Source organism: Leptolyngbya sp. BL0902 (assembly GCF_016403105.1).
GTDB lineage: Bacteria > Cyanobacteriota > Cyanobacteriia > Phormidesmidales > Phormidesmidaceae > Nodosilinea.
Map to the genome: position 1 here is coordinate 3,326,951 of NZ_CP046155.1, position 113,485 is coordinate 3,440,435.

Genomic DNA, 113,485 nt, shown 5'->3' on the forward strand with positions numbered 1-113,485 from the left:
ATGGACTCCGAGGCGAAGTGATTTTTAATCACCTTGTCCTCCACCACGCCCATGCCCGTTTCCGCCACCGCCGCCTTGGCCAGGGGAATGCGGGCCATGTTGGCCGCGAGGGCTGCGTGCTTAAAAATGTGATCCACCTGGGCTTGGGTAAATTCAGCGTATTGGCGCTGGGCCGCCTTCACGCGGGCAATCAGGGCTTCCAGTTCTTCGAGGTTGGTAATCGCCATAGCAAAATCCTGGAGAGAGCAGCAGAAAGAAGATCAAACCGTCAAAACTTATCCAACTATCGGAACCCGCTTCCCTTGCATCCTAGAAGTGACCTACTGAAACCCACGAGTTTCAGCCACTTTTTCTTAACGTTTTAGGCCCAACCCCTGCTAAAAGCACTCATCATTTCATAACGTTGACGTCCTTAGCGCCCCCTGGAACCTATTCGCGCCCAACTCATCGGAGGGTGAGTAAGCGCTAGGGAAAGCGGCAGATGACTTGACCTAGAATGCCCTCTGGCGGAACCCAGCCGAAGGATCGACTGTCAGTACTGGCGGCTAGGTTGATGCCCTGGAGGAAGCAGCCCTGGGGTTCTACAGCCACCACCCACTTGATGAGTCGAAACCCAGGTTGCTGGGGATGTTCCGCCACCACCAAGTCTCCGAGTTGGGGCGGATGATGGCGATAGGCCCTGGGATCGATCAGCACCTCTTCACCGGGACGCAGTAGGGGCTGCATGGAGTCGCCCGTGATCCGGAACCGTTGCCGTCGCCGTAAGATCCACAGCCCGACGTCGGCCCATTGGCTGGAGCGCAGGGTCTGGGGTGGGGTGGGCGGCAGTGGCTTAACCATGGCAGCGATATTGGCGGTTTTGAGCAGGTCGCTATCATCCTACGGTTTGCCTGCTTCTCTAGCCGCTAGATGGGCACGAATTAAGGTATTCGGAATTACTGCATCGTCCCAGGTGGGCGGCTCTTCGCCTAAACGCACGATCACCATATCGTAGGTGGGCAAAACATACACTTTTTGGTGGTGGCGGCCATCCAGGTAGAAGGCGTCGGGATCCAGAAAGGGGGCCGAGGAGGCTGAATTGACGTTGGGGTAGTCGGGGGTGCGGGCTTTAATCCACAGGTGCATCCCGTAGGTGGGTTCTAGGGGAGACTCCTGGCGCATTGTGGTGATCCAGTCTGCGGGAATCACTGGATTGTTGCCCACCTGGCCCTGGCGCAACAGCATATGCCCCACCCGCAGCCAATCCGGGGCGGTGGCAAAGAAACAACAAAACGCCTTGGCGCTGCCCCCTGGTCGATCCATCCACAAAAAGGTGTCCTCGGCCCCTAGGGGTTGCCACAGACGGCTAGAGAGGTAGTCTCCCCAAGGCTCACCCGTAGCGGATTCCAGCACAAAGGCCAGCAGTTGGGAATTGACGTTGTTGTATTCGTACACCTGACCAGGGGGCTGAACCTGGGGAATCGACAAAGCCAAACGGCGCAGGTTCGATCCGCCGTAGAGCTTCACCAGATCAGACTCTAGGGAATCGGTGCGGTCGTCATTCCGCAAACCGGACTTCATGTAGAGCAAGTCTTCCAGGGTGATGTCCCCACGGGGATCGTTGGCCCATTCCGGCAGGTAGTCGCCCACGCGATCTGTCAGGGCGTTGATGTGCCCCTCTGCCAAGGCCACGCCAATCAGCAAGCCCAGCAGGTTTTTGGTCATTGACATGCCGTTGACCGGGCTTTCTGGCCCCTGCCCCTGCCAGTAGCGCTCAAAAACCAGGCGATCCCGATGCAGCACCAGCAGCGCCACGGAATTTTGGGCCTCCGCAAAGGCGGCAACCTCTTCGAGTACCGCTGGGGAAAGTTCTCCTGGCGCGTCCGTCGGCGTGGACACCGTCCAGGGTGGTGGCGTGGGGTTTCCTGGTACCAGATAGCGAGGCCGATACCAGTCCACTGAGGTAATGGGGCGATCTGGATAGCTCAGGGATCGCGTCCACAGTCGCCAATCGACCCGACTGGCCAGGATGCCTAGGAGAACCATGCCAACCCCTGCCACCGCTTTCAGCCCAAGATGCTGCATAGAACACAGTCTTTTAACGAATAACTGACTAAGGTAATGACGATTTGGCGATGCCAATCACCTCGGTTGCTTGGCGATGGCAATCCCTGTCGATGAAGACCGAACAACTTGTATGCTCTACCCTGTAGGCCGACCTACAGTGATACTCTAATAAAAAGATAAGGGCGTTAGGATTGGCCGGGGGTTCCCTTGGTTAGGCCGCGCTTGATGCGGCAGGTTGTGCTCCGTGCGCCTGTTGCCACTAGTAGGGTTAAGAGAGTCGCAAGTTAACTATGTACAATCCAAGTGTGAGCGGCGGCAACGCCAGCAGCCTCGCTGGTAGCCGTTTATTTTTATACGAGGTGCAGGGTCTGCGCCAAAATGCAGAAACCGACAAGATGACCACCTCCATTCGCAAGAGTGGCAGCGTTTTCATCACGGTGCCCTACAACCGTATGAACCAAGAAATGCAGCGGATCACCCGCATGGGCGGTAAAATTGTCAGCATCCGCCCCATGGAAGCCGTGGGAGCCATCGCCAACGCCACCCCGACGGTGATTGAGTCAGCGCCTGTGACCCCTGAACCCACAGCGAAGCCCATGACTCAAGCCACCCCCAAGGCCAAAAAGGCCGATGTTCCCGTCAACATCTACAAGCCCAATTCTCCCTACGTCGGTAAGGTACTGTCCAACGAGCCCCTCGTTGGCGAAGGTGGTCTCGGCCTAGTTCAACACATCACCTTTGACCTGTCCGAGGGCGACCTGCACTACGTCGAAGGCCAAAGCATTGGCATCATCCCCGAAGGCACCGACGCCAACGGCAAGCCCCACAAGCTGCGCCTCTACTCCATCGCCTCCACCCGCCACGGCGACCACATGGACGACAAAACCGTCTCCCTGTGCGTGCGCCAGCTAGAGTACAAGAGCCCCGAATCCGGCGAAACCGTCTACGGCGTGTGCTCCACCTACCTGTGCAACATCGAGCCCGGTGCCGATGTGAAAATCACGGGGCCAGTGGGCAAAGAAATGCTGCTGCCCGATGATCCCGACGCCACCATCATCATGCTGGCCACCGGGACGGGGATCGCGCCCTTCCGCGCCTACCTGTGGCGCATGTTCAAGGAAGCTGAGCGCAAGGCCAACTCCGACTACCAGTTCAAGGGGCTGGCTTGGCTGATCTTTGGAGTACCCTACACCCCCAACATTCTCTACAAAGAAGAGTTGGAAGCCATCCAAAACGAATACCCCGACAACTTCCGCCTCACCTACGCCATCAGCCGCGAACAGCAAAATGCCGAGGGTGGCCGGATGTACATCCAGCACCGGGTGGCCGAACACGCCGCTGAACTATGGCAACTGATGCAGAAGCCCAACACCCACACCTATATGTGCGGTCTCAAGGGTATGGAAGACGGCATCGATGAAGGCATGTCCGCCGAAGCCAGCAAGCACGGCGTGGACTGGACAGAGTTCCGCAAGCAGATGAAGAAAGAACACCGCTGGCACGTCGAAACCTACTAGGGTTTGCAGACACCCTCACCCCCAACCCCTCTCCCAGGAGGGCGAGGGGAGCCAGAAAGCTTTCAAAGTCCCTCTCCCAGCTTGGGAGAGGGATTTAGGGTGAGGGCAAACTTGCCAGCAAGACAACTTATTTTTGATTTGAGTGTCATAGGAAGGGGGAAACGCCTTCCTTTTTTATTGGCTCCCGTCTCCCTTTACAATTAGACCCAGAGCGCGTCGTTAGGGGTATAGAACTTTGGGTATCAACGTTGGGCTGCTGGGGTTGGGCACGGTGGGATCGGGCACCGCCAAGATTCTGCTGGATACAGAGGGCCGTCATCCGCTGCTGCGCCAGATTACCCTTGCCAAGGTGGGGGTGCGCAGCCTTGATAAGCCCCGTAGCGTTGAGATTCCCGCTGATTGCCTAACGACTGACCTAGAGAGCATCGTTACCGATCCCGCTGTGGATGTGGTGGTGGAACTGTTGGGTGGCCTAGAGCCCGCCCGCACCCTAATTTTGCAGGCCATCGCCCACGGTAAACACATTGTTACCGCCAATAAAGCGGTGATTGCCCGCTACGGCCATGAAATTTTTACGGCGGCGAACGAAGCCGGGGTCTACGTCCTGCTGGAAGCGGCGGTGGGGGGCGGCATTCCCGTCATTCAACCCCTGAAGCAAGCCCTGGGGGTAAACCGGATCCAGGCCGTCACCGGGATCATCAACGGCACCACCAACTATATCCTCACCCGAATGCAGCGGGAGGGCGGCGACTTTGAGCCGATTCTGGCCGATGCCCAGCGGTTGGGCTATGCCGAGGCCGATCCCTCCGCCGATGTGGACGGGCTAGATGCCGCCGACAAAATCGCCATCTTGGCCTCCCTCGCCTTTGGGGGCCGGATCAAGCTCTCTGAGGTCTACAGCGAGGGCATCCGCCAGGTTTCCGCCGCCGATATTACCTACGCCAAGGGCCTGGGGTTCGTCATCAAGCTGCTGGCCATCGCCCGCCGCCACATCCGATCCCCCGGCGAAGACAGCGTTGAAGAACTGGAACTGCGAGTCCACCCCACCCTGGTGCCAGAATCTCACCCATTGGCCTCCGTCAACGATGTGTACAACGCCATTTTGGTGGAAGGCGACCCCATCGGCCAGGTGATGTTCTTTGGGCCGGGGGCTGGGGAAGGGCCAACCGCCAGCGCCGTGGTGTCCGACATTGTGAACATTGCCGCCACCTTGGTTTCGGGCCAGGGCCGCGAGGTGACGCCGAAAACCGCCAACCCCCTGCTGGCCTGTAGCCACCAGCACTACTGCAAAGTCAGCCCCATGGCCGACATCGTCAGTCGGTTCTATGTGCGGCTGCTGGCCAAGGACGAACCGGGGGTGATTGGTCGGCTGGGCCTGTGCTTTGGGGATCATGCCGTCAGCCTAGAATCCATTGTGCAAACGGGCATCCACGACGACGGGGCCGAAATCGTCATCGTCAGCCACGAAGTGACCGAATCTAACTTCCAAACCGCCCTCGACGAAATTCGCGCCTTCCCCGAAATTGCCAGCGTCGCCAGCGTCATCCGCGTCCTGTAGCTTTGGGGATCACCACTTTCCCCAGAACACTTCCCAAAGATCAAAAGATTATTCGTTTTCCCAGTTCATTACCCAAACCTCATTTCCCTCGTCCATCCCATCTCTGACTAGCTCTCTATCCTGTTTGCCATTCACCGCCATGACTGCCATTCCCGACAGCCTCGAAACCGCCATTGCCCAAGCCCGTGAGGCCACCCGTGCCGCCCTCCAGGCCGGAGTGCCCCGCATGACCGTAGAACTGGTCTATACCGAACTGAAGGGAATGCCCGTGGCGGAGCAGTTCTACCCGGTGCTGCAAGAGATGGGGCTGGCCTTCAAAATGTACTTCCCGGACGCGGGGGCGGCGGCCTTGGCGCGGCGAGACTGGGGCGAACCGGAGTTTTCGGTGCGGGGCATTGGCGAAATTAAGGGCCAGATGGAGCCGGACGACCAAGCCTATATTTTTGTAGAGCCGTCCTCGGTGGAAGTGACCCAGGTGGAGGAGATGTGCAACCAAGCCGGGGACAAGTTTGTGATTATGCTAAACCCCAAGCTGGAGGACGTGGCCACCATCGGCATCGGCTATGCGGGGCGGCAACTGCGGGAGCGATTCCTCAGCACCCTGGAAGCCGCCTATTACCTGCGGCCCATGGCGGGGGCGGTGCTGCTGCGGGCCTACCCTGGGCCTTGGCAGGTGTGGCAAGAAACCAACGAGGACAACTACACCCTGGTGGCGGAACTGCCCCAAAAGCCCTCCGGCGAAGCCTTGGATCGGATCCTGCTAGGGGAACCCTCCACCGACAGCAGCGCCGCCCCCAGTGCAGATGCTTCCCCACGGCCTAAACGGGGAGGATTCCTGTCGGATCTGCAAAACTTCCTCAAGGCGCTGAGCCAGTAGCCATTCCCAGGGGTTTCGCATCCCTGCGGTGATCGATAACGTGACGGATAAAGCGTCTATGGTGGGAGGCTAGGAGGTTGGACTTTGGGCATCAGCGGCGCAATGTAGCCCACGGCACTGTTCCGCTATGCTAAAACCAAAAAAATGCTAAATGTCCGGGTTTACCGACAAATGCCCTTGGACAGTTTAAAACTGTAGAGCAAGCCTCCTAAACTGTGGATACCCACAAGGTGTCCCCTAGCTCGGTGTCCCTTAGCACAGCGCCCCAACCGCACTGCTACCCTAGGGACATCAGAGCTACGGAAACTAGGGCTTAGGAAGGTTGATATCTTTGGGCTGTCAGCCATCACGAACCTTCATCACTGGCGAGTAACTGAATCTATGCGAATTCTTAAAACCCAGACCCTACGAGGGCCGAACTACTGGAGCATCCGCCACCCCAACCTGATCTTGATGCGGTTGGATTTGGAGGATCTCGCGGATCGCCCCTCCGACCAAATCCCTGGGTTTTACGAAGCGCTGTCGGCCACCCTGCCCAGTTTGATCGAGCATTTTTGTTCCCCAGGGCATCGCGGCGGGTTCCTCAGCCGAGTGCGCCAGGGCACCTACATGGGCCACATCGTCGAGCACGTCGCCCTAGAACTTCAGACCCTAGCGGGGATGCCCACGGGCTTTGGCCGCACCCGTGGCACCGTGGAACCGGGGGTGTACCAAGTGGTGTTTGAGTACCAAAATGAGCAGGCCGGACGCTATGCCGCCAGGGCCGCCGTGCGCCTGTGCAACAGCCTGGTGGAAACGGGCCACTACGCCAAGGACGAGCTAGAGCAGGACATTGCCGACCTGACGGAGTTCCGCCTAGATGCCGCCCTTGGCCCCAGCACCGAAGCCATTGTCCGCGCCGCCGAAACCAAGGATATCCCCTGGCTGCAACTGCCCACCCGCGCCATGATCCAGCTCGGCTATGGCCGCTACCAGCAGCGCATCCAGGCCACCCTCAGCAGCAAAACCAGCATTTTGGCGGTGGAGTTGGCCTCGGACAAGGAAGGCACCAAACAAATTCTGCGGGATGCCGGAATTCCCGTCCCCCGTGGCACCGTAATTTACTACCAGGACGAACTGGAGGAAGCCATCAACGACGTGGGCGGTTTCCCCATTGTGGTGAAACCTCTGGACGGCAACCACGGACGCGGCATCACCATCGACATCAACAGCCACGAAGCCGCCGAGGAAGCCTACGAAGCGGCCCGGGAGGTCTCCAGCGGCGTCATCATCGAACGCTTCTACAAAGGCCGGGATCACCGGGTGCTGATGGTGAACGGTCGCCTGGTGGCGGTGGCGGAACGGGTGCCTGCCCATGTGGTCGGCGATGGCCAGTCCACCATCGAGCAACTGATTGAGATCACCAACCAAGACCCCCGCCGGGGCGACGGCCACGACAATATCCTCACCCGCATCACCGTAGACCGTACCACCTGGCAACTGCTGGATCGCAAGGGTTACACCCTCGACACCGTGCTGCCCAAGGGCGAAATCTGCTACCTGCGCTCCACCGCCAACCTCAGTACCGGGGGTATTGCCATCGACCGCACCGACGAAATCCACCCCGATAACGTGTGGATTGCCCAGCGCATCGCCAAAACCATCGGCCTCGACATCGCTGGAATCGACGTGGTGACGACGGACATTTCTAAGCCCCTGCGCGAGATGGATGGCGTCATCGTGGAAGTGAACGCCGCTCCGGGGTTGCGGATGCACATCTGCCCCAGCGAAGGCATCGCCCGCAACGTGGCGGAACCGATTTTGGAAATGCTCTTCCCCCCCGGCACGCCCACGCGGGTGCCCATCGTCTCCATCACCGGAACCAACGGCAAAACCACCACCACCCGCCTAATTGCCCACATCTTTAAGCAAACGGGCCAAGTGGTGGGCTACACCACCACCGACGGCATCTACATCGGCGAAAACCTGGTGGAATCCGGGGATACCACTGGCCCCCAAAGCGCCCAGGTGATTTTGCAGGATCCCACCGTGGAAGTCGCGATTCTGGAAACGGCGCGGGGCGGAATGCTGCGCTCTGGCCTCGCCTTCAAAGCCTGTGACGTGGGCGTGGTGCTGAATGTCGCCGCCGACCACCTGGGCATTGGCGACATCGAAACCGTGGAAGACCTGGCCCACCTCAAGAGCATCGTGGCGGAAACCACCCGGCCCAGCGGCTATGCCGTGCTGAATGCCGACGATCCCCTGGTCGCCGCCATGGCCCAACGGGTGAAGGGGCAGGTGGCCTATTTCTCCATGGATCCCCACAACGAACTGCTGCGTAAACACACCCAACAGGGCGGGCTCGCCGCCATTTACGAGCATGGCTATCTGTCCATCCTCAAGGGCGACTGGCTGCTGCGGATTGAACAGGCCGAAAAAGTGCCCCTCACCATGGGCGGGTTGGCCCCCTTCCAAATTGCCAACGCCCTCGCCGCCAGCCTCGCTGCCTTTGCCCAGGGGGTCAGCATCGAGCACATTCGCCAAGCTCTGCACACCTTCCAGTCCGGTGCCCAGCAAACCCCAGGCCGCATGAACCTGTTTAACCTAGGCCGCTTCCATGCCCTGGTGGACTACGCCCACAACCCCGCCAGCTACGAAGCCCTGGGCGGCTTTGTGAAAAACTGGCCCGGTCGCTGCATCGGAGTGGTCGGTGGCCCTGGGGATCGCCGCGACGAGGACTTTATCGCTCTCGGCAAACTGGCGGGGCAAATCTTCGACGAGGTCATCGTCAAGGAAGACGACGACACCCGTGGTCGTCCTCGCGGAGACGCTGCCAAGTGGATTGTCCACGGCCTTGAAGAAGTGCCCACCGCCGCCAGCTACCGCACCATCCTCAACGAAACCGAGGCCGTCAACACCGCCCTGGATGCCGCCCCCGACGATAGCCTGGTGGTGATTCTGCCGGAAAGCGTCAGCCGCGCCATCGGCCTGATTCAGGCCCGGAATCCCCTACCCCAGGGCAACGTAGCACCCTCCACCGTTGAAACCTCCGAACCCGTCGTCCCCACCTCCGACCAATACGCGGAGGCCCACAGCTAGTTGGCGCGTAGGGGATAGAACCCTGGTTTCTTCTTAGGTTTACTCCAAGGACGTCGCTAGGGAGTTGAGAAACCGGGGTTCTGTGTTGGCTTCTCCATCAACAACTTAGGCTGTCCTGAAGCGCTAGGAAGAACTTGGTACACTGGAAAGCAGTCTCCCGCTGATTGAGCCAAACTAGCCCCTGCCGTTGTCTTCACGCGCTTGATGATGCTAACCGCTTTGCCCTTTTCTTCCTTGTCCCCCACTTTGGCCCTGCTGGGGATGGACAGCATCCTCTCCACCCAGGGCATTATGGTGATGCTGCTGGTAGCCTATGCCGGGGCCATGTGGATGTTCTTGAAAAGCGCCCCCAAGGTCTACACCATCATGGTGTCCGACCTGGAAGTGGCCCGCCGTTTCTATGAGGGAATGCTAAACCTGCCAGCGGCGGAAGTGCCCCTGCACTACTACTATAACTACGAGCAAACCCTCGGCACGGGTGGCCTAGACCCCTTCTACATGGGCGGCACCTCTAGCTTGGCGGGGGCGGGGCCAGCCGGGGGGCCAGATGGGCTGTGGTATCAGCTTCGCAAAAATACCCAACTGCACATTATCTCTGGGGCCAGTTTGGGACAGCGCAACCGTCAGCGCCACGTTTGTTTTGACCGCAAATGTTTGGAATACATCCTCATGCGGGTGCAGCTCACGGGTATTAAACACAAAATTCTGACCGAAACCCCCCTGAACTTTTTGGTCAGAGACTACGAAGAACAAATTATTGAGCTTGCTGAGGTTAATGGTTAACCTTCTGCGCAATGCCTATCCTAGGAATTAAATTTTCCAGGGATCGTCTTTTCCTCACGGTTAGGAAAACCAACGGTCAACACGCTAGGCTAGGAACGTCGGTCATATCCTAGGCTATGCAAACATCGGAGACTTCACCCTCGGTTGCCCCTTCTGACTCTGCGCCCTTGCCCTGCTCCGATGGCTTCGATGCCCTGCATCCCCCCAGTTCTGACCTGATTAATGCCTGCGTCCACTGCGGCTTTTGCCTCACCACCTGCCCTAGCTATCGGGTGATTGGCAAGGAGATGGACTCCCCCCGAGGCCGCATTTATCTGATGGACGCCATCAACCAGGGAGAAGCGCCCCTGTCTCCAGCTTCGGTGGAGCATTTTGATTCCTGCCTCGGTTGCTTGGCCTGCACCACGGCCTGTCCCTCTGGCGTCCAGTACGACCAACTGATTGCCGCCGTGCGTCCCCAGGTGCAGCGCAATCATTCCCGCACTCTGCCCGAAACCCTGATCCGCACGCTGATCTTTAACCTCTTTCCCTATCCCAATCGGTTGCGGTTGACGGCGGGGCCGCTGTATTTGTATCAAAAGCTGGGCCTGTCCAAGCTGGTGCAGCAAACGGGACTGCTGCCCAAACTATCCCCCAACCTGGCGGCGATGGAATCCCTGTTGCCTCCGGTGACGGCAGAGAGCTTTCGGGATAGCCTGCCGGAGGTAGTTCCCGCGATGGGAGAGAAGCGCTACCGGGTTGGGATGGTGCTGGGCTGTGTGCAGCGGGTCTTTTTCTCCGACGTCAATGCCGCGACGGCGCGGGTGCTGAGTGCCAACGGCTGTGAGGTGGTGATCCCCCGCGCCCAGGGCTGTTGTGCCGCCTTGCCCGCCCACCAAGGCGAGTCTTCCCAGGCCGAAGCCCTCGCTCGCCAGATGATCGACGTGTTTGAAGCGGCCCAGGTGGATTACGTGGTGATCAACGCCGCTGGCTGTGGCCACACCCTCAAGGAATACGGCCACATTTTGCAGGATGACCCCGTCTACCGAGATCGTGCCCAAGCCTTTTCGGCCCAGGTGCGCGATGTGAATGAATTTCTGGCAGAAATCGGCCTCACTGCTCCCCTGTATCCCCTTACCGAAGGTGAGCTACCCATCGTATTCCAGGATGCCTGCCACCTGATCCACGGCCAGAAAATTAGCCTTCAGCCCCGCCAACTGTTGCGCCAAATTCCCGGCGTTACTCTGCGGGAACCCGTGGATGCCGCCCTCTGCTGCGGTAGTGCTGGGGTTTACAATATGCTGCAACCCCAGGTCGCTGAGGAACTGGGCCAGATGAAGGTCACAAATCTGGTTAACACCGGAGCCCAGCTCATCGCATCACCGAATCCGGGTTGCTCGCTGCAAATTCAGAAGCACCTCGCCCAGCAAGGTCATCCCTTGCCCCTTGTCCATCCCATCGAATTGCTAGATGCCTCCATTCAGAACCGCCCCCTGAGCGACCTCATTGTTGCTGAACGCGGCGGTTAATCTCAAATTGATTCCTAGCTCATCCCCAGGAATCCCTACCCTAGGCAGAACGCTGGGTGCAGAGGTTCCCAGGACGGGAGGTGAACCGAGGGCTGAAGAGCCGCCAGCGTCATCCTCCACACCGCTCTCTAAACCGCACGAAAAACCGCTAATTGGCGGGTGCCGTTGTCACATTGTTATTTCGACGGGCTTCTTGAATTTCCTGCGTCAGCACGTTCAGCGCCTCTGAAAACTGCGGATCCTCCGCCGTGCCAATGAGATCCCGCTCTGAGGCTAGCCGTTCGCGCTGCTCCTCCGTTAGTTCCACCGGGATATCGGGTTCAATGCCGTGTCGGTTGATGTCTCGGCCACTGGGGGTAAGATATTTAGCCACCGTTACAGCTACCCCAGAGCCGTCAGCTAAGCTGCGTACCGACTGCACGAGACCCTTACCAAAGGTGCGTGTGCCCACCAAGACCGCCCGCTGGTTGTCCTGTAGGGCTCCAGAGAGGATTTCACTGGCGCTGGCTGAGCCGCCATCCACAATGACCACGAGGGGCCGGGTCGTCAGGGCACGATTGCTGGCCACCTCTTCATCGACCACGCCTTGACGATTGACGGTGGAGACGATGGTGCCTTCATTGAGCCACATTTGGGCAATGTCAATGCTGGCGTAGAGCAGTCCGCCGGGGTTAGACCGGAGATCTAGAATGTATCCTGTGACGTTTTGGGCTTCTAGGTCACGAATGGCTTCGCTCATTTCGCTGGCGGCATTAGCGCTGAACTGAGTTAGGCGGATATAGCCCACTGGCCCCTCTGGCCCTGGCTGAACGCTATGGCGAACCGGGTGAATTTCGATGCGCGCGCGAATAATCGGCACTTCCAGCGTTTCTTCTCCGCGCCGGATGGTGAGCACGACCTCGGAGTTGACTGGCCCCCGAATGCGGCTGACGGCATCATTCAGCTCCATACCCTCGGTGGATTCGCCGTCAATTTGTAGGATCACATCCTGGGAGCGAATCCCGGCCTCAAAGGCTGGGGTATCTTCGATGGGCGCAACCACCACAATTTCCTTACTTTCCTCGTCCTGGGAGATTTGAATCCCTACCCCAGTAAGCTCACCGGAGGTGTCAATCTGCATATTGCGAAACTCTTCAGGATCCATGAAGCGGGTGTAGGGATCCTCAAGCTGTTCCAGCATTTCCCGCACGGCGGCGTAGGCTTCTTCTTGGCTGCTATACTCGCGCCCTAGAAATTCCGTGCGAACGGCTTCCCAATCCACCTGATTAAAGGTGGCATCGACGTAGTTACGGTTAATTAGCTGCCATACTTCGTCAATCAGTTCCTTGGGGCTCTCTTGGAAGAAGGCTTTGCTTTGAGACAGATGAATGCCTGCCCCCGTTACAGTGACAGCAGCTACGGCCAGAGCAGTTGCACCTAACATCAGTCCTCGCTTTGCGATAGTCATGGGAAGTGATTTTGCAGCTAATTACGCCCAATCTAGCACAGACTATCAAGTTGGGAGGGGCAGGCAGACAGAGAAGAATCTGTCCTTAACAATGGGCCGCAGGCCATGGCCAAAGACTATGACCAGGCCAGACATCCTAGATGCTGAGAGGATGCTCAGCATCTAGGAATCGGCCTCATCCAATGATGACGTCCATGCTTGGGCTACGGATCAACCCAGCGACCGTCAGCCTTAATCAGGTTGATCAGTTCTTCCACCCCTTGGTCTTCGGGCACTTTTTTGATTTCGTCGCGGCCTCGGTAGAGGGAGATGTAGCCCGGAGTTTTGCCCACGTAGCCATAGTCGGCGTCGGCCATTTCACCGGGGCCGTTGACGATGCAGCCCATCACCGCAATATCCAGACCAGTCAGGTGTTTGGTGGCCTCACGGACTTTATGGAGTACTTCTTCCAAATTAAACAGGGTGCGCCCGCAGGAGGGACAGGCGACGTATTCCACCATGGTTTTGCGGAGACCCAACGCCTGCAAAATGCTGTAGCAGACGGGGATTTCTTTCTCTGGCGCTTCGGTGAGGGAGACGCGGATGGTGTCGCCAATACCCTCGGCTAGCAGGGTGGCAATGCCAGCGGTGGATTTGATCCGGCCATACTCACCGTCCCCGGCTTCGGTGACGCCCAGGTGCAGGGGGTAGTCCATGTCGAGGTCATCCATGCGCTTGGCCATCAGGCGATAGGCAGCCAGCATGACGGGCACCCGCGAGGCTTTCATGGAGATCACCAGGTTGCGGAAATCTAGGGATTCGCAGATGTGGAGAAATTCTAGGGCCGATTCCACCATGCCTTCGGGGGTGTCGCCGTAGGTGAACAGCATCCGCTCGGCGAGGGAGCCGTGGTTGACGCCGATGCGCATGGATTTGCCCTGGTCGCGGAGGGATTCCACCAGGGGCTTGAGGGTGTCGCGGATTTTGTGGCCGATGTCGTCGAATTCTTCTTGGGTATATCCGGTGCGGTCGGCCTGGGGTTTTTCAAAGACGTAGAGGCCGGGATTGATGCGGACTTTATCGACGTGCTTGGCCACTTCCAGGGCGATTTTCATGCCGTTGTGGTGAACGTCGGCCACCAGGGGCACGGGCTGGTAGGTGTCTTCGAGAATTTTGCGAATGTCGGCCAGGGCTTTAGCGTGGGCCATGCTGGGCACCGTGACGCGCACAATTTCGCAGCCAATCTCGTGCAGGCGGCGGATGGCGGCGGCGGAACCCTGAATATCCAAGGTGTCTTCGTTAATCATGGACTGCACCACCACGGGATGGCCCCCGCCAATGGTGACGCTGCCCACGGGCACCGGACGGGTCTTGCGACGGTGGATGGTGGTATCGAAGGGGTCAAAGGCAGGATGGGTCGAAGCCTGGGAGACAGGATTGGGAAGGGTTTGCATAGCCTTTGCTCTAGGGTTGCCGGAGGGTTGCCGATAGAAGATACCAAGTTAGCCGAATCGCCCTATGGGATGACCGCTAACCGAGGAAACACGCCATTATTCACATTCCAGAGTGCCACAGAATGGCCCCTTTAAAGCCTAGATTGCGTCGATGGTAGGGATTGATGGGCGGCGAGGCATTTATCTACCCTGCCTTTTTGCGATGCTCTGCCCTCAGTAGACTTCATCGTGGGTGCCAACGTCCAACAAAAGAATCACTTCATCCTGAGTGTTGGGGTCTGTTTCAATCGAAGATACAATGCGGCAATCGTATCCACAGGAACACGCTCTAAGCCCCAACAGTTCGCCTTTTAACGAATGAGTCGCTAACGTTGATGCAAAGACGTCTTCCTCCATCTGCTGGAGGGTAGCTTCAACTCGTTTCTGGAGCTTGGCATCACGGGCGACGAACTTGCGATAAGCACGCTTAAACCTAGGCGTGAGTACCAATAGCCTCATGGGTCTTCTCAGAGAGGCGTTGCAATTCGGCAATGATAGCTGCCGCTGACTGAGGGTGTAGCTCACCTGCATGGAAGGCTGCTATGGATGCCCTTGCCTCTCCAGCAATTTCCCTTCGACGGGATTCAATGAGGCGGTTGTGAATGATTTCAACCAGCATGGCTTGTTGATCTGGGGTCAGTTGACTGACGGTGTTGAGTGCGTCTTCAAGGGATGTAGCCATGGCAATCAGAGGGTAATCCGGTCAGTAGCTCAATTCTATGGCGTCCGCCCCATGCCCTGCTACCCGCAAATCCTAGGGGCGTTTGTCGGGCTAGGCCAATCCACCAAACACTTCGCATCCTCCAGCGAGTTGGGTTGCGTTCACGTCTCTGACCCTACATCCCCGATGAACGCACTACACATTATGGAAACTGGCCTAGCTCAGGCGGGCGGTGTATTCTAGCAAAAGGCGCTGGTTGGTGATGGCGTAGGGCTGGACGGCGATAGCTTGGCGAAAGGCTTGGATCGCTTGGGGATATTGCCCCAGGGCCGCATGGCACAGCCCCAACCCGTGTAACGCCCCAAAGTGGTAGGGAACCAGCTCGATCACCCGTTGACAGTCAGCAATGGCTTCCAGGTAGCGGTCTTGCATATAGTAGAGGACGGCCCGACGGTTCCAGGCTTCGGCAAAGTCGGGGAGGTCGGCGATGATCTGAGACAGCAGGGCCTCGGCATCGGTGAGGTAGCCTTTGTCCATCAGGGCTTGGCTGTGCTGGAGATTGCGAAAGCCCTGGGCACCCTTTTGGTTGAACCACAGTTGCCAAAGCTGCTCGGTGGCGGTTTCCCGGTGCTGGGGGTCAGCGGCCTTCAGCGCATCCAGCAAGCGGTCAACAATGGGGGAATCCATGGCGTCGTGCCTATCACATCACTAGGCCTCTTATCGTACCCAGGAGCACCATCAATGCACCAGGTCTCGCCGATTGAAAGCGAATTTAAATATTTAAGTAACAAAACATAAAGCCTTGTGCTGAGAGTGTGAGTCTAGATTCTGAAGTGGGCAGACTACAAATGGGTAGGGTTATAGACCTTACCTGTGGCCCGCTGACTTGGCCTCATCCTAAGCCAACGGGCGTACCCGTGGGCGCATCGCCGTCCGTATCGATTTCACTGAACACACTTCACTGTTTAAGGGTTCAAACCATGGCTGTTGAAAAAGTAAACTCTTCCTCTAGCTTGGCCGAAGTTGTTGACCGCATCCTGGACAAAGGGATTGTGGTTGATGCGTGGGTTCGCGTTTCTCTGGTGGGCATTGAACTGCTGGCCATTGAAGCCCGTGTCGTGATCGCCTCCGTTGATACCTACCTCAAGTACGCTGAAGCCGTTGGCCTCACCGCCCAGGCTGCTGTCCCCGCTGCATAGGTTAGTCGTTCTGCGACCTAACCCGTCCCATCAGGCAACAGGGTACTCGGTACATCAAAAACACCTTGGCCCTCACCCTAAATCCCTCTCCCAATTTGGGAGAGGGACTTTGAAGGACGTTCCGGCCCCCCTTCCCATGGGGGAGAGGGGCTGGGGGTGAGGGCAACCTATCCCTGCTTGCTGATTTCTGCCGTGAGGGGACAGAAATTTGTTGTCTTCTCAGGCGTCGGCTCCCTCAACCCCACCGGGTTGCCGAGGTCTGTTTTTGAATGTTTATCTCAAGGGAGAGCAGTCCTGTGGCAGCACTTTATGAACAATGGCAAAACGCTCGCACCCTCCGTCAGCAGGAGGTGGCCGAGCGACGGGAGCAGGTGCAGGTCGAGTTAGAGGCTTGGCAAGATGACCGCCTCACCCAGGCCACGGAACTGCACCAGCACCTCTCGGATATGGCCGAAGCCCTGCGGATCGAGACCGCCGAGTGGCTGAACCAAACCACCGAAGACCGATTGGCCCAAATTCCGCCGCTCCGCCAAGCCCTCCAGCGCTACACCGAGGAGCTTCAGGCCGAAACCCAAGCCCTCTTGGCTGACCATCAGGCAGATCGCGAACTGAGTGCGGCCATTACTCGGCAAAAATTAGCCCAGGATCGCCAAGACCTGAGCGACACCGTGGATGAACTGCGTCTGGATATTGCCCAGGATTTGCGCCAGATTCAGCAGGAAGTAGAGACCATCCAAAAGCAAACGGCGGTGGATCTGGCGGGCTATCGTCAAGATCAGGCCATGATGCGAGCCGAACTGCTGCCGGAACTGGCGGATTACGTGGCCAACCTCAAGGCCGACGTGAGCCAAACCCTCGATGAGATTACCGTGGAGCGCCAGATTGCCGAAATTGAGCAACAGGAAAAGCGCCAGCAAGATCGCCAAGCTCTCACCGAGCGGGTGGAGGCCATGTTTGAGGAACTGGCCGGGTTTCGTCAACACCTCGCCGAACAACGTGCTGCCGTAACCGAACAAGTGTGGGGCACCGGAGCGGTGCGCTACTCTCCCCCCAAGGTGCAGCAAGCCGCCCCTAGGGTAACGCCCAAGCCTGCACCCAAACCCGCCCCTAAACCTACGGCCACCGCCCGACCCGCCGCCGTGACCCGTCCTACCCGTCCCGTGGCCCCAGCCCGTCCGGTGGCAACGCCTAAAGCCGCACAACCCACCATGACAAAAGCCGCTGTTCCCAGTCCGGCCCCCAGTCCGGCTCCTGTCGCGTCTGTGACCGCGCCCCAGGCCATTCCCCAACCCGTACCCCAGGCGGAACCCGTCGCCACGGTGATGCCCCCGGTTGAGGCCGCTGTGGCTGTGGTCGATGCTCCTGTGGCCGTGGCCGCGCCCCCCGTGGCCAAAGCCGATTCGCCTACCCTAGAAGAGGTGGTCTACAACTATCTGCACCTGGCCAATGGTGCCCGCATTAGCGAAATTGAAACCGAGCTTGGCATTACCCGATTCCAGGCCGTCGATGCCCTCCATGCCTTGATTCAAAAAGGTTTGATCGTTAAACAAGACCGCACCTATCTCGCGAAAGAGGAAGCGCTTCTGTGAACACCGTCCTACAAGCCCGCCCCCGGAACTTTGTTTCGACCCCCACCCTAGAACGAACCGCCTTTCGCACCCTGCGCTACCTCAAGTCGGGGTATTCCGTTCACCTCAAAGGGCCAGCCGGAACGGGCAAAACCACCCTGGCCCTGCACCTGGCCGATCTCCTCGGTCGGCCCATCATGCTGCTGTTTGGCGATGATGAGTTCAAAACCTCCGACCTGATCGGCAGTCAGTCGGGCTATACCCGCAAAAAGGTGGTGGATAACTACATCCACAGCGTCATGAAGGTGGAGGACGAACTGCGCCACAACTGGATTGACTCGCGCCTGACCCTGGCCTGCCGGGAGGGCTTCACTCTGGTCTACGACGAATTTAACCGTTCGCGCCCAGAGGTGAACAACGTCCTGCTGTCGGCCCTGGAGGAAAAGCTGCTGGTGCTGCCCCCCACCCAAAACCGCTCGGAATATATCCGGGTGAGCCCCCATTTTCGGGCCATTTTCACCTCCAACCCAGAGGAATACTGCGGCGTCCACGGCACCCAGGATGCCCTCCAGGATCGGCTGATTACCATCAACATGCCAGAGCCCGACGAACTGGCCCAGCAGCAAATTTTGACCCAAAAGGTGGGCCTCGACCCCATCGCGGCGACGCAAATTGTGCGTATCGTCAGGATGTTCCAGGCCGATGCCGCCCCGGATATGGTCTCCAGCCTGCGGCCCAGCTTGATGATCGCCACCATCTGCAACGATCACGGCATCATCCCCCTGGCGGAAAATCCCGACTTTCGGGATGTGTGCAGCGATATTCTGCTGACCCGCTCCAAGCACCCCCTCCCCGAAGCTACCCGCCGCCTGTGGGAATTATTCAACCAGTTTGTGGCCTCCCAAGTGGGCGTAGCGGAACAGTTGCAGGGTGGTCAGGCCCAGCGAATCGTCCGCCTCCACGGCGAAGACGACAGCGAGGATGTGCCTCCCGTCGATAATGCCGCCATCGAGGAGCCCCCTGTTCTTGAGGAGCCCCCTGTTGAAGACCCCGTTCTAGAAACGCCTGTCCTAGAAGAGACTCCTGTCGAAGAACCCGTTCTAGAAGAACCTGCCGTGGAAGAGGCTATCCTGGAAGAGCCTGTTCTGGAAGAGCCCATCCAAGAAGCACTGACCCAAGACGAACCTGTTTTGGAGGAGCCTGTCCTAGAAGCGCCTGTTCTAGAAGAACCCGTTCTAGAAACAGCGGCACCCGTCCTAGAGGAAGCGGTTATCGAACCTGAACCCGCAACGGAAGAAGTAGTGGCGGTTGAGGCCGTTGCCCCTCCCCTCGAAGCCGTTCAGGAAATCCCTGCTTTTGAGGAAACGGTGGCTGGATCGGCTGTCCTTGAAGAACCTGCCCCTGAAGAATTGGCGGCTGAAGAACTGGCGGTTGAAGAACCTGCGGCTGAAACCTCTGATCTGACGGAACCCGTGGGTATGGAAATCCCGATCACGGAAGTCGCTCTAGAGGAACCCGCACTAGAGGAGGCCGTCCTAGAGGAAACCACCCTAGAGGAAGATGAGCCTATCGCCGCAGAAGCCACCTTAGAGGACGCGGTGATTGAAGAATTGGCTGTTTTCGAGTCGTCGATTCTCCAGGAAGAAGTGTTTTGGGATGAGTCTTCCCAGGAAGCGGTCTTTTTAGAGGACGAACCGTTCCTAGAGGAAGCCAGCCAAGAGCAGCCTGTTTTTGAAGAGCAGCCTTTCCCGGAGGATGAACCCCAAGAAAATCTGACCTTCACCGAAGCCGCGTTTCTAGAGGAACCCGCCCCCGCCGACGCGGATTTGATTCCACAAAGCCTTGACGAAGGAATGGGTGAGACCATCGCCGCCGATGACGCCTCTGCGTCCTTCGCTACCGGGGAGACCGTGGTTGATACGATTTCTTTAGCCACCCAAGAAACCTTCGTTGCGGCTCCTGTCGTCACCGTCGCGGCGGCTGAACCCGAAGCCTTTGCTCCGGTGATGGTGGATAGTCCGGCGAATGGGAACGGGTTGGCCAATGGGAATGGTGCGGCAACGCAACCCTCACCCCCAACCGAGAGCCCGATTGAAGAGCGGATTTTCAACTTTTTGGATACTGTAGGGTCAGCCTCCTTTTCTCGCATTGAAACCGACCTGGGCCTAACCCGGTTCCAGGTGGTGAATGCCCTCAAGTCCTTGCTGGATCAAGGGCTAATTGAGAAAGGGGCAGATGGTCAACGGCCATCGGTCTACCAAATTCGCGCTGAATATCAGGAACTTCTGTGACTACCCCTGCCCCTCGTCCCCAAGCTGCCCGCATCACCACCGCTACCCAAAGCTCGTCCCTGGTGGATGTGCTAGAGCGGGTGCTCGATAAGGGCATTGTCATCGCAGGCGATATCTCCATCTCCGTGGGGTCTACGGAACTGCTGAGCATCCGCATTCGCCTGCTGATTTCTTCGGTGGATAAGGCCCGCGAAATCGGCATCAACTGGTGGGAGACCGACCCCTACCTCAGCAGCCGCGCCCAGGAATTAATGCAGACTAATCAGCAACTTTTAGATCGCATTGAAGGACTAGAGCGCGAACTGCGATCCTTGCGCTCCGCCGAGCCGTCCACCCCTTCGCCCAACGAGGGGCCAACCAACTAGATCCTATTAACCACGTAAAGCCTGATCTAAGTCAGCCATCAAGTCTTGGGGATGCTCCAGGCCAATGGAAAGGCGCAGCAAATTGACGGGCGTCTGGCTACCCGGTGCCTCGATGGAAGCCCGGTGTTCTAAGGTGCTGTGGGGGCCACCAAAACTTGTGGCGCGGACAAAAAGCTGGGTCTTGGCTGTCACAGCAAGGGCCGCTGCCTGTCCTCCGCTTACCAAAATAGACAGCACCCCGCCATAGCCGCCTGTCATTTGTCGCTGGGCAATGCTGTGACCGGGATGATCTGCTAGTCCCGGATAGAGCACCCGATCAATAGCGGGGTGATTGGCTAGCCATTGGGCCAAAGTTAAAGCTGACTGGCTTTGGGCCTGCACCCGGAGCGCTAGGGTAGACAGCCCGCGCAGGGTCAGCCAGCAGTCGAAGGGAGAGGGAATTGCACCGCCCACCCCTTGGATTAGCCGCAGTTGGTCGAACAGTGGATTAGGATCCTTGGTAATCACAGCGCCACCAATGACATCGCTATGGCCTGCCAAATATTTAGTCGTGGCGTGGATGACGAAGTCTGCGCCATGCTCTAAGGGCTGTTGCAGGACTGGGGACGGAATCGTGCTGTCGCAAGCGAGATAGGCGTTTGCCTGATGGGCTAGGTCGGCCACGGCCTGAATATCCGTCACAGCCAATTGGGGGTTGGACGGTGTTTCTACCAAAATGAGGCGGGTATTGGCCTGGATAGCTGCCGCCACCGCTGCCAGATCTGTCGTATCTACCAAGGTGTATTGCAATCCCCAAGGAGCCAGGATTTTGGCCAAAATTTCTTGAATGCCAAAGTAGACATTTTGGGGAGCCACCACGTGATCCCCAGCCCTAAGCGCTTGCAGCAGCGTAAAGGTAGCGGCTGACCCCGACCCAAACACGGCGGCATCACATCCCAACTCTAGTTTTGCCAAAGCTGTTTCCAACATCTGACGGTTAGGATTGCCACTGCGCCCGTAGACATACCCATGGGGGTAGGAGCCATCTACCCCTCGCTCGAAGGTAGTGGAGAGGTGGATGGGGGATACTAACGCTCCCGTAGCGGGGTCAATCGCCCTGCCGCTATGAACAAGCTCTGTCTCAAAATGCATAGTTGACCTACAAATCAATATACGAAAAAGCCCTGTCTCTATGGCAGGGCTTTCAATCTATCGCTGACTAGCTTAGAGCCAAGTCAACCTAGAAGCGGAAGGTGGTACGGATGACACCCCAGAGACCACGGCTATCAATACCAGCGATGTTAGCATCGCCAGCGATCAGCGCGGGGGTAACGGTCAGGAACTGGTTGAAGGGAATTTCGTAGTAACCTTCAATGATCCAGGGATTGGAGGTACCGATCACTTGAGGCAGTTGACCACCGTAAACACCCAGCTGAGACCCTTCGAGGAAGAGGTCGTTCAGCCCAGCGCCAGCCGTCCAGCTGAAGTCATCGCCACCGTTGAAGTCTTGCCAAGCGGCATGGCCACCCACGAAGAAGCGACCGAAGTCGAAGCTAACCAGACCAGCGTAGGTATTGGTGTAGCCAACGTTTCCACCAACAAACTGAGAGGACAGGTTGTTCCGCATGTAGGTCAGAGCCGCGTTGAAGGGGCCTTCGGGGACGAAGTTCAACTGGGCAATGATGCTTTGGCTACCGGAGTTAAACACGCCGATGGCGGGGTTATTGGAGGCAGGGCCAGAGCTATAGCCCAAATCCAGGACAACGCTATCGGTGAAGGCAATGTTGACGCCTGCACCAGGACCAGCAGCAGAGCTACCGCCAAAGTCGTAGAATTGAGGACCACTAGCATCGGCAACACCGGGGCCATCGAAGGGAACGATGGTGCTCGTCACCCAATCATCACCAGACAAACCACGCGCGGCTAGGGTCACGTCTACCCGGTTGCCGAGGGGGAAGCTGTAGAAGAAGTCGTCAACGGTGACATCGTAGTTGCCATCACCACCACTGTTAGCCAGACCTTGGAATCCAGCCAGGGCGTTGTTGCCAGCGCCGCTTTGCAGACGAATCCGCAGACGGTCGTTTCCGGTGAAGCTAGAGTCAAAGTTCAGGCGAGCCCGACCTTCAAAGCTGAAGCTGTCTTCCACACCAGGGGCATTCACGCTGTTGAAGGGCGCGATGATGGTGCCATCGGCTTGACCGCGCAGTTTGGTGGTGGTGGAGAACTGCTGGGCACGGAGGGTAGCGGTTTCAGCTTCCAGAGCATCCACGCGACCGCGCAGGGTAGCCAGTTCAGCTTGGAATTCTTCTTGCAGACGACGGATAGCCGCCAGTTCTTCGGGAGGAATGCCGGACTGGGAAATCAGCACCGCCATCACATCCAAACAGGCGTTCAGACCAGCGGCAAACTCGAAACGAGTCAGGCTGCGGTTGCCTTGGAAGGTGCGGTTGGGGTAGCCCTGAATACAGCCGTAGTTTTCGACCAAGCTTTGCAGCGCTTGGAAGGCCCAGTCGGAGGGGGACACATCGGTCAGTTCAGAGACGCTGGTGATTTGAGCCAGTTGGACGGGCTCGGCACTGAAGTTGACGTTCATGCTGGGGGCCGACTCAGCCGCCACAGCAACGCTAGACACGGCAAATGCTGCACCCGCAGCAGGAGCGGCTAGCAAAGCTTTCCAAAGTAGTTTAGACATTCGGTTATCTCTCCTCACACCTTTCAAGAAGGCTATAGTTTCAGTTATCCAGGGAACAGGCCGTTTTTTCGCTGGCGAACTATTGTGATAAACAGCATCGAGTCGGCCAGAAGGCCAAAGCGACGTATTGATCACGTCTAATCTAACAGATATCCCTCACCGCGACTAGATCAAAATCTACTTCTTGGTGAGACATACGCCTGAGACGTGCTGTTTTTGGAGAAGTTCCCGGTTCTGGGAGGACTTAGGCTAAATTCCTGAAAAATTGGGGAGATCGAGGTTTTTGAGATTCCCTTGGCTTTCGACAAAGCCAGGGGAATCTTCGTGGGAAGGGGCTAGAGTCTAGCCCTAACCCCTCCAGCCATGGGACGAGGGATTCCTCAACCTAGAAGCGGAAGGTGGTGCGGATAACGCCCCACAGCCCCCGGTCGTCTCCAGCCGCTACGGGGTTTGCATCCCCATAGATGATGGCGGGGGTAATGGTCAGGAATTGGCTGACGGGAAGTTGGTAGTAGCCTTCCACCAGCCAGGGGTTGCCAGTGTAGCCGCGCATTTGAGGCAGTTGACCACCGTACACGCCAAGTTGGGATCCTTCGATGAAGAGATCGTTGAAGCCGCCACCAGCGGTCCAGTTAAAGTCGTCTCCACCCTGGAAGTCTTGGAAGGCCCCATGGCCACCCACAAAGAAGCTGCCAAAGTCGAAGCTGACCAGCCCTGCGTAGGTGTTGGTTTTACCCCCTGGTGCCCCGATGCCCGTGTTGTCGAGGGCAAAGGTGGAAGAACGGTTGTTCATCATGTAGACCAACGCGGCGTTGAAGGGGCCTTCGGGAATGAAGTTCAACTGAGCAATGATGCTTTGGGGGGTGCGAGAGTCAAAGACACCAACGGCAGGACTTCCGGCGTTACCGTAGGCCGAGCTGTAGCCCAAATCCAGCACAATGCTATCGGTGAAGGAAATGTTGACGCCACCACCCACGGCGTTGGAGGTGATGCCGCCCCGGTCATAAAATTGGGGGCCGCTGGCATCGGCGACGGCGGGGCCATCGTAGGGAACGATGGTGCTCGTCACCCAGTCATTACCCTGCATCCCACGAGCAGCTAGGGTAGCGGTGATGCGGTTGGTGACAGGGAAGCGGTAGAAGAAGTCATCAACGATAACGTCAAAGGAGGTTCCGGTGACGGTGCCGCTGGAGTTGGCCAATCCACCGAAGGCGGGGTTGAGGGCGCTGTTGCCGCTGGATGACTGGAGGCGGATCCGCAGGCGATCCTGCCCGGTGAAGCTGGAGTCAAAGTTCAGGCGAGCCCGACCTTCAAAGCTGAAGCTGTCTTGCACGCTCGGAACTTCCATGCTGTCGAAGGGCACGATGAGTTGACCATCGGCCTGCCCCCGCAGTTTGGTGGTGGTGGAGAACTGCTGGGCACGGAGGGTAGCGGTTTCAGCTTCCAGGGCATCCACACGACCGCGCAGGGTAGCCAGTTCAGCTTGGAATTCTTCTTGCAGACGACGGATGGCCGCCAGTTCTTCGGGAGGAATGCCGGACTGGGAAATCAGCACCGCCATCACATCCAAACAGGCGTTCAGACCAGCGGCAAACTCGAAACGAGTCAGGCTGCGGTTGCCTTGGAAGGTGCGGTTGGGGTAGCCCTGAATACAGCCGTAGTTTTCGACCAAGCTTTGCAGCGCTTGGAAGGCCCAGTCGGAGGGGGACACATCGGTCAGTTCAGAGACGCTGGTGATTTGAGCCAGTTGGATGGGCTCAGCCTGAACGCTTAGGTTCAGGTTAGGGGCAGTCTCAGCGGCAACGGCAACGCTAGACACAGCGAAAGCAGCACCCGCAGCGGGAGCAGCTAGCAAAGCTTTCCACAGAAGTTTAGACATTCGGTTATCTCTCCTCACACCCTCAGAGTTGAAGGTTGGTTGAATGGATTTTCGGGGCTAGACGGGGACAATGTCCCAGGACGTCTTGCTCCTACACACAACGGCTACAGAGCCTATACTCCGTAGCCGATGGCATCCTATCAAGTTTTGGAGGAGAGTAACCTCAAAGACAGATTAATCTTTGTCTATTCTGAGGTTAAAAATCCCTATCGTTGCCGCCCTAGAGAGACAGGTCGGGGGGTAGAACCACCTGATCGATAGCGTGGATGATGCCGTTGCTGGCCATGATATCCGTCATGATCACCTGGGCGTTGTTGACCATCACTGTTCCGGTGGCTTCGTCTACCACTAGGGTGAGGGGTGCGCCAGCAGCGGTGGGGACTTCCCCAGTGGTCACTTCAGCGGCGGGTACTTCCAGGGGCAGAACGTGGTAGCTCAGCACCTGGCGCAGGGCATCCTGGTTCTCCGGTTGCAGCAGGGCTTCTAGGGCACCCTCTGGCAGTGCCTCGAAGGCGGCATTGGTGGGGGCAAACACAGTGATGGGGGTGCTGCTGGCCAGGGTTTCGGTGAGTTCAGCCGCTTCAATGGCCTGCACCAGGATGGTGAAATCGTCTTCGCTAGCGGCAATATCGACCACGGTGTTTCCGGCAGTCGCGCCATAATCTGAGCCCTCCGCTGCCATGGGTGCCTCATCAGAGACGGTGGCGTCGGTGGTCATATCCGCCGACGAACCGCAGGCCGCCATCAGGCTCAGCGCCCCAACGCCAATTACCCCAATGGTCAGACGCTTGAGACTGGAGAAGGAAAGAGTAGTCATGATGGCAAGAATCCTCGTTGCGTTGTGTTTAGTAAAGGAGCAAACTAGGTGCCGACTAGGCCGCAATAGCACGGTTTTCGTCGGTGGCTGGATGGTTGATTACCAGCACTGTTCAGCAGCGTAGCGAATTCGCTCTCAGTGCTTCCTCTGTCTAAAGGCAGACCTCTCCCTAGCCTTCTGGCAGACTTTCAAAGCGCCCAATGGCCCTAGCTCTTGCGGTGAAATGGCCATGGGCTGGGAATCGAAAAGGGCTAACGTGATCCCGGAGAGGGGCATGGAGGCTGTGTCCCGGCGGCTTAAAATAGGGGCTAACTCCACAAGCTTTACCTGGTCTCTAATGCCATGACTGTGACCTCTGCCCCTAGTCTTACCTCGGCCCTGGTTAACCAAGTGCTGGCCATCAAACCCCTGTGGGCGGTGGCCAAGGGTCGCGCCCGCGCCATGATGGTGAAACGGGCAGCGGCCATTGGCGTGTCCTGGGAAGGAAGGGTGGCCGAATTGCGGACTCGCCAGGAAGGTGTATCGGGATCCGTAGACCTCTCGCCCCAGTGGCAGGCGGATTTGGAGGCCATCCAAAACCCCACCCTGCAATATCCTGACTACTACACCACCAGTTTTCATGCCTACGACGAAGGCAACCTCGGCTGGCAACCTGCGATGGAAGTGGAAGTGGCCGCCATGGCTGTCCATGCCAAGCTGTGGCCGGGGGCTGGAGCCAGCGGCGATGCCCAACTTCGCCAGAGCTACCACAATGTGTTGACGGCTCAGTTATCCCAAGTTCCCCAGTCCATTGTGGATTTAGGCTGCGGTGTGGGCATGAGCACCGAAACCCTGCAAGCCCTCTATCCCCAGGCCAACGTCATCGGGGTGGATCTGTCTCCCTACTTTTTGGCCGTGGCCCAATATCGCCAGCAGGAACGCCAGGAAGCTCAGCCCCCTGCGATCACCTGGCACCATGCCGCCGCTGAGGATACGGGACTCCCCGCTGCTTCCTACGACCTGGTTTCCGCCTGTTTGATGTTCCACGAATTACCCCAAACCGCTGCCCGCGCCATTGTGCAAGAGGCCCATCGGCTGCTGAAACCCGGTGGCCATTTCGCCATCATGGATATGAACCCGCAGTCCGAGGTGTACAAGAAAATGCCCGCCTTCGTGCTCACGCTGCTGAAAAGCACCGAGCCCTACCTCGATGAATACTTTGCCCTAGACATGGCCGCCGAGTTTGAGTCCGCTGGCTTCGAGCCGCCCAGCATGACCCAAAACAGCGCTCGTCACCGGGTGATGGTGGGCTGCAAACCGCTGTAAATCCATCGGCGAATCCGTCGGCCAGCCACAGACTGCGAAGTTTTGTAACACAATAGAAGGGTACCGACGACGCAGTGTGGACTACCATGACGGCCACTTCCATTCCCTCGGATATCTTGCGTGAACCCATGCCCCAGGGCTTGCCTGCGGGTGGCCCCGACCCCAACCGCTTTGACGTGGCCGAGGCGTGGTATCCGGTGGCCTACGTGGAGGACTTGGACAAGGCCCTTCCCACTCGCTTTACCCTGCTGGATCGAGGGCTGGTGATTTGGTGGGATCCCAAAGCGGCCACCTGGCACGTTTTTGAGGACAAGTGCCCCCACCGCCTCGCACCTCTGTCGGAGGGTCGGGTGAATGAAGCCGGACTGTTGGAATGCCCCTATCACGGCTGGGCCTTTGCGGGGGATGGTACCTGCGAACACATCCCCCAGCAGCCTGCGGACACCCAGTCTCAGATTTCCTCACGGGCCTGCGCCCTGGCCCTTCCGGCGACGGTGCGGCAGGGATTGCTGTTTGTCTATCCCGGCAAGGCGGAAAACGCGCCCCAGGTGGAAGTGCCCATCATCGGCCCGGTGGAGGAAGAGCCCGACGGCTGGGTGATGCTCAACACCTTTCGCGACTTGCCCTACGACGCCCTGACGCTGCTCGAAAACGTCCTCGACGCCAGCCACATCCCCTACACCCACCACAAAACCGTGGGCAACCGGGAGAACGCCGCGCCGATGGAAATGGAAGTCGTGGAATCCTCGAAGCAGGGGTTCCGGGGGCTTTGGCCCGAAGGCCCGCGCAAGGGCAAACTGGGCACCCAGCACACCACCTTTGTGGCACCGGGGCTGATGTACCACGACCTCACCTCCCAGCAATTTGGCCGCACCCTCACCGTGGTCTATGCCACCCCCATCCGCAAGGGCGAATGTCGGTTGTTTGCACGGTTTCCCTTCAAGTTTTCCTCTAAATTGCCGGGGTTCTTCATCAAACTCACCCCGCGCTGGTTTAGCCACATTGGCAACAACGGCGTGCTAGAGGACGACCAAATTTTTCTGCACATCCAAGAACGTGAGCTGGAAAAAGCCGGGGCCAAACCCTACGCCCAAGCCTGCTACCTGCCCACCCAGGCGGATCGCTACGTGCTGGCCTACCGCAAGTGGCTAAGCGATTTCCAAGCCGATCCCTTCCCTGGTCAACCCCTGCCGCCAGAGCAGACCAAAGCAGCGCTGCTGGATCGCTACTCTTCTCACACCCAGCACTGCGGCAGTTGTCGGGTGGCGCTGAAGCGGATTCAAACCATCCGCACCGGATTGCTAATCGGCAGCGCGGGCACTTGGTCGATGATTCCCCTCACCGTGGCCCTGGCGGGACATTTACCCGTTTGGGGCGGTGCCCTATTGACCGGACTTCCCCTGATCGCCGGAGCTCTGTGGCTGTGGTTGGGGCGTTTAGAACGCCAGTTTTCTGAAGGTCGTGCCCTGCCGCCCCGGAACTTGAGCTAGGGCCAGCCCTACAGCTTGTAGCCAATTTGGCGCAGAAACCCTTGACGAGCCTGGATATCCGCTGGCCCTTCCACGCCCTTGGGGGAGAAGCCGTCAATCACGCCCAAAATGCCCCGCCCCTGGGCCGATTCCGCCACGATTACTTCTAGCGGATTGGCGGTGGCGCAGTAGATTTGGCACACCTCCGGGCATTGTTTAATGGCGTTGAGGAAGTTGATGGGGAAGGCGTCCCGCAGCAGAATGATAAAACTGTGGCCCGCGCCAATGGCCTGGGCATTTTGGACGGCAGCGGCAAGGAGATCATCGTCATTGCCTGCGGTGCGAATTAGACAGGGGCCAGAGGCTTCGCAAAAGGCGATGCCAAACTTCACCTGGGCCGAGGTGCCCACCATGATTTCGTAGAGATCCTCAATGGTTTTGATGAAGTGGGTTTGCCCCAAAATGACGTTGCTGCCCTCCGGCAGAGTCACCGTAACGGTCTTCAATTCCATGATTTCTCCTTGGCTAGCACCTGGCCTTAATCCTGCTTTGCAAGATACCCCAGACCAGTCCAAACCATCGGCAAAACGTCAGAAATCTTGAGTTTTACAGGCTTGAGGATCGCCATCTGGATTGAAGGTTACAGGCCAGCTTCTTCGATCTGGGCCAGCACCCGTTCTCGAAATTCGGGGTCGCTATTGGCCAAGCCCAGCAGTTCCCAGTAGGCTTGCAGCGTCAGGTCGTGGGACTGAATCAGGGCGACGGCCTCCGCCTGAATTTCCTGCTGCATTTGGCGAGATTCCGTATCGGTTTCGGCGCTTTGCAGGCTGGCCTCCCGCGATTCAATCAGCTTTACCACCTCTAAATAGGCATTAACAAAACGGCTCACCGTTTCCGAGGGCACCGCACTGGCGTCGGGCTGGGTTTTGGTCGGGGTGGCTAGGCTGGACTCTTCCAACACTGCTGTCCCTGTTTCCGCCGTTGCCCATCCCGGCCATGCCGTTAAGCTTAGGGGCAACGTCAAGGCCAGCGCCAAGACCAGCGCCATCAGCCAACGCCAGAACTGGCAAAGTCCAACCCCAACCCCAACCCCTGAGGGGCTACCGGGGATCACAGGTCTGAGAGGGCTGATCGTCCTCATCAACACCGTGGATCGTGATCCCCGCTGGTTTCGCGCTAGATTCGCCTGCGTAGACCAATTCCGCCCATGGCCTACAGGACGGAAATAACGACGTATAGTGGTAAGAGAGGTAAGCATAAATACGTATTTTAGGAGCAGAGTGCCATGGCGAGCGACGATGCATCTTCCGTAGCTGGGCAGACTAGTCTCTCGGATCGAGAGTTGCAAATCGTGGAGCTGGTGGCCGCTGGGCTGACCAACCAAGAGATTTCGGAAAAGCTCGAAATTAGCAAGCGCACTGTGGATAACCACATCAGCAATATTTTGACCAAAACCGCCACGGGCAACCGTGTAGAGCTGTTCCGCTGGGCCTTGCAGTCGGGCAAGGTGTGTGTGGATGAGGTGAACTGCTGCGTCCTGCCCGAATGGCCCACTAGCGACGCCAAAGCCTAGCCCAGTTAAGCACTACGGCACCCATGGTTTCAGGGATGGTCATGTCCATGACGGCCAAGATTTCCCTGCCAAAAGCGGAATTCCACGGGGTATGATGATCCTTCTGCCATGCCGATTTGAGCTGCCCTATGGAGTCGATTCAATCCCTGCCCGGAACGGAAGACATTTTGCCCCTGCCCCAGCGGGTGGGCCAAGACCTGAAGGTGGCCGACATCCACACCTGGCAATGGGTGGAGGCGACGGCGCGGGAGTTGTTCCAGCGGGCGGTGTACCAAGAAATTCGCACCCCCACCTTCGAGCAAACCGCCCTGTTTGAGCGCGGCATCGGCGAAGCCACCGACGTGGTGGGCAAGGAAATGTACACCTTTTTGGACAAGGGGGATCGCTCCTGCACCCTGCGTCCCGAAGGTACAGCCGGGGTGGTGCGGGCCTACATTCAGCACAGCCTCCAGGCCCAGGGCGGGGTACAACGGCTATGGTATTGCGGCCCCATGTTCCGCTACGAACGACCCCAAAAAGGTCGTCAGCGCCAGTTTCACCAAATTGGCGTGGAGGTGTTGGGCAGCGCCGACCCCAGGGCCGATGTGGAGGTGATTCTCCTCGCCACCGACCTGCTGCAACGGCTGGGCCTAAAAAATCTCACCTTTAACCTCAATTCCGTCGGCGACCGGGACGACCGCCAACGCTACCGGGAAGCCCTGGTCAACTACCTCACCCCCTTCAAGGCCGACCTGGATGCCGATTCTCAGGATCGCCTCAGCCGCAATCCCCTACGCATCCTCGACAGCAAGGACGAAAAAACCCAGGCCATCGCCGCCGATGCTCCCAGCATTTTGGACTACCTGGGCGAAAACTCCAAACGCCACTTTGACCGGGTGCTGGCCCAACTCAGCGACCTCGGCATTGAGTTTGTGCTAAATCCTCGCCTGGTGCGCGGCCTGGATTACTACACCCACACCGCCTTTGAAATTCAGTCCAGCGACCTCGGTGCCCAGGCCACGGTCTGCGGCGGCGGTCGCTACGACGGCCTAGTGCAGGAACTGGGTGGCCCCGTCACCCCGGCGGTGGGTTGGGCCATTGGTCTAGAACGCCTCACTCTGCTGCTGGCCCAACTGCAAACCGTCTCCGCCCCCAGCCCCGACCTCTACGTGGTCTCCCGTGGGGAAACCGCCGAAGCCAACGCCCTCAAACTGGCCCAAGCCCTACGCAATCATGGCCTAGCGGTGGATCTCGACCTCAGTGGTTCCGCCTTTGGCAAACAGTTCAAACGGGCCGACCGCAGCGGTGCCGCCGCCTGCCTCATCCTCGGCGATGACGAAGCCGCCCAGGGCACGGTGCAGATCAAGTGGCTGAAATCTGGCGAACAAAGCAGCCTTGCTCAGGCCGATCTGCTGGCCGATGTAGATACGCTGCGTCAACAACTCAAGGCAACGGTAGCTCTCTAGGCGCTACGTTCGACCGCTGAGAACTCGGCTGAAATATTCGACCTCTAAGCATTCGCCCCTTAAATCGAGGCGGCGGTTGCTGACAGAATTCGCCCTGGGCTTCCTAGGGCCAAAAAAGGTGCGTTAAAATTCTCCTAGCCCTTCATAAAACTTCATCATATCCATGACCGTTACTTACCCCAAAAAATTCCTCAACACCCTCAGCGCCCGCGATGTCATGCAGCGAGTGGTGATGGATCAGGAAGTTCACTACATCACCCTCAACCGCTATCGCTACAACGAGCAGCGCAGTTGTAAGGATCTCACCGATGTCATTGAAAGCCTGAATGGCCATGCCCCTGACTTGATCAAAGACCTTTCTCGCCATGTGCTGGAGGAATCGCGCCACGCCCTATGGCTGACTGAACTGCTGATTGACCTAGGGGCTGAGGTCAACACGCCCCCAGGGATGTCCTATATTGATGAGTTTGAGCGGCTGATCGACCAAGAGAGCTTTAAGGGCGAGCATCAGCTTGAAGACGCCATCATTGCGGCCTTGGTGGCGATTAATGTCACCGAAAAGCGGGGCTGCGAGTACTTTGCAGCCCACATTCACGCCCTAAAGGCTGCGCCCCAAACCCCTGAGAACGTCAAAATCCGTGAAACCATCGAGCGGATTTTGCCAGAGGAAGCGGGCCACGTGCGCTGGGGCACCCGCCGTTTGGCTGAAATTGCCCGCCGTAGCCCTGCCAGTCGCCAAAAGGTGGAGCAAGCCAAGCGCAAATATGCCGCCATCGAGCAAACCGCCTTTGAGTCTGGCATGGACATCACCCTAGGGGCCGAACTGCGCCGCGTAAACAAGCTGGTGGAGATTGCGAACACCCTGCCCATCTGGGAGCGTCCGGCCTACCTGATGGAGCGTTTGCCCGCCACGCTGTTGGCCCCAGAACTCCAAAAAACCCGTCTCACGGCGGCTCAAAAGGCTTGGCAGCGCGATCCCAACGCTTTCATGAACACCTTTGTGCCCATGTTCTTTGAGGGCATCCAGAAGCGCCCCGTGGCCACCGATGCTTAGGCCGTAGCCTCGACGTTAGACCCTGGGGGCATTTCCAGGCTGTCTAGATCGGCCCCAGGGGGCTAGGCTATGCGCCAGCGGTACAGCACGGAATCCTCTTCGGAGGGTTCCAGCTTTACCGTTGTTTCTGGGGGCCAGTCGTCCATATCAAACTGGTGGGAAACAATCCGGGCACCGGGCTGGAGGTGACTGAGCAGGTGGGGCCGTAGGCGCAGATTGAGGTGGGGTAATAAGTAAATCAGCACCACCGTCGCCTGCCGCACATCGGCTTCAAACAAATTGCCTTGACGGAACGTGAGCCGATCCCCCACCCCCGCCGCCTCAGCATCGAGACGAGCCTGGGCCAGCAGATCGGGGTTGATATCAATGCCCACGCCGCTGATGCCATAGACCGTCGCCGCCTGAATTAGCAGCCGACCATCGCCACAGCCGAGGTCGTAGACTCGATCCGCCTGGGTGAGTTCGGCTAAAGTTAGCATCGCCGCCACGGCATCCGAGGGCGTAGGGATAAAGGCAATATCAGGACGGGGATGGGCCATGGCTAGGCGTTCCGATTGGCCCAGTGAGCCTGGATTTCGGGTAGGGCAAACAGCGCCGTAAAGGCCAGCCCTCGCTCGGCGTAGAGTTCGGCCCCACCCTGCTGCCGATCCACCAGCGCCAAGATGCGATCCACCTGGTAGCCCGCCGCCTGGAGCCGTTCCACCGCCTTTAGGGCCGATTGCCCCGTCGTCACCACATCCTCCAGCACCGTAATCACGCTGCCAGCGGGCAGGCTCACCCCTTCGATGTAGGCTTTGGTACCGTGGCCCTTGGCCTCTTTGCGAATGATCAGCGGGAACAGTTGCCGCCCGCCATACATCGCCACCAGGCTAACGGCAGACACCATCGGATCCGCTCCCAGGGTTAGCCCCGCTACCCCCAACGCCTCTGGCCCAACCTGCTCTAGCATCAGCCGCCCCAGCATCAGCGCCCCCTGAGGATGGAGCGTCACCAGCTTGCCATTGATATAGTAGGTGCTGCGCTGCCCCGAGGTAAGAACAAAGTCTCCCTCCTGGTAGGCTCCTTGGCAAATCAGGTCGAGTAGCGCCAGCCGCAAGGCCCCGGTTTCCATCTGGGCAAGGTCGGGGCCATGGTATTGAGGCGAGAAGTCAGTCATGGTGTCGGTCGTGATCGGTGAAGAAGAGAAATGGCGGCGGTGAGGGATCTGGTTGTCATCGAAATGGGGTGCGCCCTACCGCTTTATCACTGTAATCGGCTATTGCTTCGGTAACAATACGTCGAGAAACCTGTGTCGCTTTTCAGCCTTTGCGATATAAAGGGGGTGAAGGAGTGTGCTCAACGACCTCTGGTGGCGCTCCAGCGGCTGGTCGTCCGGTCACTATCACGTCCACTGTTCTGTACAGTTCTGAGGAGGCATGGCTATGGCCATTCGACTAGCGCAGGTTTCTAGCATGGTAGGCCTGATGGCCGCAACCCTCGCCTTTGCCCCAGCCGCCCTGGCCCAAGAGGCGCAGCCCCAACTGCCAACGATCCCAGATGCCTTTGACGATCTGATGTCCACCTACTCAGGTGATTTCTTTAGCAATCGCACCATTAGCCGCCAAGGGGCTAGAATCGTAGGCTTTGGTTTCCCTGAGAAAGAACTTGAGTGGGATGCCCATGCCACCTCAGCAGTTTTCCGCGAGTTAATGCGTCTGCAAAACACCGCCGATCCAACCCTGCGAGTTCCCGATCTGGCCAACCCCTACAGTTCATCCCTGCTGACCATGCCCAGCACCCAGGTTCCCCTCGTTGGCACTGAGTTTATCTTCGAGCGTTTCTAGGAACATAGACCTCAAACAAGGACGAACATTTGAGTGGAAGGATCCGCTTAGGATAGGGTTCCCTACCCCGCACTCAAAATTTCAGATTCCCACAAAGTCCCTTTCTCAAATTGAGAGAGGGACTGCTTTGTAGAGCCGATCTCGCCATAAACTCCGGTTGATAGAGCCGTCGATAGTTGGGTGAGGACAACACAAATCCATAGCCCATCTTTCCCATGACAACGGGTATCTACTAGGAATAACGATGCAACTTTGGGTTTCCACCTTCGCAGCAAAAGCTAGGATCTAAATCTGCTAGAAGATGCCCAGCGAAGTTGTCGCGACCAGTGATAGAAAGATAATAAAAGTCCTGGTTCAACTACCCCGAAGAACCAGGACTCCTTGAGCGGAGAGTCTCCATCCGTCTCAAGCTGTATCGGTGCTGGGGCGATGTAGGGAAATCCCGTGGCACCGAAATATTTATAAGATTGTCGAATAGGTAGGGCACCGCCCACCATCCCAAAAACGGGCAAATCAAGACTTTTAGGACAGAAGTGGGCTGTAGAACAGCTTGTATAAAAATGTGCTGACTATTTAAGGATGTCCCAGCGGTTGGGGTGAGCCAATCTGAGTTGAACAACTCACCCCGTTGCTGGGGGTAAGGTGGGCACCGCCCACCTTACGGGGAGCCTCGTCTAGCCGAAGCGGCTGGAGGTGGAGGCGATCAGGAAGGCGGCGTAGGTAACGATGTAGCCCACGGTAAAGTGCGCTAGACCAACCACGCGAGCCTGCACGATGGACAGGGCCACGGGCTTATCCTTCCAGCGAACCAGGTTCGCCAGAGGCGTGCGCTCGTGGGCCCACACGATGGTTTCGATCAACTCCTGCCAATAGCCCCGCCAGGAGATCAGGAACATGAAGCCCGTCGCCCAGACCAGGTGGCCGAACAGGAACATCCAGGCCCAGACGGCGAGGTTGTTCATGCCGTAGGGGTTGTAGCCGTTGATGAGCTGAGAGCTATTCAGCCACAGATAATCGCGGAACCAGCCCATCAGGTAGGTGGAGTTTTCGTTGAACTGGGCGACGTTGCCGCTCCAGAAGGTGAGGTGTTTCCAGTGCCAGTAGAAGGTCGTCCAGCCGATGGTGTTCAGCATCCAGAACATCGCCAGGTAGAAGGAATCCCAGGCGGAGATGTCGCAGGTGCCGCCACGGCCAGGGCCGTCGCAGGGGAAGCTGTAGCCGAAGTCCTTCTTGTCGGGCATCAGCTTGGAACCACGGGCATCCAGGGCACCCTTGACCAGAATCAGGGTGGTGGTGTGCAGACCGAGGGCGATGGCGTGGTGCACCAGGAAGTCCCCAGGGCCAATGTTGAGGAATAGGGAGTTGGTGCCGCTGTTGATGGCATCCATCCAGCCCGGTAGCCACACGTTGCCGAAGTTGGGCCAAGCGGTGGTAGCAATGCTGTCGGGGTTCGACAACAGGGTGTTGAACCCGTAGAGCAGTTTGCCGGAGGAGGCTTGCACCCATTGGGCGAAGACAGGTTCCACCAGAATTTGCTTTTCGGGGGTGCCAAAGGCCACTACCACATCGTTGTGAACGTACAGACCCAGGGTGTGGAAGCCCAGGAACAGCGACACCCAGCTTAGGTGGGAAATCAGCGCTTCCTTGTGCTCCAGCATCCGCGCCAGCACGTTGTTTTCATTGGCCTTAGGATCGTAATCCCGCACCAGGAAAATCGCGCCGTGGGCAAAGGCCCCCACCATCAAGAAGCCAGCGATGTACTGGTGATGGGTGTAGAGGGCGGCCTGGGTCGTGTAGTCCTTGGCGATGAAGGCGTAGGAGGGCAGCGAGTACATGTGTTGCGCCACCAGGGACGTCACCACACCCAGACAGGCCAGGTGCCAGCCCAGTTGGAAGTGCAGCGAGTTGTTGTAGGTGTCGTACATGCCCCGGTGGCCCGCCCCAATCATGCCGCCAAAGGGGGTTCCCGGCGGGGGATTGTGGGCTTCCATGATGGTCTTCATGTCGTGGCCAATACCGAAGTTGGTGCGGTACATGTGGCCTGCGACGATGAACAGCACCGCAATGGCGAGGTGGTGGTGGGCAATGTCCGTCAGCCACAGAGCCTCGGTTTGGGGATGGAACCCACCCAGGAAGGTGAGAATGGCATCGCCGGAACCCGTCGCCGTGCCAAAGATATGGCCAGGGGTATCGGGGTTCTGGGCATAGACCCCCCACTGCCCGGTGAAGAAGGGCGCAAGACCTGCCGGGTGCGGCTTCACTTGCAGGAAGTTATCCCAACCCACATGCTGACCCCGAGCTTCGGGGATGGCAACGTGGATCAGGTGCCCAGCCCAAGCCAGGGAGCTTACCCCAAACAGACCGGCCAGGTGGTGGTTCAGGCGGGATTCCGCATTTTTGAACCAGGCCAAGCTGGGCCGAAACTTGGGCTGAAGGTGCAGCCAGCCTGCAAACAGCATCACCGCCGCCAGCACCAGCAGGAACATAGCCCCGCTGTAGAGGTCGCCGTTGGTGCGCATGCCGATGGTGTACCACCAGTGATAGACACCGGAGAAGGAAATGTTAACCGGATAGCTGGCCCCGGCCTGGGTGAAGGCATCCACAGCCGGTTGGCCAAATTGCGGATCCCAAATCGCGTGGGCGATGGGTTTCACGCCGAGGGGGTCTTTCACCCATTGTTCAAAGTTGCCTTGCCAGGCGACATGGAACAGGTTACCCGAAGTCCACAGGAAGATGATTGCCAGGTGGCCGAAGTGGGAGGCGAAGATCTTTTGGTAAAGATTCTCCTCCGTCATGCCGTCGTGGCTTTCAAAGTCGTGGGCGGTGGCAATCCCGTACCAGATCCGCCGTGTGGTCGGATCGGCTGCCAAGTCCTGGCTAAATTTAGGGAATTTAGTTGCCATGAATCAAAACAGGTTTGATGTACGAATGGACAGAAACCGTAATTCGCTGAAATGCGGGGGTGGGATGGGGCTTGGCCTTGGGTTTGGCCCTCACCCTAGCCCTCTCCCAGGAGGGAGAGGGAACAAGAGTTTCTTCTAGCTCCCCTCTCCTCGTGGGAGAGGGGTTGGGGGTGAGGGCCGTTCCCTGAACCGGAAATCCCGTCTAGCCCACCGCAATAATTCGAGCCAGGAAAAAGGCCCAGGTAGTGGCAATGCCTCCGAGGAGGTAGTGGGCCACACCCACAGCCCGACCTTGGGTGATGCTGAGGGCACGGGGCTGGATGGCTGGGGCCACCTTCAGCTTGTTGTGCGCCCAGACGATGGACTCGATCAGCTCTTGCCAGTAGCCGCGACCACTGAACAGGAACATGAGGCTGAAGGCCCAAACAAAGTGGGCACCGAGGAACATCAGGCCATAGGCCGACAGGGAAGACCCGTAGGAACCAATCACCTGGGAAGCCTGTGCCCAGAGGAAGTCGCGCAGCCAGCCGTTGATAGTGATGGCGCTTTGGGCAAAGTTGCCCCCGGTAATGTGGGATACCGAGCCATCGGGCGACACCGTGCCCCACACATCGGACTGCATCTTCCAGCTAAAGTGGAAAATCACGATGGACAGGGAGTTGTACATCCAGAACAGGCCGAGGAAGACGTGATCCCAGCCGGACACCTGGCAGGTGCCACCCCGACCGGGGCCATCGCAGGGGAACCGGAAACCCAGTTCACCTTTGTCGGGCACCAGACGAGAGCTGCGGGCATAGAGCACGCCCTTCAGCAGAATCAGCACCGTCACGTGGATGGTGAAGGCATGGATGTGGTGCACCATGAAGTCCGCCGTCCCCAGGGGCAGCGCCGCCATGGCCACTTTGCCGCCCACCGCCAGCACATCGCCATTGAACACGGGGCTGACCCCGGCCAGGACGTTGGGAGCGGTGTTACCCGCCGCTGCCGCGTGAACCCCTTGGATCCACTGGGCAAACACGGGCTGGAGGTTAATCGCCGTATCGGAGAACATATCCTGGGGCCGACCCAGGGCGCGCATGGTGTCGTTGTGGATGTAGAGACCAAAGCTGTGGAAGCCGAGGAAAATACAGACCCAGTTGAGGTGGGAAATAATCGCATCCCGGTGACGCAGCACCCGATCTAGCAGGTTGTTGACGTGGGTGGCCGGATCGTAATCCCGCACCATGAAGATGGCCGCGTGGGCACCCGCCCCCACAATCAAGAAGCCGCCAATCCACATGTGGTGGGTAAACAGCGACAGTTGGGTGGCGTAATCCGTCGCGATGTACGGATAGGGGGGCATGGCGTACATGTGGTGCGCCACGATGATGGACAGAGACCCCACCCAGGCCAGGTTCCAGGCCAACTGGCAGTGCCAGGAGGTGGTGAAGATCTCGTACATGCCCTTGTGGCCTTCCCCGGTGAAGGGTCCCTTATGCGCCTCCAGCACTTCCTTAAAGCTGTGGCCAATGCCCCAGTTGGTGCGGTAGAAGTGACCCGCGACGATGAACAGCACCGCCAAAGCCAGGTGGTGGTGAGCCGTATCCGTCAGCCACAGCCCGCCCGTTTGGGGGTTCAGCCCACCCTTGAAGGTGAGGAAATCGGCATAGACCCCCCAGTTCAGCGTAAAGAAGGGCTTTAGCCCCTCAGCAAAGCTGGGGTACAGGTCTACCATCAGGCTCTTGTTCAGGATCCACTCGTGGGGGAGGGGAATCTTGGCCACGGTGTCGATGACCTGGCCGCCGATGGTCAGGGGCTTCCCGGCATCAATGGCGTCCATACAGGCGTTGACAGGCAGAGACACATGGATCTGCTGACCCGCATAGCCCAAACAGCCCAGGCCCAGCAGCCCCGCCAGGTGGTGGTTCATCATCGATTCCACGTTTTGGAACCACTCCAGCTTGGGAGCGGCCTTGTGGTAGTGGAACCAGCCGGCAAACAGCATTAGCCCAGCCATTACCAGGGCACCAATGGCGGTGCAGTAGAGCTGGAAGCTGTTGGTGATGCCGTTGGCCCGCCACATCTGGAACAGGCCAGAGGTGATTTGGATGCCGTGGAAGCCACCGCCCACATCGGCATTGAGAATTTCTTGGCCAAAGATCGGCCAGACCACCTGGGCGCTGGGCTTAATCCCGGTGGGGTTGGTGAGCCAAGCTTCATAGTTAGAAAACTTGGCCCCGTGGAAGTACATGCCACTCAGCCAGATAAAGATGACGGCGAGGTGGCCAAAGTGGGCGCTGAAGATCTTCCGCGAAATATCTTCAAGATCACTGGTGTGACTGTCAAAGTCGTGGGCATCGGCGTGCAGGTTCCAAATCCAGGTGGTGGTTTTGGGGCCTTTGGCCAATGTGCGGTCGAAATGTCCCGGCTTAGCCCACCGCTCAAACGAGGTGGCCACCGGATCCTTATCAACCACGACCCTGACTTTCTGTCCCGGTTCAGGGGGACTTATGGTCATGGAACTCTCCTCTCTACTACTCGAAACACAGAGCGGATATAAGGCGCTTCCTAAGATATAGACGTTTAAAAAATGAGTCTATAGAAAGCTTCAATACACCGTTTTGAACGACCAATGTCTACCCCAGAGGCCAAAGAGTCCCCTAGGCACCACCATTGAGATCACGAACCGCTACCCCTTTGGCTGAGACAATCACCCTTCAAAAACAGCTTTTCCTGGATCCTCACAGCGCCCTGAATCGGCCTAAAAACAGACTACAAACCAGGACTAGAGGCAGGTTAAGTAACAAACTACAGAATCATCCCTATTTTTGGTAAGCGAAGTTTTCACAAGTTAATAACTCTGGCAAAATGAAATTTATCAGGCCCATAAATCCAAGGCGGCGGCTAAGATTTTGTATCGATTTATTTCTTGTGGCCAAAGTTTTATGGCGACTGTTCTACCCCAACGCTAATCTTCCCATGGGCCGTCTCAAGCCCCACGTCAGTCTCCGTAGGGCTAAGGTCTCCTAGTCTGCTGATACCCAAGGTACGCAAGCCACATCAGGAACTCGTTCGGCTATCCTGACAGCCTAGTTCATCGCTAGAGATAGAAAAAAGCGCCAGAGGACTCTCTGACGCCGGGTGTTGAGGAGTGAACGATTAATTATTAAGCTACGGGGCGGATATGACGGGAGCGTGTTTTCGGTATGTCAACTCTGTGACAATCGCCACCCGTGAGAATTCCAGGGACAATGGCTAAAGAACGTTTCTTGCCCAACCGCCGTGACCCAGCCCGAAGCCCTGCGTACCCTGCTAGATGCCGTTGCCCAAGGAAAAATCGACCCCGATGCCGCCCTCGATCAACTGAAATACCTCGAATTTGAGCCCATCGACGACTTTGCCAAGGTCGATCATCACCGCACCCTGCGGACGGGCTTCCCGGAGGTGATTTGGGGGCCAGGAAAAACCGTGGATCAGATTGTGCGGATTATGCGGAGTTTGCAGGCCCAAAATCCCGTAGTGATGGCCACCCGCATTGAGGCGGAGGTCTACGAGCACATCCGTCAGCAGTTGCCTGAGGCAATGTACTACCCGATGGCCCGCATTTGCGCCCTGGTGCCCCTCAACCTCACCCCTCACCGACCGGGCACCCTGGGCGTCCTCACCGCTGGCACCGCCGACCTACCCGTGGCCGAAGAAGCGGCAGTAACGGCAGAACTGTCCGGCTTTCGCGTCGTGCGGCTGTGGGATGTAGGGGTGGCAGGGCTGCATCGCCTATTGCGCCATCAGCATATTGTGCGAGAGATGGATGTGCTGATTGTGGTGGCCGGGATGGAGGGCGCGTTGCCCAGCGTGGTGGCGGGTTTGGCCGATTGCCCCATTGTGGCAGTGCCCACCAGCATCGGCTATGGGGCCAGTTTTCAAGGACTGTCGGCCCTGCTGACCATGCTCAACTCCTGCGCCGTAGGCATTGGCGTCGTCAATATCGATAACGGCTTTGGCGCGGCGATGCTGGCAGGGCAAATTTTGCGAACTGGGGCTAAGCTCAGCCATATTTCCAACCCCTAGGCATGGGGCAACCCCTTCTCAACGGGTTGACGATCTGATCATGGAAAACGCAGCACTTGGCTCTGGCGCTAGGTTTCTTGCCAAATCCACTTACCCTCTTTCCACAGCGCCACCACTGCCCCAATGACGTACTTCACCACAATCTCCCCAAACAGCAGGGCCACCATTTCCGCCCGCGACAGCACCCCACCAAAGGCAATCAGCGTAAACAGCAGGGTATCCAAGGGCACCGAGACGGCATTACTTCCCGCCACCCGCACCAGCCAGGGATAGCGCAGCAGCTTTTGGTAGACCTCGGTATCGGCGGTTTCGGCCAACACGATGGCGATAAAACTGGCCAAAATAATCCGAAAGGGCACACCCAGCAGCGCACTCATCACCACGTTGGCCAAGGCGGCAGCGGCAATGGTGCCATAGACCCAACCCCGTCCGGCATCGTGGAGGCGATCCCGTTGGGTGAAGGTGAGCCCAAAGACAAAGGTACCCACCGCCACCTGGCCAAAAATCGGCAGCGGGATAAACCAAGCCGCCGTATAGTTAGCTGCCAGGGTCGCCAGAATGTAGATGGCCGCGTTGATGAGGGAGTTACGCATCATGAAATCGTCTGAGCCAGAACAGAATCTAAAGGACAAAACACAGGCTCTCTATCATGACATCTTGTTTCCTTAAATGCGGCGCGTCCACTCGATAGTGGGCGAAAGGCTGCTTCAACGCCCAGCATCCACCGCCACGCCCAGTAAACTGCCATGGGTTCCGGGTCAGGATAGATCACCGGGAACAGATGGATGACGGCGACCCCAGTCAGCTACCTCCCAGCGCTTATCTATTTCAGCGCTTTCCAAACGAGTCCAGCGGACGCCATGACCCACCGAGGCATCGGGGCGCAAATTGGGTCGAGGGAGAAGGCTCAGTCCTAGAGAAACTGAGGTTGAGGATTAGTCAAGGCCACGGCCACAGATAGACTGGCTTTGCCAATGGGCACTCAGCGAACTGAGAGTCTCCGCCCCTTGCAGCCGGGGATTGTCAATAGGCTAGTCCTCTAAGGTTTCGATCAGCAACTCTACCTGGGAGCGCTTGTCTGCCAGGTAGGTTTCGCACCGTTGCAGGGTTTGCACGGCCTGTTCAAACTGGGTTAACACGTCGGCTAAGGACAATCGACCCGATTCTAAATCAGCGACAATGGCTTCCACGGTGGCCACAGCCTCTTCGTAGCTCCAGGCATTGGGTTGGGGAACAGTTGATTTTGCAGGCATCGGTAGGGAGAAAAACCAAGTCTTCCCTACCATAGCCTCAACGGCTCCCAGCGGAAACAGCCGCCTCATCTAAACCTATGGCGACAGGAGTTCTGGTGACAGGAGTAGCGTAGTGACCACGGGCAGAGCCTCTACGCCCGCAGGCTAGAAGACTGGGCCTAGACATCCTGGAATAGACGATGGAGCTGTGTCACGAAGTTCAACGGTTCCTAGCGATGGATTGCGGGCGGCGCTACAGTAGAAATCTGTCGCTAGCGATACTTAACCCGTGGGATTTGCCGAGCCAACCAGCCCAACCGCCACCGATATTCAAGGCATTTTTAACCGCATTGCCCCGGTCTACGACGACCTCAACCAGCGGCTTAGCTTTGGGCTACACCGGGTTTGGAAGCGGATGGCGGTGCGCTGGAGTGGGGCCAAGGCGGGGGATACCGTCCTCGATGTGTGCTGCGGCAGTGGCGATTTGGCGCTGTTGTTGGCGCGGCAGGCGGGGGCCACGGGCACGGTCTACGGGGTGGATTTTTCGGCGGAACAGTTGGCGGTGGCGGCGGAACGGACGAGTCGGGCCTACCTGCCCACAGCCATTCACTGGATGTTGGGGGATGCCCTGGCCCTGCCCTTTGCGGATCAGACCTTTGCAGCGGCCACCATGGGCTATGGGCTGCGGAACTTGACCGATATTCCCCAGGGGTTGCGGGAACTGCATCGGGTGTTGAAGCCGGGAGCCAAGGCGGCGATTTTGGATTTCCACCGTCCCCAGGGGATGCTGGCCGAGGGCTTTCAGCGCTGGTATTTGGAGACCATTGTGGTGCCCACCGCCCGCGATATGGGCCTGACGGAAGAGTACGCCTACATTGGCCCCAGCGTGGATCGCTTTCCCACGGGGCCGGAGCAGGTGGCCCTGGCGAAACAGGCGGGCTTTGGGTCGGCGGTGCATTACCCCATCTTGGGGGGGCTGATGGGCGTGTTGGTGGTGCGCCGTGGCGATGATTTGGTCTGATCTGTGGCTGCTGGTGGCCCCTCCGGTGGTGGGCGGTGTGATTGGCTATTTCACCAATGACATCGCCATCAAGATGCTGTTTCGGCCCTACCGTCCATGGTATGTGGGTAAACAGCGGGTTCCCTTCACCCCAGGGCTGATTCCGAGCAACCAGGAACGGTTGGCCAAGCGCATTTCCGACACGATTATGGGGTCGCTGCTGACGCCGGAGGAACTGCAAAACCTGGCCCGTCGGCTGCTGCAAACGGAACGCACTCAGGCGGCGATTAAGTGGCTGCTGGAGTTGGCGCTAGATCAAGTCCGCGACCGCACCCAGGCCCGCACTGCCCAAATTGCGGGGAGTATTTTGCAGGATCTCTTTGGCAAATCCCTGCCCCGGCTGATTCGCGTCTGGGCGCGGCGGGATGACTTTTTGGAGCCCCAGCTTAACCAACTGTTTGACCAAGTGCTGGTGGATTTTCGCTTTAGCCCAGAGCAGGCCGACCAAATTGCCACCTGGCTGCTGAGCGGGGTGTTTCCGCCCGACAAGGTGCGCCAGTTGATTATCGACTTCCTCACCGACCGCAACATTCAGGTGATCGACACCATCTTTCGGGAGCGCACCAGCGGCACCTACTGGGTGGTGGCCAACCTGTTTGGGGTTCGCAATGCCCTGGGCCGTCTGCGGTCGTTTTGCTTAGACGAACGCGAAGTCAGCAACGCCCGCATCGCCGAACTCAGCACCGCCCTGCAACTCAAAAAACGCCTGCGTGACTGGCTTCAGCAGGTGTCGCTGCAAAATCTGCCCGTGGCCACTGTGCGCCAAATGCGCCACAATCTCAAGGAATCTGTGCAGACCTACGTTCGCAATCTGGGGCCAGAATTCCTTGTCGGACTGGGTAACTCCGTGAACTGGGAAATGCTGGCCACCCAACTGATCAACCGCCTCCAGCACTCCCAGGTGATCACCCAATCCCTCGACCCCGTCAGCGAAGAATTGGCCCTCGTTTTAGAGCGCTATTTGGAACGAGACCTCGAATCCCTCGTCGCCCAAATTATCCCCATCCTCAACATCGACGAAGTCATCATCAACCGCGTGCGCGGCACCTCCCCCAGGGATTTGGAAATGGCGATCCAGGGCATCGTCCGCAGCGAATTGCAGGCCATTGTGAACCTGGGCGGCATCCTGGGCTTTGGCATCGGCATTATGCAGGCCGTGTTTTTCTATGTCCAGCGGGCGGGTTAGCGAGGAACGGCGGCGGCTGATAGACTGAGGGCGAAGCGCTGGATGGCCCAGGTGCGCGGCGATCCATCGGTGATACCCCTTGGTTAGACAACCGTGATGCCCGACTTTTCTGAGACCTTTTCCAACGATGCTGCCGATACGTTTTCCGGCAACCTCCCTAGCGATTTTCCCCGCAACCTCGCTGAGGAGGATTCCGGCAACGTTCCTAGCGATGGGTTCGGCGATCTCTCCAGTGGCGCTGCCGATAACCTCTCCAACGATCCATCCAGCGACGGGTTTGACAGCGATCTGTCCAACGACGACTTCGACAATGGGCCTGAGTCTTCCCTTGAGATGCCGACGATTCCTACCCTGGACGCCGCTCCACCGCCCTTGGACTACGCCCAAACCTATCTGAAAAGCGACGGTCAGCGCCTCTGGTTAGCCCTACCGCCCGATACCAATGCCGAGGGGGAGGCTATTCCTTGGGCGGCGGTGCTACAACAACTGCGCCAGCGCCTAGAGGGCACCACAACGGATCGAGAACCCCAAACCGAAGTGGGCCTGCAAGGGGGAGATCGCCTGCTGGATGTGCGCCAACTGCAAACCCTCGCCGAGACCCTGAATGAGTTTGCCCTAGAGCTAAAGCGGGTCGTCACCAGTCGGCGGCAAACGGCCCTGGCGGCGGTTACGGCTGGCTATTCCGTGGAGCAACTGGCGGCGGTGGATCACCTCGTCCAAACCCCTCCCCAGGCCGGACGCCCCCAGGCCGACCCCCTCTATCTACAAACCACGGTGAGATCCGGCGTAGACATTCGCCACCCCGGCACCATTGTGATTTTGGGCGACACCAATCCTGGCAGCGCCCTCCTAGCCGATGGCGATGTGATTGTGTGGGGGCGGCTGCGGGGCATGGCCCATGCAGGCTTTAGCGGCGACCGTAGCCGTCGCATCATGGCCCTCCAAATGCGGCCTACCCAGCTTCGGATTGCCGACCTGATGGCCCGCCCCCCCGAAGACGGCCCCACGGAGGACTGGCCCGAAGTCGCCTACGTCGGCACCGAGGCCATCCGCATTGCCCGCGCCCAAGACTTTGCCAAAGCTCAGCTCATCCCCGGTGGCCTAGGGTTTGAGGACACCTAGCCCAGCCCAGACGATCCTGCCCAACCCAGGGCTGAGAAGGTCGCCGCTAGGGATCACCTGTGGCAACCTTGGTTGCGCTAGGTTAGGATCAAAACAGGATCGGGGCCGATGCCCTGAGTTCGCCCCCGATCTAGACCCCTGGATCTACGCCATGCCCCCCGATCATCCCGATAATGAGGCCGACACCCAGGCCACGCTGCTAGCCCAGGTGCTATCGCCATTGCTCGATGACTTTCAATATTGGTTTCAGCGTTCCCTGACCTTACTGGAAGCAGGGCCATTGCAGGGCACCAGCGCCGAGGATCAAGCCAAGCTGCTGACCCGCGTCCAACAGGCCATGGCCGAAACCCAAACGGCGGCTTCGTTACTGGCCGTCACCGATGGCCAAGTGGGCGTTGACCCGGCTCAAGTGATGCACTGGCACGCCCTGGTGGCCGAATGCTGGGTCGTCGCCCGTCGCCATCGATCCCTATCGAGTTAGCGTCAAATCTTCGGGGGAATTTGGCCCCTCCCATGGAGCCATAAACCGATTAAACAGGTTACAGTCAATACAGGCAACGATTGGCCAGAGGATACAAGTCATGTGGCAGATCATTTACATTATTGCATTCGCGTTTCTCGCCATTCTGGCCATTGCCAATCTGGTGAGAAACCTGGTGTTGCTGGGCAACAACGCCCGCAATTCCCAAGCTCCCAATGCCTACAGGAATGACGCCAGCCGCCCCGTCCCCCACCCAGAACTGCTGGATCAAGACGGCCAGGTGATTCGAGAACCGCTCCTGGTCATGCGCTCCATTTCCGTCAAAGATGCACGGGAACAGCTCGACGCCCTCTACAACAGCGACGACAGCGACGACGTGAAACCCGCCTCCTAATCGGCGGGCGCTGGCACAACAGTTCTCATCAACCCGCTTTCGGCTAGCCCTGGCAGCAGGCCACTTTAGGACTAGCCGAAGGTCTATCATCTTTTGCCTAAAACAGAAAATACCGCTGGGCCATGGGCAGCACATCGGCGGGTTCGCAGGTGAGGAGTTGGCCATCGGCGCGAACTTCGTAGGTTTCGGCGTTCACCTCCATGTGGGGCTGGTAGGTGTTGAGCTTCATGTCGGCCTTGGTGAGGTGGCGGCAGTTGGCCACGGCGGGGGCGGCTTTGGTGAGGCCGAGTTGGCTAGGGATGCCCAACTCCAGGGCGGCTTTGGAAACAAAGGTCAATGAGGTCGCCGCCATGGCCCCACTAAAGCTGCCGAACATGGGCCGCATGTGGACGGGTTGGGGGGTGGGGATGCTGGCGTTGGGGTCGCCCATTTGCGCCCAGGCAATCGCGCCGCCTTTGATCACCATTTCGGGTTTGACGCCAAAGAAGGCGGGTTTCCACAGGCAAATATCCGCCAGCTTGCCCGCTTCGATGGAACCCACATGGTCGGCAATGCCGTGGGTGATGGCGGGGTTGATGGTGTACTTGGCTACGTAGCGCTTGGCCCGGTGGTTGTCGTTGCGGTCAGAATCTTCGCTGAGTGGCCCCCGCTGCACCTTCATTTTGTGGGCGGTTTGCCAGGTGCGAATGATCACTTCCCCGACGCGCCCCATGGCCTGGGAATCTGACGCGATCATGCTAAAGGCACCGAGGTCATGAAGGATGTCTTCGGCGGCGATGGTTTCGCGGCGAATGCGGGACTCGGCAAAGGCGATGTCTTCGGGGATGCTGGGGCTGAGGTGGTGGCAGACCATCAGCATATCCAGATGTTCGTCCAGGGTGTTGCGGGTGTAGGGGCGGGTAGGGTTGGTGGAGGAGGGCAGCACGTTGGCCTCGCCGCAGACCTTGATGATGTCGGGCGCGTGGCCCCCTCCAGCCCCTTCGGTGTGGTAGGTGTGGATGACCCGGTTTTTGAAGGCGGCGATGGTGTCCTCCACAAAGCCCGCCTCGTTGAGAGTGTCGGTGTGGATGGCGACTTGCACATCGTACTCATCGGCGACGGCAAGGCAGGTGTCGATGGTGGCGGGGGTCGTCCCCCAGTCTTCGTGCAGCTTCAGGCCAATGGCTCCGGCTTTAACTTGCTCCACCAGGGCTTCCGGCAGGGCGCTGTTGCCTTTGCCCAGGAATCCCAAGTTCATCGGGAAGGCTTCCGCCGCTTGCAGCATTCGGGCCAAGTGCCAAGCCCCCGGCGAGCAGGTGGTGGCGTTCGTCCCCGTGGCTGGCCCCGTACCGCCGCCGATCATGGTGGTAACGCCAGAGGCAATGGCGGTTTCAATCTGCTGCGGACAAATGAAGTGGATGTGGGTGTCGATGCCGCCAGCGGTGGCGATCATGCCCTCGCCTGCGATCACCTCGGTGCCGGGGCCAATGATGATGTCGATGTTGTCTTGGATGTAGGGGTTGCCCGCCTTGCCGATGGTGTGAATTTTGCCGTCCCTCAGGCCAATGTCAGCCTTGACAATGCCCCACCAGTCCAAAATCAGGGCGTTGGTAATCACCGTATCCACCGCCCCAGCCTCGCGGCCAATGGGAGACTGGCCCATGCCGTCGCGAATTACCTTACCGCCGCCAAATTTCACCTCGTCCCCGTAGGTGGTGAAGTCCTGCTCCACCTCGATGATCAATTCCGTGTCGGCCAGACGAATGCGGTCGCCCACCGTGGGGCCAAAGGTTTCCGCATAGGCGCGGCGATCCATGCGATAGCTCATGGGGACTCCTAGAGAAGATGAGGCAGCCGATTGAAGGGGAGGTTGTTCAATCCTTGAATTAACCCAGGCTACCAGACTCTAGAATGCGGGATTTTCCGCCGTGGGTCAATCAACGCTGGCCGCTTCTCCTCGACTCATCAGCCTCACCCAGCGGGAGCCCCACCGATGGCCAAAAAGTTACTCGGATAAATTGGATCCGGTATCAACGTAAAGAGACTCTAGCCGTTGCAGCACCTTGGCCTTGAGGTTCGTTTTAAATTCGGTTCGCAGCAGATCGCGGCTGGTGGCTAGGGCTCCTACATCAGGATGGCTGCGGGCATTCACCACCCATTCCTTTAGCATGTTGCGCTGGGGTTCGGCGACGGTGCAAGACAGCACATGGGCGCAGCGGCGCGGATTTTCTAGGGCAAACAGCAGCAGTTTGTAGGATCCCGTTTGCCCCAATAGGCTAGTAATGTCTTGACCTGAGGAGGTTTTGAGGTCGAGGTAGCAGGGGAGCCAGCGAGCCCCGTAGGTGCTGCTGTAGAGCACCGTCAGCCACAGCATGACCGGATGGGGCGACATGGTGCAAATAAAGGTGTTGTAGCGGGTGCTGATCAGGCGGCGGTTGATTTCCTCCTGGGGCATCATAGCCCAGAGGGTGGCCAGGGGGCCTTGGCTGGTCGGTACTGCGTGGGGAAAGACAATTTCGGCGGTAGGTTTGGTGGGAGGCCACACCATCAGCCGACATACCTGGCTTTCATCCACGTCCTCGGCAGATTCAAGCGGCTGGGTCACGGGCACCCGGCTGAGGGTGGTGTTGATCCGCTGGCTGATGCGGAACCCATTGATATAGCGAGCTTCTAGGGGCTCTAGGGTATTCAGTACCTCCTGAATGGTCTGAGGCCGATCCTGCGGGCGCTTGGCAATGCAGCGCATAATTAAGTCTTCCAGCAGCCGAGGGATCTTAAGGTGACTAGCGACCTCCTCCATGCGCTTGGGAGTTTCGCTTTGGTGAACCTTGTACCACCCGCCAAAGGTGTGGCTGCTGGCTCGTAGCGGTAGATTCCCGGTCAGCATCTGAAACATCATGATGCCGAGGCTGTAGATGTCGGATCGGCCATCCAACTCCTGCCCATCCATTTGCTCCGGCGAGGCATAGGCCAAGGTGCCCATAAAGCAGTTGGTCTGATCGGCCCCCGCCTGCATCAGCTTGGCAATACCGAAGTCAAGAATTTTGGCCAGTTCCCCCAGGGTGGGATCGTGGACAATCATGATGTTGCTGGGCTTGATATCTCGGTGAATGATAGGTACCGGATGGGCCTGGGTTTTCACCATAATGCCCTCGTGGGCCGCCTGGAGCCCCAGGCAAATCTGGCGAATCAGCCCCAAAAAGCGCGGGATCGGCAGGGGCTGAAGGTTGATCATTTGGCTCAGACTTTGGCCCTGGAGGTACTCCATCACATAGAACGGCACCCCCTCTTCGTTGACGCCATAGTCGGTCACGCGCACCACATGGATGCTTTTTTGGCCAAGCTGGGCGCAGGTCATCGCTTCTTGCATAAAGCGCTCCCGCATTTTGTCGTTCATCATGGTTTGCGACAAAAACTTGACCGCCACCCGCACATTGCCCAGCAGCACATCCTCAGCCAAATAGACCCGCCCCATGGATCCTTGTCCTAGGGGTTCCAGTAGCTCGTAGCGATTGGCGAGTTTAGTGCCTAGATTGGAGTCAACCATACACAGTCATTCAGCTAGTAATCATAAACACAAGGGCTATTTGCTAAAATCCGCACCTCTCCCCAAATTAATCCCCTCAACCCCCTAGTCTCTAGCTTAGGGTGGCAAGAAATATCTTCAGGCTGGGTATAAGGCATGATGACATAACCTCACCTTAGCCTAGAGCCTAGAATTCGCCCCCTCAGGCTACCGTCTAGCGTACCGACTAGCAGCAGCAACCCTTTACGGGCCTAGGGATGGCCAGGGTTATAACCTGTATCAAGCCTTGAGGCTGGTAACGTAATTTTAATATGCCCACTTTCTGGCTCAATTGCCGGATTTACCCACAAGACTTCATTGAGAGGCAGTCTTTGGTAGGGCAATCGATAGCTGGGTTAGGACAAAGCCGCTACCATCGCCAGCCCTTCCCGTTGTCAGGGAGATCCTACAGAAACAGCGCCCCTGGGGTTCTCACCTTCGCAGGAAGGGCGGATCATCCTGCTTGCAGGATCGTATCCCGACCAGATTCTGGGTCGCAATCGGCGCAGTCAGCAGCCATGCTCTCATCGTGGCTCCCAAAATCAGCCCCCACGATGATCCAGAAACGGAACTCTACCAATGCGATCCGCCTGGTAGCTGTCGCCGCCATCAACGCGCTCGCGAACGGTAGCGCCCACCCTCAGTCGCTAACCGTTCGCGGGTGGGGTCATCTGGGGCTGAAGGGTAGCTTCCATGGCGCTAGTGAGATAATGGCCCGTCATGATGCCGCTAGAGAGGTGGTAGCGACCATCATCAAGGCGGTGGAGGGTTTCAAATCCGGTGCGGCGCTGGCGATCTCCCAAGGCCCAGTATCGCTGAATGATGGAGTCTGGGGCCACCCAGCCTTCCCCTTCCACCCGGCCCAGTTGGCTGTGCTGGAGCACAAAGGTGTATTGACACTCACCATTGGCCAGCCGCCCGCGATACTGAAGGGCCATTTCCGGCGGAGTGGCTTCGGGCATCACCAGCTTCATCACCATGGTGAACCAATCATCTCGGCTCCAGGCGATCAAAATCTTGCCCTTCACCGGGGTGGGCAAACGATCCCGCTCTAGCCAGCTTCCTTGTAACGTCCAACGTCCTGGTTCAACCAAAAAACTGTGAACCACTGATTGCCCCCTAAACCATGACCCTTAAGGCATCTGGCCAAAACTCATCCCAGTGCCCCCAGCTATACCGACGGAGACAGTCTTTGCGAGCTGTCCACTTCTCCCTATCCAGCATACGCCCTATTGCTGGGAGTAAGATCGGTCGTCTTTAATTCGGGCTAAGCCAATGCCTAGAGCCCAGCCCAGGGTAAGCGGGCCGAGGGGGGACGACAAATCTTCTAGGGCTGGTGCAGGTCGCCGAGGCACACCGCCGACCGCGCCCCCGTGACCGCTGGCAGATTACCCGGAAACCCCTGCCAGCGCCAGTAGCCCAGCACTGCAAAGGCAATGGCTTCCTTGTCGCTAGCGGGCATTCCGGCGGCATCGGTGGGGTTCACCGGAATCTCCGGGAACTCGGCTTGGAGGTGGGCCATCAGCACTGGATTGCGACAGCCGCCCCCGCCCACCAGGATCGTATCGGGCAGGGCGGGCAAGAAAGATCGGTAGGATTGGGCAATGGTGGCCGCTGTGAACTGGGTCAACGTGGCGACAATATCGGTGGGGCTGAGCCCTCGGTGCTGGGCGGCGGCATAGCAGTGCTGAAAATACTCCCAGCCAAAGAGTTCCCGTCCGGTGGATTTGGGCGGTGGCTGGTGCAGGTAGGGATGCTGGAGCCAGTCGTGGATCAACTCCTGGCAAGGGGTGCCCTGGGCGGCCCAGGCTCCGTCGGCGTCGTAGGTGAGGGTGCCCTCAGACAGGGTGGCCATGGCGATGTCGATGAGGGAGTTTCCTGGCCCGGTGTCCCAACCGAGGATGGCCGGGGGCTGCGGAGATTGCGACCGATCCCAGGCGGGCAGGTACGTCACATTGCCAATGCCGCCAATGTTCTGCACACAGCGGCGCTGCTGGGGATGGCTGAGCAGGCACAAATCTACAATCGGCACCAGGGGCGCACCTTCCCCTCCGGCGTCAATGTCCGCCTGCCGAAAGTTGCTCACCGTGGGAACGCCCAGCCGCCGCACCAAACTCGCCCCCCGCCCCAACTGCACACTGTAGGCTAACCGCTCCCCCTGCACGGGACGATGGAACACCGTTTGGCCGTGGGAGGCCACCAAATCCACCGGGCCAGTGCGGTCGATCACCCGCTGCGCCGCCTGGGCAAACTGGTGGGCAATGGCCTCGTCCAGATCCGCCAAATCCGCCAAGGCCATGGGCTGTCCGGCACAGACCGATAGAATCCGCTGCCGCAGGTCGTCGGGGTAGGGTGCAGTAAAGCCGCTGAGGACGTTAGCTTGCAGATCGTAGCCCTCACCCTCAATCTCCACCAGGGCCACGTCAATGCCATCCACAGAGGTTCCGCTGATTAACCCAATTACCCGCATGGTTTTGTCTCGCTTTTCCTCGTCAGCAGGTTTCAATGGACAGCCGATCCTAGCGCTCTGAGTGGTCTGAACAGCGTCCTACACAGGCAACCGCTCTAGCCCCTTATTGCTGCCAATCACCACCATCAGCCCGCCCGCCTTCAGCCGAGTGACGGGGCTGGGGTTGATTTCAAACTTATCGGGCTGTTGGTCTTGGCTCACCGCCAGCAGGGTGAGTTCGTAGCGGTTGCGAAGGTCGAGGTCGATGATGGTTTTTTGGTCAAAGGCTGGGGGCACAATGATTTCGGCGATGCTGTGGTCGGGGTCAATCTCAAAGCGATCCAAAATTCCTGGTGTCGTCAAGGATCGCGCCAGTTCGCAGCCCATCTCATGCTCTGGAAACACCACATGGTCAGCCCCGACGCGATCCAGCAGCTTGCCGTGGATTTCCGAAGACGCCTTAGCCACCACGTTCTTTACCCCGGCCTCCTTCAGGTTCAGGGTGGTGATAATGCTTTCTTCCACATAGTTGCCGATGGCCACAATCACCGTGTCGAACTCGGTGATGCCCGACTCCTTGAGGGCCGTGGGCTGGGTGGTGTCTAGCTGCACGGCGTGGGCAGCAATCTGGTCGGTCAGAGCTTGGCTAACGCGGCGTTCGTCCTCGTCGGCGGCGAGCACTTCATAGCCCAAACTGTTGAGGGTGGTACACACCGCCCGACCAAAGCGCCCCAGCCCAATCACCGCAAACTGGCGAGTGGGGGAGCGCATTTTGCGTAGAAAGCTCAGCGATGACAGGTTCACAGGCTAACGTCCAACGGCGAGTAATGGGAGAGAGGCTGATCCATTCAATCCTATTATTGCCATCTTGTTATGGCTACCTAGGCCGCGAACCACCCAAGATAATTTCTTTAGCGGGGGGAGGTCTTTTTTGATAGGCTAGCTTAATGACTTTTAAAGGATAGGACTATGCAACTTGGTCGTGGCAAAACCGTTCGTAGGGCCTACGGCATTGACGAAATCGCCCTCGTGCCCGGCCCTAGAACCCTGGATCCCTCCCTGGCGGATACCCACTGGCAGATTGGCGGCATTGATCGCGAAATCCCCATCATCGCCAGCGCCATGGATGGCGTGGTGGATGTCACCATGGCCATTCGTTTGTCGCAGTTGGGAGCCTTGGGGGTGCTCAACCTAGAAGGTATCCAAACCCGCTACGCCGACCCCAACCCCATCCTCGACAAAATTGCCTCCGTGGGCAAAGAGGAGTTCGTGGGCCTGATGCAGAGCCTCTACGCCGAGCCCATCAAGCCCGAACTGATTACCCAACGGATTCAGGAAATTAAAGCCGGGGGCGGCATTGCGGCTGTCAGCGTCACCCCCGCCGGAGCCGCTCGCTTTGGTCAAACCATCGCCGACGCCGGAGCTGATCTGGTCTTCGTGCAGGCCACCGTGGTGTCTACAGCCCACCTGTCTCCCGAATCCATTGCGCCCCTGGATTTGGCCGCGTTCTGCCAAGCCATGCCCATGCCTGTCATCCTGGGCAACTGCGTCACCTACGACGTCGCCCTCAACCTGATGAAGGCCGGAGCCGCTGGCATTCTGGTGGGCATTGGCCCCGGTGCCGCCTGTACCTCCCGTGGGGTGCTGGGGGTGGGGGTGCCCCAAGCCACCGCCGTCTCCGACTGCGCCGCCGCCCGCGACGATTACTTCCAGGAAACCGGGCGCTACGTCACCATCATTGCCGATGGCGGTCTCGTCACCGGGGGCGACATCTGTAAGTGCATCGCCTGCGGGGCCGATGGCGTGATGATTGGTTCTCCCTTCGCTCGCGCCTCCGAAGCCCCAGGCCGAGGCTTCCACTGGGGCATGGCCACCCCCAGCCCGGTGCTCCCTCGCGGCACCCGCATTCGGGTCGGCACTACGGGCACCCTAGAGCAAATTCTGCGCGGCCCCGCCCAGCTCGATGACGGCACCCACAACTTCCTAGGTGCACTGCAAACCAGCATGGGCACCCTCGGCGCGAAGGATCTCAAGGAAATGCAGCAGGTGGAAGTGGTGATTGCGCCGTCCCTGCTCACCGAGGGCAAAGTCTACCAAAAGGCCCAACAACTGGGCATGGGCAAATAGCCCAGGGTAGAAGGGCTGGGCATGGGCAAATAGCCCAGGGTAGAAGGGCTGATCAGATTGAACGTCGATTCCCAAAATCGCCATAGCTAAGGTGACAGATTGTCAACTGTCTGCCCTTTTGGGGTAGCAGATTTCCAACCCTCCACGGTACAATCGAGAAAAGCGGAGACGAAAGTTTCCGTTCACTCCTCACACCACACTCCGCCTGGGCCTTTGGGTTCAGGCGGTTCCTTTTTTAAGCCATGTTTCCTAGCGTTCGTTGCCAGAGGGTGGATCTTAACCCTGCGGCCCATTGTTAGGGGCGACACCCGTAGCAGGCAACCGAAATTTCGCGGAGGTTGAGGGTACGGCATGGCCAGCGATACCCCAACCCCTGCGGCCCAGCAGCGCAAAAATATATCCTATTGTATGGCCAGCGGTTAAAGGGGGCGGTTTTTGGCTATGGTAAGATGGCGTGTGTTTAAGAAAGGCAAGGAAGACTAGGCATGGCAGCCGCTCAGGTCACAGATTCTACGTTTAAGCAAGAAGTCCTCGAAAGTACCGTCCCCGTTCTGGTGGATTTTTGGGCACCCTGGTGCGGCCCCTGCCGGATGGTGGCCCCTGTGGTTGAGGAAATTGCCGACCAGTACGACGGCAAGGTGAAGGTGGTCAAGGTTAACACCGACGAAAACCCCCGCGTAGCCAGCGACTACGGCATTCGTAGCATCCCCACCCTGATGATTTTCAAAGAAGGGCAGCGGGTCGATATGGTGGTGGGTGCAGTGCCCAAAACCACCCTGGCCAACACCCTAGAAAAGTATCTTTAGGCCGACAACCAACGCACCTTAGCTTGGCCGAGTTTTCTCAACCTGAGAGCCTGGTTCTTAGGTAATGCGCCATAGGGTCTCAGGCACCTGCTTCCTATCGAGGCAGGTGTTTTGGCGTGAGGGGCTAGCCGAAAATACCCAGTCGGCGAACAATTCTCGGTAGAATAGATTACTGCCCATAATTTCCCAGTCCTGATATTTCCAGTCCTATGGTTGCTACCCCCTCGAATCTTCCGGCCAACATCCAGGCAGACATGGAGGTGCTGTTCGACCACCTCCCTTCCATGGAGCATGGCAAACTGATTCGGCAGGTGCTAGAAACCATTCTGCGGATGATGGGGCGCGAGTCGGAGCGGCTGGACTGGAAGATTTTGAACTATGCCCTGCTGGATATGGAGCAGGGCTTCCAGATGTTCCATCCCTATCGTCATACTCGCAAGGTGACGATTTTTGGTTCTGCCCGCATGGGGGCCGATAACCCCGACTACCTCCTCGCTCAGCAGTTTGCAGAGCAGGTGACGCAACTGGGCTTTATGGTGATGACCGGAGCCGGGGGCGGCATTATGGAAGCGGGCAATGCCGGGGCAGGGCCAGAAAATTCCTTTGGCCTCAACATTCAGCTCCCCTTCGAGCAGGGGGCCAACCCGGTGATGACCGACAATCCCAAGCTGGTGAACTTCAAGTATTTCTTCACCCGAAAGCTATTTTTCATCCGCGAAAGCGATGCTCTGGTGCTGTTTCCCGGCGGCTTTGGCACCCAGGATGAGGGCTTTGAGTCTCTGACGCTGATTCAGACCGGGAAAGCCGACCCCATGCCCGTGGTGCTGATGGATCACCCCGGCGGCAACTACTGGAAAGACTGGGATGCCTACATTCGCAAACACCTGATGGCGCGGGGGCTGATTAGCCCCGACGACCCCAGCCTCTACACCATCACCGACAACGTAGACGACGCCTGCCACGCCATCAGCAGTTTTTACCGGGTCTACCACTCCTGCCGCTATGTGGGAGATCGCTTGGTGTTGCGGCTGAAGGGCGATCTCCCCGACGCGGCGGTGGCCTTGCTGAACGAAGAGTATGGCGACATTCTCTCCAAGGGCCACATTGAAAAAACTGCTGCTCTGCCCGAAGAAAAGAACGATGAAACCATTTCTCTGCCGCGCCTGGCGATGCACTTCAACCATCGAGACTTTGGCAAACTGCACCAATTTATTCGCCGCTTGAACGACCTGGGCGACAGCCGCCCTGAACTAGAGCATCCAGAGCAGAAATAGGCTATTGGCTGATGCCGATGGCTGCAAAGCCATTCAGCCAAGCCAAGGCCGTTGCCCCCATTGCCCATCAATGGGGCTTTTTTGTATTAACCCGCACGTAGCGTCCCGGTCACAAACAAGGCTGTGTTTCCTACCTTAGTTGGCGTCATGCCCTAGAAACTCGCGTGGGGTTGAATCCCTCACCTTCGTGGTTTCAAAGCCTTCCTCAAAATACGTACATACTGCAATTTTATTGATTAATCAAGTCAAGCCACTCGATCTATGCCCTATAAATAGCGTCTATCTTGCAGATTTTTAGCGTAGAACCGTTGATGATGGGGGATAGTAAATAGACTTTGAGATAAAGCCTCTTCATGTTGACGGAGTTGATTGATCAGGTGCGGCCCGCCCTGGGATTACAACAGAAACAAGATATTCAACTGGCGGCTCGCCACCTGGGTCGTTTTGCGTATTCTGACCAAACCGCCGAGCCTATTTTGTTGGGCGATGACTGTGCCGCCATTGCCGATGGAGATGGCTACCTGTTGCTGGCGGCAGAGGGGTTGTGGCCGCCCCTGGTGGAAACCGATCCTTGGTTTGCGGGCTGGTGCGCTGTGTTGGTCAATGTCAGCGACATCTATGCCATGGGGGGTCGCCCCCTGGCCGTTGTGGACGCCCTCTGGAGTGCTTCCAGCGAGCAGGCGGATCTACTCTGGCAGGGAATGATTGCGGCCTCGAAGGCGTTTAATGTGCCGATTGTGGGAGGGCACAGCAATTGCCATAGTCCCTATGGGGCCTTGTCGGTGGCCATTTTAGGACGGGCGACCCATCTTATCTCCAGCTTTACCGCTCAACCCGGCCATGTGCTGGTGCTAGCTACTCAGTTGACTGGGCGCTTGCACCCCCAGTATCCCTTTTGGGATGCGGCGACCCAGGCTGATCCGGCGGATTTACGGCGACAACTGGCCGTGTTGCCAGCCATCGCGCAACAGGGACTATGCCAGACCGGGAAGGATGTCAGCATGGGCGGTATTTTGGGGACGGCTATGATGTTGCTGGAAACGTCGGGGTGTGGTGCCGTGATCGATGTGCCGACGATTCCCCGACCGCCATCGGTGCCGTTGACCCAATGGTTGCGCTGTTTTCCCAGCTATGGCTTTTTGCTAAGTGTGGCTCCAGAACATTTAGCGGCCCTACAGCACTGCTTTCAGCCAGAGGGCATTACCTGTGAAGCCATTGGTTACATCACGGATGCTCCCCAATTGATCCTTAAATCTGGCGCGGAAATGGCGGTCTTTTGGGACTTTTCAACCGAGGGGCTAACGGGGTTTTCTCCTGAGTGAGACTGAGGGAAGTCATGTACTTCCATGACGCTTTTAATACCGATGCAATGGTTGTGATGAAAATTTCCCTACTGACCTATTCCACCAAACCCCGAGGGAGTGTCGTTCATACCTGGGAATTGGCCACGGCGCTGCATCATCTCGGCCATCAGGTGGCTGTTTACGCTCTGGATAAAGACGGTCAGGACATCGAGCGCGTCTTACCCTGTCCCCTGCACCGGATTCCGGCTAGTCCAGCCCCTGCTGATATCGATGGCCTCATTTCCCAGAGAATTCAAGAATTTGTAACGGGGCTGGCTAGGGCAGACCACACCTACGACATCTACCATGCCCAGGATTGTATTGGGGCAAATGCTCTGGTAACGCTGCGGCAGCAAGGGCTGGTTCCCCACGTGGTGCGCACGGTTCACCACGTAGAAGACTATGCCAGCGCCTATTTGCGGCAGTGTCAGGATACCTCGATCTATCAGGCGGATTTGTGCCTATGCGTCAGTGATCGCTGGCAACAGGCCTTAGCGAATGACTATCATCTCTCTGCGGTGCGAGTGGTCAATGGCGTTGACCAGCAGCGATTTACCAACCAGCCCCAGAGCAGAGATGCCGATATTAAAAACACCTATGGCTTAACGGGTTCTCCTATTTATCTAACCGTGGGGGGAATTGAGCCCCGCAAAAATTCCCTGCGATTACTCGAGGCTTTTTCCCAAGTTCGGCACCACCATCCCCAGGCCCAGTTGGTGATTGCCGGAGGAGCAACCTTGTTTGATTACCAGACCTATCGAGATCAGTTTTTCCAGCGAGTAACCGACCTTGGGCTGACCGTGGGTGCCGACTTAATTTTGCCTGGGGTTGTCCCTGATGCCGTGCTACCAGGGCTATACCGTAGTGCCGATGTGTTTTGTTTTCCCTCCATTAAGGAAGGGTGGGGATTGGTGGTGATGGAGGCCATTGCTGCTGGACTTCCGGTCATTGTCGCGAACGAGCCACCGTTTACAGAATTTCTAACGCCCCAGCAGGCTCTTTTTGTGACGCCTACCGCTGTCTCCGACATCGCGAAGGCGATGATAACGGCAGCAGACCCAAGTCAGGCCCAAGGCTTCATCCACCACAGCCGTGCGATTTTGCCCCAATATACCTGGCAGGCTTCAGCCCAGCAGCATGTCCTGGCCTATCAGCGTTTGATATCGGGGGCGGCGGCTATTCCAGAAAGGCTAGTACCCGCACCTGCGGAGCCTTTTGATCCTCAGGCTGGGCCATAAACCGAGTTGATTGGGATTCTAGATGCTCCAACTGCCCCAGGGCCAAACTACAGGGAAAGCCATATTTGGCCTGTACCCGCTGACTCGCCGTTTGCAGGGCGGTGCGAGATCGATCCAGAAAGTCCTCAAGGGCGTAGCTTTCTCCCGTTGTGAAGTAGTCTTTGACCACTAACGAGGGAGAGTAGCAGATTTCCTGGGAACCATCGGGCCACTGAATTTGAAAGCGTATTTCAGGCATAGAACAAGAGGGTGTGATCACAAGGAAACTTAGAACAGCTAGGACACTTGCAGTCCACGCTCAGCCATGACTCGTCGGACTTCGTTGCCGGGGGGATAGAAGGCCAAATCCGCTTCCATCAAATGGTGGGGATGGCCGCAGATGTCGATCTCTTGGAGCGATGTCCAGTGCAGCCGCTGAAAGAATCTTACATTTTGCCTTTGTACCGTGGCCAAGAAGCGATCGCAACCCCAGCCGTGGGCCGTTGTTACGGCCTTCTGAATTAAGCCTTTGCCAATGCGCCCAACGCGCCGATAGCGAGGATGAACCCCAAGCCGTCCGCCATACCAAAGGCGATGCTCCGCCTCGTAGATGCGCACGATGCCCACCACCTGCCGCCCTGCCAAAATATCCTGCTCCACGGCAATGATGGGATAGGCGATATTGTCCAGTTCATCCCTATCGTCTTCGGAGAAAAGCCCCTGCTCCTCGCAGAAAATGGCCCGCCGAAGCTGGAAATAGGCGCTGACATCCTGGGGGGTCTGGGCTAATTCAAAGGTATATCGAGGTAAAGACATGGTGGATACCGTCTATACAATGCTCTTTACAGTGCGGCTGCGACCCGGTTGCAACCGCCAACCGAGGCTGCCGCAGTTCATGAATCCACGGACTTTTTGAAGGTCTACTCAAACGCCGCTAGGGCCGAACAGGCTCCACATTTGGCACAGCCCGCCTTCATGGCCGCTGCCGTCATCCCGGCCTGCTTCAGACGCTGGCCCACCTGTTCATACACCGCCGTCATAAACGCCGCACTGGGGGCCGGATGCTGGGCTAGGGGCGTGTCGGTAATGGGCACAAAGGGCACGATAAACGGATATACCCCCATCGCAATCAGCCGTTCCGAGGTGGAGATCAGAGTTTCGAGGGAATCCCCTAGCCCCGCCAGCAGGTAGGTCGTCACCTGCCCCCACCCAAACACCTGCACCGCCGCCTCAAAAGCCTCAAAGTACACCGACAGAGGCACCTCGGCCTTACCGGGCATAATGCGAGCCCGTACCGCTGGATCTGCCGCTTCTAGGTGCATCCCAAGGCTGTCAATGCCTGCCTGTCGCATGGTCTCAAACCAGCCAAAATCTGCCGGAGGCTCGCACTGGGCCTGGATGGGCAGATTCACCCGTTGCTTGATGGCTCGCGCACATTCGGCTAGGTAAGCGGCTCCTCGATCCGGTGTATTGGGCGTTCCGGTGGTCATGATCATGTGTTGCACACCGTCTAACCGCACGGCGGCCTCGGCCACTTCCGCCAACTGTTCCGGGGTTTTACGCGCTAGGGTACGCCCCTGATCCAGGGATTTTTCAATGGCACAAAACTGGCAAGCCGTGGAGGCGTCCCGATAGCGCATACAGGTTTGCAGCACCGTTGTTGCCAAAACATCCTTGCTGTGGAGCAGGGCGATTTTCCAGTAGGGCACCCCATCCGCTGTGGTTAAGCTATAAAACCGGGGCTGGTGGGGAAACTCAACGGTGGCAACGGGCTGATCCTCATAGGTCAAGATGGCCTGATGGGTCTCCTCTGAATTGGCAACCCCGTAGGGCGAACTAGCGGCGGTTCCGGTGTAGATCGGCACCATGATGGTGCGACCATCAATGGTTACGGCTTTATGGTCGGAGGGGCCAGCGCCCCCCCGTCGGCCTTGGGCCCCCATCGATTCATCGACAATCTGCAACCCACGGGTCTGCAATTCCGTTAGGAGATGTTTTGGATTCATGGCAGGAGGAGGTGACGTTGGCGGTGATGTGGGCAGTCGGTAACGCTAGGCGTCATGTCAGAGAGATAGTTCGGTCTCAGCCGCCTGCGGGGGGGAAGCAGGAGAGACCATCGGATCACGATCTGGCTCCGGCGACCCCGTTTCCAGCAGCGACCAGGGCGCTTGATTCAGCCGCAGCTTCAGCAAATCTGGACGGGCATAGTGGCCCACGGCATCCATCATGCGCTTGCGCTTCGTGATCAGGGAAAAGTCGAGATCGGCAACTACCATGCCCTCGCCCTCAACAATAGGGTCGGCCAAGGGCACCCCCTCAGGGCTAATAATGGCGGTGTAGCAACCACCACTGAGCGCCTTGTGCAGCGCCGTATCTGGCGTAATCTGCGCCTTTTGTTCCGCCGTTAGCCAGCCCGTCGCATTCACCACAAAACAGCCGGACTCTAGGGCATGGTGGCGCATGGTCACTTCCATTTGGTCACTAAAGATTTGACCCACCATCGACCCCGGAAACTGCCCACAATGGATTTGCTCGTGCTGGGCCATCAAGGCAAAGCGGGCCAAGGGATTGTAGTGCTCCCAACAGGCTAGACTGCCCAAACGACCCACCTGGGTATCCGCAACCGTCAAACCCGTCCCATCCCCTTGCCCCCAGACCATGCGTTCGTGATAGGTCGGCGTGATCTTGCGCCGTTTCAGGGCAAGCTGGCCATCCGCATCAAACACTAGTTGAGTGTTGTAAAGCGAACCCGCATCCCGTTCTGTAACTCCCAGGACGATGACCATGCTGTAGGAGCGAGCGGCCCGCGACACCGCATCCACCACTGGCCCCGGCACGGTTACGGCCTCCTCGTAGAGGGTCATGTGGGGCTTACCCATCAAAACGGGGGGCGTTACAAAGGAGAAATAGGGGTAGTAAGGGACAAAGGTTTCCGGGAAGACAATGAGATTCACCCCGTCCTTGGCCGCCGCTGCAATGGCGTCTAAAACCTTTTCTGTGGTTCCCTCACGACTGTGCAGCACGGGGCTAATTTGAACCGCCGCCGCCCGAACAACCTGACTGTAATCCATGACAATACCCCCAGTAATAAACGCTATACGATGGAACCGAAGCAAGCCTATATCCCTGCTTCGGTTCCCCAAGCTAGAGCGTCCAGGTATTGAGGATAAAGGCTCCTTCTTTGCGATGCATAAGGATTAAATCCATTACATCAAGAGGATTAATGGGCCGAATACCCGGAATCAAAGAGGGTTCGCCATGACCATAGAGGGCTTGCAAGGCAAATCGACAGGCGTAAATTTTGCCCCCCTCTTCCATGATTTTAATCAACTGATTATTCATGGCTTGGTGCCCAGGAAAAGCTTCGTCTCCCAACTTGGGAAAACCACGCTGTAGCCCCAGCGTTACCCCAGGCCCATAGAGCAGAACAGATGTCTCAAATCCCTTCCGAATTAGGCGAGTGGCCTGCAACAAATTCACTAGGCCAATCGACCCCTCAAAGGCTACCGTATGAAAGGTAACGAGGGCTTTTTCTCCCGGATCGGCTTGGACATCCGGAAACACTTTTTCTTCGTAGTCCACCAAAAAATCGCCAGCCTTGTGGGCAGGAGCAGTAACCTCAGGCATTACAGTTGTCCTCAAAAACTAACAAACTTTGCTCAAGCCTAGATACAGGAAAGGGTTTGCACTAAATCACTCCTGCCTCTAGCGTTTGAATTTGAATCTTTCAAGATGGGTTCTTGTTAGTTAGCACCTTAAAATTCCGTAACGTCACAGCCTGTATCACAAACAACAAAGTTGTAGAGTCTGTGACTAGTGCCAGGGAAAACTGAACAACATCGAATAGAATCTGGGGTACGTGGGACATACCTATCAAAAGTGATAGGGTAATCTTCGCTAATTGTAGTCATATCTTGATAAAGAGAGCGGCGAGCCTCCCCCAACGTACTTATTTTGGTCGCGTTGACCAGCAGCAGCCCTAGTCATAGCCACAGTTACGGCTGTTTTGTGCTTCAAACTACAAGAAGCCAATGCTAAACCGCATAGCTTAATCTCAAGTCCTACGCCAACGACGAATTCACCGGAGATGGTCAAGGTTAAATACTATGCAGCATCACGCAGTCATCATTGTGGGCGGAGGGCAAGCGGGGCTCTCCATGAGCTACTGCCTCAAGGAACGGGGAATTGATCATGTCGTTCTGGAAAAGCATCGAATTGGTCATGCTTGGCGCAATCAGCGCTGGGATTCATTTTGCTTGGTGACGCCTAATTGGCAATGCCAGTTACCGGGATTTCCCTACCCAGGCCCTGATCCCCACGGATTTATGGCTAAAGACGAAATTGTGCAATACATTGAGGCCTATGCTCGCCACTTTAATGCCCCGGTACAGGAAGGGGTAACGGTTTCCAAAGTGCGGATGGAAGGTGGCAATAAGTTTTATCTCAACACCTCCGCCGGAGAGTTCACTGCTAATCAAGTGGTGATTGCCACGAGCGGTTACCATCGGCCTAAAATTCCGGCCTATGCGGAGCGCTTACCCGCAACGATAACTCAACTTTCTTCCTCACAATATAAAAGCCCTGAGCAGCTTCCTGAAGGTGGGGTACTCATCGTGGGGACGGGACAATCTGGCTGCCAAATTGCCGAGGATCTTCACTTGGCGGGTCGGCAGGTTCACCTCTGTGTTGGGGGGGCTCCCCGTTCTCCCCGGCGATATCGGGGACGAGATGTGGTGGACTGGCTGGAACAGATGGGTTACTACGATATTCCCATTGATAAACATCCCCAAAAAGAGGCCGTTCGCGACAAAACCAATCACTATCTCACCGGGCGTGATGGCGGACGGGAGATTGATTTGCGCCGTTTTGCCCTCGAAGGGATGAAGCTCTACGGACGATTAACGGCGGTTGAAAATGACCAACTGCGGTTTGATGACAGCCTCTCGCACAACCTTGACCAAGCGGATGCCGTCGCCGAAAGTATTAAACGCACTATCGATCAGTTCATTAGCAATCAGGAAATTGAGGCTCCAATTGAGCCACCCTATGAGCCCGTTTGGACACCCCAAGAAACGATTGCATCGCTGGATCTGACGACCGCCAATATCACAACGGTGATTTGGGCCATTGGCTATGATATGGACTTTAGCTGGGTAGATGTGCCCGTCTTTAATGGTAAAGGCTATCCCTGTCATGATCGCGGCATTACGGCGGTAGAAGGCTTTTATTTTCTAGGGTTGCCCTGGCTCTATACCTGGGGTTCTGGGCGATTTTCTGGCATTGCCCGCGATGCTTACTATGTGGCAGATCGCATCGTGATGACCGAGCGTCGAAAACATTCAACACAGTCCTTACTGGATCGATCACCGCTGCTAGAAGTCATCAATGATATGGCCTTGGGATCTTGATCTAACCCCTGTGATCCCTTTAAATTCATCCCCTAAATCCACCCTTGGGCAACCGCTTGGTAAACCCCCTGGTAACGGTTTTTGGCCTTCAGCTTGGCCAAGCTATTGTTAATATGGAATCTCACCGTACTTTCGCTGATAAATAGGGCTTGGGCAATAGCGCGGTCACGCTGTCCATCCGCCAGTAAGGCCATCACCTGTTGCTCACGCTCCGACAGGAGCGGCGCAGGATCTGGATGGCGTTCCACGGGATTCTGTAGAGCTTGGTGAATGAGGGCGCGTAGATCCTCTGCCGTACTTCTAACGTCCATGACAGCGACCACGCCCGCCGGAACACTTCCCTTGCCCTGGTTGACCCACACCACAGGGAGATGTCCGAGCCATGCCGGGTCATCTGTAATCCGCACCATAGCCCCAGCCTCTCCAGTCCCAGCTTCTCCGTCTGTTACCCAAAAGCCCGCCTGGGCAACGAGGTGGACAACACCCTGGTGCGTGAGCGGTTGGCGACATTGCACCTGTACCACAATGGGATACTGGGCCGCAGGAAGCATGACGGAAAGTTGAGAAGTCTGCCGCTGCACAACAGATCGAACCTCAAAGCTCCCCCCTAAACAGATCACCCCGTGCCTAATGTCGGCAAAACGAGAGTCCCTAAACCTGCCGTGCAGGTGCCCCCTCCGTTCCTCCTCCTCAGGAATCAAACCGGATTCCTCATCGGCGAGTGCCTCAAGGTACACCGTGTGGGGAGTATAGGTAAGGCGACAATAGCGACAGTTCACCTGGTTGAGGGTTTCGACCACCTGTCGCAGCAAGTGGGCCACCATCGGCCTGAGAGGACGCTCGGTACCCACTAGGGTAAATGGACTATCCCCCAGGAGTTGAGCCAGTTGATCCGAGAGCGATGTGGTTTGCAGTCCAGCGTCTCTAGGCGCTGAGGCCGTCGCTTGGGCCGCATCCAACGCCACGGTAACGGTCATACACAGCACCTGCAACACCTCCAGAAACTCTGGCTCAAAGGGGCCACGCCGAAAACTCGCCAGAACACCCAGAACCCTTTCTCCAGCCACAAGGGGATAGCCCGCAAAGCCTTGAATGTGGTTATCCAGCGCCCATTGGCGATCCTTGACCCAAGCCTCTTCCGATAGCTGATTACTGAGAAACGGCACCCGATTTTGGGCAATTTTTCCCACCTTATAGGCCCCCATGGGCACCCGCGCAAAGGATCCATTGGTGTGGGTATAGAGCCCTGAGGACGCCACTAAGCGCAGTGTGACTTGGTTCGGTTCCAGTAACCAAATACGAGCAAAGGCACAGCCAAATTGCTGCACCAAGGACTCGGTCACTCGGTGGGCAATCTGGGTTGGATCAAGCTGGCCACTAATGGACTGGGCAATCTCCTTGACCTGCTGCAAGTCGTGCACCAGTCGGGCCGCATCTAAAAACGAGGAAAATTGGCCCACAGGGATATCCAAGATTTAGACGGCGCTAAGGTCAACGGATTATCCTTCGATCCAGAAGTCTTACCCCTACGGCTGGCCTGCCTAGAACGCAACTTTCTAGCTCAGACTTCTAGCTCATCAGAGTTGGTACGACCCATCATTGCTAACGCCATTTTCAGTGGATTACAAATTGATCGATAATGCCGTATCCCTGACTACAAACCCTTGGCCAGCGTGCCCGAATGATCTACCCCCTGCCTGCCGCTGCGGAAGTATCCGGGTTTATCTTGCATCTGCACCATCAGGCGGCATGGGTTTGGAGTAGCCATGACCATCCAAGGGACTCCGGGGGCATCGTGCCTCCTAGCCAACAAAACCGCGAGGGTCTGTTTGTCCTGGAATCAGACTTTTGGGGCTAACGGTTGGCTGAGGGGCGGGTGTATAGTAGAAAGCTACGAGATTTACTGAGCTTCAGGAGAACCGAGCTTGACTTTTTCCACCGAAGATTTCGCCAAAGCCCTGGAAGCCCACAGCTACGATTTTCAGGTGGGCAGCACCGTGCGCGGTACGATCATTGCCCTGGCCAACGATGGCGCAACCGTGGACATTGGGGGTAAGTCCTCCGCCTTTTTGCCCATCCGCGAGGCCGAGGTGCGGGCGGTACACAGCCTAGAGGGGCTGCTGGAGGTGGGGGCTGAATACGCCTTCCAGGTCATCCGCGATCAGGACGCCGATGGCCAGGTGTTGCTCTCCATCCGCAAGCTGAAGGTGAAACAGCTTTGGGAAAAGCTCGCCGAAATGGAGGCCCAAAGTGCGGTGATGGAGGCCAAGGTAACGGGCTTCAACAAGGGCGGCGTGACGGTGGATGTGGAGGGTTTGCGTGGCTTTGTGCCCCGTTCCCACCTCAGCAGCGCCCCGGAGTCCCTGGAGGAACTGGTGGGTCAGCGCCTCACCGTGGGCTTTTTGGAAGTGAGCCAAGCCACCAACAAGCTGGTGATGTCTCAACGGGCGGCGGCGCGCAGCCAGGTGATGGGTGAGCTAGAGCTAGGCCAACTCATTGAGGGCACCGTGGCCAGCCTCAAACCCTTTGGGGCCTTTGTGGATTTCAACGGCATCACCGGGCTGCTGCACATTAAGCAAATCAGCAAAAACTATATCGAGAACCTGTCCTCGGTGTTGCAAACGGGGCAATCTATCAAAGCGGTGGTGATCGCCCTAGATTGGGAGCGCAACCGCATTTCCCTCTCTACCCGCGCCCTGGAAAAGTATCCCGGCGAATTTCTTAAGGAACCCGAGGTGGTGATGGCCGAGGCCGAAAATCGGCTGGGCGACGTGGGCCGGATGCTGGCCGAAAGCGAGGCTTAGGATGGGCACTGTTTGGGAACTAGATTTTTACTCCCGGCCCTTGCTGGATGAGAACAACAAGCGCCGCTGGGAAGTGCTGGTTTGTGAAGGGGTGGTGGATATCCAGGCTGACCCAGCCCAGAGCTTTCGCTACAGCAAGTTTGTGAGCAACACCGAGGTGAACTCTAACACCCTACAAGCGGCCCTAGAGGAGGCCATCGCCCAGGCTCCAACGCCCCCCTCGGCGATTCGCTACTTCCGCTATCAAATGCAGAATATGATCCAGCGGGCCTGCGATGGCTTGGGACTTCCGGCCCGCCCCAGCCGCCGCACCCTGGCCCTAAACCAATGGCTAACGGAGCGCAATCAGTCCTTCTACCCCCAGCAGGAGGGCTATACCAGCGCCCCCACCCCCAGCGTGGCCGCGCCGCCCCCCACCCCTCGGCCCCTGCCCGATGCCCTGATGGGCCAAAAGTGGGCTTTTGTTACCCTAGATGCCCGGTCGTTTCAGGATCTCCCCGATTGGGACATCGGCTTTGGCGAGACCTTCCCCCTGACCATGGCCGCCGTGGACAATAAGGTAGCGATTCCGGGCCTGCTGATTTTTTCCCCTCGGGCTCAGGCGCTGGCGGCCTGGATGTCGGGGTTAGAGCTTTCCCACTGGCGCATTGACACCGGGAAAAATCCCCAGCTCGTGCTAGAAACCGGAGCCGCCGATAGCTGGATTTTGGCCAGCCTTGCCAACCCAGCCCTCTTAGCTGAGGCGCAGATGTTTGAAACCGCCAAGCGCAAGGCCAGCCGGGTTCACTTTTTGGGGGTGCAGGCTAGTCCGGGCAGTGAGTCCTTTGAGGGGTTCTGGCTGCTGCAAGATCTCGCCTTGGGCTAGGAAGCAGCCATGGCAACCCTCGCCCAGCGCATTGTCCATTGGCCCCACTGGCGCACCCTGCTGCTCTACGGGGTGCTGCTGCTGATTGCCGGGGTGATGGTGTTTCCCATGCTGTGGTTGGTCAGCACCTCCTTCAAAGGCCCCACCGAAAACCTCCTGGCGGCCCCGCCCCAACTGATTCCTCGCGATCCCACCTTCAACAACTATGGCCGGGTGTGGCAGAGCAACCCTTTTCTGCAATACTTCCTCAACAGCACCATTGTGGCGGTGCTGACGGTGGCGATCAATCTCCTGCTCTGTTCCCTGGCGGCCTATCCCCTGGCACGGCTGTCCTTTGTGGGCCGAGAAGCTATCCTGGCCCTGATTGTGGCCACGATCATGATCCCCTTTCAGGTGGTGATGATTCCGTTGTACATCCTGGCGGTGAACTGGGGCCTTCGCAATAGCTACCTGGGCTTGGTGTTGCCCTACTTGGCCTCTGCCTTCGGCATTTTCTTGATGCGCCAAGCGTTCCAGGGCGTGCCCAAGGAACTGGAGGAAGCGGCCCGCATGGATGGCTGCTCGGACCTCGGCATTTGGTGGAATGTGATGCTGCCCGCCACCCGGCCTGCCCTCGTCACCCTGGGGATTTTTGTGTTTATCGGCACCTGGAGCGAATTTCTCTGGCCGCTGATTTTACTCGACCAGCCCGAACGCTATACCCTACCCCTGGGGGTGGCTCGCCTCGCCGGAAGTTTCTCGCTAGACTGGCGGCTCATTGCGGCGGGGTCAATTCTCTCGGTGCTGCCTGCCATCCTGGTGTTTGTGCTGCTTCAGCGCTACATTGTGCCCACCGAAGCGGGGAGCGGCGTGAAGGGCTAGGGGTTGTCTCCCGTTGATCGGTCTACGTTAGCCGTATTGGCCGACCAATTGCCCACGCAGACTGCCCTGCAAATCCTCGCCTTGGCTTTCTAGGCATGGCCCAAGTCTCAGTGAGGATGACGACGCTGGGCAAACCACCGCTGAAGCTGTTGCTGGCAGGGTTCGGCGAGAATGCCCGCCAGCACCGCCAGCCGATGGTTAGAAGCAGGGCCATCAGGGAGATTCAAACGGGAACGCACCGCGCCTGCCTTGGGGTCATCGGCCCCATAGACCAGCAGGCCCAAGCGGCTGAGAATAATCGCCCCGGCACACATCGGACAAGGCTCTAGGGTGACGTAGAGGGTGCATTGGTTCAGGTGCCAGTTGCCCAATCGCTGGCTAGCCTGTTTCAGGGCGAGGATTTCCGCATGGGCGGTGGGGTCTTGATCCTGCTCGCGGCGGTTGTGGGCCGATGCTAGGAGCTGATTGTTGGGGCCAATCACAACGGCTCCTACGGGCACGTCTCCCGCCTGTTCGGCCTGGGCGGCTTGGGCCAAAGCGTGCTGCATCCAGTGGCGGTGACGCAGATAGGAGGGGTCTGATAGCGGGGGCGGCGGCAACGGGGGAAGCATGAACAACGCCATGGATTCAGGATGGAGTATCCCACGGGGGCACGGTTTTAGACCGAACGGCCAGGGCGAACCAGGATAGGGGTGGGCTAGCGGCCAAGGAAGCGGGGATGATTTCGGGAACAAGGTTTTATCATGGGGAAACGGCCTTGGCCTTGCCCTCTGCACTTGCCGAACCATGATTACGGTACTGCACCTATCGGATATTCACCTGGGCAGCGGGTTGTCCCACGGTCGAATCAACCCCGAAACGGGGCTCAATACCCGCCTGGAAGATTTTATCGCAGCCCTGACACGCTGTATGGATCGGGCCTTGGCGGAGCCCGTGGATCTGGTGCTGTTTGGGGGCGATGCCTTCCCCGATGCGACCCCGCCCCCCCTGGTGCAGCAGGCGTTGGCTCAGCAATTCTGCCGATTGTCGGCGGCGGGCATTCCCACGGTACTGCTGGTGGGCAACCACGATCAACACGCCCAAGGGCTGGGGGGTGCCAGTTTGTCCATCTATCGCACCCTGGGCGTGCCGGGGGTGGTGGTGGGAGATCGGCTGGAAACCCACCGTCTTGTCACCCGCCAAGGCCCGGTGCAGGTGGTGACGCTGCCCTGGATCACCCGTTCCACCCTATTAACCCGGCCCGAAACCGACGGCCTCTCGATGGCCCAGGTGAATGAACTGCTCTTAGATCGGCTGCGGGTAGCCCTGGAGGGAGAAATTCGCAGTCTCGATCCTGCCCTGCCTACGGTGCTGCTGGCCCATGCCATGGTAGACACCGCCCGCTACGGGGGAGAACGATTTCTGGCCGCAGGGCGAGGGTTAACCATTCCCATGGCGCTGTTGGCGCGGCTCTGTTTTGACTATGTGGCCCTCGGCCATGTGCATCGCCACCAAATTTTGTGCCACCAGCCCTTGATGATTTATCCCGGCAGCATTGAGCGGGTGGACTTTAGCGAAGAATCGGAAGACAAGGGCTACGTCCTCGTTCATCTCCAGCGGGGCGGCACCACCGCCGAATTTTGTCCGCTGCCCGTGCGCCCCTTTCGGACTATCGAGGTGGACTTAACAGCGGCGACGGCCCCCCAGGAGACCCTACTCCAGGCCATCGCTGCCACCGAGATCACCGATGCCGTGGTGCGCTGTCTCTACTCCCTGCGGGCAGACCAGGTGGATCAGATCGATAGCGCCGCCCTGGTTGCCACCCTGGCCTCGGCCCACACCTACACAGTACAGGCCCACGTCGAGGCCCCTGTCCATCGCCATCGCCTGCCAGACCTCAGCCCTGATAGCACCCTAGACCCCCTCACCGCCCTGAAGACCTACCTCGACAGTCGGCCTGAGGTCGCGGATCTCAAGGAAACCCTGATCACGGCAGCGACCCTACTGCTAGAATCCGCCGATGATCTCACCCTCGATCTCCCAGGCGAGTTGGATCGGCACGACTGGGACAACAACCTCCCCGACCCTGCCGCCCCCCCGGACGATTCAGCCCCCCCCGCCACCCAACAACTCCGTCTCCTCTAGCCCCCGCCGCCTCTGAGGCGCTGCCCAGATCTGTCTCCGTTCCCTATCTTGCGATTCCCATGTATGACCTGGTCTCCACCGCCCTCCAGTTGCAGCAACTGACCCAAGCGGCCCAACTGATTCAGCAGTGGCAGCGAGAGAAACCGAAAGATCCCTGGCTGGCCCTGGCGATGGGGCAATATTGGGAGGCTAAGGCCGAGATGGAGAAGGCGCAGGCCACCTACACCAAACTGCTGCAAACCACGGCCAACACCAAGGTACTCAGTCAGGCCAGGGAAGGGATTCAGCGGGTGCGAGATGCCCTAGCCCGCCAGCGAGAGCACAACCTAAATGCCGCTAAGGCCCAGCCTGGATCGGAGGTGGCGGGAATGTTGGTGCTCCATCCGGTGATGGGCGATCTGCGACAGACGGCGGTGCAGGGCTTGGCCAAGGTGATGCAGATTGACGCCTATACGGCCCGGACGCGGTTGCCCAGCCAATACTGGCGGCTCTACCGCACGGGGCCTTGCGGCGAACTGCGCTACTTGGCCGAACAACTGCGTCAGTATCAGGTGTCCTGCTTTGCAGCCTCCATAGACGAGGTGAAAGCACTGCCTGTCTTTCGGGTGCAGACTATCCAAAGCTTTACCCCCCAGATTACGGTGCTGTGCCAGAATGCCAGCGGTCAACGGGGCACCCTGCAACTGCAATGGTCGGAGATTAGCCAGTGGGTATTGGGGGCGCTGCCGATCTACGAGTCGGTGGTAGATCTTGGCCCCTGGGGCAAACTGAAACGCAAGGAAACCACCCAAGACTATGCCGAGGTGCTGGACTGGCACCTCCACGGGCGGGGCTGCGTGCTGCGTTTTTGTGACCGCACCTACCGCTACCGAGAGTCTGCCCCCCTGCCGGGTTTGTGGGAACCACCCACGGCAGGCCCCCTGATTGCTGCCACCGCCTGGAAAGCGCTCAAAACTGGGTTTGAGCAGGCCATTGTACCCTCACTGCACCGCGACTTTACTGGCTTTGGCGAAAGCGCCCTCGACTTTATTGACCTGCTGCCGGAGATCACCCCCTATCTAGAACTCAACCGCAGTGCCGCCTGTGCCTGGGACGCCGCCTTCCAGTTGTACAGTTGTCTCCGGTTTTTGGCCTATACGCCGCCCGGGGTGTCACGCTAGGATGGTTAACCTAGCATCCATCTGGAGTTAAGGCTGGGTTGAGCGGTTGACCCTAGGCCACCGCTGGAACCCAATACGGTAGGTGCAAGACGGCCATGGCCAATGCTGCTCAACTCCATCCTCCCCAGGCTTTCAGTAGCATCGACCCCGCCGCCTACCTCAGCCGCGAGGCAAGCTGGCTGGAGTTTAACCGTCGCGTTCTCCAGGAGGCGATGGATCCCCGCACGCCGCTGTTAGAGGCCCTCAAGTTCCTCACCATTTTTAGCGATAACCTAGACGAATACTTCATGGTGCGGGTGGCGGCGATTAAGCAGCAGATTGGTGCCCAGGTGGCGGTCAAGTCCCCCGATGGCCGCACCCCCAGCCAGCAACTCCAGCTCATCCACCGCACCCTGCGCCCCATGGTGCAACAGCAGCAGCGTTTTTTTGGCCGCAGCCTCAGAACGCGTATGGCCGAAAACGGGATTTACCTGCTGAATTATCGCCAGTTAAACCCCACCCAGCAGCGCTACCTCGCCCACTACTTTGAGGATCACCTGTTTCCCGTCCTGACGCCCCTTGCGGTGGAGCCGGGCCACCCGTTCCCCTACCTGTCTAACCTCAGCCTCAATTTGGCCGTGGTGCTAGAGGATTCCCACACCCACGCTACCCACATCGCCAGGGTGAAGGTGCCCCGGGTGTTGCCTCGGTTCATTGCCCTGCCCGAGGAACTGTGGTCGAAGCGTCGTCAGCCCTGCCAGTGGATCGGCGTGCCCCTAGAACAGGTGATTATCCACCACCTAGAGTCGCTGTTCCCTGGCATGATCCTCCAGGGCCACGCCCTCTCCCGCATTACCCGCGATGCCGACCTGGCGGTGGTGGAGGACGAGACCGATGACCTAATGCTGGCCATTGAACAGGAATTGCAGAAGCGGCGGCTAGGGGGATCGGCGGTGCGGCTAGAAATTCAGCGACGCAGTCCGCCCCAGGTGCAGGCGCTGATGGTGGAGGAACTGGGCCTGTCTCCGGTGGATGTCTATGCCGTGGATGGTCTGCTGGGGCTCGGCGATCTGAGTGCCCTGGCCAGCCTTCCCTGTCCAGCGTTGAAGGCTCCGGCCTGGTTGCCCACGGTGCCCCCCGCCCTGGCCACCCTCAACCCACCCCAGGTCAACGAGGCCGATGACGATCTGGAGGATGCGGAGGATCTCTTTGCCCTGGTGCGCCGTCAGAACCAGCTCTTCCATCACCCATACCACGCCTTTGCCGCCACGGTGCAGCGGTTTATTTCCCAGGCCGCCCACGATCCCCACGTCCTTGCCATCAAAATAACGCTGTACCGTACCTCCGGTGATTCCCCTATCGTCAATGCCCTGATTGCAGCGGCGGCCAATGGCAAACAGGTAACAGCCCTGGTGGAACTGAAGGCCCGCTTTGACGAAGAAAACAATATCAACTGGGCCAAAAAGCTAGAACAGTCTGGTGTCCATGTGGTCTACGGCCTGATGGGGCTGAAGATCCACACCAAAATGACCCTAGTTGTCCGACGGGAGGGAGATCACCTCCGCCGCTACTTCCACCTCAGCACAGGCAACTACAACCCCAAAACCGCCCGATACTATACCGACTTGGGCCTGCTCAGTGCTTGCCCAGAGATCGGGGCTGATTTGTCCGACCTGTTCAACTACCTGACAGGCTACTCTCGCCAGCACCAGTTTCGCCAACTCCTGGTGGCACCGCTTACCCTGCGCCAGCAGTTGGTGGCTCTGATTCACGACGAAATTCAGCAGGTGCGCCATGGCAAGCCGGGGCGCATCATCGTCAAAATGAATGCCTTTACCGACCCAGACCTGATTCAATTGCTCTACCAAGCATCCCAGGCGGGGGTCGTCATTGATCTGATTATTCGCGGCATTTGCTGCCTGCGTCCCGGCCTGCCCGGATTCAGCGACAACATCCGCGTGATCAGCATCCTGGGCCAGTTCCTAGAGCATTCGCGCATTTTCTACTTTCACAACGGCGGCGATGAGCGGTTCTTCATGGGCAGTGCCGACTGGAGACCCCGCAACCTCGACCGCCGCGTTGAGGCCGTCGTTCCCATTACCGACCCCGCCATCCGAGCTGAACTGCGGTTTATCCTAGATGCCTACCTCCAAGACAACCGCCAAGCCTGGGATATGAACGCCGACGGCACCTACACCCAACGCCAGCCCCCCAGCCCCGAGGCCGTCTTTAGTGCCCAAGCCATGCTGATGGCACGGGCGAGCCACGCCGATCCAGGCACGGGGCATCGCCATCGGTAGGCGAGGGCATCGCTGCCTCAACCCTGGTGGCTGACCTCGGTTGCACCCTCAATACGGTGACGAGGCACCGGGCATCACCGAGACACCGGGCATGGCCCAGGAGGGATTGGGATCAAAAGAGGGATTGGGATCAGCGGATTAGGAACGCAGTTTGGCCAAGACCCCAATCAGCAAACCTGACGCCGCTGCAATGACCAACACAACGGTCAGGGCGCTGGGGACAGTGGCATCGGGTTCGGGCAGGGTGGCGGGCAGGGCGGGTTCGGTCGGCCAGTCGGTGGCAGTGGTTTGGGGCGTCACCGGGGCCGCTGCGGCAACCGTGACGTTGTAGGACAGCTCGAAGGGCTCAAATTCAGCGTCGTTTTGAGGACGGCCCTCTAGCACCACGGTGTAGGCTCCCACGGCAGGAAACATAAAGGTGGCACTGGGGATGTTTTGGTAGCCCTCGGCGGTGATGGGCTGAAGGTAGGGCTGGGCCAGCATGGTATTGCCCTGGTAGATCCGCAGAGTGCAGTAGCAGTCTTCTAGGGGAATGACTCGGCCCCCACGCTGGGTTAGGGCAAGCCAGATCAGGCTATCTTCCTGGGCGCGGGGGGTATCGTTGGGTTCGATGTGGAGGGTGCCGCCCACGGTGGCGCTGGTTTGTACTTGGTGGGCCTGGGCCGGAGAGATGAGGTCAAGCCCCTGGGCCGTCATCAGGCTTCCCCCCAGGCCAAGCCAGCGATTAGCGATGGGGTTTGGGCGTGGGGTCAGCATGGGTCGGCGGGATAGGTTTTGGAGCCCCATAATACTTTTCTAAAGCCAGCCATGTCCAGAAGCGGCGCGACCGCACCAGCACCACCCCCAAGCCTAGCGCCAGTAAGCAACCCGCCCGCCACCATTGGCCGGGGCTGGTGGGTAGCCAACGGCTGGGAGAGGCCCCCATCAGCAGGCCGTGGGTAAGCCCTAGGCCCAGGGCAGGCAGGCTTAACAGATGGAGCGTTCGCCAAGCAGAACCCAGCCAGCGCTGAAGGTCATTGCGGCTGGTGAGGGCCAGGGGAAACAAAAGCGTTAGAGTCATCACCCCAGCCAGCACGCCCCACTGGTGCGCTGGCAGCATAAACCAAATCGCATTGAGGTTGCCCTGCCAACTGTGGTGCACCATCTGCACGGCATGGGCCAGCCCCAGCACAAACGCCCCCACCCCCAGCCCGCGCCGATAGCGCATTGGCCCTGGCCACACCCGACTGAGGGGACGCGCCACCAGGGCCAACATCAGCAGCGCCAGACTGGCATAGCCGCCATAGTCGGTCATGGCGTCTCCGGTGCGCGTGAGGGTGATCAAGCCGATGATCAGCGTAATCCAGCCGCCCAGGCGAAACAGTTGACTGCGGCGATCTTGGCTCAGCCAACTGGCGGAAAAACCAATCCCTACCATCATCGGCAGGGTGCCCAGGCCAAAGGCCAACATGGTGAGGGCTCCGGCGGTGGCTTGGGTAGTTTCGGCGGCTTTAAGTTGGGCGGCATAGAGAAACCCGCAGGGCACCAGCCCCCACACTAGCCCCAGGGCAGCGGGCGTCCACCAATGGCGACCATCGGCCACCTTGCCCATGGCCTGCATGAGGCGCTGATGCAGGGCTTGACCCTGGAGAGGATGCACAAACGGCAACCGAGGCAACAGCCCAGGGCTGACCTGCATTAGCCCAAACCACACCAGCAAACCGCCCGTGAGCAGGGCCATGGCACGGCGCAAATCGCTGCCCACCCCAGCCATGTGCCCCCCCGCCACCAGCACCGACCCCAGCCCCCCAATCAACCCGCCCACCAGGGCATAGCTGGCCATCCGTCCGCCGTTCAGCAGCAGGTGAAAGCGCAGGGCAGCCCAGCGATTGGGATGTTCCCCCACCCCGGCCCCCAAGGAAAAGGCCACCGTCAGCGGGCCGCACATCCCTAGGCAATGGCCAAAGCTGCCCAAAAAGCCCAGGCTTGTCATCAATAACAGGTCAACCATCATGTCTTGACCCGCCTACAGATGCAAAAACCGATCCAACGCCGCCACCATGGTCGGCGGCCAGCGGCGCACCTGGGCCACCCAGTCCAGATTTTTGTAGCGGATATCCAGCCCAATCACGGCCACCCAATTGCTTTCGGCTTCTCCGGGTTGGCCATTGGCCCAGAGGGCAGCGGTGAGGGCAGCACGGGCATCGGCAAAGTTGGGATAGCGGCGGGTGAGGTTGCGAAATTCGCGAATGGCTTCGTCGGTGTGGCCCAGTTGATAGTTGGCGAGGGCCGCATTGACGCGGGCAAAGGCAAATTTTGGATCTAGCGTCACCGCCTGCTGGTAGTCCTGAAACGCGGCGTCCCAAGCTCCCAACCCGGCCTTGGCATTACCCCGATTGTTGTAGGCGGCGGCGTCATCGGGGTTAATCTCTAACACCCGGCTGTAGTCGGCAATGGCGTCGTCCCAGCGCTCCAGCCGTTCCAAGGCCGCACCCCGGTTCAGGTAGGGATCGGGCTGATCCGGCGCGAGGGCCACCGCTTGGTCATAGTCGGCCAGGGCGGCGAGGGGCTGATTCTGGCTCAGGCGCACGTTGCCCCGGTTGCTCCATAGGGCCGCTTCGTTGGGCAGATACTCCAGCAGCAGGCTCCAGTATTCCTCGGCTTCGGCAAACTGTCCGGCATTGGAGGCGGCAAAGGCTTTTTGACGCAGATCGGCAATCATCGCCCCGGTTTCGGCAGCGCGTTCTTGGAGATCTGCCCCATCACCCCGCCCCGCCAGGGGAGATCCCAGGATGGCCAAGGGAGATCCCCCATCCCCCTGGCACTGCTTCCAGCGGAAAAACGGGAAAGATGACATCAACGGCCCGCCTCCGGCCTGGACAAGGGCTTGGGGGCGAGGGAGCGCAACGGTGGAAGGTTCGCCCACAACGGCCAAGGTTGCAGGATTCGCCAGAGGACTTAATTCCCTGCCATTGGCCCCCCAGGCTTCAGGGGCAGGGGCCAGCCAGCCGATGAGGCTCAGCAGGGCTATACAAAAAGCTATACAAAAAAATGTGAAGCAGCGAATCATGCGGTGTGCGTCCGTCGTCTGTTTCGATTGTGCCATTCTCTCTGCCCTATCAGGGTGGTTTGTCCGGCTCCAGCCAAGGTGGACGGGGAGGTGTCAGCCTACCCAGTATCCGTAAAAAAACCTACGGATGGTCACTCATCTATCCCGTAGGATAAGGTTGGGGTATAACGCAACCGTTGGTGCTACTCGAGTTGGGGACGAATCTTTAGGAAAGGCCATGGCGAAACACCGTACTTCCCCAGAAACAACGCCCATTCTCCAACTGCTGAGCGACTATAGCTTTGACGTGGATACCTGCGCCGAGACCATGGTAACGGAGTGGCTGCAACGGTTTGAACCCACCTGGGTGAGCCAAGCCATTACCGAAGCGCTCTACCAAGGGCGCTACAAGGTGGTTTCTGTGGACCACATTTTGCAACTGTGGCAGCGTCGAGGTCAGCCCTTGCGCCACTTTAACCGAGAATTTGAGTCTATTATTCTGGGCCAATCCTGGGGGCAATTTTTAGCGGCCACCAAAGCCAATGCCGCCGCGCATCGTGATCTAGACCCTGCGGCGGCGGTTGCCCCAACGAATGTCGGAACCGAGGCTGCACCGCCCTATCCCGCTACCCCGGCAGTCGAGACGCAAAGCAACGGGCCTTCCTTCTCCATCCCGCCGTTTGGAGTCAACCCCTCCCAACCCGATCACGATTCTGCCCACCCCCCCTTCGCCCCACCCCCAACGACCTTCTTCCCCGCCGCCGAACCCCAGCCCGCCCCCGACGAAGACAGCTATACCTTGGTTGGGGCTTCATCGCGCACCATTCCCCCCCTCACCCCCGACCAACTGGCCCGCCTCACCCAGCCCGTTACAGCACCAGAGCTAGCCCACACCACAGCGCCAACACCGCCCCCCAATCCCCCTTCAGTAGATGAAAGTTCCCCCGCAGCGCTGATAGACAAGGGTTCCACCGCAGCGTTGACGGCTGAATCCCTAACCGACGAATCTTGGCCAACGGCAGATTCCTTAGATGCCTTGACGACTGAGGCGACTGAGGCGACTGAGGCGACTGAAGCCAGAGCCACCATCGCCCCCGCCCGCCCGCCCGCCGAGAATTTCCACGCAGCCGGATCAACAGAAGCCACCCCCCCTTCGGTTGCAGAGCATCCAATCACTATCGCGGCAGCCGCCCCGTCAGAAGACGATGCCCCAGTCCCGATGACGGCAACGGAAAACACCACGGTGGTGCTCCTTGCTGAATCAGGGCCATTGACAGGCAAGACCGCAACCACCCAAGTCGTAATTCCTAGCTTTCAGCCCGTCGCAAATCGAGTCTTGCACCCAGATTCGGCGGACAGCATCCCCCCGTTTGTGCCCAACTCCGACCCCTCAGATTTTCACCAACGCCTCAAGGCTGTTGTAGAAGCAGGGCGACAAGAGAACTGAAACGATAGCGACTTCAATCAATATCGGCCCACTCGCTGCCCTGTCACGCATTAAGGTCAAGATCCAGGGCGCACTCAGGCGCATATCCTGCAAGGAGATATTCGGTTGTTGAAAGCCGCTCTAGCAGGGCGGGGCTTCGGTTTTGTGAGCTTTAGCCCCTTGGCCCTCCTTCAGTCGTCAGAACTGTGCTTGGGCCAAAGCGCCAGGAGCAAAGCGCAAGGCGTTAGGATTGGGAGGGTGTTGGGGGGCTTGCCGTGTCCTGTAGGTTATCTAGTATTGTCGGTTGGTCTTGGAGCAGAAAGCGAGGCCAGCAGGTCGGGCTATGCCTGGGGCAGCTTGGGCTAGGGCTGCTGGTGCTGAGCGGTTGGGGGCCACCACCTCCCCTGGGCCATGGGGGGATGACGTCGGCCCAGGCCCAGAGCTTACCGACCACCGTGAGGAGTCGCTTCTTGGCCGATCCCCTCACCGATCAGCCCCGTGACCCGCTGTTGCCGACCCCCATCGTGGATCGGCCCCTCAGCCCCCTGGAAGAATTTGACCTAGAGCAGGGCTTAAACCAACTGGCCCGCGAAGCCGAGGCCCTAGCCATGGCCAATCAGCCGGAGACCGCCCGATCCCTCTGGATGCGAGAGGTGCGGCTGCGGCGAGTCTTGGGGCTGAATACGGAGTTGGAGGCCCTCAACCGGGTTGCCCAATGGCTGCGGGACAGCAGCGCCACCCAGGAACTACAGTTGCTGGCCATCCGGGTTGATCAAATCACCCCAGGTCAGGCCGTGGATCAGGCCGCTGACCGAGAACGGCTAGCCACCATCGCCTCGATCTATGCCACCCTGGGGCGCGTCGAATCTGCCGCCGCCCTGCACCGCACCCTAGCCGAGGCCGCCCTAGACCGAGGCGACCGCAACGAGCATCTAGCCCAGCTAGAAACCCTGGCCCGTCTCTATGGCGACTGGTTTTATTTTCCAGAAGCCGCCGCTACCTACAGCGAACTCGTCGCCCTCGCCGGGGGAAATGATGAAATGCGATTTTTGGTCGGGCAGATTGAGAATTTAGAGTTTGCCCAGCAGTTTGAAGCGGCCCTTCTGGCCCAGCAGCACCTCCTCAACCGCTACCGTGCCGACGAAAGTCGCTGGATTCAGGTGGCAGAACTTCAGTATGCCATGGCCCAAAACCACCAGCGGGCAGGAGATTTAGAGCGGTCGGCGCGTCATTACCAGGTGGCCTACACCAACGCCATCGAGGGCGAACAGTTTGAGATGGCGGCCCAAATTCTGCGGGCCTTGGCCGATCTCTATGGTCGGGTGGGGCAATGGCCCGATGTGGACTACCTCTACCAACAACTGCTGGCGGTGGAGCGTCAAGCCCTCAGTGCCTATGGCTTGATGGAAACCTTTGACCAAATCGGCCAACTTTATGAACAGACCGGAAACCCCACCGGAGCGCTGCAAGCCTACACCGAAGGGCTGGCCCTGGCGCATCAACTGCACCATCGCCAAGATCACTTCGCAGAGCAAATCCAGCGCCTCACTGCCATGCCCTAGGGCCGAGGCCCTGCCTCCGCCAAGACATCATGCTTCGATGCCCTAGCCCGATGCGTTAAGATAAAGAGTCTTTTGGATCGTCTTTCCAGCCGTTCACGCCATCACATCGGGTTAGCTATGAGCAAGGGCACGCTGTTCGATAAAGTTTGGGATCTGCACACCGTGGGCACCCTGCCCTCCGGCCAAACTCAGCTTTTCATTGGGCTACATCTGGTTCACGAAGTCACCAGCCCCCAAGCCTTTGCCATGCTGCGGGAGCGCAACCTGCCCGTGATGTATCCCCAGCGCACGGTAGCCACGGTGGATCACATCGTCCCCACCGAAAACCAGGCCCGCCCCTTTGCCGACCCCCTGGCCGAGTCGATGATGCAGGCATTGGAGCAAAACTGCCAGGATTTTGGCATTCGGTTCTACAACATCGGGTCTGGGCACCAGGGCATCGTCCATGTGATCGCGCCGGAACAGGGCCTCACCCAGCCGGGGATGACCATTGCCTGCGGCGACAGCCACACCTCCACCCACGGAGCCTTTGGGGCGATTGCCTTTGGCATTGGCACCAGCCAGGTGCGCGACGTGCTGGCCTCCCAAACCCTGGCCCTGGGCAAGCTGAAGGTGCGCCGCATTGAGGTGAACGGCACCCTACCCCAGGGCGTCTACGCCAAGGATGTCATCCTCCACGTCATCCGCACCCTGGGCGTGAAGGGCGGCGTCGGCTATGCCTACGAATTTGCCGGAACCACCTTGGACTCGATGGGCATGGAAGGGCGGATGACCATCTGCAACATGGCCATCGAGGGCGGAGCCCGGTGCGGCTACGTCAACCCCGACCAAACCACCTACGACTATCTGCAAGGGCGTGAATTTGCCCCCCAAGGGGAAGCCTGGGATAAGGCCGTAGCCTGGTGGAACACCCTCCGCAGCGACGCCGATGCGGTCTATGACGATGTGGTGGTGTTCAACGCCGCCGACATTGCCCCCACCGTCACCTGGGGCATCACCCCCGGCCAGGGCATTGGCGTCACCGAAGCCCTGCCCACCCTCGACAGCTTTGCCGATGGAGAACGCGCCCTAGCTGAAGAAGCCTTTGCCTACATGGATTTGCAGCCCGGTCAGGCGTTGCAAGGCACTCCCATCGACGTCTGCTTCATCGGCAGTTGCACCAATGGCCGCATCAGCGACCTGCGGGAAGCCGCCAAGGTTGTCCAGGGTCACACCGTGGCCGAGGGCATCAAAGCCTTTGTGGTGCCCGGTTCCGAGCAGGTGAAACAACAGGCCGAAGCGGAAGGACTGGACAAAGTTTTCACCGCCGCAGGGCTGGAATGGCGGGAGGCGGGCTGCTCCATGTGCCTCGCCATGAACCCCGACAAACTCCAGGGACGGCAGATCAGCGCCTCTTCGTCGAACCGCAACTTCAAGGGCCGTCAGGGTTCGGCCTCGGGTCGCACGTTGCTGATGAGTCCGGCCATGGTCGCCGCCGCTGCCATCTCCGGCAAAGTGGTGGATGTGCGCGACTACCTAGCGTCCTAGGCTGAGGGGGTTATGCCCCAATCCGCCGAGCCACCCTCACCCTAAATCCCTCTCCCATGGGGAGAGGGACTTTGAGAGGTTCAAGCTTCTTTTTACGGGTAAAACAAGGCAGTTCAATGCCCCCCTAGGTGTAGTCCTTTGAGCCGTTCTAGCTCCCCTCTCCCCGAGGAAGAGGGGCTGAGGGTGAGGGTTCCGGGTCTTCATCGCTAACCACGGCCTGCCGTTGGCGCTGCACCACCGCCTGCCGAAATCCCAGCACCACAAAAATGTTAGACAGGGTCAAAAAGGCTTCTGCACTGCCGTGGAGCCAGTCAATGTTGGCCAGCTCTTCGTTGCGAACGAATTGGGCATAGGCCCCCGCCGGAATTGTCACCGCCACAAAAATCAGCAGCGCATAGAACCCAAACAGCGCCATTTTGGGGGTGCCCTTAGTGCGGGTGAGAAACCACAGAAACCCCAGGTAGGGAAACAGCGACAGGGCAAACAGGGCGTTTTTATCGAGCATGGGACGGAGGATAGGAAACCGAATCGGCAGGGGCAGCACTGGAGCTACACCAGCCTAGCGTATCCACCCAGGGCAACCCTGTCCAGAGCGGCGCTAGGCTCCGACCATACCGCCCAATAAAGCCGCACAATAAAGAGGCATTCCCTAAAGCATATAAGGATTTGAAGTTGGCCATGGGCAAAAGCGCCGAGTTAATTTGTGTGGGCACCGAGCTACTGCTGGGGGATATCCTCAACAGCAACGCCCAGTATTTAGCCCAGGAGCTAGCGGATCTGGGCATTGCCCACTTTTTTCAAACCGTGGTGGGAGACAACCCCAACCGCATCCAGCAGGTGGTGGCGATGGCCTGCGAGCGGTCGAACCTCATCCTCTTCACCGGAGGTCTTGGCCCCACACCAGATGACTTGACCATCGAAACCCTGGCCGACTTTTTTGATGCCCCCCTGGTGGAGCGGCCCGAAATTGTGGCCGACATTGAAGCCAAATTCACCAGCCGGGGCCGAGTAATGACCCCCAGCAACCGCAAGCAGGCGCTCTTGCCCGCTGGCGCAGAGGTGTTGCCCAACCGCACGGGCACCGCACCAGGGATCATCTGGGAACCCCGACCGGGCCTGCTGATCATGACCTTTCCCGGCGTGCCCAGCGAAATGAAGGCCATGTGGCAAGAGACCTCCGTCCCGTATTTGAAAAACCACGGCTGGGTGCAAGATACCATCGTTAGCCGGATGCTGCGCTGTTGGGGCATTAGCGAATCGGGCATGGCCGAACGGGTGGACGAGTACCTCAGCCTCAGCAACCCCACCGTCGCCCCCTACGCCAGCCACGGCGAAGCTAAGCTCCGCATTTCCGCCAAAGCCACCACCACTGCCGCAGCCGAAGCCCTGATTCACCCGGTCGAGCAGGGCATTCGTGCCCTGCTGGGGGCCGATTGCTACGGGGCCGATGGCGAATCCCTAGCTTCCGTGGTGGGGGCCTTATTGCAGCAAAGCCAGCAGACCGTAGCCGTGGCCGAATCCTGCACTGGGGGCGGCTTGGGGCAAATGTTCACCGCCATTGCCGGAAGTTCCGCCTACTTTATGGGCGGCATTATCGCCTACGACAACCGGATCAAAACCAGCCTGCTCAAGGTGGATCCCGCCGCCCTAGAAACCGAGGGGGCCGTGAGTGCCATCGTGGCCGAGCAAATGGCCCTGGGGGCAAAGGCGGCGCTGCAAACCGACTGGGCCTTGAGCATTACCGGGATCGCTGGCCCCAGTGGCGGCACGGACACCAAACCCGTCGGTCTGGTTTATATCGGGTTGGCCATGCCCAGCGGCGAGGTCATCCACCGCAAATACGAATTTGCCCACTTCCGAGGCCGTGACTGGGTACGCCACCTGAGCGCCTGCACCGCCCTAGACCTCCTCCGTCGTCATCTCCTGTGACAATCACCTTGATCATTTGCAAGGATTGGTTATGATGGGTTCATGTATAAATTGCGGGACAGAGGGCTGTGCTTTGGTGAGTTTAGCAAAGCGGCGCACCCTACCATCGCATTCCAGTAAGGAGTTAGGCCCTAATGGATTACATCGAAAAGGCTCTCGAAAAGCTGCGTGAGTGGATTGACGGCATCATCGATGCACTCCTAGGGCCAGAAGTTCAGCACGAGCCAGAACTGATTCCCATCCCGGTCAAAGAGCCCAGACGATAGCCTAACCTGAGCAGCGATCATAGGTGTTGATGGAGCGTGGGAACACCATCATTTTTCGTCTGTGTTAGCGGATATTGCAAAAGCTCAGAGAGCCTACCTTTTAGGGCTTGGATACACTTTGCCATCTAATCAATAGGTCAATCAAGCCCTGGAACTTCGATATTCCAGGGCTTTTTAGCATGGGTATGGATTGAATTATCGCAGCCCCAACCAAGTGACAATGGCTTGCCCAGTGACTAGTTCAAACAACACCAGAGCCACGAAGCCCAGCATAGCCGCCCGACCATTGATGCGTTCGGCATAGTCATTGAAGCCCGATTTGGGGCGGTCAATCATGGGAGTAACAGAAGGTTCAGTTTTCATGGTTAAGACGCCTAAAAAATTGGTGTAAGGAAATGTGATCAACAGCCGCAGGGCAGGAACCGCCCACCCAGTCGCCATTGGCTAGGAGTTGCCTAGGGATTGCCTAGCTAGGGGTTGCCTAGAAATCGGCCCTAGGGAAATTGGGAATTGGCCGAGGGAGGCAGCGGCAGGATGCTCGTGGGCGTGGCCCATCCTACGGCTACAGCCCTTAGTTGCCGAAGCCGACATACCAATAGTAGGTGGCCATGGGAATCACCGTGGCCAGCACCAGCAGCACAATCAGCAGGATGGCGTTGTTGCCTCGGTTTTCTTCGGTGTCTTCAGCGGAGGCGAAGGTGCTTTCGCTGAGGTTGTCAAAGGCTTGGTCAAACACGGGCGCACCGGGGTCGGGTTGGCCGCTGATGACGGCCACTAGGCGGTCGGTGCCGTCTAGAAACGCTTGGTTGTACTTGTCGCCCTGGAGTAGGGGAACCAGCACGGTTTCCTGAGCCACGCTGGTGGCGATGTCGTCGGGCAGCAGGGCAGCGGCCTCTTCGCCCACGCGGATGCCGACGGTTTTGGTGACTTCATCCAGCACTAGGAGGACTTGATTAGCCTGGTCTTCGGCGGTGGGGTACCAGCGTTCAAACACTTTGTCGGTAAAGGTTTGGATGGTTTCGCCATAGTCAAAGTGGCGAATGGTGACGAGGCGAACTTCTTGCCCGGTTTGTTCGGCCAATTTGCTGAGGCGACCGGAAATTTTGCCCTCGTTGATGCGGCTGATGATGTCGGCCTCGTCTACCAGCCAGGTGGCTTCTCCGGCGGCGACCGTCGGCAGTTGGAAGGGGGCGATGGCCTGGGCTGGCCCCACCGCCAATCCCAACACCAGCAGCATGGAACACATGGCCCCTAGCAGACTTTGCCCTAGGGTTTGCAGGCCAACCGGGCGGAAACGGCGGGGGGAGGAGAGGAGAGGTCTGAGCCAGGGCATAGTGAGGAGCGAGGATAGGGTTTTCTCTATTTACTATACGGGGCGCGGCGGGGTTAGGAAACCAAAACCGGGAAGCCGCCGCTTTGTAGGAGATGCTGACGACTTAGCCCCGATGAGAGTGGGTGGGAAGCCCTCTGGACGAGAGAACCCGTGGATCTCAAACGGCGTTCACCATGGTAATCGTGAAGCCCAGCCCGCTAGAGGAGGCTTCACTGACGAAATGATTGAGGGCGTCCTCCAAGATGCATTAGGGCAGAGTGAGTTTTAGATAGACCATGTGACCGTTGACGCACCTACTGCCTGTTTCTTCCCATAGGACTTGCTGAGAAGGAACAGTAAACCGAGTGATAAAAGCTAAAAAGAGGTTCTAATCATGGCAGAACAAACGCCTAAGAGTTGGTTTGAACAGGCCGAGGAACTTTTCGATTCGGGGGATCGTTCCTACCAAACCTTCGAGAAGCTGAAGGAATTGGCCAACGCCGCTGGGGAAAGCTTTGAGGCTCAAATGATTGGCGACCTCATCAGCGCTTTCTACGCCGATGGTGGCGAAACCATGCCTGAAGTGGGCGATGAATGGGCCGACGCCACTGGAGAAGACTTTGATGCGGAGATGATTGACGACCTCATCAGCGCCTTTACGCTGCCTAGCTTAGACGACGACTAACCGCCCCGTTAGCGCATTTCACCAAGGGCGAAGAGACCTAACCCCTACCGTTGGGCGACTGGGAATGGGGGTTGCCTAATTTTTGGGTTTGGGATTAGGGAATCAACACCCAATTTCCCAAGGCTCCGGGTTCTAGAATTTGGCGGTGAACCGTGGCGGCTTCCGCGAGGGGAGAGGTGTGGGCCACGATGGGCAACAGAGTACCATCCCGTAACCCTGGAGAAAGCTGGGCCTGAATGTGGTGCAGGGTTTCGGGCGGGGTGCTGAACAGGTTAACGGCGGTGATCGTACTTTCCTTGGCCATGAGGTCCCTGGGGTTAATTTCCACCGTGCCCCGGTTGCCAATCACCACCACCCGTCCGCCAAAGGCCAACAGCGGCAGGTCTTTCCCTAGGTTGACGTTGGCCAGCATTTCGAGGATGACGTTGATCCCTCGGCCCTCGGTGGCGGCGAGGATGTGGGCGACGCAATCGGGATCGTGATGATTCAAAACCACCTCGACCCCCTGGGCTTGGAGGAGTGCCCGTCCCGCTTCGGTGCCCCCGGTGCCGATGATTCGCAAACCCGCCTGATGGGCCAACTGCACCGCCGCCAGCCCCACCGCCCCCGTTGCGCCGTGGATCAACACCCATTCCCCCGGCTGAGCTTGGGCCTTTTCAAACAGAGCACGGTGGGCGGTGGAGTAGGGGATAAAAATGCCTGCCCCTTGCTCAAAGGACAGCTTCGACGGCAGGGGATAAATCCAGTCCGCTTCGTAGAGGGCAAACTGGGCGTAGGTGCCTGTGATTGGCCAGCCGCCGTAGACCCGATCCCCCACTTGAATATGACGGACGGCTTCTCCCACCGCCGCCACCACTCCAGCCCCATCGCTGCCGGGGGTGTAGGGCCGTTGGGGGAGCCGCGCATAGGTGCCCGACCGAATGTAGGTATCCACCGGGTTTACCCCAGCGGCGCGAATCTCCACCAAAACCTGTGTAGCGGACTGGATTTGAGGAACATCAATGTCCTGAACCTCCAGCACCTCCGGCCCACCAAACTGCGTCACACGAATGGCTTTCATCCCAGCACCTCTTGGCCCAGCCCGTTATCTAGCACGTCCATTATCCAATCCGTTGTCCAATCTACCGCGATGTTCGTCGTCACCAACATCGCCGTCTGCAAGGAAGGTCTGAGGTTGTGGATGCCATCGGGCATGAACCCATGCTTCTGCGGCAATCTTGCCCTCACCCTAAATCCCTCTCCCAAATTAGGAGAGGGACTTTGAAGGCGTTTCTGGCCCCCCTCTCCTCGTGGGAGAGGGGCTGGGGGTGAGGGCTCCGCCGTAACCAAAGATCAGGTTCGCAATTTAAGGTCTGAGGTCGTGGATATCACCTTTGCAGCCCTGCGTCTGTCAATCATCCAGGTTAGGCTAGGGCAGTAGCGTGTGGTGGTGCGATGCCCTTTGGAACGTCCCTGGTTGCGGCCAATGCCCTGATTGTGGGGGCTAGTCAGGGTATTGGGCTGGGGTTTGTGCAGCAGTTGGTGGCGGATGGACGGTTTGAGCGGGTCTATGGCACCTACCGCCGCCCGGAAACCGCTGGAGCGTTGATGGCGCTGGCGGAGGAACACGCCCACCTGACCCCCCTAGAGATGGACGTGACGGCGGAGGACAGCATTGCCCAGTCTGTCGCAGCGCTTCAGGCCACCGAGCCCCGTCTGCACCTCGTGGTCTACTGCGTGGGCCTGCTCCACGATGGGGAGTTTCAGCCAGAAAAAAGCGTCCGCCAGCTCACCAGCGACCAACTCATCCGGTCGTTTCAGGTGAATGCGGTGGGGGCCGCGTTGTTAACCAAGCATCTCTTCCCCCTGCTGAAGCACGATCAGCCCAGCGTGTTTGGGGCGATTTCCGCCAAGGTGGGCAGCATTGGCGACAATCGTTTGGGCGGCTGGTATGGCTATCGGGCCTCTAAGGCGGCGCTGAATATGCTGATCAAAACTGCCTCGCTGGAGTATGCCCGCAAAAGCCCCCATACCATCTTCGCCCTGCTCCATCCCGGCACAACGGATACCCGCCTGTCCCAGCCCTTTCAGCGGGGAGTAGCGCCGGAGAAACTGTTCCCCGTATCCCGCACCGTGACCCAGTTGATGACGGTAATTGACGGCCTAGAACCCACCGACAGCGGTGAATTTTTCAGTTGGGACGGTAGCCGCCTGCCCTGGTAGCGACTAGGGTGGCCCTCATATCCAAAAAGATGGATCTTTATCGTTCAAGGCTGGCGTCCTGATACGTCTCCGGGGTGAAATACCTCCCAAGGGACGATGAGCCTTACATCTCTAACAAGTGCTTGCCAGTGTAAGCATCGAACTTAGCCCAGCCAATGTTCAGGCGGGGATGATCAGGGACGGTTTGCTCCCACATTTGCAACCAAGTGCGGGCTCCGTCGGGGTTCTTCTTGGCCAGCATCAGATCGACATAGGTTTCGCAAAAGGCGCTAAATTCGTCTACGTGAAAGCTGCCACGCTCCATGAAGCGTTTCAAAATGGCCTCAGCGTCCTCTAGGTTGCCATCCTTCATGTACAACTTGACCTGGGACATGGCGGCCAACAGATAGTCGGGGAAGCGCTCACAGATCTGGTGAATCAGGGCGTCAACCTCCTGGGTACGGCCCTGGAAGTGGTAGGCGGCGGCCAAGTTGTTGAGTAAATCGGGGCTGTCTGGCTCAGCCGCGATGGCCTTTTTCAGCAGTTCCTCCGCCTGCGTTGCCGCCGCTACGGTCTGTTTGCGTAGAAGACCGAGCGCCTGCTTCAACCACTTCTCCACTTGCTTACTGTGGTGGTAGAGCACGTCACTATGGATATCAAAATCCATCAGGGTGATGGTCTCCCAGGATCCATTCAGCCACAGGGTGACGTTATTTTTGTCGATGAGCTTCGCCTGAGCGGCCAGGATAGCGGCTTGGTGGCGCAGGGCATCGGGGCCATTTTTCCCCAGGGCTAAGTCCTTCACCGCCGCCAATAGGCCGGGGTGCTTGATCTGCTGGGCCGTCATCACCAAGAACTCTTGACCCGTTGGCCCACCCCGCTCTGCAATGCGGGGCAACATGGCCACAAAGTCGGGATGGTCGTCCAAAAACTGCTCTAGTCCGGCCACGAGACGTTTTCCTTTACCGTCCATGGTGCGATCTAGGGTTTGCCGAAAGGTGTGTAGGGTGGGGGGCAAGAGCCACTGCTCCCAGGAAAAGGGCCAAGCCCCGTGGCGCTGACCCACGGGCCGACGCAGATCCGCCAAGTTGGCCTTAGCAATCTCTAGGTGAGGATCGAGAGCTAGCACCGCTTGCCACAGGGTCTTAGCCCGCTGAACCTTTTTGGTGCGGGCCAAGGCCACCGCCACCCAGTGATAAAACATCAGGCTAGGGCGAGGGGGCGAGGTCAAGGCATCACCGACCTCCTCAGCCTTGTTGGGATCGTTAGCGGAGGCACCTTTGGCACGGTCTGGAGCATGATCTAGGGCATCGCCGCCCTGGGCCAAGAAGTCCTCAAACATCGTGATGAGGGCAGCATCGTCGGCCAGCAAACTCAGGGCTTCGGCCTTCTTCGTCCAGCTATCCCAAGCTTCGGCATGGCTAGCCAGGAGACGATCCGCGTAGGGGCGGGCTTCGTCGGGGCGCTGGGTCAGGGCATAGAACCGCACTAGGTTGCCTAGGGCGTGAACATTATCCGGTTGGCGGTTGAGGACACTTCGGGCCTGGGTAATGGCAGATTCCGCATCCCCTTCAGCCCAGAACACTAGGGACAGGTTATTTTGGGCGGGTAGAAAGTCAGGGTGTCGATCAATAACCCCCAGGGTTGCTTCCCGTGCGTCGCCATAGTCGCCCCGTTCCAGGCAGGCTTGGCTGCGCTCGTGGAGCAGGGCCACCTCAAGCCCATCGGCCTCGGTCAGGCCCATATCGGTCAGCGTCTCGGCAAGCAGCGGCTCTAGATCCTGGATGACCCGTTGGGCCTCGGCGGCAATGTCGTGGTTGGGGTTGAGGGCCAGCCCCTGGCGGAAGGATTGCAGCGCCAACAGGGGATGAACATTACCCATGCAGGCCGCTCCCAAGGAAAAGAAATAGTCGGCGTTGGTGGGGTCTAGGGTGGTCAGCCGTTCCATGGCCCGCTGGTGGTTGACCAAATCATCGGTCTCCATGCTGGCGTAGGCCAGGTATTGCCACACCTGCTTTGACTGGGGGAATTGCCCACCCAGATCTGACAGCCTTTGCTTGGCCTCTGGCCACTGATTCCGACGCATCAAGCCCTCGACCCGCTGAAGTTCCTGGGCCAAATTGATGCGGCCAAATCCCCCTGGGGCAATCTTCGCGAGGCTCTTTTTTCGCTTGGCCATGGCACCTTCCCTCGTCCTGTTCACGTTGGATCACATGATATGCATAGTAAAGCAAGGATATTCCTTGCCGCCGGATGGCTAGGGAGAATCGAGCCCGCCCCCAGATCGGAGCGGTCGTCCCAGGGCAGATGATGTTCGCCCCTGTGCAGGATTGGCGGCAACCCTTAGAGTTCCCGGCACCGGAAACAGGGTTAAGCTTCCTCCGAAGGTTCCGCAGGTTGGCCCGTGGGATCAGGCGGTTCTGGCTCCATCCGTTGCAGGGAGGATAGGGCTTGGGCCATCTGCACCGGGAACAGCAGCACCGTGTTGGAGGGGCTGGCCCCTAGGCCGTCGATGCTTTGTAGGGTGCGCAGTTCTAGGGCGATGGGGTTGCGGGCCATGATGGCAGCGGCCTGGGCCAAACTGCGGGCGGCAAGGCGGTCCCCTTCGGCCTTGGTGATGGTGGCGCGTTTTTCCCGTTCTGCCGAGGCTTGGCGCGACATCATCCGCTTCAGGTCTTCGGGTAGTTCAATGTCTTGCAGCCGGATGGCGTCGATGTGCATCCCCCACTCCCGCGCCTGGGCTTCCACAATCGCCTTAATCTGCTGCTGAATGTGCTCCCGTTCCGACAGCAAATCGTCTAGGGGCAGGCCCCCCACCACATCACGCAGGGCCGCCTGGGCATACTGCGACACCGCAAAGCGAAAGTCTTGAATCGAGGCCACCGCCTTCTGGGCATCGTTGACCTTAAAGAAGAGGGCGCTGTCAATCTCGGCGGGCACGTTGTCGCGGGTGATCACCTTTTGGCGGGGGATGTTGATCACCAGGGTGCGCGTGTCGATGAACTGCACCGACTCCAGCACCGGAATCACATAGAAAATCCCAGGGCCACGCACATCCTGAAGCTTGCCCAGTTGCAGAATCACGCCCCGCTCCCATTCTGCCACCACCCGCACCCCGCCCACCACCACAGCCCACAAAACAGCCACCACGCCACCCCCCGCCAAGCCCACCGTCCGTCCTCGCGGCGGCAGAATCGCCAGCAGGAGAGCAAAGCATACAATCATCGGCCCCCAAAATAAGACCTGGCGCACCCCAGCCCCCAGAGACCTATGCCCTTCGGTGGGCTTGGCGTAGACCCGATGGGAACCCTCAGCCGCAGAATCGGTCATAGCCGTGACCTCTGAACAGAATGTTGCCTCAAGGCTAGCTAACCCTGGGGCTGGATGGAGGAACTATGGCAGAACCGTAATGGCTGGCCTAGCGGTCAAGTCTGGGCCGCCTTTAGCCTAATCCGCTGGCTGGGGTTTGGCGGCGGCGATTACCTGGGGCAGGGCCTGAAGCAGGCGCTGGGCACTTTGATCTGGGGATAGCCCCGTGATGTCGATTTGGGGAATGGTTTTGCCGCGCCGTTCGAGATCGTGGCGATAGGTGCGGTCGTAGTAGGCCAGGATGATGGCGCAGGCCGACCGCAGGTCGCCAGCCCGGATCAAATCCACGGCGGCTTTGGCGTGCTGCCCTCCCAAACGGCGCTGGATGCGTTGGGTGGCCATGACTAAATCTTCAGGATCCGCCCCACCATAAATAGACACCAGCAAATCCAGCCGTTCCTCCACCGACCGCGTCACCTCCAGGGCAGGGGCCGCCAGCATTTGCAAAAACAGTTCGTCGGGGATGCGGCAGGTGCCCACCCGACGGCTTTCGGCCTCCAGCCAAATGGAACGATCTCCGCCGAACTGTGCCCAGGCCGCCGCCAGCAGGTTTTCGTAGTGCTCGGTGGAGGGCTGGGGGGGCAACATCAGTGCTCCATAGCTGCTGCCTCGGTTATTGGCGAGGTGTTCGAGGTCAATCACGGGTTCGCCCATTTGGGCCAGTTCCCGCAAAATCAGCGTCTTAGCGGTGCCCGTCATGCCGCCGAGGACAACTATGGGTTTGGGCGTGGCCAAGACCTGACGCACCCACTGGCGATAGGCTTTGTAGCCCCCCGCCAGGGTGTAGACCTGAAAGCCTGCTGTTTCCAAAATCCAGCCCACGCCGCCGCTTCGCATTCCGCCCCGCCAGCAGTGCACCCGTAGGGATAGGTCAGGAGCCAGTTCCTTGGCTTGACGCACAAAGGTGGCGCACTTTGGCCCTGCGATTTCAAAGCCTAGTTCCACCGCCGCATCCCGTCCCACCTGTTTATAGCAGGTGCCCACCTGGGCGCGTTCGTCATCGCTAAACAGTGGAAAGCTGACGGCACTGGGAATGTGCCCCTGGGCATACTCCCCCGGACTGCGGACATCCAAAATGGGGCCAGACTGCTGGAGAAAGTCGTCAACGGATAGGGCAATGGGCATCGTGTCAGAGGGCTGAGTATTGTAGGGTATACATCAGCCTACCCGAAGCCTCTAGGCGAACCCGCCTGAAAAGCAACTCGTCACAGGGCCAAACAGCCCACGGTAAAGCCAGCAACGGCCAAACAGCCCACGGTAAGCCCCTAGCGGTGCTGCATCCAAAAATTAAGCTCTTGGCGAATGCGAGACCGCTCTTCAAGGCTGGCGTAGCGGAGCTGGTGGCGCAGTTCGGTAATCACCTGGCGGCGGTTTTGGCTGGAGCTGGGAGGAAGCATGGCAAGACCCCTGCATTCTGTAGCGACAATTACATTTTTACGGATGTGGGCTGGGAACGGTGGCTTCAATTACAAATCTTTGCCAAGCCCAGGGTTTTGCCTAGGTTGGGCGGGCTGGCCCCAGGGGTCTTCTGGGCGGCCTAATCGGGAGATAGAGTACCCGCTGGGATCTCTGGGGGTGTCCGGTAGCAGGGGGAGTTCTGGCCTAAAATGAGCCGTAACAGCGGCAAAAACGCCCTACTCTCCCTTGGTTCAACCGTTTTGTTCAACCTTTGCGGCACCCTTCAGCCCATGACTTCCACCCTTTCCCAGACGCTCTGGCAGGCTAACCAAGACCTCGCCCAGGCTACCCTTCAACATCCCTTTGTGCAGGGCATTGGCGATGGCTCCCTGGATCGGGCCAAGTTTGCCTATTATGTGGGTCAGGATGCCTTTTTTCTAGAAGCCTTTGCGCGGGCCTACAGCATTGCCGCCGCCAAAGCCCCCACCTGGGAGATTTTTCAGGTGTTCCACGATCTGACGACGGGAGTGCTAGAGGAACTGAACCTCCACGGCAGCTATGCCCAGGAATGGGGTGTAGATCTCGCCACGGTGACACCGGGCTATGCCACCCGGCAATATACCGATTTTTTGCTTAATACCGCGTGGGGTGCCGATCCGGGCACTACTGCCGTGGCGATGTCGCCCTGTATGCGGCTCTACGCCTTCTTGGGGCAATCCCTCGCGACCACCCAGGCCCAACCCCACGCCTACACCGCCTGGATCGACACCTACAGCAGCGACCAATTCGAGCCCTTGGCTCAACGGCTAGAGGAACTGGTCAACGCTCAAGCCGTCAACAATGACCTCATCCAGCGCACCTATCGCTATGCCATGGTGTGTGAGCTTAACTTCTTTGAAGCCGCTTGGCAGGTGGCCTAGGCCGAGGGTTTTTCTAGCCGCACCACGTACCACTGCATCGCTTCGCCCGGACGCAGTTCGAGTTCGCAGGCGGTGTCGCGCAGGTGCTGGGCCTGGTCGGCGATGGCGCTGAATTTCTGTAAATCACGGGGTAGGTTGTCCTGCCGCGCCGCTAAGAGATCCGTCAACTGGGCCAGCAGTTCTTCGGGGGTGGCAAAAACCTCCGCCTCACCGGGCATCAGCACCACGTACATATCTTCCTGATACATCAAGGCATTGGACATCGGAAACCCTCCAGCCGCCAGGGGTGGTTTACAAAGCATCATCGGTCGCGTCACCCTAGCTAGAATAGCGGTACTGTGAACCGGGGGGTAGGGATGATCACTAATCTGGAGCAGGGCTGTCAAGACCCAGGGCCAATCCCGTCCCGCCCCATTCTCAAAACGCGGGTAGATGCCACGAGTTATGAAGACGCCTGCAACCGCATCCAAGCCTGGGCTGAGGCGCAGCGGTCGTGCTATGTGGTAGCGGCCAATGTCCATGTGGTGATGACGGCCTACTTTGACCCCGCGTATCAGCAAGTCATCAATCAGGCGGCCCTTGTCACCCCCGATGGGATGCCCCTGGTGTGGGGGCTGCGGCGGTTGGGTGTCCCCCATCAGCCCAGGGTCTACGGGCCAGACTTGATGCTGGCCTGGTGTGAACGGGCGGCGCAGACGGGTCTACCCATCTACCTCTATGGCGGCACCGAGGAAACCTTGCAGCGGTTGATCCAGGCTCTCCAGGGCCAGTTCCCAGGGTTGTTCATCGCCGGAAGCCACGCCCCTCCGTTTCGGGCCTTGTCGCCCCAGGAGGAAGCGGCGGATGTGGCCCGCATTCATCAGTCGGGGGCAAGGGTGGTGCTGGTGGGGCTGGGCTGTCCTAAGCAGGAACAGTGGATGGCGCGTCACTTGGGCCAGGTCAACGCGGTGATGATGGGCGTTGGGGCCGCGTTCAACTTTTTTAGCGGCGAAGTATCCCAGGCTCCCCGCTGGATGATGAAGCTAGGGCTGGAGTGGCTCTATCGCTTGAGCCAAGAACCTCGGCGGCTGTGGCGACGCTATGCCGTCAATAATCCGCTCTTTATCCTGCTGTTTGGGTGGCAACTTCTGCGCCATGCCCCCTCCCCCCAGCGGTCGTTGCCGAAGTAAGGGCGGCATTATTCCGACCTTGCTGGGGGCGATGGGGCTAACCAGGGCCTAGGCGGGTTTCATGCGGGGCAACAGCACGGTGACGGTCGTGCCTTGGTGGGGCTGGCTGTCAATGGCAATCTGGCCCCGGTGGGTCTCGACAATCACCTTGGCGATGGCCAGCCCTAGCCCGGTGCCTTGGTCGCCGCTACGGTGGCGGGCGGGGTCGGCCCGGTAGAACCGATCAAAGGCATGGGATAGCGCCTCTTCATCCATGCCAATGCCCGTATCCTGTACCGCCACCTGTACCCAGGCTTGGCCCTGGTGTTTGATGGCCTGGGCCTGCACGGTCACTTGGCCTCCGGCGGGGGTATATTGCACCGCATTGCCAATGAGGTTGGTGAACAGGCGGGTGAGCTGGCTGGTATCGCCGCCGATGATCAGGGCATGGTGCTGATCCAGCGTGGTGGATTTGGCTGGGTTGAGGGGGGCCACCGTGGCCGAGATCGCCACCGCTGAGGATCCCTTAGGGCGAGCCGCTGCGGTGCGAGCTCCCGCCTCGGCCAGGACGGCATCATAGACGAGGTCAATCTGCTTTTCGCTGGCCATCACCTGCTGCTCCTCCACCACGTCCGCCAGCAATCCCTCCAGGCCAATGGAGGAGGCGGTGAAGGCAATCAGGCCGCTTTCCTGGCGGGCCAAAAACAGCAGATCGTCCACTAGCCGCCCCAGCCGTCGGGTGAGGCGTTCGATCACCTGAAACTGGCGCTGCTGGGTGTCCACATCGGGCTCTGGGTCAGACAGGGCCACCTGGGCATTGGTTTGAATCACGGCGATGGGGTTCCGCAGTTCGTGGGAGGCATCCGCCGTGAACTGCTTGAGCTGCTGGTAAGAATCGCGTACCGGGGCCATGGCAATGCCCGACAGCAGCCAGCCAATGGCTGCCACCGCCCCCACCATCAGGCTGGTGCCCAGGGCCAAATCCACCATCAGCCGCCGACTGGGCTTCGTCACCTCAAACCAGGGATGGCTGACCCGCAGATAGCCCAACACTTGGCCCTCCGCCTCCACCTGCTCGGTAATTTGGCGCAGCACCCCTTCCTGGGACACCCGCACCGTTTCCCCCGCCGGGTTGACGTGGAGCGGCACCGCCAGCGGCTCTGACAGGGTAGACCACAGCAGCGATCCGGCGGGGCTAAACCATTCTAGGTCGATGTGGTCGTCCTCCACGGTGTGGGCATTGTCGCGAAAGCTGGCCTCCACATTCACCTGAAGGCTGGGCGCGGGCACCAGGCGGGTAGGCGAGGGCGCAATTTGGCGCGGGCTGGGTTCAATCACCAGGGATCGCTCCACAATTTCCACCACATGATTGAGGGTGTCATCCACCCGCTCCACCAGGGTCGTGCGCACATAGAGGTAAAACCCGCTGGCAAACAGCAGCAGCAGCACCGCCGTTACCGCCGTATACCAAAGGGCCAGCCGCCGCCGTGTGGCCTGAAACATCAAAATTGCTCCTGGGGATGGGGATCGAAACGCCTCCCCTGAACCTAGCACACCTCCTAGGCGTGGGGCGTCTCAGCGTCTTGGCCAGCCAACGGGACGGAAGGCGGTGGCCTGGGTATGATGGAGGCACAGTCCTCCGTGGTGGGAGATGGCCATGGCTTCAGCCCCAAACCCCCTATCGAACCCTTCGGCGTCTTCGGGTTCCCCCGGTTCCTCCAACGATTCCAATCCTGCTGATAGTGGTGTGCCCTGGAAGTGGATTGCAGCGGGCTGTGGCGGCTGTTTTGTGCTGACCACCGCTGCCCTGGTGGCGTTGGTTCTCGTCATTGGCCGCACCATGCAGTTTGCCTTTGGCCCCGAGGGGGTGAACACCGATCAAACCCCCTTCACCTACACCCTGCCAGGGGAAAGCGAAGGGGTGCTGGATATGAATATGTTTGGGATGCGAATGGTGCAGATCACCAGCACCGACACGCCGCCCTCGGTGTTGCTAACCATGGGGCGCTTACCGGGCTATCTACAAAGTTCGGCGGATCAGGCGAGCTTCATTGAGGCTTTTCAGGAGGGCATGATTGGGGACGAAAACTACCAGCTTGATCCACCCCGCACCGAGGAACGTAGGCTCTGCGGCCAAACAGTGCCCGTGATCGTGCAGACGGGGCAGTTTCAGGAAGATCAAACCACCTATGCCACCACCAGCCTCATGGCCGCTGTGGATCACAATCGCCGCACCCAATTTGTTTGGATTTTGGCCCACGGAGAAAACGCCAACCCCAACGCCGAACAGGTGTTTAATTCCTTAGACTGTCGGTAGTTTGCCCTGAATCCGCCCTGAATGCGGCCTAGATTCATTGGGCCGGATTCGTTAGGCCGGATTCGTTAGGCCAGATTCGTTAGGCCGGATTCGTTAGGCTGGGGACTGACCACCGGGGGCTGATCGGCGGTCATGGGCCGCTGGTGTGGAGGGCAGTGCCTTCAAGGGTGTTGGGCGCGGTAGGCCAAGAGCCAGTTGGTCATGGTGGCGCGGCGGGTGAGGCGGGGCACCAGTTGATCAATGGTATAGCCCTTAAAGCCCAGTTCTTCCTTCAGTAACTGCTTGTACTCGGCGGGAATGGATCGGGTGAGTTGCACGGTGGCGGGGCGGCTTTCGATGAAGTCCGGCGGCTCTGGATACTTTTCCCCCCAGGCCGGATCCACTGACGTAGTGTCCCAACCCTTCTCCGTAGGCCGATAACCGAGGTAGTGCCACACCAGACGGTTTACGGTGTCGTCGTCCAGTTCGTCGTTCAAAATCGCCCAGAGGGTGTCGTTGGAAAGGTCAGGCAGCGTGGTCATGGCATGAAGTTGTTATCAGGACAGAGGTAGGGGCGTGGTTTCCACGCCCAAGGCAGAAGATCGCAGTAAGGGACCTGGTTTCCACGTTCAAAAAGTAGGGGCTCGGTTTCCGCGTCCACAAAATTCAGCGAACCACCGTTAACCCAGGTTTTGGCACAGTTGCCGAAAATGATCGCCACGGGCCTCAAAATTGGGGTATTGGTCGAAGCTGGCGCAGGCGGGGGACAGCAAGACCACCTTGGCCCCCAGGCTGGGCGCGAGTTCTAGGCTGCGGCGCAGGGCGCGATCCAGGGTTTCGACGATTTCGTAATCCTGGTAGCCCACCTCCGCTAGGCGACGGGCAAACTGGGGGGCGGCATCGCCAATCAGCAACACCGTGGCGGCCCGTTCCTGAATGCGCTGGAGCCAGGGGCCATCGTCGCCTTCCTTGGCTTCGCCCCCGGCAATCAGCACCGCAGGACTGTCTACCGAACGCAGGCCCACTTCGGCAGCATCGTAGTTGGTGGCTTTGGAATCGTTGGTAAAGTCAATGCCTTGCCAGGTGCAAATGTGCTCTAGGCGATGGGGCACACCGGGGAAACTGGCTACTCCGGCGGCGATGGCGGCGGGGTCGATGTCGGCCAAACAGGCGGCAGCGACGGCCATCAGCAGGTTTTGCAGGTTGTGGTCGCCCACCATTTTGAGGGCATCGGCGGCAACGATGGGCTGGCCCTTAAACGTCACCCAGTCGTCTTCAATATAGGTCGTCGGTACCAGAGAGCCAAGGGCCGCTTTGCCGCCCACACTCGTCCAGTGGGCTTGGGGAAATTCGGCGGGGATGTGCTGGCGCAGATAGGGGTCGTCGCCGTTGAAGATGGCGAACTCTGACCGTTGCAGCAGGGATGCCTTAATGCGGGCATAGTTGCCGAGGGTTTTGTGCCGTTGCAGGTGGTCGGGGGTGAGGGTCGTCCACAGGCCAATGCGGGGCGTGAGGGTGGCCGAGGCTTCGATCTGGTAGCTGCTGAGTTCGGCAATCACCCAGTCTGGCGTGGGGTCTTGCAGGCCCAGCTCGCAGGCGGCATGGCCAATGTTGCCACAGGCGGGGGCGCTCAACCCCGCAGCCTGGAAAATGGCGGCGGTGAGGGCGGTGGTGGTGGTTTTGCCGTTGGTGCCTGTGATGCCAACCCAGGGCTTATCTTGCAGCGTCAACCAGGCCAGTTCCATTTCCCCCATCACCTCCAGTCCGGCGGCGCGGGCCTCTGCTAGGGCGGGTAAATCCCAGGGCACCCCAGGGCTCACCACTACGCGGTCGGGCCGATCCTCTGGGGTGAGGGCAAAGCTATGGCCGAGTTTTACCGTCACCCCCGCCGCCTGGAGTTGGGCCTGTTGATCAGCCGCCAGCGGGGTGGCGTTGCGGTCGCTCAGCACTACGTCCCAGCCCTGCTTTCGCAGCAACCGGGCGGCAGCAATGCCAGATTTTCCTAAGCCGATCACATGGGCCTGTTTCATGGCGATCTTTCCCGATGACGTTACCCCATCGCACGCGAGGGCATGGGTTTGAATCAGAAAAATCATACCCTGGACAGTTGCCCCATCCCGCATAATTCCGGCCTGGAGGCATCGGTTCTGGGTTGGTAGGGCCGTCTCCCAGACCCGGCCTAAATCATCGTTGCACCATCTCTGGTCTAGCGGCCTTGAATCTGAAGCTGGTAGTACTGGCCGTTGTGGGTAATCAGCAGCGGGGCGGGGGAGGCCGTGGGGGCAGGCCGTGCGGGGGCGGTGGGCGGCGGCACCGGGGTGAGGATGAGCCGATCCACCTGGGCATCCCTGGGCAGGGTGAGGGCTTGGGCAAGGCGGCTGTCCTGCTCCAGTTGGTCGGTGAGGGAGACCAGGGTGCTGAGGCCGTTGATCAGGTTGCGAAAGTTGTTGCGGAGGGTGGGGTCGCCCGTGAGTTCGTCCACGTCGGCGATCACCTTGTGGGCGCTTTGGAAGACGCTGCGGGCCGAGTCGAGGGTCTGTTGCAGCAGGATCAGGTTTTCGGGGGTGTTGGCGGTGGCGGTGATGGCGCGGATGTCGGCCATGGCGGCGGTGGCATCGGCGGAGAGGCGATCCAGATTGGCGATGAACTGGCTGTCCTGGATTTCGGGGGCCAGGGTGGCCATGATGGTTTCTAGATGGACGCTGCTGCGGTTAAGGCTATCCAGGGTGGTGACTAAGCTGCTGCGGTTGCGGCTAATCAGGCCGTTGACTTCGGTGCCTGTGATCTCAAACTGGGCGGCGGTGGCTCCCACAGCATTGGCGGCATTGCTAATGTCGGTGGCGGTGGTGCCAAATTCGGTCAGGGTGCCATCCAGGTTATCGGCGGCGCGGGTGGCCGAAGCCATCAGCGGCCCTAGGTCAGTCTGCACCTGCTGAGATAGGCGGGTGAGTTCTCCAGAGAGCACCGTGGCGCTGGCGGCAAATTCCGAGGCATTTTTGAGGGTGAGGGTGAGGTTCGCGGCCAGTTCCGGGTCGGCAAAGGTTCTCGCCAAATCTTCGGCAGCACGAATTAGGGCTTCATAGCTGGCTCCCACCTCCCCCCTGCGCTCGTCGCCGTCGCAGATCACCACCTGACTGTCGCACTGGGGTTTGAACGGAGTAAGGCTGGCCGTGACCATCTCCGCCAAGGTGGCTTGAGGAATGATGTCGATGGTGGTATCGCCAATCAGGCCAGATTGATTGACAGTGATCAGGGCATTGCTGGGAATCAGCAGGCTGGGCTGATTAATTTCCACCAGCACCGACACCTGGTTCGATCCGGGCTGGATCGACAGCACCCGCCCCACCCGCACCCCCCGAAACCGCACGGCGGTGCCTTCCTGCATCCCCAGGGTATCGGTAAACACAAAGGTAGCCCGATAGCTTTGCCGCCGAGGATCGTACCCCCGCAGCCACAGCACCATGCCGCCAAACAGCGCCACCGCCAGCAAAATCAGCAGCCCCACCGATCCTTCCCGAATTGCCCGTTCCCGCATCATCGTTCCTCAGTTCATCCCTCAGTTCACCCAACGGTAGAGCCCTGTGCTCTGCACTCCCTACTGCACCATTTGAATCGGCCCCTCCACCTGACCGCTAAAGAACTGACGAACATAGGGGTTATCGGTTTCATCGATGGCGCTGATGGGGCCGCTCCACTGGATTTTGCCCCGGTGTAGAAAAATCACCCGGTCGGCGGTGCGGCGAATGGTGCTGTCTTGGTGGGTCACAATCAGGTACGAGCCGCAGCCGTGGCCGCGCTGGATATCGCGAATTAAGTCCTCAATCACCGTGGAGGCGATGGGGTCGAGGCCAGCGGTGGGTTCGTCGTAGAGCAGCAGGGCGGGCCGATCCTCCGGGTTTTCAGGATTGCTGATAATCGCCCTGGCAAAGCTGACCCGCTTCCGCATCCCCCCCGACAGCTCCGACGGGTAGCGCTTACCAATGCCCGGAAGGCCCACCATTTCCAGCACGTCTTCTACCAGGTGGCGAATGTGGCGCGGCGGCAGGGTGGAATGCTGATACAGCAAAAAGCCCACGTTTTCCTCCACCGTCAGCGAGTCGAACAGCGCCGCCTGCTGAAACACCATGCCAATGCCCACCGGATCGTGGGCATCTTCAATTAGTCCCTGTCGTCGCTGCCCCGCCACATAAATTTCCCCCGCATCCGCCGCCAACAGCCCCGCAATAATCCGCAGAATGGTGGATTTCCCGGTGCCGGATGGGCCAATAATCGCCACCGCTTCCCCAGGGTAGACCGTCAGATCCACCTGATCTAACACCTGATTGCTACCAAACCGCTTGGAAATGCCCATCAGTTGCAGCAGGACTTCATCGCCGCACTCCGACATTCCACGGGGCGATCCCAGAAGAGAGCGATCCCCCAAGGGTGCATTGGCAGCGTTGAACGACAGCTCACGGGGAGAATCCATAGGGGCAAACGCAGGGAAAACGCAGCAGTAACCAACCCAACCTTCCAGCGCGCCAAACGGCCTGCACAGTGCCACAGACCCCTCGGCAAACTGTCCTTATTATGCGGGATTGCCGCCAGAACCGCTCTGAATCCGATGATTCCTGGGATGACATTTAAGACAAATCCCCAGGATCAACGCCCAGTTGCCGTAGGCGTTCGGCCAGTTGTTCGGCCCGTTGGCGTTCTTGCTCCGCCCGTTGTTGGGCCTGTTCCGCCCGTAAGCGTTCTTGGGCGACCTGCTGTTGAGCCTGTTCGGCCCGCTGGCGTTCCTGCGCGACCTGTTCGCTGCCCCAGAGCAGCAAGTTGCCGTCGGCATCCCACCAGCGCAGCCAGGTTGTCGTCATTTCTGCCTTTCTCCCAGACCACACGCCCAGGAAAAGATGGAGTTCCTCAATCCAGTAGCAGCCCTGGTCATCGGCCTGCTGTTCCACGTACTGGCCATTGATCAAGCGAAACAGGTCTAGCTGGCCAGAGGGAGGGTGAAAAATCGCGTAGAGCGGCACCTGGAGGATGCGCTCGTAGAAATACCATTTGCCGTAGGGATAGTGGGGGTTGATGGAATACTCGCCGCCCTCGGCTTCGGAGATGAACTCCATCACCAGGGTGGGAACGTCGCCCTCAGCGTGGGGGGTATAGCTACGACGAACTTGGCCCCCAGACGTTGGATTCACGGCAGGCACATAGACCCAGTCCGGGGCTTTTACCACGGTTTTATCGCCCACGGTGGCGCAGAGGCCAAAATTCGTTGCAATCAGCGCTGATTCTAGAATCAAGCCAGCCAGTTCTAGGGCTTCACGCAGGGCGGCGGCAAGAAGAGGCTGAAGGGCATTATCCACAGGATCATCAGGCAAAAGGAAGTCCGCTGGCAAAGGTTCCCAGGTGATCGGGGGCGGCGGCGTGAGGGGGCGGCGTTGAACGGTGGTCATCGTTGGTTCCAACCCAAAAACGGCTTAGTGAGCCCTAGTCCTGACGAGCACTATAGTACATTTTAACGCCCTAGGACTGAGACAGCCATTCACCCACCCTCACGCTTGCCTCCAGGAATCCGCAGGGAAAAGGCTTGAGCGACAGTGGGTGAACGGTGGTGTTCGGCCTAGATTTCGGGGTTGATGTCTACCGTGGTATCGGTATAGTCACTACCCAGATCGGCGCGATTCTTGGTGAGGCCACTCAGCAAAATTTGGGAGAGGGAGGCCACAAAAATGGAGGCCACAATGCCGTCATCAATCCAGCCGATGATGGGGATAAAGTCTGGGGAAATATCAATGGGGCTGAGCAAATAAAGCAGCGTACCCGCCACCAAAACCCAGCGGTATTTGGGATGGTTGAGGGTGTTTTTGTACCAGCTATAGAAGGCTTGGGCGGGGTTGTTCATGGCTTTTTTAGGGGAAAGGGGCAATCTCGAAACCGTGTTTTTATCGTGCCATGCTCTATCCCAAAACCTGAGGTAGGATTGCCGCCCTAGTCTAGGGCAACAGCCGAACGTCGGCCCCATTTTGCCACGAGCTGTGCGTCCGGCTGTGGGTGGTGCACGCTTTATGTTGACGTTAGCCTCACCTTGGCGCTATGCACCCTACGAGTTATGGGAGATGATAGAAAAGCGACCACCGATTATCCTCCTCGGTTAGGTCGGGTGGGGGAATGAATGTGTCGCCATGCCGCGCCAACCACGTCAATATGTCTCCGGCTATTGCTATCACGTTACGGTTCGCTGCAACAATCGCGAGTTTCGGCTAATTCGCGACGAGTGCCGCGAGATTTTACTCTATGCCTTGGAGCGATGCAAGGAGAAATACGGATTCAAGCTCTATGCTCTGTGCATTATGAGCAACCATGTGCATTACCTGATAGAACCCGATCAGCCCGAAGATTTGCCGAAAATTATGCACTGGCTGAACTGGTATACGGCCATGTGCTTTAACCGAATGCTGAACCGCACGGGGCACTTTTGGGAGAAGCGCTACCACAGCACCGGATTTGCCAATACCGACCAGCGGCGGGCACTGAATACCCTGCGTTACATCCACGCCAACCCCAAGGCGGCAAATATGCAGCAGGGCTTTTTCTACGACTACAGCAACTACGGCAGCTACGACCGTTTAACCACCGATGGCCTAACCCAATGGCATCCCGCTTTTTTGGCGCTGGGGGCGACATTAGAACTGTGTGCAGAAGCCTATCGAAAATTTTGCAAACGCTATAAACCGAAGCCCAAGCCAGAGCGGCGCAACACCTGGGGCAGCAAGACTCTGGCGGCGATTCGACAAAAGATGAAGGCCAAAAAGAAAACCCCTGGCCAACAAAGCCTGTGGGAGGAATGGCAAGCGCCGATGGATGCGGTGCAGAATGTTGCTAAGAAATTTGTATTAGCGAACTGTTTGAACCCAGATGTGGTAAGTGCCCGATTTGAGGCCGATACGACATGACGCCCGGTGCCAGGTAAGCGATCCTCAAAACACCCAGTTTTCCGTGCAGAGGGGGTCGGTAACAACCTCAAACCAAACCTAATCGTCGGAAATTCTCCCGTGGGGGAAAAAGAAGGGTTTGCTTTTAGGTCGCTGTAGTTCAGATAGCTTCCGTCCTTGCGCCAGCCGACGCGATCCGCAAATTTTATCCAAGTGTCTTCATGATACTCGCCATCGAGCGGGTTGCCTGTCTCGACATAAACTTCCTTTTGCACACTAAAGCCAAACGTGCCCTGGCTGTATTTAACCCAAAGCTGGTCAATAATTTTCAGGTCTTGGCAAGGGAATTGCTGAATATCTGAAATGTCTAAATAGCCCTTATGGTCGCGATCTCCTACGTCTCGCAGCACGTAATACGTTTCGCGATCAGCCTCTCGCCATGCACCTTGCTGTAGTAGGTAGGCCAGCTTAAAGTAGCGAGGCTGTACCTGTTTGGCCCAGGTTAGGGTGGGTTCCTCTAGCACCATTAGGGGTTCGGTAATTTTGGTCAGCAGGGCTTGTTTGCTGGCGGGTTGCACGGTGCGGCCTGTTTGCCAACAGTCGATGGCCAGCAGCCAGGTATCTAGGGTTGGGGTTTCTAGATTTAGGGCAGCATCGATCAGGTTGCTGGTGTCGGTTTGGGCGGCATAGAGGCGTATGGTATCGGCCCACCATTTCAGGCTTTCGGGGTCTTGCAGGGCAGCAATTAGCAGGGCTTCTTGGTGGGTTTCTTTAATTTCGGTGGCGGTGAGGTATTCCTGAAAGCTGCGGTGGGCAAATTCAAAGACATCTTCCTCTTCTTTGGCAATCAGGGCATCCACTTCGCGCAGTTGTTTGAGAAACTGTTCCGGTGTCCAGTCTAGCCCTGGCAGGGTAGCGAGTTTGGCTTGCAGCAGGGGGCGCACTTCAGCCAGGGTAAACCGCAGGGTTTTGCGTTGGGTGAGATCTAGCGCTAGGGGTTGCAGCACCGACTGTTTTTGGTCAGCAGAGAGCCGATCATCCACTGGTTGGACTTCCCTGGATAAGACATTGCTGCTCTGTTTAGCCATCTCTCGCCGTTCTAGCAACACTTGGCAAATCTCACGGTATAGCTCTAGACGGTTGTCCACTCTTAGTGGAAGACCATTACGGCGGCGGTGGACGGTGGCGATCATGGTCAGCAGTAGGGGGTTGCTGGCCATTTCGGCGAGGGCGGGCTGGCGTTCAATTTCGGCAATTAGTCGGCTGGCTTGCTGGGCAGCTTCTTCGCGAATGCCCAAATCCACCTCACCGCCCTGGCTTTTGACCTCCGTGGCCAAATACCAGTTGCGGACAAAGGATTGAATCTGCTCGTCGGTCATGGGTTCGACTTCCAGCACCATCACATCCTCTTGCAGTTGGGCTTTTTCGTAGCCCAGGGGCCGCGAGGTGAGGATGAAGGGGGTGTCGGGGTATTCGTACATTTGCCGATCCACCCATTGGCTAATCCGCTGGCGATCCCGTTCGTCGGGTACTTCATCCAGCCCATCCAGCATAATCAGGCAGCGGTTTTGGCTTAGCTTTTTGGCAAACCAGCCTGTGGGGGGCTTGAGAGGATCAGTGGTTTGCAGCTTTTGCGCCCAGGTAGTGACGAGATCGGCCAGGGGCAGATCGGGAGTTTGCAGAATGGTGGGGTATACATCCCGCAGGTACAGCAACACCGGAATGAACTGGGGCGCTTTGGGGTGCAGTTTGCGGGGAGTGCGGGCCGCGTACATCAGCGTTAGGTAGCGCATCATGGTGGTTTTGCCAGATCCCGGTGCTCCCAAAATGGCCAGACGGCGAAAGTCCGGGTCGCACCCCATCAGCGATAGAAAGTCGCCGATGTCCTTGCTGCGAAAGGGTTCTTCCCGTTCTTCCAACCGTCTGAGCAAGTTGGGTGAGGTGCGGGAGAGGCTACGCTGACAAATTTGCACAGGCACAAACACCTGTTGCAGGTTCAGCACCCGATCCCGGTCAGCCTCCAGCCCTTGGGTTTGAAAACGGCGGCAGACATACTCCAGCCGTTTGTATAGTTGATGGAATTAGTAATGAGACATCAGGAAGCACAATAGTCTCGAATAATGTCATCCAGAGAAGTGCCGGGTTTCGCATACATTCTGGCTCTCTTTAAGGCACTAAAGTCATGCTCGATATCATTTAGGTCGGGAGAGTACTTCGGTAAAAATAAAATCTGATGCCCCGCCTCTTCTGCTAGTTCTTTAATCTTCGTCTTTCGATGGATGGGAGCATTATCTAGAATAAAAACTGAGGGGGTCGTGACGTTCGTCAACAAAAACAGACTAAATCATCCCTCAAATCCTTCAGCATCTAAGCTTCCGGTAAACAACATTGGGGCAATCAAGTCTTTTCTGCCTTTCCTCCGGGCCGCAATCAGATTCTCCTTCTTCCCTCGCTTGCCCTGGCGCTCTCCATAGATTTTCTTTCCCCGTTTCGACCAAGCGTACAGACAAGCCACGCCTTCCTCAAACCCACACTCATCAATATAGACCAGGCTTTTGACGCCATACACCTGAATCAATGCTCTCAGGGTTCGATAGTATTTCATGCGTTCTTCTGCATTTCGCTCTCGATACCTTAGTTCTTTTTTTTTCGGGTGATTTTCATTTTCTTGAAGACCTTAGAGAGCGCACTAATGCTCACCCCAAATTTCTGAGCCCGTTCCTTCAACGTGGCTTCTGGATTCTGCTCCACATCTTTGCGAAGAGCGTCCCAATCGAGTTTACGTTGGCGTCGGGTTACCTTGGTCGGGGCCAAGTCGACTCGATTTAACCAGCGATAGATTGTCGCACGACCGACTTGATAGGTTTTCGCCGCCTTCGAGATGCTGCCACCTCCTTCTACAAAGTCGATCACGCGCTTCCTTAAATCCAGACTGTAAGGCATCGTTTCTTCGTTCAACCATCACTCCGCTTAAAATAGCTTAAAAACGTCCCAGTCTAAAGTCAATCAACTATAATACTTGCCCTCAAAATCGGAGGTGATTTCCCACCAGATTTGGGCCAAATACTTTTGGGCCGTTGCCCCCAGAGTTGCCCCCAGCGCAAACAACCACTGGGCAAAGCTGCCCCCGGCTTTTTCGGCCTGTTGTTCGGCCTCTTTCATAAAGCCATCGCTGAATTTCACCCATAGAGCAGTGCATCCCGTCAAAAATGAAGTGATAACGGCTTGGGGCCATTGTTGAGTCAAGATGGCATGGAGGGTAAGAAAGAACCCTAATCCCGAAGGAGTCCATTTGAAAAGCGCTTGAACGGGCTTGGATACTGACATGGGCGCAATTCCGGCGGCATTTTCCCTATGGTATGCTCACCCTCCAGTCTTGTCCTCATTCTGGCTCCCGATCCAACACCTGCTGATACTCCTCAAGCTGCGCCAAGGCCAAAGCTAATTCTCGTCGGTGGTCGTCGGTGGGGTCGAGTTGATACCGGACTTGCGCCGCAAGGCATCGTACTTGGAGTCGATCTCGTCGAGCCGTTTCGAGGTCTCGTCGAGCCTCGCGTTCTCTTGCCTCAGCTTCTCTTTGTCTTGCCTCAGCCTCTCTTTGTCTTGCTTCAGCCAAGCGGTTTGTTTCTCGATTTCGACGGTTCCACTCAACGCCGAAATTAGCCAGTGTAGCCAAGAGGGCCGCCACGGTGAATCGGTTGCTCCAAAGGCGGGGGTTGGCGATGAATCCGAGGAGGGGGAAATCTTGGACATCGTAGAACCGTAGAAAGGCAATGGCGAGGGTCAGCACCGCCAGGGTGGTGGCGGGTAGTAGCGATAGAAAGTTCAGCCAAACTGGGCGGGTGAATAATCCCATTCTAACGGACACGTTTTGTTGCCCAATCTTAGGCGGTGCCGAAGATGCATTCAACCGTTGAATGGCGGAATGTTGTCAGCCGAATCCCGATCCAATACCTGCTGATACTCCTCAAGCTGCGCCAAGGCTAGGGCTAATTCTCGTCGGTGGTCGTCGGTGGGGTCGAGTTGATATCGGACTTGCGCCGCAAGGCATCGTACTTGGAGTCGATCTCGTCGAGCCGTTTCGAGGTCTCGTCGAGCCTCGCGTTCTCTTGCCTCAGCCTCTCGGTCTCTTGCCTCAGCTTCGCGTTTTCTTGCTTCAGCCTCTCTTTGTCTTGCTTCAGCCAAGCGGTTTGTTTCTCGATTTCGACGGTTCCACTCAACGCCGAAATTAGCCAGTGTAGCCAGGAGGGCCGCCACGGTGAATCGGTTGCTCCAGAGTCGAGGGTTGGCGATGAATCCGAGGAGGGGAAAATCTTGGACATCGTAGAACCGCAGAAAGGCAATGGCGAGGGTGAGCACTGCCAGGGTGGTAGCAGGCAGTAGCGATAGAAAGTTCAGCCAAACTTGGGAAGTGAATAGCCCCATTCTAACGGAGTGTTGTGTTGCCCAATTTTAGGCCAAGCCTACTATCAAGCAACAGGGGGTAGACCCAGGGCCAACACGGCATTTTGTCCCCCAAAGCCAAAGCCCATGCAGAGGGCGGTTTTCACCTGGGCAGAGCAGCTGTGGGTGACGACATTGGGATAAATCGGATCGCCCAGCAGACCCACATTGGGCGGCAGGCGTTGATGTCGAAGCACTAGACAGCACAGGATAGCCCCGATGGCTCCCGATGCGCCGAGGGTGTGACCTGTGGCTCCCTTGGTGGAACTGATGGGCGGAAGGTGAGGGAGGCATTGGGAAATCAACGCCGCTTCGTGGGCATCGTTGAGATGGGTTCCGGTGCCGTGGGCGTGGATGTAGTCAATATCCTCCGCCGTGAGGCCACTACGGCGAAGACACTGTTCCAGGGCCAAACGACTGCCCCGCTGGTCAGGATCTGGGGCCGTGAGGTGGTGGGCATCGGCGCTGAGTCCGGCTCCTAAAATGCAGCCATAGGGTTGGATTTGGGGACGTTGGGCTAGGGATTGGGCCGATTCCAGCACCAAAATGGCGGCTCCAGCCCCCAGGGCCAAGCCTTCCCGCTGGGGGGAAAAGGGATAGCAGCCCGTGGGGGCCAGGGCTCCCAGTCGGTCAAATCCAGCGAGGGTAAGCGGCGTGATGGGATTTTCCCCCGCGCCCACGATCACCCGTTGGCATTGTCCCCGCCGAATCAAGTCGGCCCCCTGGGCAATGGCCACCAAACCCGTGGCACAGGCCGCCATTGGAGACAACACTGGCCCCGTGGTTCCCAACAATTGCGCGACCCCGGTGGACGCCATGGCGGGTAGAGTGTTCAGCCAATTCTGGGGTTGAACGTTCTGCGTAAGATAATCCTGAGCCAGAACTTCCCACTGGGCCTGAAAGCCACGACTGGAGCCAATTACTACGCCGCAATCGGCATCAGGGAAGGGAAGTTGGGCATCCCTAACGGCTTCTGTTACGGCCCGTTGCAGCAAATCGGCTAGAGGAACAATGCCGCCTTCCACCATCCCCAAGGGTAGAGGGGGCAAGTCTGGAAAGGGCTGCTGCGGGGTTAATCCCGATTTTCCCAATAGCAAACGCTCCCAAGTTTCCGACACCGAGGAACCTAGGGCTGTGACCAACCCTAGGCCCGTGACAAAAACCGGGGTGGCTAGGCTAGGGCTGGGTGCTGGTCTGGAGATTGTCTAAGCCCTCCACCACCCGCGCCGACTCGATTCGATCCCCCTGCTGGATAGCGTCTACCACGTCCATGCCTTCGGTGACGGTGCCAAAGACGGCATAGCTACCGTCTAGGAACGGCAGATCCGCGAGGGCAAAGTAGAACTGGGCCGAGGCCGAATCGGGAGCCTGGGAACGGGCCATGGCCACGGCTCCACGGGCATGGGTGAGTTGCGGCGCTTCGGCAATGCGAGCCTCTTCAAAGGTTTGGCTGTAGACGGGCTGTTCGGCTCCGGCGGGCTTGATTTCTAGGGGAATGTAGCGAGGCGCGTTGGTGTCGGGATCCACAAAGCTGCCTGTTCCATACATCTGCGCCGGAACGCTGGGGTCGGTGCTTTGGGGGTCGCCGCCTTGCACCACAAAGGGCTGAGGTTCCCGTACTACCCGGTGAAAGGAGGTGCCATCGTAGACGCCCCGGTTCACCAAGTCTACAAAGTTGCCAGCGGTGATGGGGGCTTCCTCGCCGTTCACTTCAATCACAATCGTGGATCCGTTGACCACCATTTCCACCGTGGCCTTCCCGTTCAGAACAGGCAGACCTGCGGTAGAAGGCATCGCCATCGTGGTTTCCGTGGGGGCCGGAACGGCGCTATCTGCCGTCCCCGCGTCTCCGGTGGGGGGAGCGGTGCAGGCTCCAGCCCCCAAAATCAGCATCGCCGCGAGGGTCATGGAAAGCAATCGGGTGTTCAATCCCATTGAAATTCTTAACTCCGTTAATAGACAGACGGGTAATCAATAGACGGGGCTCATCCCCAGATTGGTTCATCGCGCCCATCAACCCGGACAACCGATGACCGATTCCCCATGTTAAAGAGTTTGGGCCGAGTTGTGGGCTCTACAGCCCTTCTAGGGGCACCTGCAAGAAGCGGGCGAGTTCGGCCCCTTGGTTTTCCAGTTCCGAGAGGGGAATGGGCTGACCGACGCGGGTGAGGGGGATATCGGGACGACCCTTCAACCGTAGGTATAGCGCCCGTTTGGGGTTGAGTCCTTCCTTGATATCGACTCGAATGGCGGTGACATCGGTGAGGGGCTGATCAATTTCGATGCGGCGATTTTGGCCGAAAAATCCGCTGCGGACAATGCGTACCCGTTTGCTGGCCTTGTCAAATTCGTTATAGCCGCCGCCCACATCCAGGGTAATCACCAGCCACAGATAGCTGGCCAAACCCAGGGCCGCAAAGCCATAGAACCCCATGGCAATCCCTTGGGGAATAAAAATCAGTTGAGTTGGATCCGAAAAGGGCAGCAAGTTAATTTGAAGGAAGCTAGACAATCCGGCTAGCAGAAAACCCGCCCCGCCGCCCGTCAGCACAATCGCCCAGAAGATATTGCTGGGACGACGCGCCCCTAGGACGGTTCGCTTCAAAGATTGGGACTCGCGGGAGGACGCAGAGGCAGTCATGGTGTTCAACGGGTAAAAGTCCTAAATGATATCGATTGAGTTGCGCGATGGGCGAATGCCTTGGCCATTACCAGCATAGACCGAGAGGCTTCCTGAGAATTTACGTATCAGATTGTAAAAAAATGGAACACTCCTTATCATAAATAGAAACCTGGCTCCCGAAGCCCAGCTTCGCCGGACAGGGTTTATCTCAGGCAAGGGATCACGGCGGCGAGTAAAGATTTATTCTCTCTAAGCCCTAATATCTGGAATACTGATAGCTATTACCTTGCCCTGAGGCAACGCTCTCTCAAGGATTCCTATGGATCCCAAAAGAGCCGAACCCGTATGGACTAGATGTCATAGAAAGAGGATTTGACATGACCATAGCAATGGGGCGCGCTCAGGCTCAACGGGGATGGTTCGACGTCCTCGATGACTGGCTGAAGCGCGATCGCTTTGTATTTGTGGGCTGGTCTGGCATCCTGCTGTTCCCCTGCGCCTATCTGGCGGTGGGCGGCTGGCTGACTGGCACCACCTTCGTCACCTCCTGGTACACCCACGGCCTCGCGTCGTCCTACCTGGAAGGGGCTAACTTTTTGACCGTGGCCGTTTCGACCCCGGCCAACAGCTTGGGTCACTCCCTGCTGCTGCTCTGGGGTCCCGAAGCCCAGGGCGATTTCGTCCGCTGGTGCCAACTGGGCGGCCTGTGGAGCTTTGTGGCCCTGCACGGTGCCTTCGGTCTGATCGGCTTCATGCTGCGTCAGTTTGAAGTGGCCCGTCTGGTGGGTCTGCGGCCCTACAACGCCATTGCCTTCTCCGCGCCGATTGCGGTGTTCGTCAGCGTGTTTCTGATGTACCCCCTCGGCCAAAGCAGCTGGTTCTTTGCCCCCAGCTTCGGTGTGGCGTCCATCTTCCGCTTCCTGCTGTTCTTCCAAGGCTTCCACAACTGGACCCTCAACCCCTTCCACATGATGGGCGTTGCTGGGGTACTGGGCGGTGCGCTGCTCTGCGCCATCCACGGGGCCACGGTGGAGAATACCCTGTTCAAGGACGGCGAGAATGCTAACACCTTCCGCGCCTTTGAACCCACCCAGGCCGAAGAAACCTACTCCATGGTGACCGCCAACCGTTTCTGGTCTCAGATTTTTGGGATCGCCTTCTCCAACAAGCGTTGGCTGCACTTCTTCATGCTGTTTGTGCCTGTGACGGGCCTGTGGATGAGTGCCGTGGGCGTGGTGGGTCTGGGTCTGAACCTGCGGGCCTACGACTTCGTCTCCCAGGAAATCCGGGCGGCGGAAGACCCTGAATTTGAAACCTTCTACACCAAGAACATTCTGCTGAACGAAGGTATCCGGGCTTGGATGGC

103 protein-coding genes and 2 pseudogenes (2 of these 105 cut by a window edge) are annotated in these 113,485 nt (G+C 58.5%); 46 read left to right on the forward strand and 59 right to left on the reverse strand.

Features of this window, described 5'->3' with window-relative positions:
* The 3 genes from adhE to GFS31_RS14740 form a co-directional block, all read right to left on the reverse strand.
* Window positions 1-227 carry the 5' portion of a bifunctional acetaldehyde-CoA/alcohol dehydrogenase gene (gene adhE / locus GFS31_RS14730; protein ID WP_198805560.1) on the reverse strand. The gene continues 2,413 nt to the left of window position 1, outside the view, so only the first 227 of its 2,640 coding nucleotides appear in the window; its start codon is at window positions 225-227; the stop codon falls past the left edge of the window.
* Between the two features lie 238 nt (window positions 228-465).
* Window positions 466-840: a nickel-type superoxide dismutase maturation protease gene (gene sodX, locus GFS31_RS14735; protein ID WP_198805561.1), complete on the reverse strand. Its 375-nt coding sequence runs from the start codon at window positions 838-840 to the stop codon at window positions 466-468.
* A 39-nt stretch (window positions 841-879) separates the two neighbouring features.
* Window positions 880-2,064 (reverse strand): serine hydrolase domain-containing protein, encoded by a 1,185-nt coding sequence (locus GFS31_RS14740; protein WP_198805562.1) that lies wholly within the window; start codon window positions 2,062-2,064, stop codon window positions 880-882.
* Window positions 2,065-2,336: 272 nt separating this feature from the next.
* Between GFS31_RS14740 and petH the strand changes: the two genes are divergently transcribed.
* The 6 genes from petH (at window position 2,337) to GFS31_RS14770 (ending at window position 11,367) form a co-directional block, all read left to right on the forward strand.
* The gene (petH, locus tag GFS31_RS14745) at window positions 2,337-3,563 is read left to right on the forward strand and encodes a ferredoxin--NADP reductase (protein WP_198805563.1); all 1,227 of its coding nucleotides are present in this window, start codon (window positions 2,337-2,339) and stop codon (window positions 3,561-3,563) included.
* Window positions 3,564-3,798: 235 nt separating this feature from the next.
* Window positions 3,799-5,121, forward strand: a complete 1,323-nt coding sequence (locus GFS31_RS14750; protein WP_198805564.1) for a homoserine dehydrogenase — start codon at window positions 3,799-3,801, stop codon at window positions 5,119-5,121.
* A gap of 139 nt (window positions 5,122-5,260) precedes the next feature.
* Entirely contained in the window at window positions 5,261-5,998 is a 738-nt protein-coding gene (locus tag GFS31_RS14755; RefSeq protein WP_198805565.1) for a DUF1995 family protein, read from the forward strand.
* Window positions 5,999-6,379: 381 nt separating this feature from the next.
* Window positions 6,380-9,076, forward strand: coding sequence for a cyanophycin synthetase (cphA, locus tag GFS31_RS14760; protein WP_198805566.1), 2,697 nt, complete (start codon window positions 6,380-6,382; stop codon window positions 9,074-9,076).
* Between the two features lie 219 nt (window positions 9,077-9,295).
* The gene (locus tag GFS31_RS14765; RefSeq protein WP_317135036.1) at window positions 9,296-9,859 is read left to right on the forward strand and encodes a glyoxalase-like domain protein; all 564 of its coding nucleotides are present in this window, start codon (window positions 9,296-9,298) and stop codon (window positions 9,857-9,859) included.
* A 116-nt stretch (window positions 9,860-9,975) separates the two neighbouring features.
* Window positions 9,976-11,367, forward strand: a complete 1,392-nt coding sequence (locus GFS31_RS14770; RefSeq protein ID WP_198805567.1) for a (Fe-S)-binding protein — start codon at window positions 9,976-9,978, stop codon at window positions 11,365-11,367.
* Between the two features lie 148 nt (window positions 11,368-11,515).
* Here GFS31_RS14770 and ctpC read toward each other — a convergent pair whose 3' ends face one another.
* The 4 genes from ctpC to GFS31_RS14790 form a co-directional block, all read right to left on the reverse strand.
* Window positions 11,516-12,814: a carboxyl-terminal processing protease CtpC gene (gene ctpC, locus GFS31_RS14775; RefSeq protein WP_198805568.1), complete on the reverse strand. Its 1,299-nt coding sequence runs from the start codon at window positions 12,812-12,814 to the stop codon at window positions 11,516-11,518.
* 203 nt (window positions 12,815-13,017) lie between these two features.
* The gene (ispG, locus tag GFS31_RS14780) at window positions 13,018-14,247 is read right to left on the reverse strand and encodes a (E)-4-hydroxy-3-methylbut-2-enyl-diphosphate synthase (protein WP_198805569.1); all 1,230 of its coding nucleotides are present in this window, start codon (window positions 14,245-14,247) and stop codon (window positions 13,018-13,020) included.
* Window positions 14,248-14,719: 472 nt separating this feature from the next.
* Window positions 14,720-14,968 (reverse strand): hypothetical protein, encoded by a 249-nt coding sequence (locus tag GFS31_RS14785; RefSeq protein WP_198805570.1) that lies wholly within the window; start codon window positions 14,966-14,968, stop codon window positions 14,720-14,722.
* A 195-nt stretch (window positions 14,969-15,163) separates the two neighbouring features.
* Window positions 15,164-15,634, reverse strand: coding sequence for a tetratricopeptide repeat protein (locus GFS31_RS14790; protein WP_198805571.1), 471 nt, complete (start codon window positions 15,632-15,634; stop codon window positions 15,164-15,166).
* Between the two features lie 293 nt (window positions 15,635-15,927).
* Between GFS31_RS14790 and gvpA the strand changes: the two genes are divergently transcribed.
* The 4 genes from gvpA (at window position 15,928) to GFS31_RS14810 (ending at window position 20,370) form a co-directional block, all read left to right on the forward strand.
* Complete coding sequence (gene gvpA, locus GFS31_RS14795; protein ID WP_017300094.1) at window positions 15,928-16,146, forward strand: gas vesicle structural protein GvpA; 219 nt, start codon at window positions 15,928-15,930, stop codon at window positions 16,144-16,146.
* A gap of 296 nt (window positions 16,147-16,442) precedes the next feature.
* A complete protein-coding gene (locus tag GFS31_RS14800) occupies window positions 16,443-17,735 on the forward strand; it encodes a hypothetical protein (protein WP_198805572.1) in 1,293 nt (430 codons plus the stop codon).
* Window positions 17,732-20,005 carry a gas vesicle protein GvpN gene (gene gvpN, locus GFS31_RS21590; RefSeq protein ID WP_198805573.1) on the forward strand — a complete coding sequence of 758 codons (2,274 nt, stop codon included), beginning with the start codon at window positions 17,732-17,734 and terminating at the stop codon, window positions 20,003-20,005. The genes GFS31_RS14800 and gvpN overlap by 4 nt, the downstream gene beginning before the upstream one ends.
* Window positions 20,002-20,370 carry a gas vesicle protein gene (locus GFS31_RS14810; RefSeq protein WP_198805574.1) on the forward strand — a complete coding sequence of 123 codons (369 nt, stop codon included), beginning with the start codon at window positions 20,002-20,004 and terminating at the stop codon, window positions 20,368-20,370. The genes gvpN and GFS31_RS14810 overlap by 4 nt, the downstream gene beginning before the upstream one ends.
* A gap of 6 nt (window positions 20,371-20,376) precedes the next feature.
* Here the strand turns inward: GFS31_RS14810 and GFS31_RS14815 are convergent, their stop codons facing one another.
* The 4 genes from GFS31_RS14815 to GFS31_RS14830 form a co-directional block, all read right to left on the reverse strand.
* On the reverse strand, window positions 20,377-21,501 hold the full coding sequence (locus GFS31_RS14815; RefSeq protein WP_198805575.1) for a trans-sulfuration enzyme family protein: 1,125 nt from the start codon (window positions 21,499-21,501) through the stop codon (window positions 20,377-20,379).
* A gap of 88 nt (window positions 21,502-21,589) precedes the next feature.
* Window positions 21,590-23,041 (reverse strand): iron uptake porin, encoded by a 1,452-nt coding sequence (locus tag GFS31_RS14820; protein ID WP_198805576.1) that lies wholly within the window; start codon window positions 23,039-23,041, stop codon window positions 21,590-21,592.
* Window positions 23,042-23,426: 385 nt separating this feature from the next.
* Window positions 23,427-24,920 (reverse strand): iron uptake porin, encoded by a 1,494-nt coding sequence (locus GFS31_RS14825; protein ID WP_198805577.1) that lies wholly within the window; start codon window positions 24,918-24,920, stop codon window positions 23,427-23,429.
* A gap of 220 nt (window positions 24,921-25,140) precedes the next feature.
* Complete coding sequence (locus GFS31_RS14830) at window positions 25,141-25,737, reverse strand: fasciclin domain-containing protein (RefSeq protein WP_198805578.1); 597 nt, start codon at window positions 25,735-25,737, stop codon at window positions 25,141-25,143.
* A gap of 342 nt (window positions 25,738-26,079) precedes the next feature.
* Between GFS31_RS14830 and GFS31_RS14835 the strand changes: the two genes are divergently transcribed.
* Together GFS31_RS14835 and GFS31_RS14840 are read left to right on the forward strand one after the other, a co-directional pair.
* Entirely contained in the window at window positions 26,080-27,042 is a 963-nt protein-coding gene (locus GFS31_RS14835) for a class I SAM-dependent methyltransferase (RefSeq protein ID WP_198805579.1), read from the forward strand.
* Window positions 27,043-27,128: 86 nt separating this feature from the next.
* The gene (locus GFS31_RS14840) at window positions 27,129-28,532 is read left to right on the forward strand and encodes a Rieske 2Fe-2S domain-containing protein (RefSeq protein ID WP_198805580.1); all 1,404 of its coding nucleotides are present in this window, start codon (window positions 27,129-27,131) and stop codon (window positions 28,530-28,532) included.
* Between the two features lie 8 nt (window positions 28,533-28,540).
* Here GFS31_RS14840 and GFS31_RS14845 read toward each other — a convergent pair whose 3' ends face one another.
* Window positions 28,541-29,023, reverse strand: a complete 483-nt coding sequence (locus GFS31_RS14845; protein WP_198805581.1) for an adenosine-specific kinase — start codon at window positions 29,021-29,023, stop codon at window positions 28,541-28,543.
* Window positions 29,024-29,151: 128 nt separating this feature from the next.
* The gene (locus GFS31_RS14850) at window positions 29,152-29,559 is read right to left on the reverse strand and encodes a DUF4168 domain-containing protein (protein ID WP_198805582.1); all 408 of its coding nucleotides are present in this window, start codon (window positions 29,557-29,559) and stop codon (window positions 29,152-29,154) included.
* A 237-nt stretch (window positions 29,560-29,796) separates the two neighbouring features.
* Between GFS31_RS14850 and GFS31_RS14855 the strand changes: the two genes are divergently transcribed.
* The 3 genes from GFS31_RS14855 (at window position 29,797) to GFS31_RS14865 (ending at window position 32,583) form a co-directional block, all read left to right on the forward strand.
* Entirely contained in the window at window positions 29,797-30,084 is a 288-nt protein-coding gene (locus tag GFS31_RS14855) for a helix-turn-helix domain-containing protein (RefSeq protein ID WP_198805583.1), read from the forward strand.
* A gap of 128 nt (window positions 30,085-30,212) precedes the next feature.
* Window positions 30,213-31,529, forward strand: a complete 1,317-nt coding sequence (gene hisS, locus GFS31_RS14860; RefSeq protein ID WP_198805584.1) for a histidine--tRNA ligase — start codon at window positions 30,213-30,215, stop codon at window positions 31,527-31,529.
* A 163-nt stretch (window positions 31,530-31,692) separates the two neighbouring features.
* Complete coding sequence (locus GFS31_RS14865) at window positions 31,693-32,583, forward strand: ferritin-like domain-containing protein (protein WP_198805585.1); 891 nt, start codon at window positions 31,693-31,695, stop codon at window positions 32,581-32,583.
* A gap of 62 nt (window positions 32,584-32,645) precedes the next feature.
* On the opposite strand, the gene GFS31_RS14870 is transcribed toward GFS31_RS14865, so the two are convergent.
* Both GFS31_RS14870 and pyrE read right to left on the reverse strand, forming a co-directional pair.
* Entirely contained in the window at window positions 32,646-33,122 is a 477-nt protein-coding gene (locus GFS31_RS14870; RefSeq protein ID WP_198805586.1) for an SAM-dependent methyltransferase, read from the reverse strand.
* 2 nt (window positions 33,123-33,124) lie between these two features.
* A complete protein-coding gene (gene pyrE, locus GFS31_RS14875; protein WP_263974844.1) occupies window positions 33,125-33,739 on the reverse strand; it encodes an orotate phosphoribosyltransferase in 615 nt (204 codons plus the stop codon).
* 265 nt (window positions 33,740-34,004) lie between these two features.
* Here pyrE and GFS31_RS14880 point away from each other — a divergent pair, with 265 nt between their 5' ends.
* On the forward strand, window positions 34,005-34,406 hold the full coding sequence (locus GFS31_RS14880) for a hypothetical protein (RefSeq protein WP_198805587.1): 402 nt from the start codon (window positions 34,005-34,007) through the stop codon (window positions 34,404-34,406).
* A gap of 674 nt (window positions 34,407-35,080) precedes the next feature.
* Here GFS31_RS14880 and psaB read toward each other — a convergent pair.
* Both psaB and psaA read right to left on the reverse strand, forming a co-directional pair.
* The gene (gene psaB, locus GFS31_RS14885; protein WP_198805588.1) at window positions 35,081-37,309 is read right to left on the reverse strand and encodes a photosystem I core protein PsaB; all 2,229 of its coding nucleotides are present in this window, start codon (window positions 37,307-37,309) and stop codon (window positions 35,081-35,083) included.
* A 202-nt stretch (window positions 37,310-37,511) separates the two neighbouring features.
* On the reverse strand, window positions 37,512-39,806 hold the full coding sequence (gene psaA, locus GFS31_RS14890) for a photosystem I core protein PsaA (RefSeq protein WP_198805589.1): 2,295 nt from the start codon (window positions 39,804-39,806) through the stop codon (window positions 37,512-37,514).
* A gap of 764 nt (window positions 39,807-40,570) precedes the next feature.
* Here psaA and larB point away from each other — a divergent pair.
* On the forward strand, window positions 40,571-41,356 hold the full coding sequence (gene larB / locus GFS31_RS14895) for a nickel pincer cofactor biosynthesis protein LarB (protein WP_198805590.1): 786 nt from the start codon (window positions 40,571-40,573) through the stop codon (window positions 41,354-41,356).
* Window positions 41,357-41,424: 68 nt separating this feature from the next.
* Here larB and GFS31_RS14900 read toward each other — a convergent pair whose 3' ends face one another.
* Both GFS31_RS14900 and xseB read right to left on the reverse strand, forming a co-directional pair.
* Window positions 41,425-41,952 (reverse strand): VUT family protein, encoded by a 528-nt coding sequence (locus GFS31_RS14900; RefSeq protein WP_198805591.1) that lies wholly within the window; start codon window positions 41,950-41,952, stop codon window positions 41,425-41,427.
* Between the two features lie 435 nt (window positions 41,953-42,387).
* The gene (gene xseB / locus GFS31_RS14905; RefSeq protein WP_198805592.1) at window positions 42,388-42,609 is read right to left on the reverse strand and encodes an exodeoxyribonuclease VII small subunit; all 222 of its coding nucleotides are present in this window, start codon (window positions 42,607-42,609) and stop codon (window positions 42,388-42,390) included.
* Between the two features lie 268 nt (window positions 42,610-42,877).
* Here xseB and ubiE point away from each other — a divergent pair, with 268 nt between their 5' ends.
* The 5 genes from ubiE to GFS31_RS14930 all read left to right on the forward strand — a co-directional run bounded on the left by ubiE (window position 42,878) and on the right by GFS31_RS14930 (window position 46,831).
* Window positions 42,878-43,609, forward strand: a complete 732-nt coding sequence (gene ubiE / locus GFS31_RS14910) for a bifunctional demethylmenaquinone methyltransferase/2-methoxy-6-polyprenyl-1,4-benzoquinol methylase UbiE (protein ID WP_198805593.1) — start codon at window positions 42,878-42,880, stop codon at window positions 43,607-43,609.
* Window positions 43,596-44,834, forward strand: coding sequence for a DUF445 domain-containing protein (locus GFS31_RS14915; RefSeq protein WP_198805594.1), 1,239 nt, complete (start codon window positions 43,596-43,598; stop codon window positions 44,832-44,834). Before ubiE ends, GFS31_RS14915 begins: the two co-directional genes overlap by 14 nt.
* 96 nt (window positions 44,835-44,930) lie before the next feature.
* Window positions 44,931-45,956 (forward strand): septum site-determining protein MinC, encoded by a 1,026-nt coding sequence (gene minC / locus GFS31_RS14920; RefSeq protein WP_225907436.1) that lies wholly within the window; start codon window positions 44,931-44,933, stop codon window positions 45,954-45,956.
* Window positions 45,957-46,107: 151 nt separating this feature from the next.
* Window positions 46,108-46,437 carry a DUF2605 domain-containing protein gene (locus GFS31_RS14925; protein ID WP_198805595.1) on the forward strand — a complete coding sequence of 110 codons (330 nt, stop codon included), beginning with the start codon at window positions 46,108-46,110 and terminating at the stop codon, window positions 46,435-46,437.
* Between the two features lie 100 nt (window positions 46,438-46,537).
* Window positions 46,538-46,831, forward strand: a complete 294-nt coding sequence (locus GFS31_RS14930; RefSeq protein WP_198805596.1) for a DUF2973 domain-containing protein — start codon at window positions 46,538-46,540, stop codon at window positions 46,829-46,831.
* Between the two features lie 97 nt (window positions 46,832-46,928).
* On the opposite strand, the gene ureC is transcribed toward GFS31_RS14930, so the two are convergent.
* From ureC to GFS31_RS14955, 5 genes are all read right to left on the reverse strand, one after another.
* Window positions 46,929-48,638 carry an urease subunit alpha gene (gene ureC, locus GFS31_RS14935; RefSeq protein WP_198805597.1) on the reverse strand — a complete coding sequence of 570 codons (1,710 nt, stop codon included), beginning with the start codon at window positions 48,636-48,638 and terminating at the stop codon, window positions 46,929-46,931.
* 177 nt (window positions 48,639-48,815) lie between these two features.
* Window positions 48,816-50,357: a serine/threonine protein kinase gene (locus GFS31_RS14940; protein ID WP_198805598.1), complete on the reverse strand. Its 1,542-nt coding sequence runs from the start codon at window positions 50,355-50,357 to the stop codon at window positions 48,816-48,818.
* A gap of 665 nt (window positions 50,358-51,022) precedes the next feature.
* The gene (locus GFS31_RS14945) at window positions 51,023-51,484 is read right to left on the reverse strand and encodes a hypothetical protein (RefSeq protein ID WP_198805599.1); all 462 of its coding nucleotides are present in this window, start codon (window positions 51,482-51,484) and stop codon (window positions 51,023-51,025) included.
* A 218-nt stretch (window positions 51,485-51,702) separates the two neighbouring features.
* Window positions 51,703-52,881: an anhydro-N-acetylmuramic acid kinase gene (locus tag GFS31_RS14950; protein ID WP_263974845.1), complete on the reverse strand. Its 1,179-nt coding sequence runs from the start codon at window positions 52,879-52,881 to the stop codon at window positions 51,703-51,705.
* A 42-nt stretch (window positions 52,882-52,923) separates the two neighbouring features.
* On the reverse strand, window positions 52,924-53,628 hold the full coding sequence (locus GFS31_RS14955) for a potassium channel family protein (protein WP_198805600.1): 705 nt from the start codon (window positions 53,626-53,628) through the stop codon (window positions 52,924-52,926).
* Window positions 53,629-53,793: 165 nt separating this feature from the next.
* Here GFS31_RS14955 and GFS31_RS14960 point away from each other — a divergent pair, with 165 nt between their 5' ends.
* From GFS31_RS14960 to GFS31_RS14980, 5 genes are all read left to right on the forward strand, one after another.
* Window positions 53,794-54,951, forward strand: coding sequence for a GuaB3 family IMP dehydrogenase-related protein (locus tag GFS31_RS14960; protein ID WP_198805601.1), 1,158 nt, complete (start codon window positions 53,794-53,796; stop codon window positions 54,949-54,951).
* 485 nt (window positions 54,952-55,436) lie between these two features.
* Entirely contained in the window at window positions 55,437-55,757 is a 321-nt protein-coding gene (gene trxA, locus GFS31_RS14965) for a thioredoxin (RefSeq protein WP_198805602.1), read from the forward strand.
* Between the two features lie 209 nt (window positions 55,758-55,966).
* Entirely contained in the window at window positions 55,967-57,031 is a 1,065-nt protein-coding gene (locus GFS31_RS14970) for an LOG family protein (protein ID WP_198805603.1), read from the forward strand.
* Between the two features lie 353 nt (window positions 57,032-57,384).
* Window positions 57,385-58,353 carry a sll0787 family AIR synthase-like protein gene (locus tag GFS31_RS14975; protein WP_198805604.1) on the forward strand — a complete coding sequence of 323 codons (969 nt, stop codon included), beginning with the start codon at window positions 57,385-57,387 and terminating at the stop codon, window positions 58,351-58,353.
* Window positions 58,354-58,409: 56 nt separating this feature from the next.
* On the forward strand, window positions 58,410-59,612 hold the full coding sequence (locus GFS31_RS14980) for an MSMEG_0565 family glycosyltransferase (protein ID WP_198805605.1): 1,203 nt from the start codon (window positions 58,410-58,412) through the stop codon (window positions 59,610-59,612).
* Here the strand turns inward: GFS31_RS14980 and GFS31_RS14985 are convergent.
* From GFS31_RS14985 to GFS31_RS15005, 5 genes are all read right to left on the reverse strand, one after another.
* Window positions 59,551-59,850 carry an MSMEG_0570 family nitrogen starvation response protein gene (locus GFS31_RS14985; protein ID WP_198805606.1) on the reverse strand — a complete coding sequence of 100 codons (300 nt, stop codon included), beginning with the start codon at window positions 59,848-59,850 and terminating at the stop codon, window positions 59,551-59,553. The two genes, GFS31_RS14980 and GFS31_RS14985, sit on opposite strands and share 62 nt — an antisense overlap.
* 38 nt (window positions 59,851-59,888) lie before the next feature.
* Window positions 59,889-60,407 (reverse strand): MSMEG_0567/Sll0786 family nitrogen starvation N-acetyltransferase, encoded by a 519-nt coding sequence (locus GFS31_RS14990; RefSeq protein ID WP_198805607.1) that lies wholly within the window; start codon window positions 60,405-60,407, stop codon window positions 59,889-59,891.
* Between the two features lie 104 nt (window positions 60,408-60,511).
* Complete coding sequence (locus GFS31_RS14995; RefSeq protein ID WP_198805608.1) at window positions 60,512-61,597, reverse strand: MSMEG_0568 family radical SAM protein; 1,086 nt, start codon at window positions 61,595-61,597, stop codon at window positions 60,512-60,514.
* A 57-nt stretch (window positions 61,598-61,654) separates the two neighbouring features.
* Window positions 61,655-62,662 carry a Nit6803 family nitrilase gene (locus tag GFS31_RS15000; RefSeq protein WP_198805609.1) on the reverse strand — a complete coding sequence of 336 codons (1,008 nt, stop codon included), beginning with the start codon at window positions 62,660-62,662 and terminating at the stop codon, window positions 61,655-61,657.
* Between the two features lie 73 nt (window positions 62,663-62,735).
* On the reverse strand, window positions 62,736-63,218 hold the full coding sequence (locus GFS31_RS15005; protein ID WP_198805610.1) for an MSMEG_0572/Sll0783 family nitrogen starvation response protein: 483 nt from the start codon (window positions 63,216-63,218) through the stop codon (window positions 62,736-62,738).
* A 479-nt stretch (window positions 63,219-63,697) separates the two neighbouring features.
* On the opposite strand from GFS31_RS15005, the gene GFS31_RS15010 reads away from it, so the two are divergent.
* Entirely contained in the window at window positions 63,698-64,999 is a 1,302-nt protein-coding gene (locus GFS31_RS15010; protein WP_198805611.1) for an MSMEG_0569 family flavin-dependent oxidoreductase, read from the forward strand.
* Between the two features lie 32 nt (window positions 65,000-65,031).
* Here the strand turns inward: GFS31_RS15010 and GFS31_RS15015 are convergent, their stop codons facing one another.
* Window positions 65,032-66,459 (reverse strand): GAF domain-containing protein, encoded by a 1,428-nt coding sequence (locus GFS31_RS15015; RefSeq protein ID WP_198805612.1) that lies wholly within the window; start codon window positions 66,457-66,459, stop codon window positions 65,032-65,034.
* A 465-nt stretch (window positions 66,460-66,924) separates the two neighbouring features.
* Here GFS31_RS15015 and GFS31_RS15020 point away from each other — a divergent pair, with 465 nt between their 5' ends.
* The 3 genes from GFS31_RS15020 to GFS31_RS15030 are packed head-to-tail and all read left to right on the forward strand — an operon-like array spanning window position 66,925 to window position 69,529.
* Window positions 66,925-67,803, forward strand: coding sequence for a S1 RNA-binding domain-containing protein (locus GFS31_RS15020; RefSeq protein ID WP_198805613.1), 879 nt, complete (start codon window positions 66,925-66,927; stop codon window positions 67,801-67,803).
* A 1-nt stretch (window position 67,804) separates the two neighbouring features.
* On the forward strand, window positions 67,805-68,668 hold the full coding sequence (locus tag GFS31_RS15025) for a Tab2/Atab2 family RNA-binding protein (protein ID WP_198805614.1): 864 nt from the start codon (window positions 67,805-67,807) through the stop codon (window positions 68,666-68,668).
* 9 nt (window positions 68,669-68,677) lie between these two features.
* Window positions 68,678-69,529, forward strand: a complete 852-nt coding sequence (locus GFS31_RS15030) for a carbohydrate ABC transporter permease (protein ID WP_198805615.1) — start codon at window positions 68,678-68,680, stop codon at window positions 69,527-69,529.
* Window positions 69,530-69,636: 107 nt separating this feature from the next.
* Here GFS31_RS15030 and tadA read toward each other — a convergent pair whose 3' ends face one another.
* Window positions 69,637-70,152 (reverse strand): tRNA adenosine(34) deaminase TadA, encoded by a 516-nt coding sequence (gene tadA / locus GFS31_RS15035; RefSeq protein WP_225907437.1) that lies wholly within the window; start codon window positions 70,150-70,152, stop codon window positions 69,637-69,639.
* Between the two features lie 163 nt (window positions 70,153-70,315).
* On the opposite strand from tadA, the gene sbcD reads away from it, so the two are divergent.
* The 3 genes from sbcD (at window position 70,316) to ppk1 (ending at window position 75,092) form a co-directional block, all read left to right on the forward strand.
* Entirely contained in the window at window positions 70,316-71,653 is a 1,338-nt protein-coding gene (gene sbcD, locus GFS31_RS15040; RefSeq protein ID WP_198805616.1) for an exonuclease subunit SbcD, read from the forward strand.
* Between the two features lie 59 nt (window positions 71,654-71,712).
* On the forward strand, window positions 71,713-72,813 hold the full coding sequence (locus GFS31_RS15045) for a hypothetical protein (protein WP_198805617.1): 1,101 nt from the start codon (window positions 71,713-71,715) through the stop codon (window positions 72,811-72,813).
* 95 nt (window positions 72,814-72,908) lie between these two features.
* Window positions 72,909-75,092, forward strand: a complete 2,184-nt coding sequence (gene ppk1 / locus GFS31_RS15050; protein WP_198805618.1) for a polyphosphate kinase 1 — start codon at window positions 72,909-72,911, stop codon at window positions 75,090-75,092.
* Between the two features lie 138 nt (window positions 75,093-75,230).
* On the opposite strand, the gene GFS31_RS15055 is transcribed toward ppk1, so the two are convergent.
* The 3 genes from GFS31_RS15055 to GFS31_RS21595 are packed head-to-tail and all read right to left on the reverse strand — an operon-like array spanning window position 75,231 to window position 78,177.
* Entirely contained in the window at window positions 75,231-75,848 is a 618-nt protein-coding gene (locus GFS31_RS15055; protein ID WP_198805619.1) for a hypothetical protein, read from the reverse strand.
* Window positions 75,817-77,085, reverse strand: coding sequence for a sulfite exporter TauE/SafE family protein (locus tag GFS31_RS15060; protein WP_263974846.1), 1,269 nt, complete (start codon window positions 77,083-77,085; stop codon window positions 75,817-75,819). The genes GFS31_RS15055 and GFS31_RS15060 overlap by 32 nt, the downstream gene beginning before the upstream one ends.
* 12 nt (window positions 77,086-77,097) lie before the next feature.
* Window positions 77,098-78,177, reverse strand: coding sequence for a tetratricopeptide repeat protein (locus GFS31_RS21595; protein WP_263974847.1), 1,080 nt, complete (start codon window positions 78,175-78,177; stop codon window positions 77,098-77,100).
* Between the two features lie 181 nt (window positions 78,178-78,358).
* On the opposite strand from GFS31_RS21595, the gene GFS31_RS15070 reads away from it, so the two are divergent.
* The 3 genes from GFS31_RS15070 (at window position 78,359) to leuC (ending at window position 82,635) form a co-directional block, all read left to right on the forward strand.
* Complete coding sequence (locus GFS31_RS15070; RefSeq protein WP_198805620.1) at window positions 78,359-79,567, forward strand: hypothetical protein; 1,209 nt, start codon at window positions 78,359-78,361, stop codon at window positions 79,565-79,567.
* Between the two features lie 398 nt (window positions 79,568-79,965).
* Window positions 79,966-81,108 carry a tetratricopeptide repeat protein gene (locus tag GFS31_RS15075; protein ID WP_198805621.1) on the forward strand — a complete coding sequence of 381 codons (1,143 nt, stop codon included), beginning with the start codon at window positions 79,966-79,968 and terminating at the stop codon, window positions 81,106-81,108.
* Between the two features lie 117 nt (window positions 81,109-81,225).
* Window positions 81,226-82,635, forward strand: a complete 1,410-nt coding sequence (gene leuC / locus GFS31_RS15080; protein WP_198805622.1) for a 3-isopropylmalate dehydratase large subunit — start codon at window positions 81,226-81,228, stop codon at window positions 82,633-82,635.
* Between the two features lie 148 nt (window positions 82,636-82,783).
* On the opposite strand, the gene GFS31_RS15085 is transcribed toward leuC, so the two are convergent.
* On the reverse strand, window positions 82,784-83,140 hold the full coding sequence (locus GFS31_RS15085; protein ID WP_198805623.1) for a DUF3593 domain-containing protein: 357 nt from the start codon (window positions 83,138-83,140) through the stop codon (window positions 82,784-82,786).
* A gap of 173 nt (window positions 83,141-83,313) precedes the next feature.
* On the opposite strand from GFS31_RS15085, the gene GFS31_RS15090 reads away from it, so the two are divergent.
* Together GFS31_RS15090 and GFS31_RS21305 are read left to right on the forward strand one after the other, a co-directional pair.
* On the forward strand, window positions 83,314-84,564 hold the full coding sequence (locus GFS31_RS15090) for a competence/damage-inducible protein A (RefSeq protein ID WP_198805624.1): 1,251 nt from the start codon (window positions 83,314-83,316) through the stop codon (window positions 84,562-84,564).
* 134 nt (window positions 84,565-84,698) lie between these two features.
* Window positions 84,699-84,830, forward strand: a complete 132-nt coding sequence (locus GFS31_RS21305) for a hypothetical protein (protein WP_263974848.1) — start codon at window positions 84,699-84,701, stop codon at window positions 84,828-84,830.
* Window positions 84,831-85,025: 195 nt separating this feature from the next.
* On the opposite strand, the gene GFS31_RS15095 is transcribed toward GFS31_RS21305, so the two are convergent.
* Both GFS31_RS15095 and psb32 read right to left on the reverse strand, forming a co-directional pair.
* Window positions 85,026-85,193: a chlorophyll a/b-binding protein gene (locus GFS31_RS15095; RefSeq protein WP_198805625.1), complete on the reverse strand. Its 168-nt coding sequence runs from the start codon at window positions 85,191-85,193 to the stop codon at window positions 85,026-85,028.
* A gap of 208 nt (window positions 85,194-85,401) precedes the next feature.
* A complete protein-coding gene (psb32, locus tag GFS31_RS15100) occupies window positions 85,402-86,163 on the reverse strand; it encodes a photosystem II repair protein Psb32 (RefSeq protein ID WP_198805626.1) in 762 nt (253 codons plus the stop codon).
* Between the two features lie 373 nt (window positions 86,164-86,536).
* Between psb32 and GFS31_RS15105 the strand changes: the two genes are divergently transcribed.
* Window positions 86,537-86,827, forward strand: a complete 291-nt coding sequence (locus GFS31_RS15105) for a hypothetical protein (protein WP_198805627.1) — start codon at window positions 86,537-86,539, stop codon at window positions 86,825-86,827.
* A gap of 94 nt (window positions 86,828-86,921) precedes the next feature.
* Here GFS31_RS15105 and GFS31_RS15110 read toward each other — a convergent pair whose 3' ends face one another.
* Both GFS31_RS15110 and GFS31_RS15115 read right to left on the reverse strand, forming a co-directional pair.
* Window positions 86,922-87,887: an NADPH:quinone reductase gene (locus GFS31_RS15110; RefSeq protein ID WP_198805628.1), complete on the reverse strand. Its 966-nt coding sequence runs from the start codon at window positions 87,885-87,887 to the stop codon at window positions 86,922-86,924.
* On the reverse strand, window positions 87,884-88,042 hold the full coding sequence (locus tag GFS31_RS15115) for a hypothetical protein (RefSeq protein WP_198805629.1): 159 nt from the start codon (window positions 88,040-88,042) through the stop codon (window positions 87,884-87,886). The genes GFS31_RS15110 and GFS31_RS15115 overlap by 4 nt, the downstream gene beginning before the upstream one ends.
* 219 nt (window positions 88,043-88,261) lie before the next feature.
* On the opposite strand from GFS31_RS15115, the gene GFS31_RS15120 reads away from it, so the two are divergent.
* Window positions 88,262-89,029 carry an SDR family NAD(P)-dependent oxidoreductase gene (locus GFS31_RS15120; RefSeq protein ID WP_198805630.1) on the forward strand — a complete coding sequence of 256 codons (768 nt, stop codon included), beginning with the start codon at window positions 88,262-88,264 and terminating at the stop codon, window positions 89,027-89,029.
* Window positions 89,030-89,132: 103 nt separating this feature from the next.
* On the opposite strand, the gene GFS31_RS15125 is transcribed toward GFS31_RS15120, so the two are convergent.
* From GFS31_RS15125 to GFS31_RS21310, 4 genes are all read right to left on the reverse strand, one after another.
* Window positions 89,133-91,187 carry a tetratricopeptide repeat protein gene (locus tag GFS31_RS15125; RefSeq protein ID WP_198805631.1) on the reverse strand — a complete coding sequence of 685 codons (2,055 nt, stop codon included), beginning with the start codon at window positions 91,185-91,187 and terminating at the stop codon, window positions 89,133-89,135.
* Between the two features lie 191 nt (window positions 91,188-91,378).
* Window positions 91,379-92,338 (reverse strand): SPFH domain-containing protein, encoded by a 960-nt coding sequence (locus tag GFS31_RS15130; protein WP_198805632.1) that lies wholly within the window; start codon window positions 92,336-92,338, stop codon window positions 91,379-91,381.
* A gap of 117 nt (window positions 92,339-92,455) precedes the next feature.
* The gene (gene mnmH / locus GFS31_RS15135; protein WP_198805633.1) at window positions 92,456-93,502 is read right to left on the reverse strand and encodes a tRNA 2-selenouridine(34) synthase MnmH; all 1,047 of its coding nucleotides are present in this window, start codon (window positions 93,500-93,502) and stop codon (window positions 92,456-92,458) included.
* A 140-nt stretch (window positions 93,503-93,642) separates the two neighbouring features.
* Window positions 93,643-93,774, reverse strand: coding sequence for a hypothetical protein (locus tag GFS31_RS21310; protein ID WP_263974849.1), 132 nt, complete (start codon window positions 93,772-93,774; stop codon window positions 93,643-93,645).
* Window positions 93,775-94,065: 291 nt separating this feature from the next.
* Between GFS31_RS21310 and GFS31_RS15140 the strand changes: the two genes are divergently transcribed.
* Window positions 94,066-94,695 carry a TenA family protein gene (locus GFS31_RS15140; protein ID WP_198805634.1) on the forward strand — a complete coding sequence of 210 codons (630 nt, stop codon included), beginning with the start codon at window positions 94,066-94,068 and terminating at the stop codon, window positions 94,693-94,695.
* Here the strand turns inward: GFS31_RS15140 and GFS31_RS15145 are convergent.
* Window positions 94,692-94,958, reverse strand: coding sequence for a chlororespiratory reduction protein 7 (locus tag GFS31_RS15145; RefSeq protein ID WP_198805635.1), 267 nt, complete (start codon window positions 94,956-94,958; stop codon window positions 94,692-94,694). The genes GFS31_RS15140 and GFS31_RS15145 overlap by 4 nt on opposite strands.
* 93 nt (window positions 94,959-95,051) lie before the next feature.
* Between GFS31_RS15145 and GFS31_RS15150 the strand changes: the two genes are divergently transcribed.
* Window positions 95,052-95,864 carry a WecB/TagA/CpsF family glycosyltransferase gene (locus GFS31_RS15150; RefSeq protein ID WP_198805636.1) on the forward strand — a complete coding sequence of 271 codons (813 nt, stop codon included), beginning with the start codon at window positions 95,052-95,054 and terminating at the stop codon, window positions 95,862-95,864.
* Between the two features lie 48 nt (window positions 95,865-95,912).
* On the opposite strand, the gene GFS31_RS15155 is transcribed toward GFS31_RS15150, so the two are convergent.
* On the reverse strand, window positions 95,913-97,346 hold the full coding sequence (locus GFS31_RS15155) for a sensor histidine kinase (RefSeq protein WP_198805637.1): 1,434 nt from the start codon (window positions 97,344-97,346) through the stop codon (window positions 95,913-95,915).
* 154 nt (window positions 97,347-97,500) lie between these two features.
* On the opposite strand from GFS31_RS15155, the gene GFS31_RS15160 reads away from it, so the two are divergent.
* Complete coding sequence (locus tag GFS31_RS15160) at window positions 97,501-98,160, forward strand: hypothetical protein (protein WP_198805638.1); 660 nt, start codon at window positions 97,501-97,503, stop codon at window positions 98,158-98,160.
* Window positions 98,161-98,321: 161 nt separating this feature from the next.
* Here the strand turns inward: GFS31_RS15160 and GFS31_RS15165 are convergent, their stop codons facing one another.
* The 6 genes from GFS31_RS15165 to GFS31_RS15190 form a co-directional block, all read right to left on the reverse strand.
* Entirely contained in the window at window positions 98,322-98,681 is a 360-nt protein-coding gene (locus tag GFS31_RS15165; protein ID WP_198805639.1) for a DUF1823 family protein, read from the reverse strand.
* A gap of 138 nt (window positions 98,682-98,819) precedes the next feature.
* A complete protein-coding gene (murD, locus tag GFS31_RS15170; RefSeq protein ID WP_198805640.1) occupies window positions 98,820-100,169 on the reverse strand; it encodes a UDP-N-acetylmuramoyl-L-alanine--D-glutamate ligase in 1,350 nt (449 codons plus the stop codon).
* Window positions 100,170-100,345: 176 nt separating this feature from the next.
* On the reverse strand, window positions 100,346-101,677 hold the full coding sequence (locus tag GFS31_RS15175; protein ID WP_225907438.1) for an MlaD family protein: 1,332 nt from the start codon (window positions 101,675-101,677) through the stop codon (window positions 100,346-100,348).
* 57 nt (window positions 101,678-101,734) lie between these two features.
* On the reverse strand, window positions 101,735-102,607 hold the full coding sequence (locus GFS31_RS15180; protein WP_317135037.1) for an ABC transporter ATP-binding protein: 873 nt from the start codon (window positions 102,605-102,607) through the stop codon (window positions 101,735-101,737).
* Between the two features lie 154 nt (window positions 102,608-102,761).
* On the reverse strand, window positions 102,762-103,574 hold the full coding sequence (locus GFS31_RS15185; RefSeq protein WP_198805641.1) for a Uma2 family endonuclease: 813 nt from the start codon (window positions 103,572-103,574) through the stop codon (window positions 102,762-102,764).
* Between the two features lie 167 nt (window positions 103,575-103,741).
* On the reverse strand, window positions 103,742-104,023 hold the full coding sequence (locus GFS31_RS15190; protein WP_198805642.1) for a YkvA family protein: 282 nt from the start codon (window positions 104,021-104,023) through the stop codon (window positions 103,742-103,744).
* 280 nt (window positions 104,024-104,303) lie between these two features.
* Between GFS31_RS15190 and GFS31_RS21060 the strand changes: the two genes are divergently transcribed.
* A complete protein-coding gene (locus GFS31_RS21060; RefSeq protein WP_225907439.1) occupies window positions 104,304-105,074 on the forward strand; it encodes a transposase in 771 nt (256 codons plus the stop codon).
* 92 nt (window positions 105,075-105,166) lie between these two features.
* Here GFS31_RS21060 and GFS31_RS15195 read toward each other — a convergent pair.
* From GFS31_RS15195 to GFS31_RS15230, 8 genes and pseudogenes are all read right to left on the reverse strand, one after another.
* Window positions 105,167-106,915: pseudogene (locus tag GFS31_RS15195) on the reverse strand (GUN4 domain-containing protein); the annotation flags it as partial.
* A gap of 233 nt (window positions 106,916-107,148) precedes the next feature.
* Window positions 107,149-107,996, reverse strand: a pseudogene (locus GFS31_RS15200) (IS630 family transposase).
* A 63-nt stretch (window positions 107,997-108,059) separates the two neighbouring features.
* Window positions 108,060-108,380, reverse strand: a complete 321-nt coding sequence (locus GFS31_RS15205) for a hypothetical protein (protein ID WP_198805644.1) — start codon at window positions 108,378-108,380, stop codon at window positions 108,060-108,062.
* Window positions 108,381-108,435: 55 nt separating this feature from the next.
* Window positions 108,436-108,909 carry a hypothetical protein gene (locus GFS31_RS15210; RefSeq protein WP_263974850.1) on the reverse strand — a complete coding sequence of 158 codons (474 nt, stop codon included), beginning with the start codon at window positions 108,907-108,909 and terminating at the stop codon, window positions 108,436-108,438.
* 50 nt (window positions 108,910-108,959) lie between these two features.
* On the reverse strand, window positions 108,960-109,478 hold the full coding sequence (locus GFS31_RS15215; RefSeq protein WP_263974851.1) for a hypothetical protein: 519 nt from the start codon (window positions 109,476-109,478) through the stop codon (window positions 108,960-108,962).
* A 44-nt stretch (window positions 109,479-109,522) separates the two neighbouring features.
* Window positions 109,523-110,698, reverse strand: coding sequence for a beta-ketoacyl-ACP synthase (locus GFS31_RS15220; RefSeq protein ID WP_198808243.1), 1,176 nt, complete (start codon window positions 110,696-110,698; stop codon window positions 109,523-109,525).
* A complete protein-coding gene (locus GFS31_RS15225) occupies window positions 110,673-111,431 on the reverse strand; it encodes a peptidylprolyl isomerase (RefSeq protein ID WP_225907440.1) in 759 nt (252 codons plus the stop codon). Before GFS31_RS15225 ends, GFS31_RS15220 begins: the two co-directional genes overlap by 26 nt.
* A 139-nt stretch (window positions 111,432-111,570) precedes the next feature.
* On the reverse strand, window positions 111,571-112,137 hold the full coding sequence (locus GFS31_RS15230; RefSeq protein WP_198805645.1) for a photosystem I assembly protein Ycf4: 567 nt from the start codon (window positions 112,135-112,137) through the stop codon (window positions 111,571-111,573).
* Between the two features lie 359 nt (window positions 112,138-112,496).
* Here GFS31_RS15230 and psbD point away from each other — a divergent pair, with 359 nt between their 5' ends.
* Window positions 112,497-113,485, forward strand: the 5' portion of a protein-coding gene (psbD, locus tag GFS31_RS15235) for a photosystem II D2 protein (photosystem q(a) protein) (RefSeq protein ID WP_198805646.1). 70 nt of this gene lie beyond the right edge of the window; only the first 989 of its 1,059 coding nucleotides appear in the window; it begins with the start codon at window positions 112,497-112,499; the stop codon falls past the right edge of the window.

What these genes read in the sequence shown, in the direction of transcription:
- sodX (WP_198805561.1), bottom strand. Translation starts at nt 840, where the DNA reads ATGGTTAAGCCACTGCCGCCCACCCCACCCCAGACCCTGCGCTCCAGC.
- GFS31_RS14740 (WP_198805562.1), bottom strand. Translation starts at nt 2,064, where the DNA reads ATGCAGCATCTTGGGCTGAAAGCGGTGGCAGGGGTTGGCATGGTTCTC.
- petH (WP_198805563.1), top strand. Translation starts at nt 2,337, where the DNA reads ATGTACAATCCAAGTGTGAGCGGCGGCAACGCCAGCAGCCTCGCTGGT.
- GFS31_RS14755 (WP_198805565.1), top strand. Translation starts at nt 5,261, where the DNA reads ATGACTGCCATTCCCGACAGCCTCGAAACCGCCATTGCCCAAGCCCGT.
- cphA (WP_198805566.1), top strand. Translation starts at nt 6,380, where the DNA reads ATGCGAATTCTTAAAACCCAGACCCTACGAGGGCCGAACTACTGGAGC.
- GFS31_RS14770 (WP_198805567.1), top strand. Translation starts at nt 9,976, where the DNA reads ATGCAAACATCGGAGACTTCACCCTCGGTTGCCCCTTCTGACTCTGCG.
- ctpC (WP_198805568.1), bottom strand. Translation starts at nt 12,814, where the DNA reads ATGACTATCGCAAAGCGAGGACTGATGTTAGGTGCAACTGCTCTGGCC.
- ispG (WP_198805569.1), bottom strand. Translation starts at nt 14,247, where the DNA reads ATGCAAACCCTTCCCAATCCTGTCTCCCAGGCTTCGACCCATCCTGCC.
- GFS31_RS14785 (WP_198805570.1), bottom strand. Translation starts at nt 14,968, where the DNA reads ATGGCTACATCCCTTGAAGACGCACTCAACACCGTCAGTCAACTGACC.
- GFS31_RS14790 (WP_198805571.1), bottom strand. Translation starts at nt 15,634, where the DNA reads ATGGATTCCCCCATTGTTGACCGCTTGCTGGATGCGCTGAAGGCCGCT.
- gvpA (WP_017300094.1), top strand. Translation starts at nt 15,928, where the DNA reads ATGGCTGTTGAAAAAGTAAACTCTTCCTCTAGCTTGGCCGAAGTTGTT.
- GFS31_RS14815 (WP_198805575.1), bottom strand. Translation starts at nt 21,501, where the DNA reads ATGCATTTTGAGACAGAGCTTGTTCATAGCGGCAGGGCGATTGACCCC.
- GFS31_RS14820 (WP_198805576.1), bottom strand. Translation starts at nt 23,041, where the DNA reads ATGTCTAAACTACTTTGGAAAGCTTTGCTAGCCGCTCCTGCTGCGGGT.
- GFS31_RS14825 (WP_198805577.1), bottom strand. Translation starts at nt 24,920, where the DNA reads ATGTCTAAACTTCTGTGGAAAGCTTTGCTAGCTGCTCCCGCTGCGGGT.
- GFS31_RS14830 (WP_198805578.1), bottom strand. Translation starts at nt 25,737, where the DNA reads ATGACTACTCTTTCCTTCTCCAGTCTCAAGCGTCTGACCATTGGGGTA.
- GFS31_RS14835 (WP_198805579.1), top strand. Translation starts at nt 26,080, where the DNA reads ATGACTGTGACCTCTGCCCCTAGTCTTACCTCGGCCCTGGTTAACCAA.
- GFS31_RS14840 (WP_198805580.1), top strand. Translation starts at nt 27,129, where the DNA reads ATGACGGCCACTTCCATTCCCTCGGATATCTTGCGTGAACCCATGCCC.
- GFS31_RS14845 (WP_198805581.1), bottom strand. Translation starts at nt 29,023, where the DNA reads ATGGAATTGAAGACCGTTACGGTGACTCTGCCGGAGGGCAGCAACGTC.
- GFS31_RS14850 (WP_198805582.1), bottom strand. Translation starts at nt 29,559, where the DNA reads ATGGCGCTGGTCTTGGCGCTGGCCTTGACGTTGCCCCTAAGCTTAACG.
- GFS31_RS14855 (WP_198805583.1), top strand. Translation starts at nt 29,797, where the DNA reads ATGGCGAGCGACGATGCATCTTCCGTAGCTGGGCAGACTAGTCTCTCG.
- hisS (WP_198805584.1), top strand. Translation starts at nt 30,213, where the DNA reads ATGGAGTCGATTCAATCCCTGCCCGGAACGGAAGACATTTTGCCCCTG.
- GFS31_RS14865 (WP_198805585.1), top strand. Translation starts at nt 31,693, where the DNA reads ATGACCGTTACTTACCCCAAAAAATTCCTCAACACCCTCAGCGCCCGC.
- GFS31_RS14870 (WP_198805586.1), bottom strand. Translation starts at nt 33,122, where the DNA reads ATGGCCCATCCCCGTCCTGATATTGCCTTTATCCCTACGCCCTCGGAT.
- pyrE (WP_263974844.1), bottom strand. Translation starts at nt 33,739, where the DNA reads ATGACTGACTTCTCGCCTCAATACCATGGCCCCGACCTTGCCCAGATG.
- GFS31_RS14880 (WP_198805587.1), top strand. Translation starts at nt 34,005, where the DNA reads ATGGCCATTCGACTAGCGCAGGTTTCTAGCATGGTAGGCCTGATGGCC.
- psaB (WP_198805588.1), bottom strand. Translation starts at nt 37,309, where the DNA reads ATGGCAACTAAATTCCCTAAATTTAGCCAGGACTTGGCAGCCGATCCG.
- psaA (WP_198805589.1), bottom strand. Translation starts at nt 39,806, where the DNA reads ATGACCATAAGTCCCCCTGAACCGGGACAGAAAGTCAGGGTCGTGGTT.
- GFS31_RS14900 (WP_198805591.1), bottom strand. Translation starts at nt 41,952, where the DNA reads ATGATGCGTAACTCCCTCATCAACGCGGCCATCTACATTCTGGCGACC.
- xseB (WP_198805592.1), bottom strand. Translation starts at nt 42,609, where the DNA reads ATGCCTGCAAAATCAACTGTTCCCCAACCCAATGCCTGGAGCTACGAA.
- GFS31_RS14915 (WP_198805594.1), top strand. Translation starts at nt 43,596, where the DNA reads ATGATTTGGTCTGATCTGTGGCTGCTGGTGGCCCCTCCGGTGGTGGGC.
- minC (WP_225907436.1), top strand. Translation starts at nt 44,931, where the DNA reads ATGCCCGACTTTTCTGAGACCTTTTCCAACGATGCTGCCGATACGTTT.
- GFS31_RS14925 (WP_198805595.1), top strand. Translation starts at nt 46,108, where the DNA reads ATGCCCCCCGATCATCCCGATAATGAGGCCGACACCCAGGCCACGCTG.
- GFS31_RS14930 (WP_198805596.1), top strand. Translation starts at nt 46,538, where the DNA reads ATGTGGCAGATCATTTACATTATTGCATTCGCGTTTCTCGCCATTCTG.
- ureC (WP_198805597.1), bottom strand. Translation starts at nt 48,638, where the DNA reads ATGAGCTATCGCATGGATCGCCGCGCCTATGCGGAAACCTTTGGCCCC.
- GFS31_RS14940 (WP_198805598.1), bottom strand. Translation starts at nt 50,357, where the DNA reads ATGGTTGACTCCAATCTAGGCACTAAACTCGCCAATCGCTACGAGCTA.
- GFS31_RS14960 (WP_198805601.1), top strand. Translation starts at nt 53,794, where the DNA reads ATGCAACTTGGTCGTGGCAAAACCGTTCGTAGGGCCTACGGCATTGAC.
- trxA (WP_198805602.1), top strand. Translation starts at nt 55,437, where the DNA reads ATGGCAGCCGCTCAGGTCACAGATTCTACGTTTAAGCAAGAAGTCCTC.
- GFS31_RS14970 (WP_198805603.1), top strand. Translation starts at nt 55,967, where the DNA reads ATGGTTGCTACCCCCTCGAATCTTCCGGCCAACATCCAGGCAGACATG.
- GFS31_RS14975 (WP_198805604.1), top strand. Translation starts at nt 57,385, where the DNA reads ATGTTGACGGAGTTGATTGATCAGGTGCGGCCCGCCCTGGGATTACAA.
- GFS31_RS14980 (WP_198805605.1), top strand. Translation starts at nt 58,410, where the DNA reads ATGAAAATTTCCCTACTGACCTATTCCACCAAACCCCGAGGGAGTGTC.
- GFS31_RS14985 (WP_198805606.1), bottom strand. Translation starts at nt 59,850, where the DNA reads ATGCCTGAAATACGCTTTCAAATTCAGTGGCCCGATGGTTCCCAGGAA.
- GFS31_RS14990 (WP_198805607.1), bottom strand. Translation starts at nt 60,407, where the DNA reads ATGTCTTTACCTCGATATACCTTTGAATTAGCCCAGACCCCCCAGGAT.
- GFS31_RS14995 (WP_198805608.1), bottom strand. Translation starts at nt 61,597, where the DNA reads ATGAATCCAAAACATCTCCTAACGGAATTGCAGACCCGTGGGTTGCAG.
- GFS31_RS15000 (WP_198805609.1), bottom strand. Translation starts at nt 62,662, where the DNA reads ATGGATTACAGTCAGGTTGTTCGGGCGGCGGCGGTTCAAATTAGCCCC.
- GFS31_RS15005 (WP_198805610.1), bottom strand. Translation starts at nt 63,218, where the DNA reads ATGCCTGAGGTTACTGCTCCTGCCCACAAGGCTGGCGATTTTTTGGTG.
- GFS31_RS15010 (WP_198805611.1), top strand. Translation starts at nt 63,698, where the DNA reads ATGCAGCATCACGCAGTCATCATTGTGGGCGGAGGGCAAGCGGGGCTC.
- GFS31_RS15025 (WP_198805614.1), top strand. Translation starts at nt 67,805, where the DNA reads ATGGGCACTGTTTGGGAACTAGATTTTTACTCCCGGCCCTTGCTGGAT.
- GFS31_RS15030 (WP_198805615.1), top strand. Translation starts at nt 68,678, where the DNA reads ATGGCAACCCTCGCCCAGCGCATTGTCCATTGGCCCCACTGGCGCACC.
- tadA (WP_225907437.1), bottom strand. Translation starts at nt 70,152, where the DNA reads ATGGCGTTGTTCATGCTTCCCCCGTTGCCGCCGCCCCCGCTATCAGAC.
- sbcD (WP_198805616.1), top strand. Translation starts at nt 70,316, where the DNA reads ATGATTACGGTACTGCACCTATCGGATATTCACCTGGGCAGCGGGTTG.
- GFS31_RS15045 (WP_198805617.1), top strand. Translation starts at nt 71,713, where the DNA reads ATGTATGACCTGGTCTCCACCGCCCTCCAGTTGCAGCAACTGACCCAA.
- ppk1 (WP_198805618.1), top strand. Translation starts at nt 72,909, where the DNA reads ATGGCCAATGCTGCTCAACTCCATCCTCCCCAGGCTTTCAGTAGCATC.
- GFS31_RS15055 (WP_198805619.1), bottom strand. Translation starts at nt 75,848, where the DNA reads ATGCTGACCCCACGCCCAAACCCCATCGCTAATCGCTGGCTTGGCCTG.
- GFS31_RS15060 (WP_263974846.1), bottom strand. Translation starts at nt 77,085, where the DNA reads ATGATGGTTGACCTGTTATTGATGACAAGCCTGGGCTTTTTGGGCAGC.
- GFS31_RS21595 (WP_263974847.1), bottom strand. Translation starts at nt 78,177, where the DNA reads ATGGCACAATCGAAACAGACGACGGACGCACACCGCATGATTCGCTGC.
- GFS31_RS15070 (WP_198805620.1), top strand. Translation starts at nt 78,359, where the DNA reads ATGGCGAAACACCGTACTTCCCCAGAAACAACGCCCATTCTCCAACTG.
- GFS31_RS15075 (WP_198805621.1), top strand. Translation starts at nt 79,966, where the DNA reads ATGACGTCGGCCCAGGCCCAGAGCTTACCGACCACCGTGAGGAGTCGC.
- leuC (WP_198805622.1), top strand. Translation starts at nt 81,226, where the DNA reads ATGAGCAAGGGCACGCTGTTCGATAAAGTTTGGGATCTGCACACCGTG.
- GFS31_RS15085 (WP_198805623.1), bottom strand. Translation starts at nt 83,140, where the DNA reads ATGCTCGATAAAAACGCCCTGTTTGCCCTGTCGCTGTTTCCCTACCTG.
- GFS31_RS15090 (WP_198805624.1), top strand. Translation starts at nt 83,314, where the DNA reads ATGGGCAAAAGCGCCGAGTTAATTTGTGTGGGCACCGAGCTACTGCTG.
- GFS31_RS21305 (WP_263974848.1), top strand. Translation starts at nt 84,699, where the DNA reads ATGGATTACATCGAAAAGGCTCTCGAAAAGCTGCGTGAGTGGATTGAC.
- GFS31_RS15095 (WP_198805625.1), bottom strand. Translation starts at nt 85,193, where the DNA reads ATGAAAACTGAACCTTCTGTTACTCCCATGATTGACCGCCCCAAATCG.
- psb32 (WP_198805626.1), bottom strand. Translation starts at nt 86,163, where the DNA reads ATGCCCTGGCTCAGACCTCTCCTCTCCTCCCCCCGCCGTTTCCGCCCG.
- GFS31_RS15105 (WP_198805627.1), top strand. Translation starts at nt 86,537, where the DNA reads ATGGCAGAACAAACGCCTAAGAGTTGGTTTGAACAGGCCGAGGAACTT.
- GFS31_RS15110 (WP_198805628.1), bottom strand. Translation starts at nt 87,887, where the DNA reads ATGAAAGCCATTCGTGTGACGCAGTTTGGTGGGCCGGAGGTGCTGGAG.
- GFS31_RS15120 (WP_198805630.1), top strand. Translation starts at nt 88,262, where the DNA reads ATGCCCTTTGGAACGTCCCTGGTTGCGGCCAATGCCCTGATTGTGGGG.
- GFS31_RS15125 (WP_198805631.1), bottom strand. Translation starts at nt 91,187, where the DNA reads ATGGCCAAGCGAAAAAAGAGCCTCGCGAAGATTGCCCCAGGGGGATTT.
- GFS31_RS15130 (WP_198805632.1), bottom strand. Translation starts at nt 92,338, where the DNA reads ATGACCGATTCTGCGGCTGAGGGTTCCCATCGGGTCTACGCCAAGCCC.
- mnmH (WP_198805633.1), bottom strand. Translation starts at nt 93,502, where the DNA reads ATGCCCATTGCCCTATCCGTTGACGACTTTCTCCAGCAGTCTGGCCCC.
- GFS31_RS21310 (WP_263974849.1), bottom strand. Translation starts at nt 93,774, where the DNA reads ATGCTTCCTCCCAGCTCCAGCCAAAACCGCCGCCAGGTGATTACCGAA.
- GFS31_RS15140 (WP_198805634.1), top strand. Translation starts at nt 94,066, where the DNA reads ATGACTTCCACCCTTTCCCAGACGCTCTGGCAGGCTAACCAAGACCTC.
- GFS31_RS15145 (WP_198805635.1), bottom strand. Translation starts at nt 94,958, where the DNA reads ATGTCCAATGCCTTGATGTATCAGGAAGATATGTACGTGGTGCTGATG.
- GFS31_RS15150 (WP_198805636.1), top strand. Translation starts at nt 95,052, where the DNA reads ATGATCACTAATCTGGAGCAGGGCTGTCAAGACCCAGGGCCAATCCCG.
- GFS31_RS15155 (WP_198805637.1), bottom strand. Translation starts at nt 97,346, where the DNA reads ATGTTTCAGGCCACACGGCGGCGGCTGGCCCTTTGGTATACGGCGGTA.
- GFS31_RS15160 (WP_198805638.1), top strand. Translation starts at nt 97,501, where the DNA reads ATGGCTTCAGCCCCAAACCCCCTATCGAACCCTTCGGCGTCTTCGGGT.
- GFS31_RS15165 (WP_198805639.1), bottom strand. Translation starts at nt 98,681, where the DNA reads ATGACCACGCTGCCTGACCTTTCCAACGACACCCTCTGGGCGATTTTG.
- murD (WP_198805640.1), bottom strand. Translation starts at nt 100,169, where the DNA reads ATGAAACAGGCCCATGTGATCGGCTTAGGAAAATCTGGCATTGCTGCC.
- GFS31_RS15175 (WP_225907438.1), bottom strand. Translation starts at nt 101,677, where the DNA reads ATGATGCGGGAACGGGCAATTCGGGAAGGATCGGTGGGGCTGCTGATT.
- GFS31_RS15180 (WP_317135037.1), bottom strand. Translation starts at nt 102,607, where the DNA reads ATGGATTCTCCCCGTGAGCTGTCGTTCAACGCTGCCAATGCACCCTTG.
- GFS31_RS15185 (WP_198805641.1), bottom strand. Translation starts at nt 103,574, where the DNA reads ATGACCACCGTTCAACGCCGCCCCCTCACGCCGCCGCCCCCGATCACC.
- GFS31_RS15190 (WP_198805642.1), bottom strand. Translation starts at nt 104,023, where the DNA reads ATGAACAACCCCGCCCAAGCCTTCTATAGCTGGTACAAAAACACCCTC.
- GFS31_RS21060 (WP_225907439.1), top strand. Translation starts at nt 104,304, where the DNA reads ATGCCGCGCCAACCACGTCAATATGTCTCCGGCTATTGCTATCACGTT.
- GFS31_RS15205 (WP_198805644.1), bottom strand. Translation starts at nt 108,380, where the DNA reads ATGTCAGTATCCAAGCCCGTTCAAGCGCTTTTCAAATGGACTCCTTCG.
- GFS31_RS15210 (WP_263974850.1), bottom strand. Translation starts at nt 108,909, where the DNA reads ATGGGATTATTCACCCGCCCAGTTTGGCTGAACTTTCTATCGCTACTA.
- GFS31_RS15215 (WP_263974851.1), bottom strand. Translation starts at nt 109,478, where the DNA reads ATGGGGCTATTCACTTCCCAAGTTTGGCTGAACTTTCTATCGCTACTG.
- GFS31_RS15225 (WP_225907440.1), bottom strand. Translation starts at nt 111,431, where the DNA reads ATGGGATTGAACACCCGATTGCTTTCCATGACCCTCGCGGCGATGCTG.
- GFS31_RS15230 (WP_198805645.1), bottom strand. Translation starts at nt 112,137, where the DNA reads ATGACTGCCTCTGCGTCCTCCCGCGAGTCCCAATCTTTGAAGCGAACC.